Origin of the sequence: Burkholderia sp. BCC1977, assembly GCF_905339595.1 — a bacterium.
Classification (GTDB): Bacteria; Pseudomonadota; Gammaproteobacteria; order Burkholderiales; family Burkholderiaceae; genus Burkholderia.
The window spans coordinates 1-82,468 of sequence record NZ_CAJPGQ010000036.1; the positions used below are offsets into that span (position 1 = coordinate 1).

66 protein-coding genes and 1 pseudogene are annotated in these 82,468 nt (G+C 66.9%); 42 read left to right on the forward strand and 25 right to left on the reverse strand.

All coding sequences use genetic code 11. The features are described 5' to 3' along the window. Positions 1–2,118 precede the first annotated feature (2,118 nt). Both U5771_RS35625 and U5771_RS25400 read right to left on the reverse strand, forming a co-directional pair. Positions 2,119–4,665 (reverse strand): annotated as a pseudogene (locus U5771_RS35625) (DUF6531 domain-containing protein); the annotation flags it as partial. A gap of 216 nt (positions 4,666–4,881) precedes the next feature. Beyond that, entirely contained in the window at positions 4,882–5,085 is a 204-nt protein-coding gene (locus tag U5771_RS25400; RefSeq protein ID WP_322026514.1) for an RHS repeat domain-containing protein, read from the reverse strand. 476 nt (positions 5,086–5,561) lie between these two features. On the opposite strand from U5771_RS25400, the gene gspG reads away from it, so the two are divergent. The 12 genes from gspG (at position 5,562) to U5771_RS25460 (ending at position 17,680) form a co-directional block, all read left to right on the forward strand. Next, positions 5,562–5,993, forward strand: coding sequence for a type II secretion system major pseudopilin GspG (gene gspG / locus U5771_RS25405; RefSeq protein ID WP_322026515.1), 432 nt, complete (start codon positions 5,562–5,564; stop codon positions 5,991–5,993). Between the two features lie 46 nt (positions 5,994–6,039). Continuing rightward, entirely contained in the window at positions 6,040–7,296 is a 1,257-nt protein-coding gene (locus U5771_RS25410; RefSeq protein WP_322026516.1) for a type II secretion system F family protein, read from the forward strand. Continuing rightward, positions 7,293–8,966, forward strand: coding sequence for a GspE/PulE family protein (locus U5771_RS25415; protein WP_322026517.1), 1,674 nt, complete (start codon positions 7,293–7,295; stop codon positions 8,964–8,966). Before U5771_RS25410 ends, U5771_RS25415 begins: the two co-directional genes overlap by 4 nt. Positions 8,967–9,120: 154 nt before the next feature. Then, positions 9,121–9,786 carry a hypothetical protein gene (locus U5771_RS25420; RefSeq protein WP_322026518.1) on the forward strand — a complete coding sequence of 222 codons (666 nt, stop codon included), beginning with the start codon at positions 9,121–9,123 and terminating at the stop codon, positions 9,784–9,786. 9 nt (positions 9,787–9,795) lie between these two features. Next, complete coding sequence (locus U5771_RS25425) at positions 9,796–10,353, forward strand: PilN domain-containing protein (protein ID WP_322026519.1); 558 nt, start codon at positions 9,796–9,798, stop codon at positions 10,351–10,353. Beyond that, positions 10,338–10,916, forward strand: coding sequence for a hypothetical protein (locus tag U5771_RS25430; RefSeq protein ID WP_322026520.1), 579 nt, complete (start codon positions 10,338–10,340; stop codon positions 10,914–10,916). Before U5771_RS25425 ends, U5771_RS25430 begins: the two co-directional genes overlap by 16 nt. Next, positions 10,913–11,545, forward strand: coding sequence for a hypothetical protein (locus U5771_RS25435; RefSeq protein WP_322026521.1), 633 nt, complete (start codon positions 10,913–10,915; stop codon positions 11,543–11,545). The genes U5771_RS25430 and U5771_RS25435 overlap by 4 nt, the downstream gene beginning before the upstream one ends. 239 nt (positions 11,546–11,784) lie before the next feature. Then, positions 11,785–13,929 (forward strand): hypothetical protein, encoded by a 2,145-nt coding sequence (locus U5771_RS25440; RefSeq protein WP_322026522.1) that lies wholly within the window; start codon positions 11,785–11,787, stop codon positions 13,927–13,929. Between the two features lies 1 nt (position 13,930). Continuing rightward, positions 13,931–14,410 (forward strand): type II secretion system protein, encoded by a 480-nt coding sequence (locus U5771_RS25445; protein WP_322026523.1) that lies wholly within the window; start codon positions 13,931–13,933, stop codon positions 14,408–14,410. 4 nt (positions 14,411–14,414) lie between these two features. Then, positions 14,415–14,798, forward strand: a complete 384-nt coding sequence (locus U5771_RS25450; protein ID WP_322026524.1) for a type II secretion system protein — start codon at positions 14,415–14,417, stop codon at positions 14,796–14,798. Further along, entirely contained in the window at positions 14,795–15,286 is a 492-nt protein-coding gene (locus tag U5771_RS25455; RefSeq protein WP_322026525.1) for a type II secretion system protein, read from the forward strand. The genes U5771_RS25450 and U5771_RS25455 overlap by 4 nt, the downstream gene beginning before the upstream one ends. 210 nt (positions 15,287–15,496) lie before the next feature. Beyond that, on the forward strand, positions 15,497–17,680 hold the full coding sequence (locus tag U5771_RS25460) for a TonB-dependent siderophore receptor (protein WP_322026526.1): 2,184 nt from the start codon (positions 15,497–15,499) through the stop codon (positions 17,678–17,680). A gap of 36 nt (positions 17,681–17,716) precedes the next feature. Here the strand turns inward: U5771_RS25460 and U5771_RS25465 are convergent, their stop codons facing one another. From U5771_RS25465 to U5771_RS25485, 5 genes are all read right to left on the reverse strand, one after another. Beyond that, positions 17,717–19,006 (reverse strand): MFS transporter, encoded by a 1,290-nt coding sequence (locus U5771_RS25465; RefSeq protein ID WP_322026527.1) that lies wholly within the window; start codon positions 19,004–19,006, stop codon positions 17,717–17,719. Positions 19,007–19,091: 85 nt separating this feature from the next. Beyond that, positions 19,092–20,126, reverse strand: coding sequence for a 3-dehydro-L-gulonate 2-dehydrogenase (yiaK, locus tag U5771_RS25470; RefSeq protein WP_322026528.1), 1,035 nt, complete (start codon positions 20,124–20,126; stop codon positions 19,092–19,094). Between the two features lie 177 nt (positions 20,127–20,303). After that, the gene (locus U5771_RS25475; protein WP_322026529.1) at positions 20,304–21,335 is read right to left on the reverse strand and encodes a Zn-dependent oxidoreductase; all 1,032 of its coding nucleotides are present in this window, start codon (positions 21,333–21,335) and stop codon (positions 20,304–20,306) included. A 29-nt stretch (positions 21,336–21,364) separates the two neighbouring features. After that, on the reverse strand, positions 21,365–22,573 hold the full coding sequence (manD, locus tag U5771_RS25480; RefSeq protein ID WP_322026530.1) for a D-mannonate dehydratase ManD: 1,209 nt from the start codon (positions 22,571–22,573) through the stop codon (positions 21,365–21,367). A 21-nt stretch (positions 22,574–22,594) separates the two neighbouring features. Further along, on the reverse strand, positions 22,595–23,326 hold the full coding sequence (locus tag U5771_RS25485; protein WP_322026531.1) for a GntR family transcriptional regulator: 732 nt from the start codon (positions 23,324–23,326) through the stop codon (positions 22,595–22,597). Between the two features lie 157 nt (positions 23,327–23,483). Between U5771_RS25485 and U5771_RS25490 the strand changes: the two genes are divergently transcribed. The 6 genes from U5771_RS25490 (at position 23,484) to U5771_RS25515 (ending at position 30,126) form a co-directional block, all read left to right on the forward strand. Beyond that, entirely contained in the window at positions 23,484–24,947 is a 1,464-nt protein-coding gene (locus U5771_RS25490) for a mannitol dehydrogenase family protein (RefSeq protein WP_322026532.1), read from the forward strand. A 134-nt stretch (positions 24,948–25,081) separates the two neighbouring features. Further along, positions 25,082–26,377: an MFS transporter gene (locus tag U5771_RS25495; protein ID WP_322026533.1), complete on the forward strand. Its 1,296-nt coding sequence runs from the start codon at positions 25,082–25,084 to the stop codon at positions 26,375–26,377. Between the two features lie 212 nt (positions 26,378–26,589). After that, positions 26,590–27,381, forward strand: coding sequence for a transcriptional initiation protein Tat (locus U5771_RS25500; protein WP_322026534.1), 792 nt, complete (start codon positions 26,590–26,592; stop codon positions 27,379–27,381). 8 nt (positions 27,382–27,389) lie between these two features. After that, entirely contained in the window at positions 27,390–28,442 is a 1,053-nt protein-coding gene (locus tag U5771_RS25505; RefSeq protein ID WP_322026535.1) for a substrate-binding domain-containing protein, read from the forward strand. A gap of 92 nt (positions 28,443–28,534) precedes the next feature. Further along, positions 28,535–29,176 (forward strand): c-type cytochrome, encoded by a 642-nt coding sequence (locus U5771_RS25510; protein ID WP_415859433.1) that lies wholly within the window; start codon positions 28,535–28,537, stop codon positions 29,174–29,176. Positions 29,177–29,232: 56 nt separating this feature from the next. Then, positions 29,233–30,126 (forward strand): c-type cytochrome, encoded by an 894-nt coding sequence (locus U5771_RS25515; protein ID WP_322026574.1) that lies wholly within the window; start codon positions 29,233–29,235, stop codon positions 30,124–30,126. Between the two features lie 34 nt (positions 30,127–30,160). On the opposite strand, the gene U5771_RS25520 is transcribed toward U5771_RS25515, so the two are convergent. The 4 genes from U5771_RS25520 to U5771_RS25535 all read right to left on the reverse strand — a co-directional run bounded on the left by U5771_RS25520 (position 30,161) and on the right by U5771_RS25535 (position 34,839). Beyond that, positions 30,161–32,083, reverse strand: a complete 1,923-nt coding sequence (locus U5771_RS25520) for an SMP-30/gluconolactonase/LRE family protein (protein WP_322026537.1) — start codon at positions 32,081–32,083, stop codon at positions 30,161–30,163. A gap of 538 nt (positions 32,084–32,621) precedes the next feature. Then, positions 32,622–33,053 carry a GFA family protein gene (locus U5771_RS25525; protein WP_322026538.1) on the reverse strand — a complete coding sequence of 144 codons (432 nt, stop codon included), beginning with the start codon at positions 33,051–33,053 and terminating at the stop codon, positions 32,622–32,624. A 93-nt stretch (positions 33,054–33,146) separates the two neighbouring features. Continuing rightward, positions 33,147–34,340, reverse strand: coding sequence for a porin (locus tag U5771_RS25530; protein WP_322026539.1), 1,194 nt, complete (start codon positions 34,338–34,340; stop codon positions 33,147–33,149). Between the two features lie 232 nt (positions 34,341–34,572). After that, positions 34,573–34,839: a hypothetical protein gene (locus tag U5771_RS25535; RefSeq protein ID WP_322026540.1), complete on the reverse strand. Its 267-nt coding sequence runs from the start codon at positions 34,837–34,839 to the stop codon at positions 34,573–34,575. 30 nt (positions 34,840–34,869) lie between these two features. On the opposite strand from U5771_RS25535, the gene U5771_RS25540 reads away from it, so the two are divergent. Together U5771_RS25540 and U5771_RS25545 are read left to right on the forward strand one after the other, a co-directional pair. Beyond that, on the forward strand, positions 34,870–35,406 hold the full coding sequence (locus U5771_RS25540; protein ID WP_322026541.1) for a GNAT family protein: 537 nt from the start codon (positions 34,870–34,872) through the stop codon (positions 35,404–35,406). A gap of 98 nt (positions 35,407–35,504) precedes the next feature. Beyond that, the gene (locus U5771_RS25545; protein ID WP_322026542.1) at positions 35,505–36,239 is read left to right on the forward strand and encodes a metallophosphoesterase family protein; all 735 of its coding nucleotides are present in this window, start codon (positions 35,505–35,507) and stop codon (positions 36,237–36,239) included. A 52-nt stretch (positions 36,240–36,291) separates the two neighbouring features. Here the strand turns inward: U5771_RS25545 and U5771_RS25550 are convergent, their stop codons facing one another. Together U5771_RS25550 and U5771_RS25555 are read right to left on the reverse strand one after the other, a co-directional pair. Further along, positions 36,292–37,614 carry an ATP-binding protein gene (locus U5771_RS25550; protein ID WP_322026543.1) on the reverse strand — a complete coding sequence of 441 codons (1,323 nt, stop codon included), beginning with the start codon at positions 37,612–37,614 and terminating at the stop codon, positions 36,292–36,294. Further along, the gene (locus tag U5771_RS25555) at positions 37,611–38,351 is read right to left on the reverse strand and encodes a response regulator (protein WP_057930120.1); all 741 of its coding nucleotides are present in this window, start codon (positions 38,349–38,351) and stop codon (positions 37,611–37,613) included. The genes U5771_RS25550 and U5771_RS25555 overlap by 4 nt, the downstream gene beginning before the upstream one ends. Before the next feature lie 228 nt (positions 38,352–38,579). Here U5771_RS25555 and U5771_RS25560 point away from each other — a divergent pair, with 228 nt between their 5' ends. From U5771_RS25560 to U5771_RS25575, 4 genes are all read left to right on the forward strand, one after another. Beyond that, complete coding sequence (locus U5771_RS25560; RefSeq protein ID WP_322026544.1) at positions 38,580–39,152, forward strand: thioredoxin family protein; 573 nt, start codon at positions 38,580–38,582, stop codon at positions 39,150–39,152. Positions 39,153–39,339: 187 nt separating this feature from the next. Beyond that, complete coding sequence (locus U5771_RS25565; RefSeq protein ID WP_322026545.1) at positions 39,340–39,894, forward strand: PAAR domain-containing protein; 555 nt, start codon at positions 39,340–39,342, stop codon at positions 39,892–39,894. Positions 39,895–39,897: 3 nt separating this feature from the next. Beyond that, positions 39,898–40,530 carry a type VI secretion system amidase effector protein Tae4 gene (locus tag U5771_RS25570; protein WP_322026546.1) on the forward strand — a complete coding sequence of 211 codons (633 nt, stop codon included), beginning with the start codon at positions 39,898–39,900 and terminating at the stop codon, positions 40,528–40,530. A 59-nt stretch (positions 40,531–40,589) separates the two neighbouring features. Beyond that, positions 40,590–40,844 (forward strand): hypothetical protein, encoded by a 255-nt coding sequence (locus U5771_RS25575; RefSeq protein ID WP_322026547.1) that lies wholly within the window; start codon positions 40,590–40,592, stop codon positions 40,842–40,844. 114 nt (positions 40,845–40,958) lie between these two features. Here the strand turns inward: U5771_RS25575 and U5771_RS25580 are convergent, their stop codons facing one another. Next, positions 40,959–41,597, reverse strand: a complete 639-nt coding sequence (locus tag U5771_RS25580; protein WP_322026548.1) for an FMN-binding negative transcriptional regulator — start codon at positions 41,595–41,597, stop codon at positions 40,959–40,961. Between the two features lie 128 nt (positions 41,598–41,725). Between U5771_RS25580 and U5771_RS25585 the strand changes: the two genes are divergently transcribed. Both U5771_RS25585 and U5771_RS25590 read left to right on the forward strand, forming a co-directional pair. Continuing rightward, positions 41,726–43,282, forward strand: a complete 1,557-nt coding sequence (locus tag U5771_RS25585) for a PLP-dependent aminotransferase family protein (RefSeq protein ID WP_322026549.1) — start codon at positions 41,726–41,728, stop codon at positions 43,280–43,282. A gap of 97 nt (positions 43,283–43,379) precedes the next feature. Next, positions 43,380–45,578, forward strand: coding sequence for a penicillin-binding protein 1A (locus U5771_RS25590; protein WP_322026550.1), 2,199 nt, complete (start codon positions 43,380–43,382; stop codon positions 45,576–45,578). A gap of 257 nt (positions 45,579–45,835) precedes the next feature. On the opposite strand, the gene U5771_RS25595 is transcribed toward U5771_RS25590, so the two are convergent. Both U5771_RS25595 and U5771_RS25600 read right to left on the reverse strand, forming a co-directional pair. Further along, positions 45,836–47,080 (reverse strand): hypothetical protein, encoded by a 1,245-nt coding sequence (locus U5771_RS25595; protein ID WP_322026551.1) that lies wholly within the window; start codon positions 47,078–47,080, stop codon positions 45,836–45,838. A gap of 329 nt (positions 47,081–47,409) precedes the next feature. Beyond that, the gene (locus tag U5771_RS25600; RefSeq protein WP_322026552.1) at positions 47,410–48,828 is read right to left on the reverse strand and encodes an MFS transporter; all 1,419 of its coding nucleotides are present in this window, start codon (positions 48,826–48,828) and stop codon (positions 47,410–47,412) included. A gap of 418 nt (positions 48,829–49,246) precedes the next feature. Here U5771_RS25600 and U5771_RS25605 point away from each other — a divergent pair, with 418 nt between their 5' ends. Continuing rightward, the gene (locus tag U5771_RS25605) at positions 49,247–51,709 is read left to right on the forward strand and encodes a DUF3772 domain-containing protein (RefSeq protein ID WP_322026553.1); all 2,463 of its coding nucleotides are present in this window, start codon (positions 49,247–49,249) and stop codon (positions 51,707–51,709) included. 139 nt (positions 51,710–51,848) lie between these two features. Here the strand turns inward: U5771_RS25605 and U5771_RS25610 are convergent, their stop codons facing one another. After that, positions 51,849–53,360 (reverse strand): aldehyde dehydrogenase family protein, encoded by a 1,512-nt coding sequence (locus U5771_RS25610; RefSeq protein ID WP_322026554.1) that lies wholly within the window; start codon positions 53,358–53,360, stop codon positions 51,849–51,851. A gap of 674 nt (positions 53,361–54,034) precedes the next feature. Between U5771_RS25610 and U5771_RS25615 the strand changes: the two genes are divergently transcribed. The 3 genes from U5771_RS25615 (at position 54,035) to U5771_RS25625 (ending at position 57,809) form a co-directional block, all read left to right on the forward strand. After that, the gene (locus U5771_RS25615; RefSeq protein ID WP_415859432.1) at positions 54,035–55,615 is read left to right on the forward strand and encodes an amino acid permease; all 1,581 of its coding nucleotides are present in this window, start codon (positions 54,035–54,037) and stop codon (positions 55,613–55,615) included. A gap of 135 nt (positions 55,616–55,750) precedes the next feature. Further along, complete coding sequence (locus U5771_RS25620; protein ID WP_322026555.1) at positions 55,751–57,019, forward strand: FAD-binding oxidoreductase; 1,269 nt, start codon at positions 55,751–55,753, stop codon at positions 57,017–57,019. A gap of 115 nt (positions 57,020–57,134) precedes the next feature. Then, entirely contained in the window at positions 57,135–57,809 is a 675-nt protein-coding gene (locus U5771_RS25625) for a TetR family transcriptional regulator (protein WP_124494860.1), read from the forward strand. Between the two features lie 169 nt (positions 57,810–57,978). On the opposite strand, the gene U5771_RS25630 is transcribed toward U5771_RS25625, so the two are convergent. After that, a complete protein-coding gene (locus tag U5771_RS25630) occupies positions 57,979–59,772 on the reverse strand; it encodes a phospholipase D-like domain-containing protein (protein WP_322026556.1) in 1,794 nt (597 codons plus the stop codon). Positions 59,773–59,876: 104 nt separating this feature from the next. Continuing rightward, entirely contained in the window at positions 59,877–60,635 is a 759-nt protein-coding gene (locus U5771_RS25635) for a DeoR/GlpR family DNA-binding transcription regulator (protein WP_322026557.1), read from the reverse strand. 205 nt (positions 60,636–60,840) lie between these two features. On the opposite strand from U5771_RS25635, the gene U5771_RS25640 reads away from it, so the two are divergent. The 3 genes from U5771_RS25640 (at position 60,841) to nadE (ending at position 63,235) form a co-directional block, all read left to right on the forward strand. Further along, positions 60,841–61,026: a hypothetical protein gene (locus tag U5771_RS25640; RefSeq protein WP_006752380.1), complete on the forward strand. Its 186-nt coding sequence runs from the start codon at positions 60,841–60,843 to the stop codon at positions 61,024–61,026. Between the two features lie 266 nt (positions 61,027–61,292). Further along, positions 61,293–62,162 carry a DMT family transporter gene (locus tag U5771_RS25645; RefSeq protein ID WP_322026558.1) on the forward strand — a complete coding sequence of 290 codons (870 nt, stop codon included), beginning with the start codon at positions 61,293–61,295 and terminating at the stop codon, positions 62,160–62,162. A 224-nt stretch (positions 62,163–62,386) separates the two neighbouring features. Next, positions 62,387–63,235 carry an ammonia-dependent NAD(+) synthetase gene (gene nadE, locus U5771_RS25650; protein WP_322026559.1) on the forward strand — a complete coding sequence of 283 codons (849 nt, stop codon included), beginning with the start codon at positions 62,387–62,389 and terminating at the stop codon, positions 63,233–63,235. Between the two features lie 83 nt (positions 63,236–63,318). Here the strand turns inward: nadE and U5771_RS25655 are convergent, their stop codons facing one another. From U5771_RS25655 to U5771_RS25665, 3 genes are all read right to left on the reverse strand, one after another. After that, positions 63,319–64,995: a S10 family serine carboxypeptidase-like protein gene (locus tag U5771_RS25655; RefSeq protein WP_322026560.1), complete on the reverse strand. Its 1,677-nt coding sequence runs from the start codon at positions 64,993–64,995 to the stop codon at positions 63,319–63,321. Between the two features lie 73 nt (positions 64,996–65,068). Continuing rightward, positions 65,069–66,658 carry a S53 family peptidase gene (locus U5771_RS25660; RefSeq protein ID WP_322026561.1) on the reverse strand — a complete coding sequence of 530 codons (1,590 nt, stop codon included), beginning with the start codon at positions 66,656–66,658 and terminating at the stop codon, positions 65,069–65,071. A 259-nt stretch (positions 66,659–66,917) separates the two neighbouring features. Next, on the reverse strand, positions 66,918–67,541 hold the full coding sequence (locus U5771_RS25665; protein WP_322026562.1) for a LysE family translocator: 624 nt from the start codon (positions 67,539–67,541) through the stop codon (positions 66,918–66,920). Between the two features lie 134 nt (positions 67,542–67,675). Here U5771_RS25665 and U5771_RS25670 point away from each other — a divergent pair, with 134 nt between their 5' ends. Beyond that, on the forward strand, positions 67,676–68,140 hold the full coding sequence (locus tag U5771_RS25670) for an Lrp/AsnC family transcriptional regulator (protein ID WP_322026563.1): 465 nt from the start codon (positions 67,676–67,678) through the stop codon (positions 68,138–68,140). A gap of 73 nt (positions 68,141–68,213) precedes the next feature. Here U5771_RS25670 and U5771_RS25675 read toward each other — a convergent pair whose 3' ends face one another. Then, entirely contained in the window at positions 68,214–69,125 is a 912-nt protein-coding gene (locus tag U5771_RS25675; protein ID WP_322026564.1) for a LysR family transcriptional regulator, read from the reverse strand. A gap of 150 nt (positions 69,126–69,275) precedes the next feature. Here U5771_RS25675 and speB point away from each other — a divergent pair, with 150 nt between their 5' ends. The 4 genes from speB to U5771_RS25695 all read left to right on the forward strand — a co-directional run bounded on the left by speB (position 69,276) and on the right by U5771_RS25695 (position 74,088). Next, positions 69,276–70,232: an agmatinase gene (gene speB / locus U5771_RS25680; RefSeq protein WP_322026565.1), complete on the forward strand. Its 957-nt coding sequence runs from the start codon at positions 69,276–69,278 to the stop codon at positions 70,230–70,232. A 53-nt stretch (positions 70,233–70,285) separates the two neighbouring features. Continuing rightward, entirely contained in the window at positions 70,286–71,611 is a 1,326-nt protein-coding gene (locus U5771_RS25685) for an MFS transporter (RefSeq protein ID WP_322026566.1), read from the forward strand. Between the two features lie 168 nt (positions 71,612–71,779). Further along, positions 71,780–73,285, forward strand: coding sequence for a purine-cytosine permease family protein (locus U5771_RS25690; protein ID WP_322026567.1), 1,506 nt, complete (start codon positions 71,780–71,782; stop codon positions 73,283–73,285). Beyond that, positions 73,282–74,088 (forward strand): carbon-nitrogen hydrolase family protein, encoded by an 807-nt coding sequence (locus tag U5771_RS25695; protein ID WP_322026568.1) that lies wholly within the window; start codon positions 73,282–73,284, stop codon positions 74,086–74,088. Before U5771_RS25690 ends, U5771_RS25695 begins: the two co-directional genes overlap by 4 nt. Positions 74,089–74,163: 75 nt before the next feature. Here U5771_RS25695 and metE read toward each other — a convergent pair whose 3' ends face one another. Beyond that, positions 74,164–76,458, reverse strand: coding sequence for a 5-methyltetrahydropteroyltriglutamate--homocysteine S-methyltransferase (gene metE, locus U5771_RS25700; RefSeq protein WP_322026569.1), 2,295 nt, complete (start codon positions 76,456–76,458; stop codon positions 74,164–74,166). A gap of 127 nt (positions 76,459–76,585) precedes the next feature. Here metE and U5771_RS25705 point away from each other — a divergent pair, with 127 nt between their 5' ends. The 3 genes from U5771_RS25705 (at position 76,586) to U5771_RS25715 (ending at position 80,379) form a co-directional block, all read left to right on the forward strand. Then, on the forward strand, positions 76,586–77,494 hold the full coding sequence (locus tag U5771_RS25705; protein WP_322026570.1) for a LysR family transcriptional regulator: 909 nt from the start codon (positions 76,586–76,588) through the stop codon (positions 77,492–77,494). A 198-nt stretch (positions 77,495–77,692) separates the two neighbouring features. Further along, positions 77,693–79,285, forward strand: coding sequence for an inorganic phosphate transporter (locus tag U5771_RS25710; RefSeq protein WP_322026571.1), 1,593 nt, complete (start codon positions 77,693–77,695; stop codon positions 79,283–79,285). Between the two features lie 350 nt (positions 79,286–79,635). Next, positions 79,636–80,379, forward strand: a complete 744-nt coding sequence (locus U5771_RS25715; protein ID WP_322026576.1) for a 2OG-Fe(II) oxygenase — start codon at positions 79,636–79,638, stop codon at positions 80,377–80,379. A gap of 253 nt (positions 80,380–80,632) precedes the next feature. Here U5771_RS25715 and U5771_RS25720 read toward each other — a convergent pair whose 3' ends face one another. Continuing rightward, positions 80,633–82,057: a DHA2 family efflux MFS transporter permease subunit gene (locus U5771_RS25720; RefSeq protein ID WP_322026572.1), complete on the reverse strand. Its 1,425-nt coding sequence runs from the start codon at positions 82,055–82,057 to the stop codon at positions 80,633–80,635. A gap of 129 nt (positions 82,058–82,186) precedes the next feature. Here U5771_RS25720 and U5771_RS25725 point away from each other — a divergent pair, with 129 nt between their 5' ends. Next, positions 82,187–82,417, forward strand: coding sequence for a hypothetical protein (locus U5771_RS25725; protein WP_322026573.1), 231 nt, complete (start codon positions 82,187–82,189; stop codon positions 82,415–82,417). Positions 82,418–82,468 lie beyond the last annotated feature (51 nt).

The window sequence follows — 82,468 nt, forward strand, 5'->3', positions numbered from 1 at the left end:
TGCAGTCTTCAAGCCACGCAAATCGTAGCTGTACTGCACGTTGCCCACGCCGCCCGGGAACGTACGCGCAACCAGACGATTCAACGCGTCGAAGCTCTGCGTCACCACCTGGCCATTGCGCTTGCGAAGCGCGGTCAGGTTCCCGCTCGCGTCCCACGCATACTGCTCGTAGTTGTTCGCGTCCCCCAAGCCGGGCGACCCATCCAGCGGATAGTGCGTGCGGAACAGGCGATCATGTCCGTCGTACAGGTTGACGGTCGTGTTGCCCTTCGCATCGGTCGTCAAAGCAACCGTGCCGTTCGGGTTGTAGACATAGCTCACATAGTCCTGCTGGAGCCCCGTGCCCACCGCCTTGCGTATGCTCTTGACGCTGTCGTCTGCCCGGTAAGTCGTCTCCGTCACCCGATTGCCGCCTTCCGCCGGCGGCAGATATCGCGTCACGCGGCTCGAACGATGATGATCGTCGTACGCGGTGTCCGTCACCGGCGTCGGCGCGGCTTCCGCCGGGCAAGTCGATACGTTCGCCGTCTTCGCCGGTCCCCACACACGCACCACGTCGCCCATCGCGTTATAGCGCTTGCAGGTCACCATCGCACCACCGGCGACGGCAACACCGCGTCGAATCTCGCGATTGTTTGCGTCATAGGCGATCACTTCGTCCGCGCTCACCAGGCTCGCGTTCGTTCGCGTGACGTTGTCGCGCTTGTCATACGCATAGGTGACTTTCGGCGCCCCGTCGCGCTGACTCGAAACAAGACGCCCTTCGCCATCGAAGGTCGTCGTGGTATTGATGCGCTGACCGGTGTCGTCCTGCGTCACGACGGCCGGCGTATGGTCCGCCGCGTAACGGGTCGTCGTCGACGTCGTACGTGCGGCGTCGATCCTCTCGGTCACGCGCGTCGGTCGATGGAACGCAGCTTTGCCGGGCGGCGTCACCTGCTCATAGGTGAAGGTCGTGACAGGCGAAGCACCGCCTACGGCGGGTTTCGTGATCCTGTCGAGCAACCCGGCGTAGTTATAGGAAAACGCCGTCACGTTGCCGCGCGCATCCGTCACGGATGCCAGCCGGTCACCCTGATAAGCAAACTTTTGCGTCGAGGCCGAATCGCCAGATCCAGGGCGCGGATATTGCGTGATCGTCGCTGGCCGGTGAGAGCAAAGATGTATAGCGTTGTTGCACGTGAGATCGTAGTAGACGGTCTCGGTGCGATTGCCTTCCGGGCGCGTTTCGCGCACGAGACGGTTCTGGCCGTCATAGTCCTTGAGCGTCCAGTTGCCCATCGGGTCGCCGGACTGCAGCAGATTGCCCTCTCCGTCGAAGTAGTTCGTGCGCGCCGTGCGGCCCGGCCCCACCTCTTCCGTTCGCGAACCGGCAAAGTAATAGTTGAACACGTTGCCTGCGGCACTCGTTTGCGTCCGCACACGACCCAACGTGTCGTAGATGTTCGTCACGACGGGTATGTTCGGGAAACTCGGCTCGTAGAACTTCGTCATCCGGCCAGGCTTGTCGTACTCGAAGCGTGTCGCAAACCCGTCCGGATCACTCACACCGACCAGGTTGGCATTGCCGTCATACGCATAACGTACGTTTTTTTGCGGACTGGAAACGCTCTGCAGAAGGCCGTTCGAATAAGCCAGCGTGAGGCTGCGACCCAAGCTGTTTTCAACCCGCGTCAACAGATCGCCGGCCCACGTGAAATCGATCCCCTTTCCGCTCTGCTCGACGTAGCGTGAAACCTTGCCCGTCCGCAAATCGAACGTAAAGCGTGCGAAGCCGTCCGTGCCCGCTCGATTGATGGTGTAGCTCGCCGTCTTGTTGATACTGTCTTCGACAAGGGACAGCGCCTTGCCGGGCGGCGAACTGTATCCGCCCGATGTACAGCACCCGATGTACGGCAGCCTGACGAATACGTCGCTGTTCAAACCCACCCGGACGATTTTCGTATTGTCGACGAGCTGGTCGCCAAACCAGCGCTGCGCGATCACCGCAGTCAGGAACCGGTCCGCCGAGACATCCGGATCGTTCAGCAAATCCAGCGATGCCTTGTGCTCGACGATCGTCCCCACCGCATCGAGCGCCAGGCGGTCTCCCATGCCGAGGAAACCGTCGGACGCCGTCCGAATACTCATATCGTAGTTGTGCGTCCAGCCTTTACCGAGCACGCCGGCCTGGTTCTTCATGCCGCTGCTGTAGAAGCGTTGGAAATTCAGGCTGTCGGGCGAATCGCCGTAGCCGGTCTTGATATCCTGATGCTCGAACAGGAAGTTCCCGTGCACCATGTCGACCGGATCGCCTGCTACGGCTTGCGGCCCGAAATAGCCAGTCAGATTGACAGGCGACTTCGCGGTGCTCACCGTCTTGGCGTTGTAGGTCGGCGCGGGAACGGGAGACGTGAAGTACCCGCCCGAATACCCGCCGCTGATGGTCGATCCGAGCAGGCGAGCGTTGCCCATGCCGCGCACGAAGTAGCCTACGCCGTTCCAGCGATTTTCGACCAGCTGGCAGTTGCCCGGAAGCAGCAGCTGAAAGCCCCGGCTCACGTAGTCCTGAAAATTCCCCAGATGCGCCTGGCAGTTCCTCAATGCCGGCCGAACCACGCCCGCGTAGTTGCTGCCCTTGGCGTTGTAGATCGTCTGCCCTTGCATCATCGCCAGGTCGAGCAGTTTCACCGTCGATACGGCCGACACGCCCGAGGTCTGATTGACCGCCGTCGATTCGAGAATCGACAAGTGCATCCCGTTGCTGTCGAACACAGCCCGTTCGAGCACCGTGTTGCCGTCCATTTGAACGGGCGAGCTCATGTTGCTCGGCAGATCGACGTACGGGCCGTCGGTATAGCCCGCGATGCCGACCTGATGCTGCTGCACGGTATAGGCGTTCGCGAGGCGATCCGTGATCGATGCGCTGCGGGTCGTCTGCGACACCCATTGCGCGCCCATCACCCCAAGGCTCGCGCCGAGCACAGGCTCGCTGTCGTCCGCATGCCCGGCTGCACGAAGCTCTTCCAGATTTTTCAGATAGTGCTGCGACAGCCCGCGGCCTGTCGGCCCCCAGCCGTTCACGATCAGATACTTGCCGCCGCCCTTGATGTGCTGCTCGAACGCGTGGTCCGATTGATCGTTCGGATACGCGTTGTGCCACACGACAAAGGTCACCACGCTGTCCGCGCCCGGCGCGACCGCCGTGCCCGGCGCGCCCATCGTCTGACCGTCGAGCCGGAGCACCGGCTGATTCGATGCGTTGTAGGTGATCGTCAGGCGCTTGCCGTAGATCGCATCGGCGGTGAAAGTCTGATCGATGCCCTGGTACAGCACACGCACGGTCGGCTTGTAACCGACCGGAATGTCTTCCCATTCTTGCGGTGCCCAGCGCGTATCGAGCAACGCGTTCTGAGTCTGTCGCAATGCCCCCGCATAAAAAGGGACGATGGACTTGCCGCCGACGATATCGCTCAGGGTTGCGGTCGGCTTGTTCTTGCTGATCCAGTCAGCGAGCGTGGACGACGTACGTCCGAGGGCGTCACGGATGCCGGTACGCTTCAAGCCTCGCACCAGATCGGGCGTCACAGTCGCGCCGGACCTCGCGTTCTGCAGGAACGTCGCCGCGTTGTAGCCCGATGCCACGTTCAGGTCGATGCCGGCCTTGACGACGTGCGGCTTGTAGCTGGGATCGAACGTGTACCACGTCCCGTCGATATTGGCCTTGACCCAGAAATGCTCGATCGAGATTCCGGTCATCGGCGCGTTCAGGCCCGGGCAGCCGCCCGCCTGCGTCGCATTGATGTCGTAGATCGGAATCTGCGTCTGCCCCATCAAGTTCAGCACCGCGCAAACGTTATGCGTCGGTACCCCGTACCAATCCGCAAACTGCTTCGCGGTGAGCTTGATCACGCCGCGCACGATCCGCGTGTCGTAGCCCGAAAGGCGCAACAGCGACGTCATCAGCAGCGCCTGATCGGCCGGGCTGCCATAGTTGTCGAGCACCGCGCCGAGCGCGCCCTTGTGAACGCCGCGGACAGGATCGATCTCGATGTTGTTGCGAACGTACTGGTAGATCAGATCCGGGTGATAGCGCAACGCGCGGGCGAGTTCCTCGAGCGAGGCCGGACCGGGCGGCGCAATGTTTGCGACGACCCCGTCGTCAGCCGTGACCCCGATCCCGCGCGTCGTGCGTGCCGGCTGCGCGAAATTCTGCAGGGGGACGTCTTCGCGTACCGCCTTCCCGCCACGCTTGCGTTCGAGCTTCGCCATCGTCTCGATCGCGCCGTTGGCATTGATGCCTGCCGGCATTTCGCGGGCCACCCGCTTGTCATGCTCGATCGCGTCGGTTGCGGCAACCGGTGCCATCCATGCCCTGATGGTGTTCGGCTTAGGCGCGAACTCTTGCCCCACCGGCACTTGAATCGAACGCGCCCGTCCGTCCAACGGCTCGCGCCCGCGACGAATCTCGGGTTGCTGCGAAGACGGCTGCGCGTTCGACGCCGGATTGGCATCGACAACGGCCGGTGTTGTACTGGAGAACTGAACATTGCCGGCCTCGGCGGTACCGAAACACAACGCCAGCAATCCTGCGAGCGATCCAAGCACGGCGGGACGGATGATTTTCCATTTTCGGGCAGCGCGGCGAATGGCCTTGCGCACGCCCGGGGACGCAACCTCGGACATCGAACGACTCCTCGGAATCAAGTATTGTCTGGTTTGGCAACGATGTGATCTGCTCGAAAAATCGCCATATCCCCTGCACACGACGGACCAACATCGAATTGCCTCAGATCATGACAGGCGATACAAATTCGACCTAGTACGAACTACTAAGCATTTATCTCGTACAAATCCAATTTCTCGACGCGATGTTTCCGGTCGATGGAAGTCTGGCGCTTGCTATGCCGACAGCGTCGACGAAACGACGCTTGTCCGATTTCCGGCAGCGTCGTAGTTGTAGATGACCGTTGTGGTCTGGACGCCATCGCTGTAGACCGCCTTCGTGAGTCGCCCCAACGCGTCATAGGTGTAGTCAGCCTGACTGGCCGAATAGGCAGTCGCCGCAAAAGTCAGCAAGACAATGCCCGCCAACAGTCCCTGCATCGATCGCCTCGCCCTCGGCATCATCCGGTCTCGACCGCCACCGGACAACCTCGCGCGTCGCTCCGCGGACCTATCTTCAGTTTCATACATGACGACGCCCCTCTCCTTGCTCTTCACTTCATCATGAAAATACTTCCATTTCGGACAAATTCGAGCATTCATCGCAAAACACATTCGACGATCGAATCGCGAAACGACTTTACACATCCATTACACACGCTTCAAATAAAGTCATTCGGACAATTTCGAAAATCGACACCTTGAACCCTTTCCACGCGGCCACACCGGGTCCAGATGCACGCCGACAATCACCACAAACATCGCGATTAATCATTAAAAAATGTCACACCCGAAAAATCTCAAATGCGACGACCCAATCTCATCAATAAATATCTCAAATTAATGACGATTAGCATGCCTTTACATACAGAAATCAAGCCGATATAGTCGCTGCCGAGATATTTCTACAGAAAGCCATGCGGAAATTCATTCGCGAAAATGTGAAGCCGAGCCGCCAGCGGGGTTTCACTCTCCTCGAATTGCTCGTCGTCCTGGTCATCATCGGGCTGCTGGCGGGCATCGTCGGGCCGAGGCTATTTGCCAACGTCGACCAGTCGAAAGTGACAGCCGCGAACGCGCAGATCCATATCTTGAGCAAAGCCGTCGACCAATTGCGGCTGGACATCGGCCGTTATCCGACGACACAGGAAGGACTGGCTCTGCTGGTCTCCCCGCCTGCCGACGCCACGCCCGGCTGGAACGGCCCTTACCTGAAGAAGGCGGTGCCGCTGGATCCGTGGGGCATGCCGTACCAGTACGCGTCGCCCGGCACGCGCAACCCGGATTACGACATCGTGTCGTACGGCCCGGGCAAAAACGCGGCCGCCGCCGCGCCCCTTCACAACTGAGCCCCTGGCGTTTTCCAGCAGGCTGTCATCGTCGGGTCCCGGTATCGTGTCGAAATTCGTCTTGCTTGGCCTGAATGCGCGCGGCGAGCTGCGGCAGTTCGATTTGCTCGCGTCGAATCGCGAGGACGCACGGCAGGAAGCCGCGCGGCGTGCGAGGCAGGCAAACGTGCAGGTTGTCGAAATCTGTTCGGCCGGCAGCGGGCACATGGGCCCGACGCGCTCGCGCCTGCAGTTCGCCGGCCGCTTCCGGCGCCGGCGTTTCGATCTCCCGCTGTTCGTCCATGAGTTGCTGGCGTTGCTGCGCGCCGGGCTGGCGCTCACCGAGGCGCTCGACACGCTGGACGAACGCTGGCGGCAGGGCCATTCCGGCACGTCGGAAGAACAACGCCACCCTGCGCTGCCGGACCTGGTGCGGCTGATGGAGCAAGGCAAATCGTTTTCGGCGGCGCTGGCAGCGCACCCCGACTGCTTTTCGGCACTGTTCGTCGCGATGATCGCCGCGAGCGAACAGACGGGTGGAACGATCGATGCGCTGGAGCGCTACCTGCAGTATCACGCGCAAGTCAGCGCCGTCCGGCAAAAGCTCGTCTCCGCATCGCTCTATCCGGCGTTGCTGATGCTCACCGGTGCCGCGGTCGCATTCTTTCTGATCTGGTTTCTCGCCCCCCGCTTCGCGCACGTATACGAAGAGATGCCGTCGGCAGACTTGCCGCTGCTGTCGCGATGGCTGCTCGACGCAGGGCTGTTCGTCAGCGAACACACGTTCGGCACGCTCGGCTGCTTGCTCGCCCTGCTCGCCGCCGCTGCCGCGGGAGTCACGCGGCCCACGGTGCAGCGGCGGTGTCTGGCCTTGCTCGGCCGTATCGGCTGGATCGGCGACATGCTGAAGCTGATGCAGCTGGTGCGCTTCTATCGTTCGCTCGGGATGCTGTTGCAAGGCGGCGTCGCGTTGCTGCCATCGCTCGACATGACCCGGGAACTGCTGCCGCCCACGCTTCGGGCCGGTCTGGCCCGGTCCATGACCCGCATCGCGCAAGGCAGGAAAATGAGCGAAAGTCTGCAGCAGGAGGGGCTGATGACCACGATCGCGCTCCGCCTGCTACGCGCGGGCGAACGCAACGGTCAGATCGCGGGAATGCTGGAACAGGCGGCGATGTTCCATGAGCGTGAAATCGCTCAATGGGTCGAGCGGTTCACACGTCTGGCGGAACCGGTCCTGATGCTGGTCATGGGCCTGGGTATCGGCGCGATCGTCGTTCTGCTGTATCTGCCCGTGTTCGATCTGGCGGGGAATCTGCAATGAGCAACGCGCCGACCGATGCCGCGGCGCTGCTCGCGCAAGCCCGAACGCTGGCTCGCGCCGACGCCGAACCCTTGCTGTGCGCACTCGAAAAGGCCGGCGGTTTCCCTGCCGATGCCATGCTGCGGTTCGTCGCCGCCGAAAGCGGCAGGGCCCTGCTCCGGCTCGCGCAGATGGAAGCGCTGAAGCCGGATTTCTCCGGCTTCAGCTATGCGGAATGCCTGCAGCAGAATTGCGTGGTATTGCGCAACAGCAGCGATCGCCTCACCCTGGTCTGCGACGATCCTTGGCATACCGCGCTGATTACGCTGGCGAGCTACCGGATTCCCGGCTATTTCAATCTGGCCTTCGCGCACCCGCTCGAACTGAAGGCGCTGCTCGCGCGATTCGGTAGCGATCAGGACGCGCTATCCCAATTGATCCGGCTCGACAGGACGGACCACGGCGCAAGCGATACCGAAGAAATCTCGCTCGCGTCGATCGCCGGCGACGAAAGCCAGGTCGTCCGGCTCGTCAATTCGACGCTGTACGACGCGCACCGCAACCGCGTATCGGACATCCATTTCGAGCATTCGCCGCGCGGCCTCTCGATCAAGTATCGGATCGATGGCGTGATCTCGACCGCGCGCGTGCTGTCCGACCCGACGCTGTCCGAACAGGTCGTCTCGCGCCTGAAAGTGATGGCCGAACTCGACATCGGGGAAAAACGCATTCCGCAGGACGGGCGATTCTCCGTGTCGATCCAGTCCCGCGAAGTGGATTTCCGCGTGTCGATCATGCCGGGGCTGTTCGGAGAGGACGTCGTGCTGCGGATTCTCGATCGGCAGTCGCTCGCGAGCGACATGGCACGGCTCGACCTCGACATGCTCGGCATCGACGAGCCGACACGCCGAACGATGCGTCGGCTCGCGAATCAGCCGTACGGCATGCTGCTCGTCACGGGGCCCACCGGTTCCGGAAAAACCACGACGCTGTACGCAACGCTATCCGAAATCAAGCGCGGCGAGGACAAGATCATCACGATCGAGGATCCGGTCGAGTATCAACTCGACGACATCCTGCAGATTCCGGTCAACGAGAAAAAGGGGCTGACGTTCGCACGCGGGCTGCGTTCGATTCTGCGGCATGACCCGGACCGGATCCTGGTCGGCGAGATCCGCGACCGCGAAACGGCGGAAATCGCGATTCAGGCCGCGTTGACCGGACATCTGGTCTACACGACCGTCCATGCGAACAACGTGTTCGACGTGCTGAGCCGCTTCAGGCACATGCAGATCGATCCGTACAGCTTCGTGACGGCGTTGAACGGCGTAGTCGCCCAACGCCTGATCCGGTTGAACTGCACGCATTGCGCGGCACCGTTCGTGCCGGACGATGCGTTGCTGCGGGATTCGCGCGTCGCGCGCGAGCAATTGGCCGGGGGCACGCTGATGAAGGGCGCGGGTTGCGCGAACTGTCGAGGCAACGGCTATCGCGGCCGACGCGCGCTGGCGGAAGTGCTGGTGCTGGACGACGATCTGCGCGAAGCGATCCTGCAACACATGCCGGCCGGTCGGCTGAAAGAGATGGCGCGTCAACGCGGGATGCGCCCGATGCGCGAGCAGGCGCTCGAGGCCGTGAGGCGCGGGCAGACCACCCTGGAAGAAATCAATCGTGTCACGTTTGCCGATTAAGCCCGCCCTCCGCCAATCCGTTCGGCGGACGGCCAGGTTCGTTCATGCCATCCGTGGCTGGGCGTCCCGGGCGATACGGCCGGAGCGTCTTCGCGTCTATCTGGGACATGAAGCCCTGGCCGTGTGCCACGTCGCCGGTCGCTTCAGGCCAGCGGTGACGAATCAAGCGGTGTTGCGCACGCGTGACGGCGCACACGGTCTGACCGATCAGCTGGCGGCGCTGGATGCATGGCTGGACCGGCACCCGATACGCGGCGAAATCGAGTGGATCGTCGGCATCGATCACATCCGCTATTTGCTGTTGCCATGGGATCCGCGCTCGGCAATCGATGCGTTCAGCCGGTCGCTGGCGGCTGCTTGCTTCCTGCAAAGCTTCGGTAGCGAGATTCCTTTCGATGCCTACCAACTGCGATTTGCGCCGCTCGCGTTTGGCCGGCCGCGCCTGGCAGCGCTGATCGCGAACGACGCGATTCGCGAGCTGGCGGCCTTTTCCCGGCGCCGGAAATGCCGGACCCGGCTGATCGCCCCGGCCCTGAGCATCGTCTGGAACCGCTTCCTTGCACGGCTGAGGAAGGATGCCGGCGCGCTCGTGCTCGTCGATGGGCCGCGGCTGCTGCAACTGGATTACGACCGCGGCCACATGACCGCCTTCTCGATTCAACCGTTCTCCGGCGCCCGTCCATCGCCCATGCCCGCCGGCTCCACCTGGATCTTTCCGGCACACGATCCGGCCGCGCCCGCCAGCGGCGCGTCGACGCTCGACGCTTACGCGCCGGACGACGACGCCCATCTGGCCTACGTCCTCTGCGGAGTCGCCTGAATGGGTCGCATGAACTGGAACTATGCGCCCCGGTCCCGCTGGAGCCGGCCGTGGGTAGTGGCGGGCGTCGTCGCGCTCGCGGGATGCCTTCTCGCCTTGTGGTGGCGCGATGCACTGCTCACCCAACGCGACAAGCTCGTCGAGCAGGCCCGGCGTCTGCCGCATCGGGCAGCCGTCCCGCCGCGTCCCGCGACGCCACCCAAGCTTGCCGCACTCGATCTCGTCTTCGCCGAGATGCGCTATCCGTGGACCGACATGCTGGATAGCCTGCGCGCGGCGACCCAACCCGGTGTCGATCTGCTGACGCTGGAACCCGACACCGATATTCGGCACGTGCGTATCGGCGGTCTCGCCAATCGGCCGCAAGACGTACTCGATCTGGTCGCCGCGCTGCAAAAGGATCCGGGCTGGTCGTCCGTCCAGCTGGTCAGTCAGACGAGGAACGACCCTACCGGCCCGACACCTGCCCGGGATGCCGTGCCGCCGCTGCCGGGCCTGCCGGGACTATCGGGCACGCCATCGCCGGCGCTGTCCTTCGCATTGCGCGCCGCATGGGCACGACCATGAGTCATCGGTACGCTCTGCAAGTCGCGTCCTGGCGCGCGACGTGGCTGTTGAATCGGCTCCAGTCGCCTCGCATCGCCGTCGCGGCGCTGCTGGTTCTGTGGGCACTGCTGATCGGCGCGATCGATTACCCGCTGTTCAAACAGACACGGCGGATGGCGATGCAACTGGCGTCGATACCGACGCCCGCGTCAATCAAGCCTGCCGCTCGGAAAACCGGGCCGCGCGATCCGGCGATGGAATTTGCATCGACCTTGCCGGAACTGGACACGTATCCAGAACAGTTGCGCGACCTGAACACCCTCGCGGACCAGCACGGCGTCGTCATCACGCGCATCGACTACCGGTATGAGCCGCTTGCCAGGCTGCCGATCGAACGCCTCGCGATGCACATGGAAATCACGGGGTCGGTCGAAGCCCAGCGCCGGTTTCTGCAGGCGATGCTCAACGGGTTGCCGAATCTGTCGGTTGCTCGTTTGGCCTACGCAAAAAACACCGACGGGTCGATGAAGATCGAGCAGAAGCTGGGTATTCATCTGTATTACCGGGTGCAGGCGGCGACATGAAACTGACCGTGTCCACGCCCATGCAGCTCGTGCTGGCCGCCACGCTGGTCGGTTCAGTCGTATCCCTGCTGCAGCCGGATCCGGCCGAACTTCCGGTGTTGACGGAGCCGACCGACAACGCGTCGGCCGGTTCTCAAGCAACCGCTCTCGTACGCGCCGACCAGCCTGACGTGCCCTGGCAACGTCCACGCTTGCCGGATCCGGCGGAAACGGCCAACGCGCCGGCGTCGAACGCTGCATCGGGTCCACCCCCGCTCCCGCCCGCCGACTCGCTTTCCAATCCGGATAACCCGCCGCCGTTGCCATCCGCTGAGCCGCCCCGTTCCACCGCGCGGGACATCGTGTATCTGGGCCGCATGATTCGGGACGGCAAGACGCAGGTCTTCTTGGCGTCGAACGGTAAGGAGCCGATCGTGCTGGGCCGGGGCGGCGTGCTGGACGGCAACTGGACGATCCAGTCGATCTCGTCGACGAACGTCACGTTGCGGCATGTGCATACCGGCGAAGCCCGTTCGATCGCGATGGGTAGCGGCACGGGCAGCCGTCAGACAGACGAGGCGCCCACCCAGCTCGGGCAAGGCTTTCTGGCAGGCAATCCAGCCGACGTGCAGGTCCACCCCGTCCCTTGACAGGCAGGAATATGACTCAGGTGTGTTTCAGGTATCGAGCGGATGCCGTTCCCGGCCCGGTTCGACGGTTATCGCGGGCCTTGTGGCTGACCGTGCTCATCGTCGCTCTCGCCGCTCTCGCCGGCTGCGCGGGCTATACCGACTGGCGTCGCGGGAACAGGCTGATCGCGCAAGGTCAGGTCGGCCAAGGACTGGCGCAGCTGCAACAGGCATCGACGGAGAATCCGGAACGGTACCGGATGAAATTCATTGCGGCGCGCGACAACCAGGTGCGGTTGCTGATGCAACGTGCAGCGACCGCACGCTCGAACGACCAGGCCGACGACGCGCTGGCCTCGTATCAGCAAGTGCTGCGCTACGATCCGCAGCATACCGAAGCGCTACGCGGGATCAACCTGATCGCGCGTGAACAGCGCGAGCGGGCCGAACTGGACGAAGCACGCGCGGCGCTTGGCAAGGGCGACACGGCGACAGCCCGGCAGCTGCTGAACGCCATCCTGTCGGAAAACCCCGGTCACACAGTCGCCGGTTCGATGCTGCAACGGATCGACTCGCGAACCACGCGTGCGGCCATGGTTCTGCCGGTGCTGAATCAATCGCTGCATCAGCCGGTCACGCTGGAACTGAAGGACGTCGACATCCGCTCGGTGCTGTCGATCCTGACCCAGACGTCGGGCATCGGCTTCGTGCTGGACAAGGACGTCAGTCCCGATTTGCGCACGACCGTCTATGCGCGCGACACCTCGGTCATCGACGCGCTGAACCTGATTTTGCAGACGTCGCAGCTCGACAAGAAGGTGTTGAGCGACACCACGATGCTGATCTATCCGGCGACCGACGAGAAGAAAAAGCGCTACGACGATCTGGTCGTGCGCTCCTACTACCTGAACAGCGCGGACCCGCGGAAGGTTCAGGACATGCTGAGCACGATCGTCGCGCCAAAATCGATGTACGTGGATGGCCGGCTGAAGATGCTGGTGGTACGCGACACCGAAACGGTGCAGGACACGATCGCGCGCCTGCTGAAACTGTACGACATCGCGAGCCCGGAAGTGATGCTCGAAGTCGAGGTGCTGGAGGTCAACTCGAACGATCTGCTCAATCTGGGCATCCAGTTTCCGGACAGCGTCAGCGCCAGGATGATCGGACCGGCGGGCGCGGCCGGCGGCCTGACCCTCAGCGATCTGAAGCATCTGAACAAGGACAGTTTCCCGCTGAGCTTCCCGGATCCGCTTGCCGTGCTGAACCTGCGCCAAACGAGCGGCAGTACGCGCACGCTGGCCAATCCGCGCATTCGCGTCGTCAATCACGAGAAAGCCAGCGTGCTGATCGGCGACAAGGTGCCCGTCATCACGTCGACGGTCAATCAGACGTCCAATGCGATCACCGAATCCGTCAACTATCTGGATGTCGGCCTGAAGCTCGAGGTCGAGCCGGAAATCCACGTGGACAACGACGTGACGATGAAGGTGTCGCTGGAAGTCAGCAACATCGTCAAGGAAGTGCGCTCGTCGGCCACGGGCTTGCTCGCGTATCAGATCGGGACGCGCAATGCGAATACGGTGCTCCGTCTGCACGAAGGCGAGACCCAGGCGCTGGCGGGTCTAATCAAGAACGATACGCAGGAATCCGGAACGCATATTCCCGGCCTGGGGAAAATCCCCGTGCTCGGGCGACTGTTCTCGAACAACAGCGACACCGCCATGCGTTCCGAGATCGTGCTGCTGATCACGCCGCATATCGTCCGCTCGCTCGCGATGCCGAACGCATACGCGCAAGCGTTCCCGAGCGGCACGGCCGAGCAGGTGTCGACCCGGCCGCTACGATTGACGCCGGCGGCCCGGTACAGCGATTCGGACAACCTGCCCGCGCCCGGCACGGCCGAGTCAGCCGACTCGGCCGGCCATTCCGCCGGCGCCCCTTCGCCTGCATCGGAAACCGATGCAACCGGTGTATCGCCGCCGGCCGCATCGGCACTCGGCGCGCCGCGACCGGAGGGCCCGCCGGACGGCAGCGTCCGCTTCGATCTGGCAACGCCTGCGCAAACCGCGCCGCACAGTCGCTTCACGATCAACCTGCTGGCGAACGGGTCCGCATTCGAAAGAGCGCAGGCGGACCTGGTGCTCGATCAGCCAGGCATTCAGCTGCTGAAGGTCGAGCCCCGCGACGGGGTCACGCTCGATGCGCGCCAGGACGGCGGTGTCGTTCGCATTGCGGTCGGCAAGGCCAGCGCCGACGGTTCGCTCGGCATGCTGACGTTCCGGGCCGCGCAGGCGTCGAAGGGGCCAGTCAGCCTGTCGCTGCAGAATCTGAAGGTGTGGGCGAACGATGCACAGTTGGTCGGCATGGTCGCGCTGCCCAGGCAATTGACGGTGTCCGACTGAAATGAAGCGATCCCGTGAATCAGGCTTCACGCTGATCGAAATGATCGTCACGGTCGCCATAGTGGCGATCATGGCATCCGTCGCCACGCCGTTCTTCAGGATGCAGCAGCAACGCGACAAGGAACGCGAATTGAAAACGGCCTTGCGGGAAATCCGCTCCGCGATCGACGCATACAAACTGGCAGGCGACATGGGGCGGATTGCACGCTCGGCCGATTCGACCGGTTATCCGCAGTCGCTGGACCAACTGGTTGCCGGCGCCGTCGATCAACGCGATCCGAAGGGCCGCAAGATTCATTTTTTACGGCGCATTCCGCGCGATCCGATGAATCCATCGTCGACGATTCCGGCTGCGGACAGCTGGGGCAAGCGCAGCTACGCCAGCGAAGCCGACGATCCGCGGGAAGGCGCCGACGTGTACGACGTGTTTTCGTTGAGCCACCGGAAAGGCGCGAACGGCATTCCGTACCGGGAATGGTAAGCCCATGACGCAGACAAAATCCTCCCGGGGCTTCACACTGATCGAACTGCTGGTCGTGCTGGCCATCATTGCGACCCTGCTGTCGATCGTCGCACCACGTTACATCCATCAGACCGACCGTGCGAAAGAAGCGGCCCTCAAGGAAAACCTGTCCGTGATGCGCCGGGCGCTCGACGAGTATTGCAGCGATACCGGCCGCTATCCGGAGAAGTTGACCGAACTCACCGAGCAGCGCTATCTGCGGGCGCTGCCGCTCGACCCGGTGACCAATCGACCCGACAGCTGGGTGCCGATACTCGGCACCGACGAGAACGCCGCAACCGTCGTCGATGTGAAGAGCGGCGCGACGGGCAATGCGCTCGACGGCACGCCCTACGCCACGTGGTGAAACGTCGCGCGCGCCCTCGCGCTCAACGCGGCGTTGCCTATTTCTGGGTACTGTTGGCGGTACTCGTCATCGCGCTCGGACTCGGCAAGCTGCTGGGCCATGTCGCGAAGACGAATCAGCGGGCGCGCGAAGCGGAACTGCTCTACGTCGGCAATCTATATCGGGAAGCCATCCGGCAATACTCGGAAAGCACGCCGGCCGGCACCCGTCCTTATCCGGACAAACTCGACGATTTGCTGCGCGACCCGCGCTATCCCGTCATTCGCCGTTACCTGCGACGACACTATCTCGACCCGATCACCCGACAAGCCTTCGATCCCATTCAAGCACCGGAAGGCGGCGTGATGGGCATTCGCAGCACATCCATTCGCAAGCCCGTCAAGGTAACGGGTTTCAACGACGATCAGACGGGATTCTCGGCTGCGCGAAGCTACCGGGAATGGGCATTCATCTACACACCCGACGTCATGACCCCGGCGGACAGGTAAAACGCCTGCCGGATAAAAGTCGGAGCTGACAGGCGGGGCGCAAGTCTTCGATTGCCGAACACGACGCGGCTCAGGCAGCCGCGATCGGCAATCCCGTGGGACCGGCACGGGCTTTGTTGCAAATGATTCTCATTGTCAATATGATGGCGCACCTGGCCGATACGCTTCGGCCCGGGCCTCTGTCCTTAGCACTCCATCATTCATCGATTCATGCCATCCCGTCGAACGCCCCGCCGCGCCCGGACCTTGCGTCCCTGGCGCGCGAGCCTGCCTACCCTGATTTCCCTTTGCGTCGCGGGCGGCGCGCATGCGGCCGCCGGCGAACGCGCGGACGCCGGCCCCGCCGCCTCGGTCACCTCGGCTGACACGCCCGCCGAACGCGAACTACCGACGATCAGCGTCAGCGCCTCGGCGACCGCCGATCCGACCGTCGGCTACCAGCCGCGCACCAGCAGCGTCGCCGGCGGCGACGATCGTCCGCTCAAGGAGATTCCGCAATCGGTCGCCGTGGTCAGCAGCAGCGTGATGCAGGACCAGCAGGCGCGCTCGCTCGACGACGTGCTCGGCAACATCAGTGGCGTCACGCAGACCAACACGCTCGGCGGCACGCGCGACGCGTTCATCAAGCGCGGTTTCGGCTCGAACAACGACGGTTCCGTGCTCGTCGACGGCGTGCGCACGCCGGTGCTGCACAGCTACCTCGCGACGATCGACCGCGTCGAAGTGCTGAAGGGCCCGGCTTCGCTGCTGTACGGGATGCAGGACCCGGGCGGCGTGATCAACCTCGTCACGCGCAAGCCGGAGGACACGTTCGGCGGCTCGATCTCGGCCTCGCGCACGAGCCACGGCGGCAGCAGCGCGCAGTTCGACCTGACCGGCCCGCTCGGCAAGCCGGGCCAGGTCGCGGGCGGCACGCTCGCGTTCCGGCTCACCGGCGAATACGACACGAGCCGCTACTGGCGCAGCTTCGGCCGCGAGCGCAACGCGCTGATCGCGCCCGCGCTATCGTGGCACGACGCGAACACGTCGATCGACGTCAGCTACCAGTACGTCGACTACACGATGCCGTTCGATCGCGGCACCGTGCTCGTGAACGGCCACCCCGACGATGCGCTGCGCTATCGCCGCTACGAGGAAGCGTGGGCGCAAAGCAGCGGGATCCAGGAAACGCTGCGCGCGCGCGTCGAGCACCGCTTCTCCGACGCATGGCGCGTGCGCGCGACCTACGGCTGGGGCCGCGACCGCTACGATCAATACATTACCCGCGCGACCGCCTTCAACAGCACGACCGGCGCGCTGTCGCGCTCGTCCGACGCGAACCTCGGGCGCAACGACTCCGACCAGATCGCAACGCTCGGCCTGCTCGGCAACCTGACGCTCGCGGGGATGAACCACGCGCTCTACATCGGCGGCGAATACGAGCGCCAACGCAGCTTCCGCGGCGACACGATCCGCGGCACCGCGACCAAGGGCTTCGATCTCTACGATCCGGTCTACGGCCTGCTCGCGCCCGGCGGCACGGTGAGCGCGAAGCAGAGCGATTCGCTCTCGAAGGTCCACACCTATTCGATGATCGTGCAGGACTCGGTGAAGATCACCGACCGGCTCACCGCGGTCGGCGGGCTGCGCTGGGAGGACTGGCAGCAGGAATCGGGGATGGGGCGGCCGTTCGTGTTCGCCGACCGCTCGCACGGCAACGTGTGGCTGCCGCAGTTCGGGCTCGCGTATGCGCTCACGCCGTCGCTCACCGCCTATGCGAACGTGAGCCGCTCGTTCAAGCCGAACGTCGCGTCGAACGTGGCCGCGCCGCTCGCGCCGGAGTTCGGCCGCGTGCTGGAAGCCGGCCTGAAGTTCAGCCTGAAGCCCGGCATCACCGGCACGCTCGCGGCCTACCAGATCGACAAACGCAACGTCGCCGTGACCGTCGGCGACCTCACGTCGACGATCGGCACCGCACGCTCGCGCGGGATCGAACTCGACGTCGCGGGTCAGCTCACGCGACACCTGAGCCTGATCGGCAGCTACGCGTACACGAACGCGAACGATCGCGACAGCAACACGCCGCTCGTCAACGTCGCGCGCCACACCGGCAGCCTGTTCGCGGTGTACGACACGGCGATCGCGAACCTGCCCGGACGCTGGCGCTTCGGCGGCGGTGCGCGGCTCGTCGGCGCGCGGCCCGGCGACACCGCGAACAGCTTCACGCTGCCCGGCTACGTGACCGTCGATGCGTTCGCGGCCTACGAGACGACGATCGGCAAGTTCCCGACGCGCATCCAGCTCAACGTGAAGAACCTGCTCGACAAGACCTACTACCCGTCGAGCAACAGCAACCTGATCGTCGCGGTCGGCGAGCCGCGGCTCGTCACGCTGACGACGACGGTATCGTTCTGACCGCCGTCGCGCGGACGGCCGCGGCCTGGCGCGCGGCTACTCCGCCGTGGGCGGGCAGACCCGGTAGAACACGACACTGCACAACGCCAGGAAGCCTGCCAGGATCATCATGCCGGTCCGCAGGCCCGCATAGCCGATGATCATCGCGCCCAGGATGCCGGACAGGCTCCCGCACGCGTTGATCAACGCGAAGCCGGCCGCCGCCGCCGGACCGGACAGCACGCGTCCCGGCAGCGTCCAGTAGATCGGCATCAGCGACAGGATGCCCGATGTCGCGACGGTCAGCATCGCCAGCGCGAGCCAGAAGCTGTCGTGCGCGATCGTCGCGACGAACAGGCCGATCGCGGCCAGCGCGACGGGCACCACGCCATGCCGCCGCAGCCGCCCGGATTGCTCCGCGCGCTTCGCATTCACGTACATGCAGATCGCGGCGACTCCGAACGGGATGGCCGTCAGCAACCCGACGTTCAGGCTGTTCGCGACACCCGCCTCGTGAAACAGCGTCGGCATCCAGAACGTCAGGCCATAGAACCCGGTGTTGAACAGGATCATCACGACGATCAGCGCATAGATCTTCGGCGACCGGAATGCATCGGCCACGCGATGCGACTTGAAGGCCGCCTCCGTCGCGACGTTCGCCTCGATGATCTGCTTCTCGCGCGGCGTCAGCCAGTCGACGTCGGCCGGCCTGTTGCGCAGCAGCATCAGGATGACGACACCCAGCACCACCGACGGCAGCCCTTCGAGGAGGAACAGCCACTGCCACCCGCGGATGCCCGCCACGCCGCCCATCGTCTCCATGATCGCGCCGGACAGCGGCGCGCCGAACACGACGGCGATCGGCAACGCCATCAGGAACAGCGAGTACATGCCGCTCTGCCGCCGGGCCGGCAGCCATGTGTTCGTGTAGTACATCACGCCCGGGACGAAGCCCGCCTCGCAAACGCCCAGCAGGAACCGCAGCGAATAGAACGCGGCTTCGTTCCGCGAGAAGACCATCAGGATCGACACGATCCCCCAGGTGATCATGATCCGCGCGATCCACGCCCGCGCGCCGACTCGCCGCAGGATCAGGTTGCTCGGGATCTCGAACAGCATGTAGCCCCAGAAGAACACGCTCGCACCGAGTGCGAACGACGCATTCGTCAGGCCGAAATCGGCCGCCATCTGCAATTTCGCGAAGCCTATGTTGACGCGGTCCAGGTACGACATGATGAAACCGAGGAAGAACAGCGGGACGATCCTCAGTATCACTTTCCGGTACAACGCGTCTTCGTTCCGTGCCTCGATGCCTGCGTCCAGCGCAAGCGCGACATCCGCCCTCATGGTCAGTTCTCCCGATGAAAACAACCGTCCTTGCAGCAACAGGGGTGATCCGTCAGTCCGTTCCGGCGCGCCCGCCGTCGTTTCGTCAGCGAGGCGGCGCTGCCCGCCGCTCCGCGAGCGCGAGCACGTCGGCCCAGATCCCGTCGTCGACGGCGATGCCGTGCTGCCGCTGTTCGATCCGCGTGCGCAGCGCGCTCTGCCCCGGGTAGAGCACTTCGTGGCTGTCTTCCGCGAGCTCGGACGTGTTCACGTAGTCGGCCACACCGTCGGCCACGTGGCTCGTGAAGGCTTCGCCGCCGAGCTTGCGCGGATCGATCACGATGAAGACCTGCGAGCACCCGGTGCAGCTTCCCTGCTGAATCGCATCGATCCCGTTCGTCGCGAGCCCTTCCGACAGCACCGCCGCCAGCACGTCGAGCATGATCGCGAATCCCGAGCCCTTCCAGTAGCCCATCGGCAGGATCCGCATCGACGCTTCGATCGGTCCGGGCTCGGCGGTCAGCTTCCCGTCGCGGTCGAAGCCGGCGGGAAACGGCATGTTCTTCCCCTTGAGGCGGGTGGCCTGCAGCTTGCCGTACGAGTACTGCGACATGGCCATGTCGAGCACGATATGGCCGCGGTCCCGCGGCACCGCCATCACGAACGGGTTGTTGCCGACGCGCGTGTTCTTGCCGCCCCAGCCGGGCATGCAGGATTCGGTGTTGGTCCAGCAGATCGCGATGTAGCCGCGCTCGGCCGCGTACCAGCCATAGGTGCCGCCCCGCATCCAGTGGGTCGCGTTGCGCATCGCCACGATGCCCACGCCTTGCGCATCGGCGATCTCGATGGCCCGGTCGGTCGCGGACAGCGCGTTGAGAATGCCCGGCCCGCGCTGGCCGTCGCAGACCTCGATCGCGCCGAACTGCTTGACGCGCGTGCGCGCTCCGTCAAGGTTCACCCATCCCTTGTCGAGATAGTCGACGAATCGCGCCACGCGATTGATGCCGTGCGAATTGACGCCGTCACAGGTCGATTCGGTATGCACCCTCGCACAGATTTCGGCGTCGCGTTCGCGCATGCCGGCGTTCACGAGCGCCGAGTGGATCGCACGCTGCATTGCCTCGAAGGGAATCCGGGTCACGATGCCTGTCTCCTGATATTGGATGTCGATGTGTCCGATCCCGAACCTGCCCGCGACACGGCGCGCGGGATTCGCGCCGCCCCGGCCCGCCGGCGGCGAGCGATCGCATCATGCAGCCGGGGCCGCGCGACACGCGCGACGCGCGCGACGCGCCCCGGCCGTCGACACGAACCGGTGTCAGCCGCCCGCGAAATCGAGCAGGATCTTGCAGCTTTTCTCGGGATTGCGCTCGGCCATCTCGAACGCCTGCGCGACGTCGCGAAAGCCCACCTTGTGCGTGACGATGTGCTCGGGCTGGATCAGCCCGCGGGCAATCCAGTCGATCACCTGCGGGAACATCGCGCAGTTCAGCCGCGATGCGGCGAGCGTCAGCTCCTTCTTCGTCAGCTCCGCCTGCACGATCGCCGACGGCTCCGACGAAAACCCGAGCACGCCGATCCGGCCCGCCGGCGCGGCGATCCGCACGGCCTCCTCGAGAATCGACGGATGGCAGACCGCATCGAAGATCAGCGTCGGGCCGCCGTCGACGCCGCGCTTTTCCAGCGCGTCGGGCAGCGACTCGACGCTCGTGTTGATGATCTCGTCCTCCGCCGCGCCGCACTTGCGCGCGAGCTGCAGCCGCGCGTCAAGCCGGTCGGTGATGAACGCGCGAATGCCGTACACGCGCTTGAGCACCTGCAGGATCGTCAGGCCGACGGTGCCGGCGCCATAGATCAGCGCGACATCGCCCGGCAGCACGCCGGTGCGCGACGTCGCGTTCGCGGCCACCGCGAACGGCTCGACGATCGCCGCGCAGGTATCGGCGATCGCGTCAGGAATCCGGTACGCATTGCCGGCCGGCACGCAGGTGTACTGGCTGAAGCCGCCGTCGCGATGCACGCCGAGCACGGTCAGGTGCCGGCATACGTTGCGCCGGCCGATCGTGCACGCGTGGCAATGCCCGCAGCTGATCACCGGATCGACCGCGACGGTCTCGCCGAGCCGCGCGGCGTCGACACCCGCGCCGACCGACTCGATCGTGCCGACGAACTCGTGGCCGATGATGCGCGGGTACGACACGAACGGGTTCTTGCCGTGAAAGATATGCAGGTCCGACCCGCAGATGCCCGCATAGCGCACCTTCACGCGCACTTCGCCGGCGGCGGGCGCGGGCAGCGGCACTTCGCGCACGCCCATGCTGTTCGGACGATCGACAACGACGCTCAACATTTCGGTTCTCTCCTTCTGATCTTCGGCGCTCACCAGTTCCACATCGAGCCGTCGCGCAGCCGGGCCACCGGCAGGTACGCGCGCTCGTACGGATATTTCGCGGCCAGCGTCTCGTCAATGTCGACGCCGAGGCCCGGCACGTCGTCCATCACAAGATAGCCGTCCTCGAAGCGGTAGCTGTGCGGAAACACTTCATCGGTCAGCGCGCTGTGCGGCATCAGTTCCTGGATGCCGAAGTTCGGCGCCCACAGCCCGAAGTTCACGGCCGCCGCCATGCAGACGGGCGACAGGTCGGTCGCGCCGTGGAAACCGGTGCGCACCTGGTACATCGCCGCGTAGTCGGCGATGCGCCGCACGTGCGTGATGCCGCCCGCGTGCACGATGGTCGCGCGGATGTAGTCGATCAGCTGGTCGCGGATCAGGTCCTTGCAATCCCAGATCGAGTTGAACACCTCGCCGACCGCGAGCGGCGTGGTCGTGTGCTGGCGGATCAGGCGGAACGCGTCCTGGTTTTCCGCGGGCGTCGCGTCCTCGAGCCAGAACAGGCGATGCGGCTCGAGATCGCGGCCGAGCCGCGCGGCCTCGATCGGCGTGAGCCGGTGATGCGCGTCGTGCAGCAGGTGCGGCGCATCGCCGACCGCGTCGCGCACCTTGCGGAACAGTTCCGGCGTGTGGCGCAGGTAGAGCGCGGTGTCCCACGGCTCCTCGGGCGGCAGCCCCTTCTCGGCCGGCTCGTACGCGCCGGCCGTCTTGCCGACGCCGTACACCTTGTCGAGCCCCGGCACGCCCGACTGCACGCGGATCGCGCGGTAGCCGGCCTCGACGTGCGCGCGCACCGCGTCGACCGCTTCGTCGTGATCGCGCCCGTTCGCGTGGCCGTACACCATCAGGCCGTCGCGGCTCTTGCCGCCGAGCAGCTGGTAGACGGGCATGCCCGCGAGCTTGCCCTTGATGTCCCACAGCGCCATGTCGATCGCGGCGATCGCCGTCATCGTCACGGGCCCGCGCCGCCAGTACGCGCCGCGATACAGGTATTGCCAGATGTCCTCGATGTTGCGCGGGTCGCGGCCGACGAGGCACGGGAACACGTGGTCTTCCAGGTACGCGCGCACCGCGAGCTCGCGCCCGTTGAGCGTCGCGTCGCCGAGGCCGTAGACGCCTTCGTCGGTCACGATCTTCACCGTCACGAAGTTCCGGCCCGGACACGTGACGATGGTTTGCAAGCGTTCGATTTTCACTGCGCTCCTCCAGCGGGCGTTTCAGTCGACAAAGTAATGGGGTGCGCGGTTGCGCACATCGGGCAGGTGCGAGCCGATCCGGTCGACGTGCGCCGCGACCGACGCGCCGAGCAGCGCCATGTTGCGCGACGCGATGTGCGCGAGGATCTGTTCGTGTTCCTGCAGCGCGCGGCGCGCGTGATCCTCGACGCGGTCGAGCAGCAGCCAGCGCACGCGGTCGAACTGGCGCTTCATCGGCTGCAGCATTTCCCACACGTGCGGCCGGCCCGCGAACGCGAACATCCGGCCGTGCATCGCTTCGTCGAGATCGAAGAACGCTTCGACGTCGCCCGCGGCCACGGCCTCGCGCTGCGCGTCGATGATCCGCGACAGCTCCGTGAGCTGCGCCGGCGTGATCTTCTGCGCGAGCTCGACGTGGTTCGCGCATTCGAGCGTGCTGCGCGCGAAGCGCCCTTCCTCGAGGATCGACACCGGAATCGGCGCGACCAGCGTGCCGACCTTCCGGATGATCTGCACGAGCCGCTCGTCGGCGAGCTGCGCGAACGCTTCGCGCACCGGCGTGCGGCTGACCTTGATCGTTGTGGAGATCACCGCCTCCGACAGCGCGGTGCGCGGCGGCAGCGCGCCGCGCACGATCGCGTGGCGCAGCAGCGCATGCACCTGCTCCGTATATGACCGGCTCTCGTCCAGCGAGAACCCCTGCAACGCCGTGACCACGACGTCCGCTTCTTCCAGTGCTGCCGTTTCGCTCATGGTTGCGATTGATCCGACTCGATATCGATAACTACCATGGTACATAAGCGGTCGAATTCAGGCGATCTAGCGTTTACACCGATAACCTCGCCGTGAAACTCGAAATAACCTGCACGCACTCCGCCATCTACCATGGTACAAACCGTTGCCGATCGTCATGTCATCCGCCCCCGATTTCCTGCGCACCGCGCCGCCCGGCACGCGCCGCCCCGGTTATGACCGGCAGGCCGTCCGCACGGGCATCGTCCATCTCGGCCTCGGCGCGTTCCATCGCGCGCATCAGGCGCTGCATACGGAAACGGTGCTCGAACAGGGCGACCTCCGCTGGGGCATCGTGGGCGTCGAACTGCGGCGGCGTCATACCGTCGACCTGCTCGCCGCGCAGGATCACCTGTACACGGTGACCGAACGCGACGGCCACGGCGCGCGCACGCGGATCGTCGGCGCGGTGCACGGCGCGCTGTTCGCACCCGAATCGCTGCCCGCGCTGCTGGCGCTGATCGCCGATCCGGCCGTGTCGATCGTCAGCCTGACCGTGACCGAGAAGGGCTATTGCCGCCGCCCCGGCGGCGGGCTCGATGCCGACGATCCCGCGATTCGCCAGGATCTCGCGACGCCCGACGCGCCGCGCACCGCGCTCGGCGTGATCGCGGCCGGCCTGCGGCTGCGGCCGGCCCATGCGCCGCTGACCGTCGTCTGCTGCGACAACATGACGTCGAACGGCGACACGCTGCGCGCGCTGCTGATCGACTACGCGGAACGCATCGACGGCGCGCTCGCGCGGCGCATCCGCGACGACGTCGCGTTCCCGAACAGCATGGTCGACCGGATCGTGCCGGCCGCGACGCCCGAGTCGCTCGACTGGGCGCACGCCCATCTCGGCGCGCGCGACGCGGCCGCGATCGTGTGCGAGCCGTTCTCGCAATGGGTGATCGAGGATCGCTTCGCCGGCCCGCGCCCGCGCTGGGAAGACGCCGGCGCGCATCTCGTCGGCGACGTGCGGCCCTACGAAACGATGAAGCTGCGGCTGCTGAACGGCTCGCATTCGGCGATCGCGTATGCGGGGCAGTTGCGCGGCCGCGCGACCGTGTCGGATGCGATGGCCGATCCGGCGATCGCGGCGCTCGTCGACGGCGTGATGACGCGCGACCTGCTCGCGACCGTCGACGTGCCGTCCGGTTACGACGCGCACGGCTATTGCGCGACGCTCGTGCAGCGCTTCCGCAATCCGACGCTCGCGCATCGCACCGAACAGATCGCGATGGACGGCACGCAGAAGGTGCCGCTGCGCTGGCTGCCGGCGCTCGGCGAAAGCGCGGCGGCCGGTGTCGAGCGGCCGTATCTGGAACGCGCGCTCGCGCTGTGGCTGCACTACCTCGCCACCGCGCGCGACGAATCGAGCCGACCGCTCACGGTCAGCGATCCGGGCGCGGCCGCGCTCGGCGCGACGCTGTCGGCCGCCGACGATGCCGGCAGCGCGGTTCGGGCCGCCCTCGGCAGCACCGCGCTCGCCGGCTCGGCGGCATGGCCCGATGCATTGATCGCGCGCGTCGGTGCGCATCTGTCGACGCTGCGCTCGGGCGGCACCGACGCGTTGCTCGCCCCGTTGTACGCACGCTGAACCAACGTTTCCCCGGTTCGCCGCAACCAACGCGAACCGCGCAATGCCCCTGCCCGCCGAGGTCCGCAACGACGCGGCGAGCGCTCGACACGACAACACATGACGGCCGGCCCACCGGCACGAAGGAGACAGACATGAAGCAGAAGTCGCAGGCGTGGTTCACGGTATTCCTGCTGTTCCTGGTGTATGGCATCAACTATCTCGACCGCGTCGCGCTGTCGATCGTCGCGCCGATCGTGCAGACCGATCTCGGCATCGACGCCGCACAGATGGGCCTCGTGTTCAGCACGTTCTTCATCGGCTACGCGCTGTTCAATTTCATCGGCGGGCTCGCGTCCGACCGGCTCGGGCCGAAGCTCGTGTACGTGCTGTCGGTCGGGCTGTGGTCGGTGTTCTGCGGGATGACCGCGCTCACCGTCGGCTTCGTGAGCCTGCTGATCGTGCGGCTGCTGTTCGGCATGGCCGAAGGGCCGCTGTGCTCGGCCGCGAACAAGATGGTCAACAACTGGCTGCCGCGCGACGGCGCCGCGACCGCGATGGGGCTGCTCAGTGCCGGCTCGCCGCTCGGCGGCGCGATCGCCGGGCCGATCGTCGGCCTGCTGGCCGCGCAGTTCGGCTGGCGGCCGGCGTTCTGGATCGTGTGCGCGATCGGGCTCGTGTGGGTCGTCGTGTGGATGATGTCGACGTCGGACCGTCCGGCCACGCCAGTGGGCGACGCAGCCGGTGCGTCCGCGGCGACACCCGCCGCCACGCCCGCCCACGCAACTGCCGCCGCGGGCACCGCAACGCCCGCACACACGCTGTCGCACTACGTGCGCCAGCCGCGCATCCTCGCGACGGCCGCCGCGTTCTTCAGCTACAACTACGTGCTGTTCTTCTTCCTCAGCTGGTTCCCGAGCTACCTCGTGCGTGCACACCATCTGAACATCAAGGAGATGAGCGTCGCCACCGTCGTGCCCTGGCTCGTCGGCACGGTCGGCCTCGCGTGCGGCGGCGCGATCTCGGATGCGCTGTATCGGCTCACCGGCAACCTGCTGCTGTCGCGCCGGATCGTGCTCGTCACCTGCCTGCTCGGCGCCGGCGCGTGCGTGGCCGTCGCGGGCGCCGTGCAGTCGACGCAAGGCGCGGTCGCGCTGATGTCGGTGTCGCTGTTCTTCCTGTACGTGACGGGCGCGATCTACTGGGCGATCGTGCAGGACGTCGTGCATCCTGCGCGCGTCGGCGGCGTCAGCGGCTTCCTGCATTGCATGGGCAGCCTGTCGGGCGTGATCGGGCCGGCGGTGACCGGCTTCATCGTCGAGCGCAGCGGCTCGTTCGCGTCCGCGTTCGTGCTGGCCGGCGCGATCGCACTCGCGGGCGCGGTACTGGCCGGCGTGTTCGTGCGCAATGCACGGCCGTCGGAAGTGCTGCGCGAACGCACCGCACACTGACCTTTCACGGCTGACGAAGGCCGCGCGGCGCCGCATGAGTCGGCGCCGCGCGGCCGGGTCGTTTCGGCCAATCATCGGACCCTCGAATATCTCCCATCCGATATCGCGATTTCCGGTATCGATCGCGCGCCTCTAGACTGGCTACGCGATGGCGATGCTGCGCAGCGGCACGGATGCGGCACGCCCCCACAAACGCGATCTGGGAGAGTTCGATGTCCGACCGGAATGCGCGCCGCGGCGCGCTCAAGACACTCGGCCTCGCGGCCGGCACGGCGCTGCTCGGCGCCTCGCGCGTCGCGCAGGCGGCGACACCCGAATCCGGCGCGCTGCTGGCCGGCGGCGCGACGCGCCTCGCCGACCTCACCCGCCGTCTCGCGGCCATACCGAGACGGCGCGACTTCAAGACGGTGCCGATGATCCTCGAGCGGCCCGATCAATGGGATCACGCGGCGCTCACGGAAGTGATCGGCTATCGCGGCGGCCCGAAGCAGGTGTGGGACAACACCGAGCTCGGCGGCCCGTGGCTGAACCTGATGCGCAATGCGCTGAACGCGCAGATCTGGGCGTTCGGTCATCCGGACTTCCTCGTCGTGTCGGCCACGCACGGCTCCGCGCATCTCGCGCTGTTCGACCAGGCCGCGTGGGACAAATACGGCCTCGCGAAATTCGCCGGCGCCGCGTTTCCGACCAACACGCTGCTCGCCGCGAAACCCGCGCAATCGAAGGGCGCCAACGATCACGAACTGGCCGACGGCGCGTTCTCGTCGCACGACAACAGCATCGCCGCGCTGCAGCAGCGCGGTGCCGTGTTCCTGTCATGCCACAACGCGATCTGGGAACTCGCGGAACGGCTCGACGGCGCGAACGCGAACCCGGACAAGCTGCCGCTCGACGCCCTCGCCGCCGACCTGACCAACCACGTGATTCCAGCGGCGATCGTGACGCCGGGCGCGGTCGGCACGCTGCCCGAGCTGCAGCACGCCGGCTTCACTTACGCGAAGTGAGGCGCCCGATGACACCGATCCGCACGCGTTCTCCGTCGCGACGCCGGTGGCGCACGGCGCGGCATGCCGCACTGGCCGCGCTCTGCTGCACGTCGGCGCTGTCGCTCGCCGCCCCCGGCGACGCTTCAACCCGCGTCTTTCCGCCGTGGCAGGACGGCCGCAACAACGACGCGACGAACCGCGGCCTCGAATTCACGGTGCCGCAGGTCGACGTGCTCGCCGATTTCCACGGCGACCTCACCGCGCCGAAGCTGGTGCTGTACGTCGGCGGCAACTACTTCTTCGCGATGGCGCCGCTCGTCGCGCAGTTCGAGGCCGACCATCCCGAATACCGTGGCCGCATCTACTGGGAAACGATCCCGCCCGGCCTGCTCGTGAAGCAGATTCACGCGGGCGGCACGATCACCGTCGGCAACATGACGTGGACGGTCAAGCCCGACGCGTATTTCGCGGGGCTCGGCAAGATCAATGACCTGATCGCGGACGGCACGCTCGACGGCCCGGCCGTGCCCTACGTGACGAACCAGCTGACGATCATGGTGCGCGCCGGCAACCCGAAGCACATCGCGTCGCTGAACGATCTCGCCCGGCCCGACGTGAAGCTCGCGATGCCGAACCCGGCATTCGAAGGCGTCGCGCGGCAGATCCGCGCGTCGCTCGTGAAGGCCGGCGGCGATGCGCTCGCGCGCACCGTCTACGACGACAAGGTGCGCGCCGGCACGACCGAACTCACGCACATCCATCATCGGGAAACCGCGTTGTTCCTGATGCAGGACCGTGCGGACGCCGGCGTGCTGTGGCAATCGGAAGCGGCGTTCCAGGAACAGGTCGGGCATCCGCTGATGCACATCGACATTCCGGCCGCGCACAATACGACGGCGATCTACGCGGGCGCGATGGTGAAGCACGCGCCGCATCCGGAGGCCGCACGCGCGTGGCTCGCGTTCATCCGGTCGCCGGACGCCTTCCGGATCTTCGCGCGCTACGGCTTCGGGCAATACGACGCGACGGCACCGGCGCCGCAGCTCGCGCCACGGCAAGACCGGCCCGACGCGGGCTGACCGCACAGGTTGTGCACGCCACAAGACAGACAACAAGGAGGGGACTCGTGAACGATTCGGTCGACATACCGCGACGCCGGTTCGCGCCGCTGATGCTTGCCGCGGCCGCGCTGCTGGCCGGCAACGCCCACGCGGACGACATCGCGCTCGGCAAGACCATCGCCACCCAGGGCACGACGACGGGCGTGGCCGCCTGCATCGGCTGCCACGGCGCGCAGGGCGAAGGCAACGCGGCCGCCGGCTTCCCGCGGCTCGCCGGCACGAACGCCGCGTACCTGTCCGCGCAACTCGCCGCGTTCGCGGACGGCAGCCGCCAGAACCCGGTCATGCAGCCGCTCGCGAAACTGCTGTCGCCGCACGATCGCGACGCGGTCTCCGCGTACTTCGCGAGCCTGCCCGCGCCGCCCGCCATTGCCGCGTCCGACGCCGCGTCGATCGACCCGGCGCACACCGGCGCATGGCTCGCGACGCGCGGACGCTGGTCGCAGGGCCTGCCCGCGTGCGCGCAATGCCACGGCGCGGGCGGCCTCGGCGTGGGCGCCGCGTTTCCGCCGCTCGCCGGCCAGCCGGCCGCGTACCTCGCGGGCCAGTTGAACGGCTGGAAGCACGGCACGCGGGCGCCCGGCCCGATGGCGCTGATGCCGATGATCGCCGGCAAGCTGTCCGACGCCGATATCGACGCGGTGGCCGCCTACTATGCGCGCGGCGGCACCACGAACGGAGCACAACAATGATCGACCGCACGACGCTGATCCGCCGCGCGCGCACCGTGCTGCTCGGCGCGCCCTGGATGCCCGCGCTCGCCTGCGCGGCCGCACCGCAGGACGCACCGGCCGCCGCTTCCGCACCCGCTGCTTCCCCACCCGCCGCGGCCGCCCTTCCCGCCGCGGCGGCGAGGCCGTTCACACCGCCCGCCGAATCCGCGATTCCCGCCGACGACTTCGGCAAGACCGTGAAGCTCGGCGAGCAGATCTTCCTGCACACGCCCGAGTACGCGGGCAAGTACGTCGGCAACAAGCTGACCTGCGCGAGCTGCCACCTCGACGCGGGCCGCCGGCCCGATTCGAGCCCGATGTGGGCCGCCTACCTGCTGTATCCGGCCTACCGCAGCAAGAACGGTCACGTGAACACGTTCGCCGAGCGCCTGCAGGGATGCTTCCGATACAGCATGAACGGCAAGGCGCCGCCGGCCGGCGACCCGATCCTCGTTGCGCTCGAAACCTATTCGTACTGGCTCGCGAAGGGCGCGCCGGTCGGCGCGAAGCTGCCCGGCCAGGGTTTCCGGAAACTGCCGCCGCCCGCGCAGAAAGCCGACTACGCACGCGGCGCCGCCGTCTACACGCAGCACTGCGCGCTGTGTCACGGCGCGGACGGCCAGGGGCAATCGAGCGGCGGCAAGCCGGTCTTTCCGGCGCTGTGGGGCGCGCGCTCGTTCAACTGGGGCGCGGGGATGGGCGACATCCGCAACGCGGCCGGCTTCGTGAAGGCCAACATGCCGCTCGGGCTCGGCGGCACGCTGACCGATCAGGAAGCGTGGGACGTCGCGACCTTCATGGACAGCCACGAACGTCCGCAGGATCCGCGCTTCACCGGCTCGGTGCAGGACACGCGCGCGAAATTCCACGACACGCCCGACTCGATGTACGGGCGCGAAGTGAACGGCCGCGTGCTCGGCACGCCATGAGACCCGGCCGGCGCAAGCGGCGCGGCCCGCATCATCACGGATGCCAGCGATACACGACGAGGCTCGACCCGTTGTAGTTGTCCTTCGTGATCACGTATTCGCCGGTCGAGCGCAGGTACGCACGGATGCCGTACATCGAGTCGACGTCGTTGCCGACGTCCATCGCCGACGTGTTCGAGTTCGTCAGCGTGGTGACGAGGCCGCCGGTGTTCAGGTCGAACACGTCGACGTTCGGCACCGTGTGCACGTAGCCGACGAACAGGTAGTGGCCGGCCGCCGCCATCGATTTCGGATTCGCGCTGGTCAGGTTGATCGCCACGTTCGGCGTGCTCGTGTTGCCGGCCTGCCAGCCGCGATAGACCTCGATGTGCCCGTTCATCGCGGTCCAGTCCCAGCTGCCCGAGATGCCCTGCGCGAGGATCATCGTATCGCTGTCGGCCTGGTAGATGATCCGCGTGAGCGGCAGCACGGTGCGCGGAATCGGGATCTGCACCGGCTTGCCCCACGACGGTTTCCCGGTCGCGTCGAAACCCGTCATCGGATAGTGCGAGATGTTGTTGGTGCGATCGAGCCCGGCCCACACGTCGCCGTTGTCGTCGAGCGCGAAACCGGCCGTCGCCTGCAGGGTCGTGTTGAACGGCTTGCCGGGGATCGAGCCGTCCGGAATCGCGATGTAGCCGCTCGCGCTGTTGAAGTGATAGAGGTTGTAGTTGCCCGGGTTCTGCCCGGTCGCGACGAGCATCCGGGTGCCCTTTACCAGCGCGAGCTGGCCGAAATGCTGGCCGCGCTGGTAGTCGTTCATGTCGAGGCGCGGGTCCTTCGGATAGGTGAACGGATCGACCGTGTTCGCGACGAACGTGCCGCCCGCCGTGCCGGTGTACACGTTGTTGCCGCTGTAGAAGAACGCGCCGTCGGTCAGCGGATCGGGCGCGGCGGCGCCTTCGAAGTTCAGCGCCTGCAGCTTCCATTGCAGCGCGCCGGTCGGGGTGTACGAATGAAGGTCGGTACTGCCGTTGCGCCCGAGATCCCAGCCGCCGCCCCACGCGTTGTTCAGCACGTACAGGTTGCCGGCCGCGTCCTTGCCGATGCCCGCGACGCGCGTGAAGCGCTTGTCGCCGACCTGCCCCTTGATGCCCGACGTCGTGTCGAGATAGCCGCCCTGCACGCCGAACGTGGCGACCTGCACGGGCTGGCCCACGAGCGTGTAGCGCTTGATGTTCATGTCGGGGCCTTCGTCGCCCACCAGCAACTGCCCGCTCGGCGCATCGAAATACAGCGACGCCGGCCGCGCGCGCGCCGCCATCTGGATCGTGCTCATTGCCGTGCCCGTCGGGCTGAACTGCGCGACGACGCCCGCGCTCTTGCGCGCGACCCACAGATTGCCGGCCGCGTCGAGCGCCAGCGCGCCGGGCCCCGATACGCCGATGTCGCGCTGCCACACGCCGTCCGTCGTGTAGACGCGCACGCGGTTGCCGTAGAAGTCGCTCACGTACAGCAGGTTGCCGGTCGTCGCGAGGCCCGTGATCACGTCCGCGTACTGGATCCCCGTCCACGTGCTGACCGGGATGCGCAGGTCGCGCTGGTTCGTGCTGCGGTTGTAGCGGCCGACCGAGCCGCTGCCGAACGTGCGGTTGTAGCCGAGCGCGACGAACAGCGCGTTCGCGTTGCCGGTGATCGCGCCGCCCTGGAATTCGTCATGGATGCCGATCGTGCCGAGCGTCTGGCCGTTCTGGTAGATCGCGACGCCGCCCGCGTTCTCGTCCCAGCGCGACGCCGTATAGATCACGCCCTCCGGCGCGACCCACAGCGAGCGCGCGCCGTTGCCGACATGGGTGGCCAGCGTGCCGAACGTGTTCGCGAGCCAGTCCGTCGTGTACTGCGCTTGTGCGTGACTGACCGGCGCCAGCATTGCCATGCACAATCCAAGCAATGCCGCGCGAATTTGTTTCGATAACATGAATGATGCTCCCGGACGATCGTTTCTCGACACTCTAATTCGCTGGATATGAAATATTGGTGATTTTTTCAAAAACCGGTTCAATGCCACTACGAATGACTCATTACGTTCCCTTACCGCACGACGCGGATTGAGCGGCGACGTGACATGGCGGGGCCAGCACCGCGAATCCCCCGCCGGACAGCGCCGTCGCGATCCATCATGACCGGCACTTTGTGCCGAATTTCCCAATGCGAGCACGTCATTTTTTCTGATGCATTCGCATTGATTTTCATTACCGGAAAATCGACTAGATGATTACAAATCGAAATTGAAATGAAAGAGAAAAAATATTATTCGGCGCACGCTGCATTGCCGGGAAAATCGTGAATATATGAAATAAGGCGATGCGCGGCGGAATGCCGTTGCCGATGAGGCGCGGGAGGGAGATAAGGACGATAAGGACGAAGACGTGCCGCGCGTGCGGCGACGCATGATGCGGCCGGCAGGGAATAAGCAAGGCCGCACGCCGGCCGGGCGTGCGTGCAGCCGCTTCGGGTCAGCTCGCGCTGTCGAGCGTCGGGCCGTCCCAGCCGTCGAGATACTTGGGCAGCGCATCGACGACGTCGATCACGCGCTGCCGGTAGAACAGATGCATCGTCGGCCGCAGATCGTCGGGCAGTTGCCCGCCATGGGCGCGCGCGGTCAGGCTGTTCGGCACGACGCGCATGCCGAGCCGGTTCGTGCCGAACACGATCTCGCCGCACGCCGCGCACCACGTGCGCGACATCGACTTCGACGGATGCGGGAACGTCGCGCCGCCGCCCGCGACGGACACCTGCTCCGGCGGCCACGCGGTCGCGGACAGCATCGACGTGCCGTAGAAATCGCGGCACGTCGCGCAATGGCAGTTCGCGCGCGCCGCCGGTTCGCCACGCAGCGTGACGGTGACGGCGCCGCACAGGCAGCTCGCGGAATGCGTTCGGGTCATGTCGCCTCCAGGAAAAAGGACGCGACAGTATAGGGCGCGAGCCGCGCAACCGGCCGCCGCATCGAACGCGGGCGGCCGGTCAGGCGCGTGACGTCAGAACTTCTGGCGCAGGCCGAGGCTGACGATCGCCTGCGATCGCGAGTCGGACGAGTGGCCGTTCGCCTTGTCCGACACCGACGCGGTCGCGGCCACCGGCCGGCCGAGCGCGTCGAGGGTCGTGCCGGACGCATGCTGGTACGCGCCGAGCAGGTACACGCTGGTGCGCTTCGACAGGTCGTAGACCGCGCCGAGCGTGACGTTGTGATACTGCGCGCGGTTGTCGATGCCGTCGACGTCGCTGCCGCGCGTGTAGCTGTAGCCCGCGAACAGTTGCGTCTGCGGCTGCACGTTCCAGCGCGTGAACACGCCCGCGACGTTGAAGGTCGCATGGCCGCTGAACAGCGACTGCGCGCCGCTGCGGTACTGCACGTTGCTGTAGTTCACGCCGACGACGGCCGGGCCGAAGTCGTACGTCGCACCGGTCGCGATGATCTGCTGCGACTGCGCGCTCGCATAGCCTTCGTTGATCGACGAGTTGAACAGGCCGTCGTCGGTGCTCTGCCACTTGCCCGTAGTCGGGTCGGTCGCGCCGGTCTTGCTGTTGTCCGAACGCTCGTAGCCGACGCCCACGCGCAGCGGCCCCGCCGCGTATGCCGCGCCGACGCTCCACGTGTTGCGCTGCTTCATGCTGCCCGGCTGGCTGCCGAAGCCGTACAGCGCGCCGAACGTGAAGCCCGAGTAGTTCGCGCTCGTGTACTTGATCGAGCTGTCGACGCGCGCGGTCTGGTCGAGGTCGTCGATGTCGCCCGGGTGCGCGCCGAAGCCGCCGATGAACGACGACGGGCCGACCGGGCTCACGAAGTCGTCGAGCGACGTGTACTGGCGGCCGAGCGTGATCGTGCCGTAGCGGTCGCTGCCGACGCCGACGAACGCCTGGCGGCCGAACTGGCGGCCACCCTGGCCCGACGTGCCGTTGGTGATGTCGAAGCCGTTCTCGAGCACGAACAGCGCGCGCATCCCGCCGCCGAGATCCTCGGAACCCTTGATGCCCCAGCGGCTGCCGGACAGGTTGCCGGTGGTCAGGCCGACGTCCGAATGCCCGGTGTAGGCGCCCGGCGAGCCGACCCGTTCGTTGCTGCGATAGGTCACGCCCGCGTCGACGATGCCGTACAGCGTGACGGAGCTTTGCGCGGATGCGATGCCCGCGAGCGAGAGCAGCAGCGGTGCTGCGATCAGTTGCTTGTTCATGGTTTTAGCGTCTCCGGGCGGCGAGCCCGTTGTTCTATGCGAGTAGCGCGTGCGGTCGGCGAGATCCGCCGGCATTGCGAGGCCGGCGGCCTGCGCACGCGGGAACGCGCGCGTGCGACACGTGCGCGCGACGTCACGGCGGGCAAGCCCGCTGCGGCTCGCCATGGTAGATGGAACCGGTTCCGTTCGATAGCGCAATAATGAAAACAGCTTCTTGCCAAAATCGAGATAATCACTCGCGCGGCGAACGTCCCTGTACAGCGCGGGAACACGCGCCCGATAATCGATCGCGCACCGGCCTCCGGGAGTCTCCTTCATCCTTGAAACGACCCTGCTGATCTTCGCCGCCGTCGCGTTCGTCGCGTTCGTCGCGTTCGTCGCGTTCGTCGCGTTCGTCGCGTTCGCCGCGATCGCGACGCCCGGCCCGACCGTGCTGCGTGCGCTGGCCGGTTCGCTCGCGCCGTACCACCGGCGTCATGCCGCGTAGGCGCGCCGCCATGCGCGCCGCATCGTTCGCGACGGGTGCGCGATGAGGATCGCGGCGCCGCCCCGCTCCGGTTTCCCCGGCCTGTCGCTCCGGCAGCTCGACCGCGCGGATCTCGACGCGTGGTACACATACCTGTCGAACCCCGACGTCGTCCGGCACACGAACTGGAACCTGCGTTCGCGCGACGATCTGCTGCCGCTGTTCGACGGCATCGAATCGGCCCACCCGGATTCGATCCGCCAACTCGCGATCGTCGACGACGCGTCGGGCGCGCTCGCCGGGACGATCGGGCTGCATACGGTGTCCACCGCAAACCGCTCGGCCGAGATCGCGTACGACCTCGCACCGTCGCACTGGGGGCGCGGCATCGCGAGCGCGCTGTGTGCAAGCGTCACCGCGTGGGCATTCGCCGAAGGCGGCTTCATGCGCATCCAGGGCGTCGTGCTGATCGGCAACGCCGGCTCCGTGCGCGTGCTGCAGAAATGCGGCTACCGGTACGAAGGATTGCTGCGCGCATACCGGATGGTGCGCGGCGTGCCGGGCGATTTCGCGATGTACGCGCGGGTCGCGACCGACTGACACGCGACGCACGCCGCGCGTTGCCCCGCCGTCGACGCGATTGGACGATCCGCGCCGATTTGGCGACAATCGCCGTTCCCCGCATCGACTTCCTCGCCATGAAAATCGCCGCGCTGTCCGACATCCACGGCAACCTCGCCGCGCTCGACGCGGTGCTCGACGACGTGCGCCGCCGCGGCGCCGACGTGATCGTCAACCTCGGCGACATCGTGTCGGGCGCGCTCCATCCGGCCGAAACGGCCGACCGCCTGATCGCGCTCGACCTGCCGACCATCACGGGCAATCACGAACGGCAACTGCTGACCGGCGATCGCGAAGCGATGCGGCTGTCCGACCGCTGGGCGCACGACACGCTGCGCGACGATCATCGCGCCTGGATCGCCGCGCTGCCCGAGCGCCTGACGCTCGGCGACGACGTGCTGATGGTGCACGGCACGCCCGCCAGCGACCTCATTTATTTCCTCGAAACGGTGACGCCCGACGGCTGCCGCGCGGCGACGCCCGATGAAATCGCGCAGCGCGCGGGCGACGCGCCGGCGTCGCTGATCCTGTGCGGCCACACCCATGTGCCGCGCCTCGCGAAGCTCGACGACGGCCGGCTGATCGTCAACCCGGGCAGCGTCGGGCTGCAGGCGTACACCGACGATCAACCGCATCCGCACCGGATCGAAACGGGTTCGCCGCATGCGCGCTACGCGATGGTGTCGCGCACGCCGGCCGGCTGGCACGCCGAATTCCATGCGGTCGAATACGACTGGCAGACGGCTGCCGCCACCGCGGCATCGCGCGGCCGCGACGACTGGACCGTCGCGCTGCGCACCGGCCGCTGCTGACGCAGCATCGCAAGACATCACAAGGCATCACAAGGCATCACGCGGCGTCGCGTCAGGTCGCGTTCACCAGCGTCAACCGCGCTTCGAGCCCGCCGCCGTCCGGCCGATTGCACAACGTCAGCGTGCCGCCCATCGCCAGCGCAAGCTGCCGCGCGATCGCAAGCCCGAGCCCCGTTCCGCCCGTCTCGCGATTGCGCGACGTCTCCACACGCCGGAACGGTTCGAACACCGCGTCGAGCTGATCGTCCGGAATGCCGGGCCCGCGGTCGAGCACCGCAATCACCGCGCCGCCGCCCGGTGCCGCCTGCACGTCGATCTCGGCCGCGCCCGCGAACTTCAGCGCGTTGTCGACGAGGTTGCCGACGATCCGGCGCAGCGCCTTCGGCCGCGTGACGAGCGCGAGCGGCCCGCCGCCGTGCAGCGCGACGTCCTGCCCCGCATCCGTGTAGTCGCACACGATGCTGTCGAGCAGCGCATCGAGATCGATGCGGCGCGCCGCCTCTTCCGTGCCGTGCAGCGTGCGCGCATACGCGACGCCCTCCTTCACCAGATGCTCCATCTCGAGCAGGTCCTGGCGCAGCTTCGCGCCCTGAAGATCGTCGTCCATCACGTCGACGCGCAGCCGCATCCGCGTGATCGGCGTCTGCAGGTCGTGCGAGATCGATGCGAGGATCTGCATGCGCTCGGCCATGTACTGCGCGATGCGGTCCTGCATCGCATTGAAGGCCCGCGCGGCGCGCGCGACTTCGGACGGCCCGTCCTCGTTCAGGCGCTCGCCCTTCAGGTCGGGGCCGAGTGCGTCAGCCGCCTGCGCGAGCTGTTTCAGCGGCCGCGTCGCGAGCCGCACCGCGAGCCAGCAGCATGCGGCCAGCACCGCGAGCTGCAGCGCGAGCACGACCGGCAGCCAGCCCGACAGCGGCACCGTCGACATCGGGTGGATGTCGATCGTCAGCGGCGAGCCGTCGGTCAGGCGCAGATGCACCTGCAGATGCTCGCGATCGCCGGGGATCGCATTCGCGGTCAGCGGATAGTCGCCGCCGATGCCGTCCGAGATCGACCGCTCGACGCGCGCCGAGAGCCGCGCCTCGGGCGGCGTCCCCGTCTCGCCGGGCCCGAGGATGAACGCGTAGCTGCGTCGTGCGAGACGCGGCAGCCATGCGGCGCGCTGGTCGGGCGGCAGGTGGTCGAGCAGTGCGACCGAGCTCGCGACCTCGCGCTCGATGTAGCCCATCATCAGGTTGGTGGTCGCCTGGTCGCGCTCGGTCACCGTGAGCCAGAACGACAGCGTCTGCGCGAGCGCGAGGCCCACGCACAGGATCAGCGCGAGCCGCGCGAACAGCGAGCGCGGCCAGTGCCACGGGGTGCGCGCGCTCATGCGTCGCCTTCGACCGCTGTCACCGCCGACGAGAACACGTAGCCCTCGTTGCGCAGCGTCTTGATGTAGCGCGGCTCGCGCGCGCCGTCGCGCAGCCGCTGCCGCAGCCGGCTCACGAGCAGGTCGATCGACCGGTCGAACGGATCGGACTGGCGGCCCTGCGTGAGGTTGAGCAACTGATCGCGCGTCAGCACGCGCTGCGGATTGTCGAGGAACACGCGCAGCAGCCGGTATTCGGCGCCGCTCAATGCGACCAGCGTGCCTTCGGCGTCGAGCAGGTGGCGCCCCGTCGTGTCGAGCCGCCATTCGCCGAACGCGAGCATCGCGGCCGTCTCCGTCACCTGCATGCCGGGCGGCAGCATGCGCGCGCGGCGCAGCACCGAGCGGATCCGCGCGAGCAGTTCGCGCACCGCGAACGGCTTCGCGAGATAGTCGTCGGCCCCCATCTCGAGGCCGATGATGCGGTCGGTTTCCTCGCCGCGCGCGGTCAGCATCAGCACCGGCACCGTCCGGAACTTGCCGGCGCGCAGATCGCGGCACAGCGTGAGGCCGTCCTCGCCGGGCAGCATCAGGTCGAGCACGATCAGGTCGGGCGCGCCGTCGTCGAGCACGTTGCGCATCTCGCGGCCGTTCGCGGCGAGCGACACGCGCATGCCGTTCTTCTCCAGATAGTCCGCGATCAGTTCGCGGATCGCGCGATCGTCGTCGACGATCAGTACGTGGTCGATCTTGTCCATGAGTCGGTGTCGTTGGCGTGAGGTTCCGGCTGGCGATGTCCGCTTTTATACCGCACCGCGGGCACGCGTTTGTATCCCAATGTATCGCGCCGCCGTGACGACACACAACATTGCACACGCGCGGCTTGCCGGACACATCGCGGATACGTCGGCGCGGCCCAATGAGGGCTGTCGAAACCCGTCCGGCCGCCGCACTCGCGCGGCGGCCGGCCGAACCGGAGAACCGCCATGCTGCCCAGACTCAAGACCGCCGCCCTCGTGATCGCCCTCGCCGCCACGGCCGGCCTCGCCGCGTTCGCCGGCACCCGCGACGACGCGGGCATGACCGCGTCGCCTGCCGGCACGCCGGCGCCCGACTTCACCGGCATCGAGCGCTGGCACAACAGCGCGCCGCTGAAGCTCGACCAGCTGCGCGGCAAGGTCGTGCTGGTCGACTTCTGGACGTACTCGTGCATCAACTGCATTCATACGATTCCGTACGTGAACGACTGGTACCGGAAGTATCGCGACCAGGGGCTCGTCGTGGTGGGCGTTCATACGCCCGAGTATCCGTTCGAACGCGATGCGAAGAACGTCGCCGATGCGGTCAGGCGCTTCGGCATCCGGTATCCGGTCGCGCAGGACAACCGCTACGACACGTGGCGCGCGTACGGCAACCAGTACTGGCCGGCGCTGTACCTGATCGACGCGAACGGGAAGGTCGTCTATACGCGGTACGGCGAGGGCGGGTATGACAAGACGGAAGCCGCGATTCGGGGGGCGCTGGCGCAGGCCGGAGAAAGCGGAAAGAGACCGCAATAGATCGCACGAGCTAACTGAGGGGGAACCGATTCGGAAAGCAAACATACGAACCTCGGATACCAGCAGCGTATGACTTCCGGCCACAATAGTTGCTGGTTCAAACGTGCCGTTTCCCGGAATCCAATCAATTTGAGATGCACTATCGTGCCACGCGACTACGATCAAGGCTTTCCGAGAGGGCCGATCAATGAAAAGAAGAATTGCAGTCGTTGGCGATGGTCTTTCAAGCGGTGGGACAGTTACCCCGTACGACGGTCCGCCATTCCTTGTACACGGGTATCAAGCAGCCCTGATTGGGGGTAACGCATTTTGCACCGCGTGCCAAAGCGTCGGCGCCATTGCAAAAGCGGGTGGCCCATACCGAATCAAGTTCCATGGAGAGGTCGCACTGGATAGCGATGTCGTCCTGTGCGGCTGCGCGACTCCACCGCACATCGTTGCATTGCTTGCCGGCGAAGCCTGGTGCAATGATCGGATAAAGGATCTCGGGGAAGTCGTCTCGAGCCGCACGTTAGCCGGCGGGATCGCATCGATCAGGAAAGGCATTTTCGACGAGCGGGTGAGGGCAACCAAGGAGGTAACGGAAGGGTTGCCCTACTATATCGAAACCTCTGACGGCCGCATGCATTTTGGGCGTCTTGATTCAAGCGGAAAACTACCCCGTATCGATACCGGCGACGAGGCAAGCGATTACACAGTCTATTGGGGCGACGACGCGCTCTCGAAGCAATACGGGGAGTAACCGATGCCACACACCGAGCCCACGAAAGTTCGTACTACCAACACGAAAGGTTCAGAGAAGGAGGTGCCATTAGCAGGCGTCACCTTCAAAGAACTTTGGGATAACTTCCCGTCCGGCAGTCCGTACCACGACCCAGCGTATACCAATCAATGCGCCATTCGCCTTAGCGTGACGCTGCACCGTGTCGGTGTCGGAATGAAGTCGTTCAACGCAAAAAACGTCAGGCCGATGCTGGGTGCAAAGACGATCGGCCGGATCTTGCTTGACGGAAAACCCACTGCAACACGTGCTGATGAGCTGGGCGCATGGTTGCAATTACAGCCATTCGCAGGTCTTCCTAAAGCCGAAAACATTACGGGCGAAGATTGGGAATCGAAGATAAGAGGCCGCACCGGTATCATCCAGTTTTCGAGGTACTGGACGCGCGGCGGAGAATCGACTGAGAACGCTAGCGGTGGTCACATAGATTTGTGGAACGGATCGCGATTGACGGTCAGCGGATTTTGGAATGGGTTTGCTACATGGGGGCGTTACCTTGGCGCCAGGTCCATCCGGCAAGGGGCATCCATACTGGCCGACGCATCGTATTCCGATCTTGGGGGTTCGAAGCAAATCTTATTTTGGGAAATCAAGTGAAACGGTTTGCAATATCACTCTGCGGCTTCTTTTTCGGGTTGCTCGTCGCATGGATATTCATGTATACGCTCAGCCGTGTTCACTGGTTCAAACCTGACCATATCGCAACAGGCTGCCATGAACTAGGCAAATGCCCCACGCCGTGGTGGGTTGCACCCGTATTGGTTTCGTATTTTTTTGGTCCCGCTATCGCTTTCGGCACACTCAACGCCGTTGCCTGGAAGCGGTGGTCCGCCAGGACGTGGGCACTATGGAGTATCGCAATTCTCATCGTGACCGGCACCCTTTATATTGCCGATTACTTCATGAAGTAAACCACGTGACCTGTACGACATGTGCCAGCTTCCTTCACCAGCATGTGCATTACCTCACACGAGAAGGTGCGAAATCCGTCGAGGAAAATCCACCCGAGCGCGCCCTCCCGTTTCTCACCGCTGCTTCGCCTCCGCCTCCGCCAGCATCGCCTCGCCGATCGCGAGATTCCCGTCCGCGATCAGTGCGTCGCCCGCGCCGCGAATATCGTCGACCGCCTTGTTCTGCCCAAGCTTGCGCTTGCCGACGAGCCGCGTGATCTCGATCTGCAGCCCGACGATCGACTGCAGCATCGTGTCGAGATAGTCCTTCGGCGCGTCCGCCATCTTCCACGGCGCCGGCTGCGACGCCTCGTGCGTGCGCGTCAGCCGCGCGACCACGCCGCGCACGAACTTCTCGTCGTCGCGCACGGTGATACGGCCAAACGCATGCACGACCACGTAGTTCCACGTCGGCACCTGCCGATGCGCGACGTGCTTGCTCGGGTACCAGTTCGGCGAGATGTACGCATCGCTGGCGCGGAAGATCACGAGCACCTCGTCGCCGTTCTCGACCGCCTGCCAGACCGGATTCGCGCGCGCGACATGCGCATGCAGCTCACCGAGGCCGCCGTCGCCCGGCAGCAGTTCGAACGGCAGGTGGTTCGCGTCGAGCCCGCCCTTCCCGTGCGTGACCAGGCTGCCGAACGGATGCTGGACGATCAGTTCGCGCAGCACGTCGGGGCGGGATTCGGCGAAATCGGCAGGGACATACATGGCGGCTCCACGGTCGGACAGGGTTCAGGAAGGAACGGGCCTGAAACCGGCTCGTCATGCCCCGATTGTGATCGCTAACTGGTTTATGCTGTAGAGCCGGTTTCGAACATTTTCAACAGACCAGAATCATGGCCAGAACCGCCCGGATCGTCGAAATCCCGTCGCTCGGCGCGCTCGACCGCGCAGCCGGGGACCTGAGCCGCCAGCTGGCGCAGGCGTTGCGGGACGCCGTGCGCCGCGGCGACGTCCGGCCCGGCGACACGCTGCCGTCCACGCGACTGCTCGCCACGTCGCTGCAGGTTGCACGCGGCACCGTCGTCGATGCGTATGCGCAACTCGTCGCCGAAGGCTTTCTCGAATCGCGCGGCGGCGCAGGCACGCGGGTCGCGAACGCGCTCGCGGAACCGCCGCCCGGCCGCGCGCCCGCGCTGCCGGCGCCGCGACGGCGCGCGGCGCACACCGGGCTGCCCGAACCGGCCGCCACCTTCGCGCGGATCGCCCGCGAATTCCGTCCGCTGCCGGCCGTGCCGTTCGCGATCTCGGTGCCGATCGGGCTCACCGCGCCCGACGACATCTGGCGCCGGCTCGGCAACCGCCTGCGCGCCCGCGGCGCCGGTGCGCCGTCCGGTTATGCGGATCCGCAAGGCGCGCTGCCGCTGCGCGAAGCGATCGCCGATTACGTGCGCCGCTCGCGCTCGGTGCGCTGCCGCGCCGATCAGGTCGTCATCACGAGCGGCACGCAACAGGGGCTGCACCTCGCGAGCCAGGTACTGCTCGGCCCGCACGATCGCGCGTGGGTCGAGAATCCGGCCTATCGCGGCATCACCGCGCTGCTCGAAAGCACCGGGCGGCACGACGCGATGGTGCGCGTGCCGGTCGACGCGGACGGCCTCGACGTCGAGGCCGGCATCCGTCTCGCGCCGGACGCTCGCGCGGCGTTCGTCACGCCGTCGCACCAGTACCCGCTCGGGATGCCGCTGAGCATGGCGCGGCGCAACGCGCTGCTCGGCTGGGCGCGCACGCATCGCGCGTGGGTGGTCGAGGACGACTACGACAGCGAGCTGCGCTACGAAGGCTACCCGTTTCCGTCGCTGCAAGGCCTGGATCCCGACCGCGTCGTCTATCTCGGCACGTTCAGCAAGATCCTGTTCCCGTCGCTGCGGCTCGGCTACGTGATCGCGCCCGACGACCTCGTGCCCGCGTTCTGCGGCGCGCGCGTGCTGATGGATCGCCACGCGCCCACCGCCGATCAGCACGTGCTCGCCGCCTTCATCGCGGAAGGGCATCTCGACCGCCACATTCGCCGCGTGCGCGGCGTCTACGCGGAACAGCGCGCGCTGCTGCTCGACACGCTCGGCGCGCGGCTGCCGCGCGAGCGCGCATGGGTGCAGCCGGGCGATCAGGGGATGCATGTCGTGCTGTGGCTCGCGGCGGGGATCGACGATCTCGACGTGGTGGCGCGGGCCGCGCAGGCGGGCGTCGCGGTGCGCGCGGTGTCGCCGATGTTCGCGCCGGGCACCGCGCGTCCGGGCCTGGTGCTCGGCTTCGGCGGGTTCGATCGCGCGCGGATGGAAGCGGCCGCGCAGCGGCTCGCGGATGTGGTCGGCGAAGCGGCCGGCGTCGATTCGTCGGAAGAATCGCGGCGGCGCACACGATCAAAGGTTGTCCGCGGGCAACAAACGTAATCGTCTGTAACGCCGGCAAGAAAACGGGCGTTTTGGCCACCGGCAACGCCGCGCGGTTTGCTAGGATCGCGCCTTTTCCGATCGCGCTCCTGCCGCCGTGAATCGCTTCGTGCCGCTTCTTCGCAACCTGTGGCTTCGCTGCCGTGACGGCGCCCGCGTGCTGGGCGCCGGTGCGTGGCATCGCCTGCGCCATCCGACGCGCCGCGGCGTCGCGCTGACGCTCGCCGCGCTCCCCGTGCTCGGCCTGCTGGTCCTGCTCGCATTCGTGCCGTTCACGCCGAGCATCGGCGACATCCGCAAGGCGCGCATCGACCGGCCCGCGCGCGTGCTGTCGGCCGACGGCCAGCTGATCGCCGAGTTCCGGCCCGTGAACCGCGAATGGGTGCCGCTCAAGCAGATCTCGCCGCACATGGTCGACGCGCTGATCGCGACCGAGGACCACCGCTTCTACGCGCATCACGGCATCGACTGGCGCCGCACGCTCGCGGCCGGGCTGCACACGTTCTCGGGCAGCCGCCAGGGCGGCTCGACGATCACGCAGCAGCTCGCGCGCAACCTGTATCCGGACGAAGTCGGCCGCGCGCCGACGCTCACGCGCAAGGTGAAGGAGCTGATCACCGCGTTCAAGATCGAGACGGTGTACAGCAAGGACGAGATTCTCGAGACCTACCTGAACACCGTGCCGTTCCTGTACAACGCGTACGGCGTCGAAATGGCCGCGCGCACCTATTTCGGCAAATCGGCCGACCAGCTCGACATCGTCGAAAGCGCGACGCTCGTCGGGATGCTGAAGGGCAACAGCTACTACAACCCGGTGCTGAATCCGGAGCGCGCGGTCCAGCGACGCAACATCGTGCTCGAGCGGATGGCGACAATGGGCATGCTGTCGCCACGGCAGCTCGCGCAACTGCAGCGCCGGCCGCTGCGCGTCGACTTCGAGCCGCAGACCGCGCAGCCGGGCCCCGCCCCGCACTTCGCGGTGCAGCTGCGCAAGTGGCTGATCGCATGGGCCGACCGCAACAACTACGATCTCTACGCCGACGGCCTCGTCGTGCGCACGACGCTCGATGCGCAACTGCAGGAGATGGCGACGCAAGCGTTGACGCAGCAAACCGATCGCCTGCAGGCGGTCGCCGACAGCGCATGGCACGGCCCGTCCGGCTGCGGGCTGCGCAACGACCTGTTCTGCGGCTTCATCCGGCAGACGCCCGACTATCGCGCCGCGCGCGACGCGGGGCTCGCCGATACGGCGGCGCTGAAGCAGCTCGGCGCGAATCGCGCATTCGTGCGCGCGTTGTGCGAGCGCAAGACGCAGGTCCAGGCCGGCTTCGTCGCGATCGATCCGCGCAACGGCGCGATCCGCGCGTGGGTCGGCAGCCCCGATTTCGGCAGCGAGCCGTTCGATCACGTCGTGCAGGCGCGGCGCCAGCCGGGCTCGACGTTCAAGCCGTTCGTCTATGGCGCCGCGTTCGCGGACGGCATGCGGCCGGGCGATACGTTCGTCGATCGCCCCGTCGCGATCCCGATCGGCGCGCACGCGGTGTGGCGACCGACCGATGCCGAGCCGCCGACCGACGCGCCGATGACGCTGCGCGACGCGCTCGCCCTGTCGCGCAACCGCATCACCGCGCAGGTGATGCAGCGCGAAGGCGCGGCCAGGGTCGCGCAGCTCGCACGCGCGATGGGCGTGCGCGAAAGTCCGCTCGACGCGGTGCCGTCGCTCGCGCTCGGCACGAGCCCGGTCACGCTGAAGGAAATGGTGTCCGCGTACGGGACGATCGCGAACCGCGGCGTGTACGTCGCGCCGCAGATGATCACGCGCATCGAGGATCGCGACGGCAAGGTGCTGGCCGCATTCGGCAGCGCGCCGCCCGAACGCGCGCTGCCGGTGGCCGCGGCACAGACGCTGGTCGACGTGATGCGCGGCGTCGTCGATTACGGGACCGGTGCCGACATCCGTTCGCGCTACGGGATTCGCATCGACGTCGCGGGCAAGACCGGCACGACGCAGGACAACACGGACGGCTGGTTCATCCTGATGCATCCGCAACTGGTGGCCGGTGCGTGGGTCGGCTTCGACGACGGCAACGTGACGCTGCGCAGCGACTACTGGGGCGCGGGCGCGCACAGCGCGCTGCCGATCGTCGGCTCGTTCTACGATGCGGCGCTGCGTGCGCGCGCGATCGATCCGCATGTGCAGTTCTCGCCCGACTTCCGGCCGCGCAGTGCACCGGCGCCGGCACCGCGGCGGCGTCCGCAGCCCGGCCTGTTCGACTGGCTGAAGATTTTCCGCTGATTTTTCCGCTGATCGTACACGGCAATAACGCTTCGTCATCCTTGGCGAAACGATCGCCGCACGCACCGCGACTCGTCCGCCGATGCCGCAGGCCGCCATCACGACAGGCTCGAGCGCATCGACTGCGTGCGGCGTGCGTCGTTCCTCGCGTGCACACTGTTCGATTTTGCCGGTGGCCTGCGTTTCCACTCGAACGATTCGCTGACCGATCCATCTGCCATGCGCACAGGCGGTCGCCGGCACACTTTCGGCTGCCGTCAGTCCGCTGTATCGCCGCTCTTCGGCAGCTTCGACCACGCCTGGCGCCCCGGCGCCGGCGACCATGCCGGACGCGTCTTGCGCGCGCTGTCGATCACGACAAGGTAGCGACCGGCGATCGGCGTGATGTCGCGATCGTGGCGCAGCACCCATAACGACTTGCCGGCCTCGACGCGCGCCTCGTAGTCGTCGTCGAGAATGCCGTGCCGGTCCAGGAACGTGTTCAGCGAAGCTGGAATCCGCACGCAGCCTTTCGAGTGCCGGATGCCGAGCAGCGCCTCGAGGCGATCGGGGTCGGTCGCGTGCATCTGGAAGCGCATCGGCGACTTGCCGCCCTTGCCCCAGCCGCGCTCGCCGTCCACCCAGCCAAAATCGTAGATGCGCATGTCGCGCTTGCCGTAGCCGCGAATGCCGTTGTCGTTCGTCGTGCCTTCCGCGCGGAAGTCCATGTGGTCGGGCGAGTGGTGGAACACGCCGAGCGGCGTCAGGAAGTGATCGTATTTGCCGGGCCAGCCGGTGCCGACCGGCGCCGCGCCGATCATCAGCCACGCATTGGCCGGCGTCGCACGGAAGTAGATGAACAGCGCCTGCGCGTTCGGCGCGCGGTCGACCATCGCGACGTATTCGCCGGCCAGGTCGCCGAGGTCCGCATCGGCGAGCGCCTGCTGAAGGCGGTAACCATACGCGCGCTGCTCGCTCGCGGGCACGTTCAGGCGTCGCGTGACTTCCTGCGTGAAACGCTTGCGGATGTCGATCGCACGCGTGGTTGCGTTCTTCGCTTCCTCGGCCGACAGCGGCGGATGCCGGCGCGGCGGCGTCGGTGGGAGGGCCTCTGCTTCGCTCGCCGGCGTGCCGGACGCGGCCGATGCCGCGGACGCAGGCGATGCCGCCGATGCGACGGAAGCCGGCGATGCCCCCGATGCCCCGCTCGCGGGTGCCGCATGATGCACGACGGATGCCGCGGATGACGGCACGGCCCCCGACGACACATGCGCCGGCGAAGCCGGATGCGTGGCCGAATCCGTTGATGAGGATGACGTAGCAGCGGCCGGCGGCACGTCGGTCGCGGCAAAGGCCGGCCGCGCGACAAGCACGGAGATCGGGAGAGCGGCCGCGAGCCACGCACACGTGGCGACTGCGAGGAAACGGAAACGCGGCTTGGGCAACCGCCGCGTCAGGTCGGAAAGCATCATACGATCGAAGCCATCGGCCGATCCGGTCGCCGCACGTCGCGAACGGCGCATCTTCCGCACGAGCCATCGACACGCCGGAGGCGTCGCTTGCGACCGGCGCAGACGCCTCTTCGCGGCGGAGCCGGTCGCGCGTACGACGCGTTCGGTCCGATGGCGGCTAATGAGTCGTCAGGTCTTTCATTCTACCCGCGCGGACAACGATCGGCAGGGCCGCACCCCCGGTTTCGCGGCAGTTTTGCGCTTCGTCACGCTTTGTTTCAACTCGTTGCCGCTTGCTTCGCCGCCGCATGGCAGATTGCTTCGCTGGACGTTTTCGGCAACCCGAAACGCCGGGAACTCGCTCGCGTGCCGCACGCGACACGCGAGTGCGCAACCCACGTCTACTTCGAAATGGCTTCGAGCGCGATACCTTTCGTGCGCGGCCCCATGAACCCGATCGCGGCCATCACGATCATCATCGCGCCCGCAATGAACGCGAACACGCCGAACGTGCCGAAGCCCTTCAGCACGGCCGCGATCACGAACGACGAGAAGATCGCCGAGAAGCGGCTCCACGAGTAGACGAAGCCCACCGCGCGCGCGCGGATCGACGTCGGGAACAGCTCGGCCTGATACGCATGGAAGCTGTACGACATGATGTTGCTCGCGAGCGTGAGGCCGATGCCGAGCACGATCAGGAACGCGCCGACCGTCGTCTGGCTGAACAGCAGCCCGCAGACGACGATCGCCGCGGCCATCGCGACGATCACCGACTTGCGCTCGAAGCGGTCGGCGATCACCAGGCCGATCAGCGGACCGAGCGGCGCCGCGAGCGCGATCACGCTCGAATACATGAGGCTCGACGTGATCGTGATGCCCTGCTTGATCAGCAGCGTCGGCACCCAGTTCGCGAAGCCGTAGAAGCCGACCGTCTGGAACACGTTGAAGATCGTCATCATGATCGTGCGGCTGCGATACGGCGGCACCCACATGTCGCGGAAGCTGCCGCGCGGCGGCACCGGCTCGGCCGGCGCGGGCGGCGGCAGCGGCCGGCCGTATTCGGCTTCGACCTTCGCCTCGAGCGCGCGCATGATGCGGTCGGCTTCGTCGACGCGGCCCTGCTGCGCGAGCCAGCGCGGGCTCTCCGGCAACGCACGGCGAATCCACCACACGAACAGCGCGCCGTGGGCGCCGATCAGCACGACCCAGCGCCAGCCGTCGAGGCCGAGCGGCGCATGCGGCACGAGCAGGTACGCGAGGAACGCGACCACCGGCACCGCGACGAACCCGACCGCCTGCTCGCACGCGAACGCGCGGCCGCGGATCTGCTTCGGCACGAGTTCGGAGATGTACGTGCCGATGGTCACCATCTCGACACCAAGGCCGAGACCGACGACGAAGCGCCAGAAGTTCAACCCGCCTGCCGTGTCCTGGAACGCCATCACGACGTTGGCGGCCGTGTACCACAGCAGCGACCACGTGAAGATCGCGCGGCGGCCGAAGCGGTCCGCGAGGAAGCCGCATGCGATCGTGCCGATGAAGAGGCCGGAGAACAGCGCGGCGATGAAGCTCGCGACGCCCGTGGTGCCGAACAGGCCGTGCGTCGTGGCGGACAGGATCCCGCTCTTCACGAGGCCCGGCGCAACGTAGCCGCTGTAGAGCAGATCGTAGAGTTCGAAGAAGAAGCCGAGGCTCAGCAGCACGACGAGCTTCCAGACGCTGCGGGTCGGCGGCAGGCGGTCGAGGCGGGCTGAAATCGAGCCGGCGTCGATGGAAGAGGACGCGGCGGCTGCCTGCGGAAAGCTGTCCGTTGAGACCATCTTGGTCGTGTCTCCTGATCGTGTCGTGTGTTGTTGTCCGGCGGCCGGCGGGCCGCCGTCGGGCGATTCGCTGCATTGTACCGGCACGCCGCGCGGGTCGCGTCGCGTGTCGAACCGGTTCGGACACCCCACTTTCGCGCCCGGCAATGTGTAACTTGCGTAACCGTCTGTCGGATCTGTAAGGAAGGCCGGCGTCGCGACATCGCGCCGTCGGACTGTGCCAGCGGCCGGCACGGGCCCCGTAGGCAAGGGCTCGCGGGGCCGTCGCATGCCCGCGCGGGCACCGCGATAGGCGGCAGCCAGGGTGCGCGATCGGCAGCACCGCGTCCGCCGCACCCCGGTAACATGCTACCGGGCCAACCCCCGGCTTCCGGTCGCCTTTCGGCACCCGGCATTGTCGGCAAAACGTAAGCATTCCATGTCCATACAACGACTATCCACGTACGCACGCCGGATCGCGCTGTTCGCACTGCTGCAGTTCGCGGCGCTCGCGACCGCATCGGCGTTTCCGACGGCCGCGTCCGCACCGGGCGCGAGCGGCGTCGGCGTCCCCGTGCCGACCATTTCGCTGAGCGACGCGGTTGCGCAGCTCAAGCAGATGCAGGTGCAACAGGACCGCATCAAGCAGCAGACGTCGAACACGACCAACAGCAAGGAGCTCGACGACCTCGGCGACGCGACCCAGGAACTGAGCGCCGACGTCGACAAGCTGCAGAGCCAGCTCGCGCCGCAGCGCACGCAAGTGCAGGCGCAGCTCGACGTGCTCGGCCCGCCGCCGGCCCCGGGCGCATCGCCCGAAACGCCTGCTGTCGAACAGCAGCGGGAGACGCTGAACGCGCGCAAGGCGCAGATCGACGCGGCGCTGAAACAGGCCGCCGACCAGAAGACCAACCTCACGAACCTGAACGACCAGTTCGCGAAGCTGCACCGCAGCCTGCTGAAGAACCAGCTCGCGTTCCGTTCGGGCAGCATCTTCGGCGCGCAGTTCTGGCTGCCGCTGTTCCGCCTGTCGCCGGACGACGTCCAGCGGCTCGAGGACTTCAACGACGAACTGCACGACATGCTGCGCTCGTCCTGGACATCCGGCCAGCGCGCCATCACCACGCTGCTGCTGATCGCCGCGCTCGCTGCCTGGCTCGGCGGCCGCCGCGTCGTCGAACGCGGGCTCGCGTGGTTCTGCCTGAACCGCCTGCCGCCCACCCGGCTGCGCCGCAGCGCGCTGGCGCTGGCGACGGCGTTCTCGACGCTGCTCGCAACCGCGGTCGCCGTCCAGATCCTCTATCTCGCGCTCGCCCGCCACTCCGAGCTCACGTCTTCGATGACCGATCTGTGGGACCAGTTCGCGAAGCTCGCCGTGACCTGCGCGCTGATCGCCGGCCTTGGCCGCGCGCTGCTCTGCACGAAGCATCCGTCGTGGCGGCTGCCGGCGCTCGCCGATCCCGTCGCGCTCGCGATGAAGCCGTTCCCCGGCGTGCTGGCCGCGCTGCTGCTGATGTCCGGCACGCTCGAATCGATCAACCGGATCGTCGATACCAGCCTGTCCGTCACGCTGTTCGGCCGCGGCATCGTCTCGCTCGTCGTCGCGCTGACCGTCGGCGCGTCGATCCTGCGCGCGAATCGCGTGCGCACCGCGCTGGCGGCATCCGGCGAGGCGCCCGAGCAGCGCTCGACGCTTGCGGGGCTGATTCACGCGGGCGTCACGCTGGCGATCGTCGTGTCGCTGGTCGCGCTGCTGATCGGCTACATCACGGTCGCGCGCTTCATCACGTACGAGCTCGTCTGGTTCGAGATCGTGCTGTGCAGCGTCTACATCCTGACGCAGCTGACGCGCGACGCGAGCGAAAGCCTGTTCTCCGCGAACCTGTCGACGGGCAAGCAGATCAAGCACCTGTTCGCGCTCGACGACCGGCATCTCGAGCAGGCCCACACCGTCGTGTCCGGCCTCGGCACGAGCCTGCTGATGCTGGTCGCGGCGATCGCGCTGCTGACGGGCGGTTTCGGCACGACGCCGAGCGACCTGCTCGACAGCGCGGTCGCGATGATCGGCGGCCAGCGGCTGCAGAGCCTGAACATCATGCCCGACCGGATCCTGAACGCGGTGATCGGGTTCGCGATCGGCTTCTACCTGCTGCGCTCGGTGCGCCGCTGGCTCGACAACGAGTTCATGCCGGCACTCGGCATGGACACGGGAATGCACGTGTCGCTGATCACGCTGTTCACCAACGTCGGCTACGTGCTGCTCGTGCTGATGACGCTGGGGCTGCTCGGCGTCAGGTGGAGCAACCTCGCGTGGATCGTCAGCGCGCTGTCGGTCGGTATCGGCTTCGGCCTGCAGGAGATCGTGAAGAACTTCGTGTCGGGACTGATCCTGCTGACCGAGCGGCCGGTGAAGGTGGGCGACATGGTCAGCATCGCGGGCGTCGAAGGCGACATCCGCCGCATCAACGTGCGCGCGACCGAGATCCAGCTCAGCGACCGCTCGACCGTCATCGTGCCGAACTCGCAACTGATCTCGCAGAACGTGCGCAACGTGACGATGGGCAACAGCACGCAGGGCGTCGCGACGCTGATGCTCACGTTCCCGCTGAACACCGACCCCGAGCAGGTGCGCGACCTGCTGCTCGACGCGTATCGCGAGCACCCGGCGATTCTCGACACGCCGGCACCGTCGGTCACGTTCAGCCAGCTCGCGCCGGACGGGATCACGCTGAGCGTCACGGGCTACGTGGCGAGCCCGCGGATCGCGAGCGCGACGAAGAGCGACCTGCTGTTCGAGATCCTGAAGCAGTTGCGGGCGGCACGGATCACCCTGTCGACGCCGCAGATGCTGGTCGTGCAGAACATGCCGGCGAACGACGCTCCCACGCGGCAGGAACCGTAAGTGAGTCGTTGAGCGGGCATGCGCTCCGATCGAGCAGCGCGGCGCCCGCCTCGCCGGAAACGACAAGGGCCGGTTACCGCTTCCGCGGCAACCGGCCCTTTTCATTCGACCGTCAAGGCACCCTCCCGGGCGCGCTCCGTCAGACGTCGAACTTCACGCCCTGCGCCAACGGCAGCTGACGGCTGTAGTTGATCGTGTTCGTCGCGCGGCGCATGTACGCCTTCCACGCATCCGAACCCGACTCGCGGCCGCCGCCCGTTTCCTTCTCGCCGCCGAACGCGCCGCCGATCTCCGCGCCACTCGTGCCGATGTTCACGTTGACGATCCCGCAATCGCTGCCCGCCGCCGACATGAACTGCTCGGCCTCGCGCATGTCGTTCGTGAAGATCGCCGACGACAGGCCCTGCGGCACCGCGTTGTGCACGTCGATCGCGTCGTCGAAGTTGTCGTAGACCATCACGTAGAGAATCGGCGCGAATGTCTCGCGCTCGACCACCGCCGATTGCTTCGGCATCCGCACGATGGCCGGACGCACGTAGTACGCATCCGCGTGACCGACGTCGACACGCTCGCCGCCCTTCACTTCGCCGCCCTGTTCGCGTGCATCGGCCAGCGCCTTCTGCATCGCGTCGAACGACGCACGGTCGACCAGCGGACCGACGAGCGTGCCTTCCTCGAGCGGGCTGCCGACCTTCACCGACGCATAGGCCTTCTCGATACGCGGCAGCAGTTGCTCGACGAGGCTGCGATGCACGATCAGGCGGCGCAGCGTCGTGCAACGCTGGCCGGCCGTGCCGACCGCCGCGAACGTGACGGCGCGCACCACGAGGTCGAGGTCGGCGCTCGGCGCGACGATCATCCCGTTGTTGCCGCCGAGTTCGAGGATGCCGCGCGCGAGACGCTGGCTCAGCACCTTCGCGACTTCCGTACCCATCCGCACGCTGCCGGTCGCGCTGATCACCGGCACCTTCTTCGACGCCGTCAGCACCTCGCCGACATCGCGCATGCCGAGCACCAGCTGGCTCAATTCCGCCGGCGCGACGCCCGGATGCGTCTTCTCGAACTCGCGGATCGCCTTCTGGAGCAGCACGTGGCACGCGATCGCGGTGAGCGGCGTCTTCTCGGACGGCTTCCACACGACCGAATCGCCGCACACGAACGCGAGCGCCGCATTCCACGCCCACACCGCGACCGGGAAGTTGAACGCCGAGATCACGCCGCACACGCCGATCGGGTGCCACGTTTCCATCATCCGGTGGCCCGGGCGCTCGGACGCGATCGTGAGGCCGTAAAGCTGGCGCGACAGGCCGACCGCGAAGTCGCAGATGTCGATCATTTCCTGCACTTCGCCGAGCCCTTCCGACGTGATCTTGCCGGCTTCGAGCGTGACGAGGCGGCCGAGCTCGGCCTTGTGCTCGCGCAGCACGTTGCCGAACACGCGCACGAGTTCGCCGCGCACCGGCGCCGGCACCGTGCGCCACTTGAGGAATGCGTCGTGCGCGGCGTCGATCTTGCGCTCGGCGTCGGCGGGCGAATCGACCGCCAGCGTCGCGAGCGTCGCGCCGTCGAGCGGCGAACGCGCGGTCAGCGCATTGCCTTTCCACTGGGCGAGATCGATGTCGAGCGCAGCAAGAATGTCGTTGAATTGCATCACTTCCTCTTCAGGGACAGATTGATCGGTGCGGCGGCAACGCCGCCCGCGTGATTCGATTGGAGCGCGTTCGCGCGCCCTGTGCAAGCGGATGCGCAGCTCGGCAGGCCCGGTGCGCCGCACGGCGCATCGCGCGGCGCCGCCGCCGGCAACCCGGCCGGACGGCGCGCCCCCGCCTCGCAAGGCACGATCCATGCGACACATTGTCGGCGGCCACAAGTCGGGCCGCTATTGATATTAACTCACGACTTCATTCCCAAAACGCAACACCCCGGCAGGATGAATCCGCCCGCTTCGGCACGCGTATGGGACGTGTCCAGGGCCGGTGCCCGGGCCGCCTCGCCGGTTGCGATGCGCCGCAACTTGATGACAAAGTTGCATCACCCTGTGCGGAAATATCGTTTGCCGTGCGTGCGGCGGGCACACACAATCGGGGCGGCGTCGAGGTGCACCGCACCCGGCGCGCCGACGGCCGCCCAACGGCGGCCGGACGACAGACGAAGGCGCCACGCGTCGCAGCCCAGTAGGCCCGATGGGCCCGGTAGGCCCGGCCCGGTAGACCCGGTCGATCCGGATCAGGCCCGCGCGGCAGCGCCGCTGCCCGGCCGGCGGCCGGCAACGCGTCGCCCTTCGTAGCCAAAAAACAATCCCGGAGACAGCGCCCAGCACCCGCCATGCATTCAGATGCCCGCCCAGACTCGCCCCGTCCGTCCGGCTCGCCGCCCGCGAAGCCGTCCCTCCACCGCAGCCTGCAGGCGCGCCATCTGCGGATGATCGCGATCGGCGGCTCGATCGGCACGGGCCTGTTCGTCGCGTCCGGCGCGTCGATCTCCCAGGCCGGTCCCGGCGGCGCGATGCTCGCGTACATGCTGATCGGCCTGATGGTCTACTTCCTGATGACGAGCCTCGGCGAAATGGCCGCGTTCATGCCGGTGTCGGGTTCGTTCGCGACCTACGGCTCGAAATTCGTCGACGAAGGCTTCGGCTTCGCGCTCGGCTGGAACTACTGGTACAGCTGGGCCGTGACGCTCGCGGTGGAGCTCGTCGCCGCGCAGCTCGTGATGAACTACTGGTTTCCGCACGTGCCGGGCGTCTGGTGGAGCGCGATCTTCCTCACGCTGATCTTCGCGCTCAACGCGCTGTCGGTGCGCGGCTTCGGCGAGGCCGAATACTGGTTCGCGCTGATCAAGGTGCTGACGGTGCTCGCCTTCGTGGGCGTCGGCCTGCTGATGATCTTCGGGATCATGCAGGGCGGCCCGAGCGCGGGCTGGGGCAACTTCACGATCGGCGACGCGCCGTTCGCGGGCGGCTGGGCCACGATGCTCGGCGTCGCGATGATCGCGGGCTTCTCGTTCCAGGGCACCGAAATGATCGGCGTCGCGGCCGGCGAATCGGAGAACCCGCGCACGACCATCCCGCGCGCGGTCAGCCAGATCTTCTGGCGCATCCTGCTGTTCTACGTGTTCGCGATCTTCGTGATCGGCGTGCTGATTCCGTACACCGACCCGAGCCTGCTGAAGAGCGACGTGACCGACATCGGCGTGAGCCCGTTCACGCTCGTGTTCCGCCACGCGGGTCTCGCGTTCGCGGCCGGCGTGATGAACGCGGTGATCCTGACGGCCGTGCTGTCGGCCGGCAACTCCGGCATGTACGCGTCGACGCGGATGCTCTACAACCTCGCGGTCGAAGGCCGCGCGCCGAAGCTGTTCGCGAAGCTGTCGCCGGGCGGCGTGCCGCGCAATGCGCTGTATGCGACGACCGCCGTCGGCGCGCTGTGCTTCCTGACGTCGCTGTATGGCGACAAGACGGTGTACCTGTGGCTGCTGAACACGTCGGGCATGGCCGGCTTCATCACGTGGCTCGGCATCGCGGTCAGCCACTACCGGTTCCGCAAGGGCTTCCTGAAGCAGGGCTATCGGCTCGACCAGCTGCCGTACCGGTCGAAGTGGTTTCCGTTCGGCCCGCTGTTCGCATTCGCGTTGTGCGCGATCGTCGCGCTCGGCCAGGACTACCAGGCGTTCCTCTCCGACAAGATCGACTGGACCGGCATCGCCGCGACCTACATCGGCCTGCCGTTCTTCCTCGTGATCTGGCTCGGCTACGCGCTGGTGCGCAAATGCCGCCTCGTGCGCTACGAGGACATGGAGATCGCGCCGTGGATCGAGCGCAACGCCGTGCCCGACGCCACGGCAGAAGCCGACGCCGGCTATCCGGCCTATGTCGCCGCCCCGGCCAACCCGACGCCGGGCACCTGATGCCCGGTCACGCAGCGGCCTCCGCCCCACCGCGGCGGCCGCTGCGCTGAAAACCCCATTCGACGCGGCGCGCGCGTTCAGGCAAGATCGACGCGCGCCGTCCGTTTTTCCGCCGTTACGAGTCACCGAACACGCATGCAGAACTTCTACGAAGCCACCGTTACCCGCCAGCCCTACCCGCAACTGACCGGCACGATCGACACGCAGGTCTGCATCGTCGGCGGCGGCCTCGCCGGCCTGTGCACGGCGCTCGGCCTCGTCGAGCGCGGCGTGCGGGATGTCGTCGTGCTCGACAGCGAGCGGGTCGGCTTCGGTGCCTCGGGCCGCAACGGCGGCTTCGTGTTCGGCGGCTACAGCCTCGACAATGCGGACCTGCTGCGCACGCTCGGCCGCGACGAAGGCCGCCGCCTGTACCGGCTCACCGTCGATGCGGTCGACCTGATCCGCACGCGCATTGCCCGCTACGGAATCGACTGCGACATCGTCGATGAGGGCGTGATGCTCGCGAACTGGTTCGACGATCCATCGCGGCTCGACGGCGTGCGCACGCTGATGAAGCAGGAATTCAACGTCGACTGGGAGCCCGTGTCGACCGACGCGCTGCGCGCGCGGCTGAAGTCGCAGCGCTATTACGGCGGCCTGTTCGAGCCGAACGCGTTCCACTTCCATCCGCTCAAGTACGTGCTCGGCGTCGCGGCGGCCGCCTCGCGCGGCGGCGCACGCGTGTACGAACGCTCGGCCGCGCTCGGCATCGCGCGCGAAGGCGCCGGCTACGTCGTGCGCACGGCGCAGGGCACGGTGCGCGCGAAGGACGTCGTATTCGCCGGCGGCGGCTATGCGCGCGGCGTGTCGCCGCGCATCGAGCGCGCGGTGCTGCCGATCGCGACCTACGTGATCGCGACCGAACCGCTCGGCACGCGCCTGCCGGACGCGATCGACGCGCAGTACGCGATCTACGACACGCGTTTCGCGTTCGACTACTACCGCCCGCTGAAGGACACGCGCATTCTGTGGGGCGGCCGGATCTCGGTGCTCGACCGCGGCCCCGACGCGATCGCGCGGCTGCTGCGACGCGACCTGCTGCGCGTGTATCCGCAGCTCGACGGCGTGAAGGTCGAATATGCATGGGGCGGACTGATGAGCTACGCGCGGCACAAGATGCCGCAGATCGGCCGCGACGCGGACGGCGTATGGCACGCGATCGCATTCGGCGGCCACGGGATGGCGCCCACCACCGTCGCCGGCGAAGCGCTCGCCGCCGCGCTGGCCGGGGAACAGCCCGTGCCGGAAGGCTTCGCCGCGTTCGGGCTCACGCGCACGTTCGGGCTCGCGGGCCTTGCCGCCGCGCAGCTCACGTACACCGCGTACCAGGCCCGCGACGCGCTCGCGTCGTGCCGGCGCTGAGCGGCAACGGCAGTCGAAACCGCGCGGCCGATTAGAGCGGAAGGTCGGCCGGGCGGGGATTTCCCGCATGCTAGAATGGTTTCTCCATGCCGCCGCCAACCCACAACAAAGTCACATGAAAGCTGGAAGCAAGGCCGCCACGTCAGAAAGCCGCGCGCTTGCGACCGATGCGCGGCGCAAATACGATCCCGAGCAAACCAAGCGCAACATCCTCGACGTCGCCACGCAGGAGTTTTCCGCGATGGGCCTCGCCGGTGCGCGCGTCGACGCGATCGCCGAGCGTACCAACACGACGAAGCGGATGCTCTACTACTACTTCGAAAGCAAGGAAGGCCTGTACGAGGCCGTGCTGGAGAAGGTGTACGGCGACATCCGCGCGCTCGAGCAGGAACTGCACGTCGGCGACATGGAGCCGCGCGAAGGCATGCGCCGGCTCGTCGAATTCACGTTCGACTATCACGACAAGCATCGCGACTTCGTCCGCCTCGTGTCGATCGAGAACATCCACGGCGCGAAGTATCTCGAACAGCTGAAGTCGTTCAAGAACCGCAACGTCAGCATCATCAAGACGCTCGAGGAACTGCTCGAGCGCGGCGCGGCGAGCGGCGCGTTCCGCCAGGACATCGACGCGTTCGACCTGCACCTGCTGATCAGCTCGTTCTGCTTCCACCGCGTGTCGAACCGCTATACGTTCGGCGCCGCGTTCGGCCGCGATCCGTCGGCGCCGCGGCTGCGCGCGCGGCATCGCGAGACGATCGCCGACTCCGTGCTGCGCTACGTCGCCGCGTAGGCACACCGCGCGCTTCCGCCCGAAGGCCGGCTGGCGCTGAATCCGCCGTCCGGCACACCTCCCGAACGACACAGCACCACACCGCGTGCAACCGGCACGAGCCGGACGCACGCGGCGCATCGCCGCCGGCCGCGTCAGGCCACTTCAGGCCGAGCGCGTGCGTCGCGCGTCAGTCCGTCGGCGCGGTCGACGCCAGCGCGATCCGCGCCTTCTCTTCCGGGCTGCCCGCCACGTAATACTTCTTCGCCCAGCTCGAATCCGGCGCGAGCGCGAGCTGCCTCTGCGTACCGGCGCCATGCTGTTTCGTTTCGATCGACAGCGCCCGCGCGCGGTAGTGCTCGTAGAGCCGCAGGAATTCCGCGAGATAGATCGCCGCGATCCGCGTGTCGCGAATCTCGAGCAGGTTCTCGTCGTTGTACTGCTCGGAGTTGCGGCTCATGTTCGCCGAGCCCGTATAGACGATCGGGTTCGCGCCTTCCGCATCGATCACGATGAACTTGTGATGGATCACGACCGGCGGATAGGCCGGCGCCGGCTCGCCCGGAAAGAGGCGCAGCTCCGGCTCGAAACCCTTCGGCACCGTCGCCGGCGAGAAATACGCGGCATCGATCACGTCGCGATGATCGCGCTGGCGATGGTAAAGCTCGAGGTTCGCGAGCGTCGCCGCATCGAGCGGCTGGCCGTCGTGCTGCGCGGCATCGGCCTTCGTCGCGCTGCCGACGTTGATGCGGTTCACCAGGCCGAACATCATCAGGCCGCGATCGCCGGCCGCAAAGCAGGCGTCGCGCAGCGCCGCGTCGGTCGGCATGAACAGGCAGAACGACACCGAATGCTTCGCGGCCGCGATCGCGGCGACGATCGTATCGATCTCGGTGCGCTGCCCCGCCGGCTCCGGCGAAAACGCGACGCGCACCTGCGCGCTGCCGATCGTCAGCGGCTCGGACCAGCCCGGCGACAACTTCGCCGTCTCCGCGATCGGCGGATTCGCGGCCAGCGCATGCGCCCGCGCGTTGTACAGCGCGGCGAGCGCCGGCGAATCGAATGCGTGCAGCACGTTCGCCTGCTCCGTCAGCCCCTCGGTCGTGAAGTTCGCGGAACCGGTCAGCACGCGCGCGGGCGTCACCGCGGCGGCGCCGTTCGCCGGTGCGTCGGTCACGATGAACTTGTCGTGCATGATGTGCGTCTTGTCGCGCGGCGCGAGCGTCGCGAGGCCCTGCAACGCGTCGACGGCCGGCTGGTTCGGCGACGGCAGCGGCGGCTTGCCCTTGCGGGCCGTCGTGTGCGCGTCGTAGACGATCGCGAGCGACGCTTCGCCGTGCTGCCGTCCGAACGCCTCGAATGCGGGCAGCGCCCACAGCGTGTCCGTCAGGTGATAGACGGCCGACACCGCGCGCGACGCGGGGTCGAGCATCGCCGCGAACACCTGTTCCATGTCGTTCGCGAGCCACGTGCGCAGCTTCAGCGCCTGGTCCGCGCTCGGCGCCGCATTCGGCGCGAGACCCAGCGCCGCGACCTGCTTCGCGAACGCCTGCGAGCTGACCACCGCGCGGTTGAACCACGTGCCGACGCCGTCCACGATGTGCGCGGGCAGCACGACATCGCACCCGCCGGCCTCCGCATCGAGCACCTGCAGGCTCTCCGGCGTGCCGACGACCGGATAGACGTCATAGCGGAACGACGCATCGCGATCCTGCGGATCGATGCGCGCGTCCCACCACATGAATTTCTGGATCGGTGCCTGATCGGTCGGCGCGTCGCCCTGCGTGTCGGCGGCCGGGCCGTCGAACGTGAGCCGGTTCGGCAGCCAGCTGTTCGGCGCCCGCGTCTTGCCGTCGGCCGACCAGAAACCCGGCGTGCGCCGGATCGCGAAGCCGAGGAAGTCGGTACGCGATGCCGCATCGGGCCAGTCGAAGGCGAGCAGGACCAGGGTCGGGGAAAGATAGCTGCGTACGCTGACGGTCATTCGTTGCTCCTGCCGGGCCGGCCGGTCGAGATGAATGGGTCAGTGTTGTCGGCGGTTCTTCCCGTGCGATGACCGTTCGATGAACCTTGTATGTCGGACCCGCGTCAGTCGCACACGAGCAGCTCGATGCCGCGTGCGGTCAGCGCGCGGCGCACGGTCTTGTCCGGCGCGCGCTCGGTGACGAGGTAGCGCGCGGCCGACGTGCCGTTGATCCGCACCGGCGTCACGCGGCCGAACTTCGAATGGTCGGCGACGATGATCGCCGTGCCGGCCGCCGCGATCATCCGGCTGCGCACTTCGGCGGCGAGCCGCGAGTAGTCGGTGCAGTCGCCGTCGGCCGTGATGCCGCCCGCGCCGACGAACGCGAAATCGACATGGTATTGCGCGAGCTGCTGGATCGTATCGAGCCCGAACGTCGCATCCTCGTCGTCGGACAGTTCGCCGCCGAGCAGCGTCACGCGATTGCCGTTGCGCCGCGCGAGCACGAACGCGGTGCGCCAGTCGTTCGTGTAGATCGACAGCCGGTGCCGGTCGGCCAGCGCGAGCGCGACCGCGTGCGGCGTGCTGCCCGAGTCGATCAGCACCGATGCGTCGTCGGGCACGAATTCGGCCGCGCGTCGCCCGATCGTGCGCTTCGCTTCGGCGTTCGCCGCTTCACGCTCGGACAGGCTCGGCTCGCGGCGGTCCGCCGCCAGCGCGCCGCCGTGCGTCATCACGAGCAGGCCGCGCGCCGCGAGCGCGTTCAGGTCGCGCCGTACCGTCTCGCGCGACACGTCGAGCGAGCGCACGAGCTCGGCGACCGACAGCGCGCCCGATCGTCCGAGCTCCGACAGAATGTATTGATGACGTTGTTCCGCCAGCATCGCAATGCGCCCGAGGCGACTGGTAATGGGTAAGCCAATCATTGTATTACGGTCGTTTGACCGCCATTTGACGGCGGCGGGTCCGGCGGCGGCCGCGTTTCACGAAAGCGAAATTCTGTATTGCCCGATGCGCGCGAATCGGCACGGCATGCGATTGCTACACTCTGCGTTTCGCCGAACGACAGACCATCAAGGGGCTTGCGCCATGTACCGCAAAGGCAGTGTGCTCGAAATCCAGTTTTCGCCGGAACGACTCAACGACGGGGCCGGCGATCCGTACTGGATCGACCTGACGCTCGACGAGGCCCGCCGGCTGTACGAACAGCTCGCCGCGCGCTTCGCGACCGACGCGCGCGCGAACCAGCCGCTCGACACGTTCTCGCTCGACTGATCTCCCCTTCTCGGCGCGCGCCACGGTGCGCATTCATGCCGCGGCGCGTTCATCCGGCCGGCCGATAACCGAACGGCCGGCACGCCGCCGCGCTTGCGGCGCATCGCGCCCACCCCAACGATCGTAGCGCGCGGCACACGACGGCTGCGCGGCATGCGTCCGGCACGCGCCACGAGCGAGTGCAGAATCCGACAAGACGGCGGCACCGCTTCACCCGATACTGGCCGGCTTCACGAATCGTCCGGCCGTCACGCGGCCCGCCACGCATGTTTACCTCGCTCGTCGCCGCGGCTTTCGTCGCGCTGTGGTCCACCGGCTTCATCGTCGCCCGGGCAATCAAGCCCTACGCCGATCCGAACCTGTTCCTGCTCGCGCGTTTCGCGGGCACGGCCGTGCTGTTCGGCGCGGTGGCGCTCGCCGCACGCGCGCCGTGGCCGGCCCGCCGCGAATGGCCGCGCCACCTGATCGCGGGCGCACTCCTGCAAGGCGTCTATCTCGGCGCCAGCTATTGGGCCGTCGCGCAAGGGCTCAACGCGGGCGTGATGGCGCTGCTCGGCGCACTGCAGCCGCTCGCCACCGCCGTGCTCGTGGTGCCGCTGTTCAATGAGCGCCTGCCCGCGCGCGGCTGGCTCGGGATGGCGCTCGGGCTCGCCGGCGTCGCGCTCGTGCTCGCGCCGAAGGTCGCGGGCGGCGTCGTGCCGCCGCCGGGCGCCGCGCCCGCGTGGTTCGTCGTGGCCGTGTCGATCCTGGCGGTCGGCTCGATCACCGCGGGCTCGCTGTACCAGAAGGGCAAGCTCGCGCAGAACGACCTGCGCACGGCCGTCGCCGTGCAGAACCTCGGCGCGGCGATCGTCGCGGCCGTCTTCGTCGTGCTGTTGCACGAAACGCGCTGGATCGGTGCGCCCGCGCTGTGGATCTCGCTCGTGTGGGGCGTCGTGTTCCTGTCCGGCGGCGCGGTCACGATGCTGATGTGGATGCTGCGACGCGGCAACGCCGCGCGCGCGACGTCGTTGCTGTTCCTCGCGCCGCCGCTCGCCGCGCTGCAGGGCTACCTGCTGTTCGGCGAAACGCTCGCGACCGTCCAGCTCGCCGGCTTCGCGCTCGCCCTGGTGGGCGTCGTGCTCGCGCGGCGCTGACGCGGGCGAGCGGGAACAGCGCGCGGCCGTCACCGCCCCCCGCCATGCCTCGAAACGAAGCATCCGCGCGTACGCCAGGGGGCACCGCCCCGCACGCTGCACCATGACGATGCAGCGCGTCTCGCCGATGCAACGCGCGGCCGCCGGATCGCATGCCCGGCGCGGCGCCGGGCCGCGATTGCGCTTATGATGGGCGCCTTGCATTTCGTTCCGGAACCACCTTCATGACATCCGCCGATTACGCCAGCCGCCAACGCGCGATCATTGCCGAACTGAACGTCGCCCCGCACTTCGACGTCGACGCCGAGATCGCCCGCCGCGTCGATTTCCTTGCGCAGTACCTTCGTTCGACCGGCTTGCGGACCTACGTGCTCGGCATCAGCGGCGGCGTCGATTCGTCGACGGCCGGGCGGCTCGCGCAACTGGCGGTCGAACAGCTGCGCGCCGGCGGCTACGACGCGCGCTTCATCGCGATGCGCTTGCCGAACGGCGTCCAGAACGACGAAGCCGATGCGCAGCGCGCGCTCGCGTTCGTGCGCGCGGACGAGGAACTGACGGTCGACGTGAAGCCCGCCGCCGACGCGATGCTCGCATCGCTGGTCGCCTCCGGCCACGCGTTCGAAACCCCGGCGCAGCAGGACTTCGTGCACGGCAACGTCAAGGCGCGCGAGCGCATGATCGCGCAGTACGCGGTCGCCGGTGCGCGGCGCGGCATCGTGATCGGCACCGACCACGCGGCCGAATCGCTGATGGGTTTCTTCACGAAGTTCGGCGACGGCGGCGCGGACATCCTGCCGCTCGCCGGCCTGAGCAAGCGCCGCGTGCGTGCGGTGGCCCGCGCGCTCGGCGGCGATGAACTGATCGTGATGAAGGTGCCGACGGCCGACCTCGAGGAACTGCGTCCGCTGCGCCCCGACGAGCACGCGTACGGCGTCTCCTACGACGAGATCGACGATTTCCTCGAAGGCAAGACCGTCGCCGACAACGTGTACGAAACGGTGCTGCGCTTCTTCGACGGTTCGCGCCACAAGCGCGCGCTGCCGTACACGCCGTTCGACTGGCCGACCGCGTAAGCCGGCCCGACGGCCGCTCGGGCCGCCACACCGCGCCGCGCGAACCATGGCGGTTACGCGCGGCACGTGCACGACGGGTAGCGCTACGCGTGCCCGCCCGTCTTCTTCGTCTGCAGTGCGCGAATCCGCATCCGCGCGCCCGTATCGCTGACCGTCGCGTCGTACATCGTCGCGAGATCGCGCTTGAGCGCGGTGCGCGAGCCGCCGTCGAGATACACCATGTGCCCCGACGGATAGAAACGCGCGGACAGGTTCTGCCGCACCTTCTGATCCTCGAGCGGCATCTGCTGCAGGTCGATCACGGTCTGGTAGAACGGCGTGACGAAATCGTAGAAGCCGTTCGCCGACAGCACCTTCAGGTCGACGTTCAACGCCATCACCGCGGCGAGATCGCCGGCCGTGTAGAGGATCACGTTCCCCTGCGCATCGATGCCCTGCTGCGCGCCGGTCGGGTCGATATGGCTGAAGTCCCAGTTCCGGAACGCCTGGTCGTTCAGGTCCGTGAACGCGGAGTTCGACGTGAACTTCAGCTGCTCGTTCAGGTAGCTGTTCCACATCGCCGTGTAGACGCCGGTCACGGCCGTCATCGTCGGATCGTTGCCGCCCGAGTTCGGGTCGATCTTGCCGGCGATGCCCGACGCGATCCCGGTCACGCGGCCGTCGTACGAACCGAGCGCGAGCCCCTGCGCATGCAGCAGCGTCGTCAGGAACAGCGAATTGCCGCGCGTGTCGTAGCCCGCGATGTCGAGGCTCCACGACTGCAGGGTCGCCGTATCGATGCCCGTGTATTGCGACAGCTTCTGCACGGCGGCCGGGTTCGCATGCGGGACCGTGCGCAGCGCATTCAGGTAGTCGGTGCGCGCGAACTGCGCGACGTCCTCGACGAACGCGCCGAGATCGGTCGGCGCGGGCGTGACCCCGAGCTTCTTGTGATACCACGCGTCGGCCGCCGCGGTCGGCAGCGCGCCGACCGGGTTGCCGGCCTGCCGGTAGTCGAGGATCGACGACTGCAGCGTGACGCCGTTCAGGTCGACGCCGTCCTCGTGCAGCTTGTACGCGAGCACGCAGCTGCGCGCGGTGCCGTACGACTCGCCGAACAGGTATTTCGGTGAATTCCAGCGGTTGTTCTTGGTCAGGTAGCGCTTGATGAACTGCTTCAGCGAATCCGCATCCTGGTCGACACCCCAGAAATTGCGGTTCTTGTTCGGCGCGACGGCCGCCGAATAGCCGGTGCCGACCGGGTTGATGAACACCAGGTCGCTGTGGTCGATCATGCTGTCCGGATTGTCTTCCATCTGGTACGGCGCGGGCGGCGTGAACCCCGGCATCGACGTCTTGATGCGCTTCGGCGCGAACGAGCCGAGCAGCACGAATACCGACGACGACCCGGGCCCGCCGTTGTAGAAGAACGTGACGGGCCGCGTTTCCTCCTTCGCGCCGTCGGCCGTAAACGCGACGTAGAAGAGCTTCGCGGCCGGCTGCGAGCTGCTCGGGTCGACCGTCACGAGATGGCCGGCCGTCGCCGTGTACGCGATGCGCTTCCCGTCGATCAGGATCGTGTGGTGCGTGATCGCGGCCGATTCGGTCGTGTCGGTCACCGAATCGTCGGGGCCGTTGCCGTACGCGACCGGATCGAAGAACGGCTGGTCGCGGCCGTGGCTCAGCGCGACCGGACTGATGGTCGGCGGCACGCCATGCGAATTGTGATCGTCGTGATGCAGCGGATACACGCCGCCGGAAGATGCGGAATCGATGCCCATCGTGCTGCTCCTGGAGGTGAAAAAAGACGCGGGCAGGACACCCGCGTCGCATGGAAAGACCGGTGCCGGCGCGTCAGCTCGACGGCTTGCGCGCGAGGATCGCCGCGAGTTTCGCGCCGTCGGGGCTGCCGAGGCCCGTGCACGCATCCCAGCCGGACGCGGCCGAAAACGTGCCGTTCGAGCCTTTCGTGATGTCGCGCAGCGCGCCCGGATTCTTGTACAGCACCGGATTGATCCAGCCGGCCGACGCACTCGCCGCCGCGTTGATCCGTGCGATCAGCGCGGCCCACAGCGGCGCGACCGCGCTCGTGCCGCCCATCACCGCGGCCGTGCCGGCGACCGACACCTCGTAGCCCGTCTGCGGCGATGCATCGCCGGCAACATCGGGCACGCCGCGCTTCGCGAGCGGCGTGCTGCTGCCGTCGGCCCGCGTGACGGCGAGCCCCTGCTGCCACGCCGGCAGGTCGAACAGCGTGCTGACGCCGCCGCCGCCCGCGCCGCCGCCGGCTGCCTCGTCGTTCCACGTGACTTCGCTGCGAATGCCCTGCCCCGGCAGCGCATCGAGCTGCGTGCCGCCGCAGCCGAGCACGTACGGGCTCGACGCGGGGAAGTCGACGTGATCGGTACCGTCCTGCAGCCCGTCGCCGGAGCCGCTGTCGCCCGACGCCGCGCACACGGTGACGCCCTGCGCGGCGGCGGCCTGCAGCACGCGGTTGAACGCCTGCGCCGACTGCGCCTGCCAGATCGCTTCCGGCCCGCCCCAGCTGATCGAGATCACCGACGGCCGGTTGGTCTTGTCGCTGACGGCCGCGTTGACGGCCTGGATGAAGCCCGCGTCGCTGTTCGGTGCGAAGTAGACGGCGATCTTCGCGGCCGGTGCGATCGCGCCGGCGATCTCGATGTCGAGCGCGACTTCGCCGTCCGGGCCGTTCGCGTCGCCGGTCGGCGCATTGCGGCCGGTGCCGACGTTCACGTCGACGAGCGTCGGCGGCGTGGTGATTCCGAGCCCGCGGAAATACTGCTGGATGTCGGCCGCGCGATAGCCGCCGCCCAGCTCGACGATCGCGATGCATTGCCCGGCGCCGTCGCCGGCCGGAAAGCCGTACAGCGACGCCAGCTGGACCGGCGTGAACGTGACGCCGGTCGCGCCGCGCGCGGGCTGGAACGGCGGACGCAGCCGGAAATGCGGCCGCGCCTGCGGGCGGCTGTCGAGGCCGAGCACGGCCGTGACGGCCTCGCCGAGTTCGTCCGGCAGCGCGATCGGGCCCGAGCGGCCGCGATACTGGCCGATCGAGCGATGCTCGAAACGCTCGAGCTTCACGCTGAACGCCGCTTCGAACTGCTGGATCGAGCCGGACAGCACGACGACGCTTTCGACCGGATCGACGCGATCGACCGTGAGCTGGTGACGGCGCGCGAAGTCCTCGGTCTTGCGGATGTCGTCGGGATTGGCGGAGAAACGCTGCGCGAACGCTTCGCGCGACAACGGTTTCGCCTGTGCGTCGCCGGTGGCGAGCTGGTGGACCAACGTATCGAGTTGCCCTTCTTCCTGCCGCCGCAACATGATCGTGACGTGGATGCGTTCTGCCGGATCGCACGGGCCGAGGCACTTGGACTCGGCGACGATTCGGGGTTCACGGTCGGCGTGAAGATGCCTTGCCATGTTCAGACCCTCCTTGGTACCGCGTTGCACGGAACAGCCAGGAAATCGGACATAGCCGGCGGAAGTCGGTTCCGTTCGGTCAGTCGGTTCGCGATTGCGCGAAGTTGAAGGAAGTTTAGATCAGTCAGACGATTTGCGCGCACGCCCTTCTGCCCCAAGGCATGCGCGCGAAGGCCGGCATTGCACGCGGCCCGCGTTCGGTCGCGCATCGCTGTCGCGCGGCCGGTCGACCCGCACGGCAGCGATGCGATGAAGCGGCTCAATCCATCGACAGGCGCAGCGCGAAGCCGATCAGCGCGGCGGAAAACGTCCAGCGCTGGACCGTCTGCGCGAGCGGATGCGCGCGCATCCACGCCGCGATACGCGACGCGCCGAACACGCATGCGAGGTCGAAACACACGCCGGCCGCGACCAGCAGCCCGCCGAGCTCGAACATCTGCCACACGACGGGCCCGGCCTCGGGCCGCACGAACTGCGGCAGCAGCACCGAGCAGAACAGCAGCGCCTTCGGATTCAGCAGGTTCGTCAGCAGCCCCTTGAAGAACGACTGCCGCAGTTCGCCCGGCGCCGCCGCGTCGCCGTCGCCGAGCGCGAACACCGGCGAGCGGAACACCTGGATCGCGACGTAGGCGAGATACAGCGCGCCGCCGTAGCGGATCGCTTCGTACAGCCACGGCGCGCTGCGGATCAGCGCCGCGACGCCGCAGGCGGACAGCGTCACGTGCGCGGTGCGCGACAGCGACAGGCCGGCCGCCGCCGCCATGCCCGGGCGCACGCCGCGGCCGATGCTGGTCTGCAGCACGAGCGCCATGTCGGGCCCGGGCACCGCGTAGATGGCCGCCAGCGCGGCGAGATAAATCAACAGCAAATGCGTGGAAATCATGGTCTGCCCCCGTCCTCCAATGACGATATGTTGCCGCTGAAGGTGGAGGGATTATTGGCCATCTTTGGCACAGGATTGGCGATCCATAGCGGAATCCGCCACAATCACGGAACCCAGAAAAGGATTCCGCCAACATGACCGAACTCGACAAAACCGATCGCGCGATTCTCGCCGCGGTGCAGCGCGACGGCCGCCTGCCGATCGCGCGCCTCGCCGATGCCGTCGGCCTGTCCGAAACGCCGTGCGCCCGGCGCCTGAAGCGTCTCGAAACCGACGGCTACATCGAGCGCTACCGCGCGCAGCTGTCGCGCCAGGCGCTCGGCTTCGGCGTCGTCGCGTTCGTGCTCGTGCGCTTCGCGACACACGACCGCAAGGTCGCCGACCGGTTCGAACGGGAAGTGCTCGGCATCGAGCGGATCCTCGCGTGCCACAACGTCGCCGGCACGGCCGACTACCTGCTGCAGGTGGTCGCACGCGATCTCGACGACTACGGCACGTTCCTGCGCGACTCGCTGCGGATGCTGCCGGGCGTCACGTCGATCGAATCGGCGCTGTCGTTGCGGGAAGTGAAGCACGATGCGGGGCTGCCGGTGCCGTGATGCCGGCAGTGCGGTGACGCACTCCGGCGTGACACTCGTTCACATTGCCGACGTGGTCCGGCCTCAAACGAACTCACACGACGTCAGGCGACTGATGCGCGCGCTCGAGATCCTCGAGGAACGCTTCGACGAGCGGATCGCCGCGCCCGTCGCGCGCCACCACCATGTGGAACGTGACGTCGTAGTGCAGTTGATCCGGATTGAGCGGCGCCAGCAGCCCCTGCGCGACATAGGGCGCCGCGAAGTGCTGCGGCAGGTAGCCGAGATGATGGCCTGACAGGATCAGCAGCGCGACGGCCTCCATGTTGTCGGCGGTCGCGGTCACGCGATCGGGTGTCGTCGACATCTGCGCCTCCGGCAGCGGATACGAGCGCCAGGCCCACTCGAATCCTGCGACGTCGGCCGGCGTCAGCGCGCCGGCGCGTTCGAACAGCGGATGGCCGCGCCCGCAGTAGGCGACCTGCCGCTCGATGAACAGCGGCGTGTAGTGCAGCGACGGCACGCGATGCCAGAAGTAGCCGACCGCGATCTGGATCTCGCCGCTCAGCAGTTTTTCCTCGAGATCGCCCGGCGCGCGCACCGAGATCGAGAAGCGCACGGCCTCGTCGCGCGTGCGGAACGCGGCGATCGCCTCGGCGATCCGCGCGTTCTGGCTGACCGGCGTATGGCCGATCAGGCCGATGTGCAGCGTGCCGACCAGCTGGCGGTCCATGTGCCGCGCCGCCATCCCGAATTCGTCGAGCGCGGCGAGCAGCTTGCGGCTCATCGCGTGGAACCGCTCGCCTTTCGGCGTGAGCCGGAAGCCGCTGCGGCCGCGCTCGCAGAGCCGGTAGCCGAGCCGCGTCTCGAGCGACGACAGCTGCGCGCTGATCGTCGACTGGCCGACGTTCAGCATCGCCTGCGCGGCCGACACGCCGCCCGCGTCCGTGACCGCGAGAAACACGCGGATCAACCGCAGATCGAGGGTCGACAGATTCCCCAGCACGCTATTCCCCTTTTGTTCCCCTTCCATACATCGATGAAAATCGATGTTTACGTCGATATCTTCGCATTCTTCTTTGCGGCCGGACGCGTAAAACTATGTGCTAGGCCGCGTCGAATGATACGGCAACCCCACATCGGAAGAGACAAGCCCATGAACGACCACACCCATTTCCAGCCGCTCGGCGGCAATGAAATGCCGCGCAGCGGCGGCATCGCGACGATGATGCGCCTGCCGCACGTGGCGAGCGCCGCGGGGCTCGACGCATGTTTCGTCGGCGTGCCGTTCGACCTCGGCACCTCCAACCGCACCGGCGCGCGCTTCGGCCCGCGCCAGATCCGCACCGAATCCGTGCTGCTGCGCCCGTACAACATGGCCACGCGCGCCGCGCCGTTCGATTCGCTGCAGATCGCCGATATCGGCGACGTCGCGATCAACCCGTACAACCTGCACGATTCGATCGCGCGCATCGAAACAGCATACGACGCGATTCTCGAGCACGACTGCAAGCCGATCACGCTCGGCGGCGACCATACGATCGCGCTGCCGATCCTGCGTGCGATCCACCGCAAGCACGGCAAGGTTGCATTGATTCACGTCGATGCACACGCCGACGTGAACGATACGATGATGGGCGAAAAGATCGCGCACGGCACGCCGTTCCGCCGCGCGGTCGAGGAAGGCCTGCTGCACGGCGACAAGGTCACGCAGATCGGCCTGCGCGGCACCGGCTACGCCGCCGAGGATTTCGACTGGTGCCGCGAGCAGGGCTTCCGCGTCGTCCAGGCCGAGGAGTGCTGGAACAAGTCGCTCGCGCCGCTGATGGAAGAAGTGCGCGCACGCATCGGCGACACGCCGGTCTACATCAGCTTCGATATCGACGGCATCGACCCGGCCTATGCGCCGGGCACCGGCACGCCGGAAATCGCGGGCCTCACGGTGCCGCAGGCGCTCGAGATCATCCGGGGCGCGAAGGGGCTGAACATCGTCGGCTGCGATCTCGTCGAAGTCGCGCCGCCGTATGACCCGTTCGGCACCACGGCCCTGCTCGGCGCGAACCTCGCCTACGAGTTGCTGTGCGTGCTGCCCGGCGTCGCATACCGCGACTGATCCCGGCACCCGACCTATTCCAAATCAGAAGAATCCAGAGGAGCGCATAACAGATGGGGACTTCCGTCAAGCAACCGAAGCGGGCGGCGCTCGCTTCGTTCGTCGGCACCACGATCGAGTGGTACGACTTCTATAGCTACGCGACCGCCGCCGCCATCGTCTTCGGGCCGCTGTTCTTTCCCGGTGAAAGCCGATTCGTCAGCCTGCTCGCGTCGTTCGGCTCGTTCGCGGTCGGCTTCTTCGCGCGGCCGCTCGGCGGCGTGATGTTCGGCTATCTCGGCGACCGCTTCGGCCGCAAGCGCTCGCTGCTCGCGACGCTGATGCTGATGGCCGTGTCGACGGTCGCGATCGGCCTGCTGCCGACCCATGCGCAGGCCGGTGTGATCGCACCGATCCTGCTGGTGCTGATGCGCGTGCTGCAAGGCATCGCGGTCGGCGGCGAATGGGGCGGCGCGGTGCTGCTCGCCGGCGAGCATGCGCCCGAAGGCAAGCGCACGTTCTTCGCGTCGTTCGCGCAGCTCGGCAGCGCGAGCGGGCTGATCCTGTCGATGCTCGCGTTCGGCGCGATCAGCACGCTGTCAAAGGACGACATGATGAGCTGGGGCTGGCGCGTGCCGTTCCTCGCAAGCGCCGTGCTGCTGGCGGTCGGCTTCGTGATCCGCGCGAGCGTGTCCGAGTCGCCCGAGTTCGAGGAAGTCAGGAAGAGCGGCAACACCGCGCAAAACCCGGTACGCGAAGCCCTCAAGTACTGGCCGCTGCTGCTGCTCGCGATCGGTGCGAACGTGTACGGGATCGCCGGCGTGTATTTCAGCAACATCTTCATGATCAGCTACGCGACGCAGTTCCTGTCGCTCGACCGGTCGATGGTGCTGCATTGCATGACGATCGTCGCCGTGCTGCAGTTCGTCGTGCAACTCGCCGCCGCGTTCCTCGCACAGCGTTTCGGCACGACGCGCGTCCTGCTGATCACCGGTGCCTGGGCCGCGATCGTGCCGTTCGTGATGCTGCCGCTCGTGCACCTGGGCACGCCGCTGTCGATCACGGTCGGCGTCGGCCTCGCGACGCTCGCGGAATCGGGCTACTACTCGGTGGTCGCCGGCTTCGTCAGCGGCATCTTCATCGCGCGCATCCGCTATACGGCGATCTCGATCGCGTACCAGGTGTGCGGCGCGATCGCCGGCGGTCTCACGCCGCTCGTCGCCACGCTGATCGCACAGAACGCCGCGCCGCAATGGTGGCCGCTCGCGATCCAGTACACGAGCGCCGCCGTGCTGTCGTCGCTGTGCGTGTGGCTGATCTCGCGCCGCGTCAGCATCGACGACGCAGGCGCGCCCGGCAAGGCGGACGAAGCGCTGCCGCGCGGTGTGCGCACCGTGTGATTCCCGCAACGGGCAGGCGCATCGCCTGCCCGTTTTTTTGAGCTGCCCTTCGGCGGCACGCAGCAGGCCCCGCCACCCCGATATACATTGCCTGCCCCGACGGTATCGCGGCGGGCAGGCGCGCGCGGTCGCATCGACGAACCGCGCGCGACCCAGGAGACAACCCGCATGAACCGCCCCGACGCCCTCGAGCTCGGCCGCGCCGAACCGGCCGGCCTCGCGATCGAGCATCACTCGATCGACTACATTCCGGAACCCGAACGCCACGCGAAGCTCGCGAGCCAGGGGCCGTTCTGGTTCCTCGGCAACTTCCATTTCTTCACGATCTCGATCGGCTTCGTCGGGCCCGGCATGGGGCTGTCGGCGGGCTGGACAACGCTCGCCGGCGCGCTCGGCATCATGTTCGGCACGATCTTCATGGCGTTCCACGGCTCGCAGGGGCCGGAGATGGGGCTGCCGCAAATGATCCAGTCGCGCGCGCAGTTCGGCTATCGCGGCGTGATCGTCGCGCTGCTCGCGACGCTGTTCGTGTTCGTCGGCTTCAACGTCGTCAACGTATCGCTGATGGTCGACGGCGTGCACAACGTGTTCGGCATCGACGGCGGCTTCGTCGCGATCGCGGCCGTCGCGATCGGCGCGCTGCTCGCGATCTACGGGCACGACCTGATGCACCGGACCTTCACGTGGGCGCTGATCGCGACGCTGCCGCTCTATGCGCTCGTCACGCTCGCACTCGCGTTCGGTCATGCGGCGCCGGCCGCTGCATCCGCCGCGCCGGCCGTCGCGCCGGGCTTCAACTGGATCGGGTTCGCGACGCAGTTCGCGATCGCCGCCAGCTACAACATCTCGTATGCGCCGTACGTGTCCGACTACTCCCGTTATCTGCCGAAGCACACGAGTCGCGCGAAGCTGATCGCGGTGATCTTCGCCGGTGCGTCGTTGTCGGGTACGTGGATGATCGGGCTCGGCGCATGGCTCGCGCAAAAGCTGCACGCGGCCGACGCGCTGGTCGCAATGAACGACGTCGGCTCGGCGCTCGTGCCGGGCCTCGGCAAGCTGATCGCGATCGTATCGCTGGTCGGTTTCCTGCCGATCATCGCGCTCAATGCGTACAGCGCGATGCTCACCGTGCTGACCGGCATCGATTCGATCGTGCCGATCCGGCCGACGCGCCGCGCGCGCGTCGCGTCGATCGTCGCCATCAGCACCTTCGTCCTCGCGTGCGTGTTCGCGATCCGCGGCAACGGCATCGCACTGCTGCAGACGTTCCTGACGCTGATGCTCTACTTCCTCGTGCCGTGGACCGCGGTGAACCTCGTCGACTATTTCTTCGTACGGCGCGGCCGCTATGCGATCACGCACTTCTTCACGCCGGACGGCCTGTACGGCACGTGGCAACTGCGCGGCATCCTGTCCTACCTGATCGGCTTCGCGGCGATGGTGCCGTTCTTCTACGTGTTCGACGCGGAAGCAAACCGCGAGGTGTTCGTCGGGCCGGTCGCGCGGCTGCTCGGCGGCGTCGACATCGCGTGGCTCGTCGGGCTGGCGGTCGCGGGCGGCGTCTACTGGCTGCTGTCGCGCTCGCTCGACCTCGACCGCGAACGGCGCGTGATCGCGGCAACGCCCGCGCCCGACGCGCCGGCCGCCATGGCGGCGCAGGGAGACGCGCGATGAGCACGATGAACGGCCCGCGCATTCGCATCGTCCAGTCGGCGTTGCGCGACGGCGACGTCGCCGGCAATCTCGCGAAGGCGCTCGCGATCATCGCCGCCGCGCGCGGCGCAACCGACCTCGTCGTGTTCTCCGAAACCTACGCCAGCGGCTTCCCGACGCCCGACGACGTCGCGCAACTGGCCGAGCCGCTCGACGGGCCGTCCGTCACCGCGGTGCGCGACGCCGCGCGCGAGGCGGCGGTCGCCGTCGCGTTCGGCTTCGCGGAACGCGACGGCTCGCGCTTCTTCAACACCGCGCTGCTGATCGATGCGAACGGCGACGTGCTGTTGCGCTACCGGAAGACGCATCTGTACGAATCCGATCTCGGCGTGTTCGAGGCCGGCGACGCGTTTCCGGTCTGCACGTGGCGCGGCATGAAGGTCGGTCTGCTGATCTGCTTCGATCTCGAGTTTCCGGAAACGGCGCGCGCGCTCGCGCATGCCGGAGCCGAACTGATCGTGATCGTCGACGGGATGATGAATCCGTACGGCAACGTGCATCGCCAGATGATCCCGGTGCGCGCGCTGGAAAACCAGCTCTACGTCGCGATGGCGAACCGCGTCGGCGCCGGCGACCGCTACACGTTCAGCGGCACGAGTCTCGTCGCGGCGCCCGACGGCACCTGCGTCGCGGTCGCGCCCGGCGATCGGGAAGCGCTGCTCGATGTCGTGCTCGACCCTGCGGCGGTACATGACGCGCGGGCGGCATTCCGCTACGTCGACCTCGCGTCGGTGCCGCTCGGCGCCGTGACGCGGCGGCATTGACGCGAACGCCCCGGCGCTCGGCCGAGTGCCGGGGCAAGCTCGCCGCGCGACGATCGTGCGGTCACCCCACCCGCGTCATTGCATACGACTGCGCAGCGTCTTCGCGGCGGCGACCATGTTCGTCAGCGCCGGAATCACTTCCGCCCACTGGCGCGTCTTCAGGCCGCAGTCCGGATTCACCCACAGGCGTTCCGCCGGAATCCGCTCGGCCGCCTTCTTCATCAGGCCGACGATGTGATCCTGCGTCGGGATGTTCGGCGAGTGGATGTCGTACACGCCCGGACCGATCTCGTTCGGATACCTGAAGCTGTCGAACGCGTCGAGCAATTCCATGTCGGAGCGCGACGTCTCGATCGTGATCACGTCCGCGTCCATGTCGGCGATCGACGCGATGATGTCGTTGAACTCCGAATAGCACATGTGCGTATGGATCTGCGTCTCGTCCCGCACGCCGTTCGCGGTGATGCGGAACGACTCGACCGCCCACCTCAGGTACTCGCCCCATTGCGCGCGGCGCAGCGGCAGCCCCTCGCGCAGCGCCGCCTCGTCGATCTGGATCACGCGCACGCCGGCCTTCTCGAGATCGAGCACTTCGTCGCGGATCGCGAGCGCGAGCTGGTAGCACGACACCGAACGCGGCTGGTCGTCGCGCACGAACGACCAGTTCAGGATCGTCACCGGGCCGGTCAGCATGCCCTTCATCGGCTTGTGCGTCAGCGACTGCGCGTACGTGATCCATTCGACCGTCATCGCCTTCGGGCGGCTGATGTCGCCGAACAGGATCGGCGGCTTCACGCAGCGCGAACCGTACGACTGCACCCAGCCGAACTGGCTGAATGCGTAGCCGTCGAGTTGCTCGCCGAAGTATTCGACCATGTCGTTGCGTTCGGCTTCGCCGTGCACCAGCACGTCGAGCTCGAGCGATTCCTGTTCGCGCACGCTGCGCTCGATTTCCGCCTGCATCGCCGCGCGGTAGCCGGCTTCGTCCAGTGCGCCGGCCTTGAACAGGCTGCGCGCCTGGCGGATCTCCGCGGTCTGCGGGAACGAGCCGATCGTCGTCGTCGGGAACGCCGGCAGGTTCAGGCGCGCCGACTGCTTCGGCGCGCGCGCCGTATAGGGGCTCACGCGATTGCCGAGCTGCGCGTCGATGCGCGCGATCGCGGCCTTCACCGCCGGGTTGTTCACGCGCGGCGAGCGGCGGCGCGAATCGATCGCGGCCGCGTTCGCCGCGAGCGCGTCGGCCACCTTGTCGCGGCCTTGGTTCAGCGCGGTCGCGAGCACCTTCAGTTCGTCGAGCTTCTGCAGCGCGAACGCGAGCCACGAACGGATCTCCGCGTCGAGCTTCTCCTCGCTCGCGAGATCGACCGGCACGTGCAGCAGCGAGCACGACGGCGCGAGCCACAGGCGATCGCCCAGTTGCTTCGCGAGCGGCTCGAGCCAGTCGAGCGTCGCATTCAGGTCCGTCTTCCAGATGTTGCGGCCGTTGATCGCGCCCACCGACAGCACGCGGTCGGCCGGTAGTTCGCGCACGAGTGCCTCGATTTCGTCGCGGGCGTTGCTCGCGTCGATATGCAGGCCGTCGACCGGCAGCGAGGCCGCGAGCGTCAGGTTGTCCTGAAGCTGGCCGAAGTACGTCGCGAGCAGCAGCTTGATGCGGCGCGTCTCAAGCGCGTCGTATGCGGTGCGCAGCGCCTGGCGCCATTCGGCGTCGAGCTCGGTCACGAGGATCGGTTCGTCGATCTGCACCCATTCGACGCCCTGCGCGGTCAGCGTGTCGAGCAGCGCGCCATATACCGGCAGCAGCTTCGGCAGCAGCGCGAGGCGATCGGATTCGTCCTTCGCCTTGCCCAGCCACAGATACGTGACGGGGCCGAGGATCACCGGCTTCGCGGCGACGCCCTGCGCCTGCGCTTCCGCCAGTTGCTGGAGCAGGCGCGACGGATCGAGCGAGAAGTTCGTATCCGCATGGAATTCCGGGACGATGTAGTGATAGTTCGTGTCGAACCACTTCGTCATTTCACCGGCCGCGACACCGCCGCAGCACGCCGCATGCTCTTGCGCCGACTGCGCCGAGCGGCCGCGCGCGACACGGAAATAGTTGTCGAGCGCATCGCCATGGAAGTCCTGCACGCGCTTCGGCAGGTTGCCGAGCGTGAAGCTCATGTCGAGCACCTGGTCGTAGAACGCGAAATCGCCGATCGGGGCGAGATCGAGGTCGCGCTGGTCGTTCCAGTGGCGCTGGCGGAGTTCAGCGCCGAGTGCCTTCAGTTCGTCGCGCGACGATTCGCCCTTCCAGTAGCGTTCGAGACCGAACTTGAGTTCGCGCTTCGCGCCGATGCGCGGAAAACCGAGGTTGTGTGTCGTAACCATGAAGCTGCCGTCCTGAAGAAATAGTCGATCCGGCAGCCATCATAGGGATTTCATCCCATGAAATAAAATGGCATTATTTCATTCATCCATTAAATCTGTTCATGTATCTGTTGAGCACGCGATATCCATGCTGGAACGATTTCATCTCGTCGTGATCCGCGAAGTCGAGCGCCAGGGCTCGCTGACCGCGGCCGCCAATACGCTGCATCTCACGCAATCGGCGCTCAGCCATACCGTCCGGAAAATCGAGCAGCAGCTCGGCACGCCGATCTGGGACCGGGAAGGACGCGGCCTGCGGCTCACGCAGGGCGGGCAGTATCTGCTGAAGCTGGCGAACCGGCTGCTGCCGCAGTTCGAACTCGCCGAGGAGCGGATGAAGCAGTACGCGAAGGGCGAGCGCGGCACGCTGCGCATCGGGATGGAGTGCCATCCGTGCTACCAGTGGCTGCTGAAGGTCGTGTCGCCGTACCTGTCGCGCTGGCCGGACGTCGACGTCGACGTGAAGCAGCGCTTCCAGTTCGGCGGCATCGGCGCGCTGTTCGGCCATGACATCGACGTGCTCGTGACACCCGATCCGCTGAACAGGCCGGGCCTGCGCTTCGATCCCGTGTTCGATTACGAGCAGGTGCTGGTGGTCGCGGACGCGCACCGCTTCGCGAATGCCGACTACGTGACGCCCGAGCAGCTGACCGACGAGGTCCTGATCACCTACCCGGTCGAGACCGACCGGCTCGACATCTACAACCAGTTCCTGACGCCGGCCGGCATCGTGCCGCGGCGTCACAAGTCGATCGAGACGACCGACATCATGCTGCAGATGGTGGCGAGCGGGCGCGGCGTGGCCGCGCTGCCGAGATGGCTTGCCGATGAATACGCGGACCGGATGCCGGTCGTGCCGGTCAAGCTCGGCAAGAAGGGGATCGCGAAACAGATCTTTCTCGGCATCCGCGAGGCGGAGGCATCGATCGACTATCTGGCCGCATTCGTCGCGCTGGCGCGCGAATCGACGTGGAGCGCGCCGCGCATGCTGCGCTAGCCACGCTCCGCATGCCGGTGCGCGGGCTCGTGTTCACTATATGGATGACGACGCGAGCCGGCACGACATGACGCGCCTCGACGTGACGGCGCCATTCTCTTACACGTCTGTAAGACGATGATTCGACGTCCAGACTGTCATCAAACTGACTGCCAGCGAAAGCTAGGATCGGACACGGTTCCCTTGCGAGATGCCGTCATGAATCAACCTGCTTCGTCCGCACCGAACAATTCGGGTTCCGTCGAACGCACCAGGCAGGTCGGCTATGCCGTCTTCCTGCTGGTGCTCGCGCTCGGCGCGATCTATATCGCCACGCACCTGATCGACGATCTGTCGCCGGTCCGCGAAGGATCCCTGTTCCCTTACCTGATGCTCGGCGCCGCGCTGCTGATCGCGCTCGGCTTCGAATTCGTCAACGGCTTCCACGACACCGCGAACGCCGTCGCCACCGTGATCTATACCCACTCGCTGACGCCCAACGTCGCGGTGATCTGGTCCGGCATGTGGAACTTCCTCGGCGTGATGGTCTCGAGCGGCGCCGTCGCGTTCGGCATCCTGCAGTTGCTGCCGGTCGAACTGATCCTGCAGGTCGGCAGCGGCGCAGGCTTCGCGATGGTGTTCGCGCTGCTGATCGCCGCGATCGTGTGGAACCTCGCGACCTGGTATTTCGGGTTGCCGTCGTCGAGCTCGCATACGCTGATCGGGTCGATCATCGGCGTCGGTCTGATGAACCAGATGATGCACGGGCCGTCGGGCACGAGCGGCGTCGACTGGGGCCAGGCGCTCGGCGTCGGCAAGTCGCTGCTGTTCTCGCCGATCGTCGGCTTTCTGTGTGCGGCACTGCTGCTGCTCGTGCTGAAGGCGCTGGTGCGGATTCCGGAGCTGTACAAGGAGCCGCCGAAGGATCAGCCGCCGCCGTTCTGGATCCGCTGCCTGCTGATCCTGACCTGCACGGGCGTGTCGTTCGCGCACGGGTCGAACGACGGGCAGAAAGGGATGGGCCTCATCATGCTGATCCTGATCGGCACGGTGCCGACCGCGTATGCGCTGAACAAGGCCGTCACGCCGGCCGAAACGCAGACCTTCGTTGCCGTCGCGAATCAGGCCGCCGCGACGTTCGGAAAGTACACGAACGGCGTCGCGCCGTCCGCGAACCCGCGCGCCGACGTCGAACACTACGTGCAGCGTCGCGAACTCACGCCCGCCGTGCTGCCGGCCGTGCAGCAGCTGTCCACGTCGCTCGCGACCGCGGTCGGCGCGTCGGGTTCGATGGCCGCGGTGCCGCAACGCGACGTCGACAACGTGCGCAACACGATGTATCTGGTGTCCGAAGCCATTCGCCTGATCGAGAAGTCGGGGCAGCCCGCGTTCGCCGCCGACGACAAGCTCGCGATCGACAACTATCGCAAGCAGCTCGACCACGCGACCAAGTTCATTCCGACGTGGGTGAAGGTCGCCGTCGCGATCGCGCTGGGCCTCGGCACGATGGTCGGCTGGAAGCGGATCGTCGTGACCGTCGGGGAGAAAATCGGCAAGCAGCATTTGACGTATGGGCAGGGCGCGTCGGCCGAACTCGTCGCGATGCTGACGATCGGCGCCGCCGACGTGTACGGGCTGCCCGTGTCGACGACACACGTGCTGTCGTCGGGTGTCGCGGGCACGATGGCGGCGAACGGATCCGGGCTGCAGTGGAGCACGGTGCGCAGCCTCGTGCTCGCGTGGGTGCTGACGCTGCCCGCGTCGATCGTGCTGGCAGGCGGGCTCTATTGGTTGTTCCGGTCGGTGGCTTGATCGCGGAAACGGCGGGGGACCGGTGAGAACCGGCCGCCTGTCGTAGAAAGGTCCGCCGTCGTCTCTGCGTCTCTGCGTCTCTGTGTCTCTCCGCTCTCCGCTCTGCGCTTCTGCGCTTCTGCGCTTCTGCGCTTCTGCGCTCCGACACGTCGCGGCATTCGATGCGTCCGTGCCGCGCCCTGCCCTTTCCCCCTTCCGAATTGGAGCGCAAGATCTGGAGCGCGCCGGCACACGGACGCCGCTAGACTGGGTTCATCAACTTTCATCGTGGCTTCAACCGTGCACGCGACGCTTGCGAGTAGTCCGCGCGATCGTACGGCGCCACACTGCTGACGAACCGAGGGATGCCCGTGAATATCGCCGATCTTCAACCTGCCGTCGAATCGCCGGACATCGCGCGACGCGTCGACGCAATCGACTGGCCGACCGTCGATGTCGAGCTCGATCGCTACGGATGTGCGCGTGTCCCGAGCCTGATCTCCGCAAGCGAGTGCGATGCGCTCGCCTCGCTCTATCCTCGGGATGCGCTCTATCGTTCACGCGTCGTGATGGCACGGCACGGGTTCGGGCGCGGCGAATACAAGTACTTCGCGTACCCGCTGCCCGCGGTCGTCGCCAAGCTGCGCGCGACGCTGTACCCGCATCTCGCGCCAATCGCGAATCGCTGGAACCAGGCACTCGGGATCGACGTCCGCTATCCGAAAGAGCACACGACATTCCTCGATCGCTGCCACGCGGCGGGACAAATACGCCCGACGCCGCTGATCCTGCAATACGGGCCTGACGACTACAACTGTCTCCATCAGGACCTGTACGGCGAGCATGTCTTTCCGCTCCAGGTCGCGATCCTGCTGTCGGCACCTGGGCGGGATTTCACGGGCGGCGAGTTCGTGCTGACGGAACAGCGGCCACGCATGCAGTCACGCGCGGAAGTGGTGCCGCTCATGCAAGGCGACGCGGTGATCTTCGCCGTGCACGGCAGGCCCGTACAAGGAACGCGCGGCGTCTACCGTGTCAACTTGCGCCACGGCGTAAGCAGAATCCGCAGCGGCCACCGCCACACGGTCGGCATTATCTTCCATGACGCGCAGTGACGGCCCGCGTAGCGAGCATGACTGTCGTGCCATTCGGCACGCGGATGGGTTCGCGCAACGGCTACCGCGCATCATTGCTCGAGGCTCGCTGTACCGTGGCATCGCCGCACGGTCTGCTCATCGCCGGCAGCAACGGATGACGGGTTACGCTCTCCGTCAGACGATCGTGGAAATGACGGATCGCCGTTTCAAGTGAGCGCTAAAAGATCGGAGCCCTTACCTGCCGCGACGCCAATGCAACGAGCGATCCGGCCTACCCGCGGGCCACATTCGCCCGCAGGCGATCGCCGGCATTGGAAGCCAGCCGCGCATAGCCCGGCAACGTCAGCAGCGCGAGCACGCCCGCCGCAACGAACGCCCAGCGAAAATCGTCGAGTGCGTAGTGCATGCCGGCCGCGTCGCCACGCACCAACGCCGCGAGTCGCAGCGACAACGCACCGAATGCGATCCCCATCCCGATCGTCATCTGCTGCGCCGCGCTCCACAGCGTGCTGGCCGCGCTGGTCTGCCGGGCCGGGATATCCGCATACGCCAGCGTCGCGAGCGTCGTGAACTGCATCGACCGCGTGAGCCCGTAGACGAATACGACGAACAGCGTGATCGCCAGCGGCGTCGATGCGGTCAGCCAGCCGCACGCGATCGTGAAGATGCCGACGATCGTCACGTCGACGAGCGCGACGCGCCGGAAGCCGAAGCGGTCGAGGATCCACGACGTTCCCGCCTTCATCCCGAGATTGCCGAGCGCGCTCGCGAGCAGCAGCAGGCCGGACTGGAACGGCGACAGCCCGAAGCCGATCTGGAACAGGAGCGGCAGCAGATACGGCACGGCGTTGATCGCCATCCGCGTGATCGAGCCGGTGATCACCGTCACCGAGAACGTCGGCACCTTCAGCGTCGTGAAATCGAGCAGCGGATGCGCGCAGCGTTGCGCGTGCATCCACGCGGCGATGCCGAACAGCACGCTCGCGCCCACCAGAATGCCCGCGCGCGTGAAGTCGACGTCCTGCTGGCCGGCCGCTTCGGTGCCGATCAGCAGACAGGTCAGCGCTCCGCCGGCCAGCACGAAGCCGACCCAGTCGAGCGGCCGTTGCTCGTCGGCCCGCGTGTTCCGGACGATCAGCCAGGTACAGACCAGCGCAGCGATGCCGAACGGGACATTCAACAGGAAGATCCATCGCCATGACGCGTAGGTCGTGATGAAGCCGCCGATCGGCGGCCCGACGACCGGCGCGACGATGCCCGGCCACGTGATCGTTGCGATCGCACGCATCAGCCTGCCCTTCTCCGTGCTGCGCACGACGATCATCCGTCCGACCGGCACCATCATCGCCCCGCCGACACCCTGCAGCAGGCGCGCGGCCGTGAACGTCACCACGCCCTCGGACAGCCCGCACAGCACCGACGCGCCGGTAAAGACGAAGATGGCCGTGGCGAACACCGTGCGCGAACCATAGCGATCCGCGATCCAGCCGCTGATCGGGATGAACACCGCGAGCGCCAGCATGTAGGCCGTCATCCCGAGGCTCAGCGCGTTCGGCCCGACGCCGAACGAGCGCGCCATCTGCGGCAGCGCGGTCGCGATCACGGTCGTGTCGAGGTACTCCATGAAGAACGTTGCGGCGACGAGATACGGCAAGAAGTCGGTCGTCCGACCACCTTGGGCAGGGCTGTCAGTCATGAACGGTGCAGGAGACGGGATGCGAAGGACGCCGAGTGGCGGCAGATGCAAATGCGCGCCGGGAATCGGGACGAGTGGCGATATTAACCTGAAGGGCCGGTTGTCCGCTTTGTCGGACCTGTCGCGCAAATGGACTTTATGCGCATAGATTTTTATGACGATATCGTACTGCGTTCGCCGAATGGCGCACACGATCAGGTCGATCGCGACACGTCGAGGGATCGGCTCAAGCGGGCGGTTCGCCGGAAGGCGGCATTCATCGACAATCACCGATCAACGTCGCCCATCGTCACTCATCACGACGCCATCGCAGAATGCATCGACATTGACTGGACGCTGACTGAGGGCGGATTGATCTGATCAGATCTGGAAAATGATGCGCCAGGAGATCTCGGTAGTGCACGGTGGCGC

Coding starts and splice junctions, on each gene's coding strand:
- U5771_RS25565 (WP_322026545.1), top strand. CDS start 39,340: ATGAAAAGAAGAATTGCAGTCGTTGGCGATGGTCTTTCAAGCGGTGGG.
- U5771_RS25585 (WP_322026549.1), top strand. CDS start 41,726: ATGGCCAGAACCGCCCGGATCGTCGAAATCCCGTCGCTCGGCGCGCTC.
- U5771_RS25605 (WP_322026553.1), top strand. CDS start 49,247: ATGTCCATACAACGACTATCCACGTACGCACGCCGGATCGCGCTGTTC.
- U5771_RS25515 (WP_322026574.1), top strand. CDS start 29,233: ATGCCCGCGCTCGCCTGCGCGGCCGCACCGCAGGACGCACCGGCCGCC.
- U5771_RS25630 (WP_322026556.1), bottom strand. CDS start 59,772: ATGACCGTCAGCGTACGCAGCTATCTTTCCCCGACCCTGGTCCTGCTC.
- gspG (WP_322026515.1), top strand. CDS start 5,562: ATGCGGAAATTCATTCGCGAAAATGTGAAGCCGAGCCGCCAGCGGGGT.
- U5771_RS25490 (WP_322026532.1), top strand. CDS start 23,484: ATGTCATCCGCCCCCGATTTCCTGCGCACCGCGCCGCCCGGCACGCGC.
- U5771_RS25530 (WP_322026539.1), bottom strand. CDS start 34,340: ATGAACAAGCAACTGATCGCAGCACCGCTGCTGCTCTCGCTCGCGGGC.
- speB (WP_322026565.1), top strand. CDS start 69,276: ATGAACGACCACACCCATTTCCAGCCGCTCGGCGGCAATGAAATGCCG.
- U5771_RS25720 (WP_322026572.1), bottom strand. CDS start 82,057: ATGACTGACAGCCCTGCCCAAGGTGGTCGGACGACCGACTTCTTGCCG.
- U5771_RS25460 (WP_322026526.1), top strand. CDS start 15,497: ATGCCATCCCGTCGAACGCCCCGCCGCGCCCGGACCTTGCGTCCCTGG.
- U5771_RS25415 (WP_322026517.1), top strand. CDS start 7,293: ATGAGCAACGCGCCGACCGATGCCGCGGCGCTGCTCGCGCAAGCCCGA.
- U5771_RS25595 (WP_322026551.1), bottom strand. CDS start 47,080: ATGCGCCGTTCGCGACGTGCGGCGACCGGATCGGCCGATGGCTTCGAT.
- U5771_RS25540 (WP_322026541.1), top strand. CDS start 34,870: ATGAGGATCGCGGCGCCGCCCCGCTCCGGTTTCCCCGGCCTGTCGCTC.
- U5771_RS25560 (WP_322026544.1), top strand. CDS start 38,580: ATGCTGCCCAGACTCAAGACCGCCGCCCTCGTGATCGCCCTCGCCGCC.
- U5771_RS25505 (WP_322026535.1), top strand. CDS start 27,390: ATGACACCGATCCGCACGCGTTCTCCGTCGCGACGCCGGTGGCGCACG.
- U5771_RS25685 (WP_322026566.1), top strand. CDS start 70,286: ATGGGGACTTCCGTCAAGCAACCGAAGCGGGCGGCGCTCGCTTCGTTC.
- U5771_RS25640 (WP_006752380.1), top strand. CDS start 60,841: ATGTACCGCAAAGGCAGTGTGCTCGAAATCCAGTTTTCGCCGGAACGA.
- U5771_RS25580 (WP_322026548.1), bottom strand. CDS start 41,597: ATGTATGTCCCTGCCGATTTCGCCGAATCCCGCCCCGACGTGCTGCGC.
- nadE (WP_322026559.1), top strand. CDS start 62,387: ATGACATCCGCCGATTACGCCAGCCGCCAACGCGCGATCATTGCCGAA.
- U5771_RS25670 (WP_322026563.1), top strand. CDS start 67,676: ATGACCGAACTCGACAAAACCGATCGCGCGATTCTCGCCGCGGTGCAG.
- metE (WP_322026569.1), bottom strand. CDS start 76,458: ATGGTTACGACACACAACCTCGGTTTTCCGCGCATCGGCGCGAAGCGC.
- U5771_RS25430 (WP_322026520.1), top strand. CDS start 10,338: ATGGGCACGACCATGAGTCATCGGTACGCTCTGCAAGTCGCGTCCTGG.
- U5771_RS25645 (WP_322026558.1), top strand. CDS start 61,293: ATGTTTACCTCGCTCGTCGCCGCGGCTTTCGTCGCGCTGTGGTCCACC.
- U5771_RS25600 (WP_322026552.1), bottom strand. CDS start 48,828: ATGGTCTCAACGGACAGCTTTCCGCAGGCAGCCGCCGCGTCCTCTTCC.
- U5771_RS25655 (WP_322026560.1), bottom strand. CDS start 64,995: ATGGGCATCGATTCCGCATCTTCCGGCGGCGTGTATCCGCTGCATCAC.
- U5771_RS25695 (WP_322026568.1), top strand. CDS start 73,282: ATGAGCACGATGAACGGCCCGCGCATTCGCATCGTCCAGTCGGCGTTG.
- U5771_RS25450 (WP_322026524.1), top strand. CDS start 14,415: ATGACGCAGACAAAATCCTCCCGGGGCTTCACACTGATCGAACTGCTG.
- U5771_RS25475 (WP_322026529.1), bottom strand. CDS start 21,335: ATGTTGAGCGTCGTTGTCGATCGTCCGAACAGCATGGGCGTGCGCGAA.
- U5771_RS25520 (WP_322026537.1), bottom strand. CDS start 32,083: ATGTTATCGAAACAAATTCGCGCGGCATTGCTTGGATTGTGCATGGCA.
- U5771_RS25545 (WP_322026542.1), top strand. CDS start 35,505: ATGAAAATCGCCGCGCTGTCCGACATCCACGGCAACCTCGCCGCGCTC.
- U5771_RS25400 (WP_322026514.1), bottom strand. CDS start 5,085: ATGCAGGGACTGTTGGCGGGCATTGTCTTGCTGACTTTTGCGGCGACT.
- U5771_RS25660 (WP_322026561.1), bottom strand. CDS start 66,658: ATGGCAAGGCATCTTCACGCCGACCGTGAACCCCGAATCGTCGCCGAG.
- U5771_RS25635 (WP_322026557.1), bottom strand. CDS start 60,635: ATGCTGGCGGAACAACGTCATCAATACATTCTGTCGGAGCTCGGACGA.
- U5771_RS25495 (WP_322026533.1), top strand. CDS start 25,082: ATGAAGCAGAAGTCGCAGGCGTGGTTCACGGTATTCCTGCTGTTCCTG.
- U5771_RS25535 (WP_322026540.1), bottom strand. CDS start 34,839: ATGGCGGCGCGCCTACGCGGCATGACGCCGGTGGTACGGCGCGAGCGA.
- U5771_RS25465 (WP_322026527.1), bottom strand. CDS start 19,006: ATGAGGGCGGATGTCGCGCTTGCGCTGGACGCAGGCATCGAGGCACGG.
- U5771_RS25525 (WP_322026538.1), bottom strand. CDS start 33,053: ATGACCCGAACGCATTCCGCGAGCTGCCTGTGCGGCGCCGTCACCGTC.
- U5771_RS25575 (WP_322026547.1), top strand. CDS start 40,590: ATGTATACGCTCAGCCGTGTTCACTGGTTCAAACCTGACCATATCGCA.
- U5771_RS25620 (WP_322026555.1), top strand. CDS start 55,751: ATGCAGAACTTCTACGAAGCCACCGTTACCCGCCAGCCCTACCCGCAA.
- U5771_RS25725 (WP_322026573.1), top strand. CDS start 82,187: ATGGACTTTATGCGCATAGATTTTTATGACGATATCGTACTGCGTTCG.
- U5771_RS25510 (WP_415859433.1), top strand. CDS start 28,535: ATGCTTGCCGCGGCCGCGCTGCTGGCCGGCAACGCCCACGCGGACGAC.
- U5771_RS25440 (WP_322026522.1), top strand. CDS start 11,785: ATGAAATTCATTGCGGCGCGCGACAACCAGGTGCGGTTGCTGATGCAA.
- U5771_RS25435 (WP_322026521.1), top strand. CDS start 10,913: ATGAAACTGACCGTGTCCACGCCCATGCAGCTCGTGCTGGCCGCCACG.
- U5771_RS25710 (WP_322026571.1), top strand. CDS start 77,693: ATGAATCAACCTGCTTCGTCCGCACCGAACAATTCGGGTTCCGTCGAA.
- U5771_RS25425 (WP_322026519.1), top strand. CDS start 9,796: ATGAACTGGAACTATGCGCCCCGGTCCCGCTGGAGCCGGCCGTGGGTA.
- U5771_RS25615 (WP_415859432.1), top strand. CDS start 54,035: ATGCATTCAGATGCCCGCCCAGACTCGCCCCGTCCGTCCGGCTCGCCG.
- U5771_RS25445 (WP_322026523.1), top strand. CDS start 13,931: ATGAAGCGATCCCGTGAATCAGGCTTCACGCTGATCGAAATGATCGTC.
- U5771_RS25570 (WP_322026546.1), top strand. CDS start 39,898: ATGCCACACACCGAGCCCACGAAAGTTCGTACTACCAACACGAAAGGT.
- U5771_RS25705 (WP_322026570.1), top strand. CDS start 76,586: ATGCTGGAACGATTTCATCTCGTCGTGATCCGCGAAGTCGAGCGCCAG.
- U5771_RS25610 (WP_322026554.1), bottom strand. CDS start 53,360: ATGCAATTCAACGACATTCTTGCTGCGCTCGACATCGATCTCGCCCAG.
- U5771_RS25555 (WP_057930120.1), bottom strand. CDS start 38,351: ATGGACAAGATCGACCACGTACTGATCGTCGACGACGATCGCGCGATC.
- U5771_RS25485 (WP_322026531.1), bottom strand. CDS start 23,326: ATGAGCGAAACGGCAGCACTGGAAGAAGCGGACGTCGTGGTCACGGCG.
- U5771_RS25550 (WP_322026543.1), bottom strand. CDS start 37,614: ATGAGCGCGCGCACCCCGTGGCACTGGCCGCGCTCGCTGTTCGCGCGG.
- U5771_RS25690 (WP_322026567.1), top strand. CDS start 71,780: ATGAACCGCCCCGACGCCCTCGAGCTCGGCCGCGCCGAACCGGCCGGC.
- U5771_RS25625 (WP_124494860.1), top strand. CDS start 57,135: ATGAAAGCTGGAAGCAAGGCCGCCACGTCAGAAAGCCGCGCGCTTGCG.
- U5771_RS25665 (WP_322026562.1), bottom strand. CDS start 67,541: ATGATTTCCACGCATTTGCTGTTGATTTATCTCGCCGCGCTGGCGGCC.
- U5771_RS25500 (WP_322026534.1), top strand. CDS start 26,590: ATGTCCGACCGGAATGCGCGCCGCGGCGCGCTCAAGACACTCGGCCTC.